Below are 115,343 nucleotides of genomic sequence, written 5' to 3'. Positions count from 1 at the left end.
CGATCTACGACACGATGCAGTACATCCGTCCGCAGATCCAGACGGTCTGCCTCGGCCAGGCGGCTTCGGCCGCGTCGGTGCTCCTGGCCGGCGGTACGCCGGGCAAGCGCCTGGCGCTCCCGAACGCCCGCGTGCTCATCCACCAGCCTGCTGTCCAGCAGGGTGGCGGCCAGGCGTCCGACATCGAGATCCAGGCGGCGGAGATCCTCCGCATGCGCACCTGGCTCGAGGAGACGCTGTCGAAGCACTCGAACAAGACGCCGGCCGAGATCAACCACGACATCGAGCGCGACAAGATCATGTCCGCGCAGGAAGCCGTGGAGTACGGCCTGATCGACCAGGTCCTCACCAGCCGCAAGAACGTCCCCGCGCTCGTCAAGTAGCACCCGGACGGACGACGGCCCCGCACCTCATCGGTGCGGGGCCGTCGTCGTTCCCGGGGCGGGAACCGCCGATCAGTCGTCGTCGCCGTCAGCGGCGGGTGCCGGTCGGCGACGCACGAGCAGCAGCACGGCGACGACCGCGGCCACGACGACGAGCCCGCCGGCGCCGATCCACAGCGCGTCGGAGGCCGTCGAGGCCGTGCCGCCGGACTCCGTGCCCGTCGTGCTGGCCGCGGCGGTCGAGCCGTTGCCGTCGGTCGCGCAGGTCGGTGGCTTCATCGCACCGGTGGCGGGGGTGAATCCCGCCGGCGCCTTCCACGTGAAGTCGTACGAGTCCGACACGGTGTGCCCGTCGGCCGAGATGATCTGCCACTCGGCCTGGTACTCGCCGGACTTCCCGAGGGCGGCCGCGGTGGACATCGTCGGGCCCTCCACGTCGACGCAGCCGTCCTCGAAGTACCGGCCGTCCGGACCGACGATGCGGAACGCGAACCCGGAGTCCGTGTCGCCGATGTCGAGCAGACGGTCGTTCGTGGTGATGGCGAACGTCTTCGGCAGTGCGGTCAGGGTGCTGTTCGACGCCGGGGTCGCGGCGACGACGTAGTTGTGCGCGCTCGCGGGGGCGGCGAGCCCGAGGACCGCACCACCCACCAGGGTGAGCGCGGCCAACGTGCCGGCACCGAGCCTCCCGGCCCGGACCCGGCGGCGCACCGCCGGACGCGCGCCCGGCTGCCCGGCGCTCTCGTGCTCGGTGCCGGTGGTCACTTGCTGCTGCCGCGGCGACGCGAGGCGGCGACCGAGACGACGAGTGCGACGGCACCCAGGAGCAGGCCGCCGAGACCGAGGAAGCGGCCGACCAGGTCCGGGTCCGCGGGGGCGGAGGTGGACGAGCTGGAGGCCGTCGTCGCGGTGGCCGCGTCGGGCTCGGTCGACTCGGTGGTGCCGTGCTCGTCGTCGCCCGCGGCGGCGGCGGTCAGCGTGATCGTCGGTGCGGGGTGCTCCGGCTCGGCCTGGCCGGCCTTCGTGGCCTGGTCCCACTCGGTGGAGCCCTTCTCGCAGGTCTGCGAGACGGGCATCGAGACGGTGTCGCCGGCCTTGCCGTCGGGCAGTGCGAAGGAGAGCGAGAAGGTGTCGCGCTCGTCGGCGGGGAGCGGGGTCTTCGCGGTGTACGTGACGCTGGTGATGCGCTCGGCGGCCGCTTCGGCCTCGTCCTCGTCGGCGCCGGCTGCGGAGCTCGGGGCCGTGTAGGGCTCGGTCGCCTTCGTGATGGTCCAGTTCGGGTTCACCGTCGGCGTGACCTCGATCACGGACTCGGGGACGTGGAACTGCAGCTTCGTGGTGGGGGAGCCGTCGCAGCCGTGCGGCACGGAGAACGTGACGGTGGTGTAGGAGTTGACGGCGGTCGACGACGCTTCGGCCTCGACGTGGGCGCTGGCCGAGGCCGCGGTGCCGAGGACGATGGCGGCGGCGACGCCGAGGGTCACGACACCGCCGGTGGCGAGGCGCTTCTGCATGGTTCCTCCAGGAGCCGTTCTCTACAACTTGTAGAGCAACGTCGCTCACGCTACCAGGCCGACCACGCCCTGGGCGAACGCGGCCGGGGGTCCCCGACTGTGTCGCCGGTTGCGGTTAGGCTCGGTCCCACGACGACCTCGTGGACCGCACTGGCGGTGCACGTCGACCAGGGAAGGCCGAGAGCATGGCACGCATCGGAGAGAGCGCCGACCTCCTGAAGTGCTCCTTCTGTGGGAAGAGCCAGAAGCAGGTACAGCAGCTGATCGCCGGACCCGGCGTCTACATCTGCGACGAATGCGTCGAGCTCTGCAACGAGATCATCGAAGAGCGTCTCGCCGAAGCGGGTGAGGACACCGGCAGCGGCGAGTTCGACCTGCCGAAGCCGCGCGAGATCTTCGACTTCCTGCAGGAGTACGTCATCGGGCAGGACCCGGCGAAGCGCGCACTCGCGGTCGCCGTCTACAACCACTACAAGCGGATCCGGGCGCAGGGGCAGATCACCGCCGCCGAGGACCGCGACGACGTCGAGATCGCCAAGTCGAACATCCTGCTCATCGGCCCGACCGGCTGCGGCAAGACGTACCTGGCGCAGACGCTGGCCAAGCGGCTGAACGTGCCGTTCGCCGTCGCGGACGCCACTGCCCTGACCGAGGCCGGGTACGTCGGCGAAGACGTCGAGAACATCCTGCTCAAGCTGATCCAGGCCGCCGACTACGACGTCAAGCGCGCCGAGACCGGCATCATCTACATCGACGAGGTCGACAAGATCGCGCGGAAGGCCGAGAACCCCTCGATCACCCGCGACGTGTCGGGCGAGGGCGTCCAGCAGGCGCTGCTCAAGATCCTCGAGGGCACGGTCGCCTCGGTCCCGCCGCAGGGCGGTCGGAAGCACCCTCACCAGGAGTTCATCCAGATCGACACGACGAACGTGCTGTTCATCGTCGCCGGGGCGTTCGCCGGGCTGGAAGAGATCGTCTCGTCGCGTGTCGGCAAGCACGGCATCGGCTTCGGGGCCCAGCTGCACAGCCCGACCGACCACCAGGACCTGTACTCCGAGGTCCTGCCGGAGGACCTGCACAAGTTCGGTCTGATCCCCGAGTTCATCGGTCGTCTGCCCGTCGTCACCACCGTGTCGAAGCTCGACCAGGCCGCGCTGATGCAGATCCTGACCGAGCCGAAGAACGCCCTGGTGCGTCAGTACCAGCGGATGTTCCAGATCGACGGTGTCGAGCTCGAGTTCGACCACGCGGCGCTCGAGGCGATCGCCGACCTGGCCGTCCTGCGCCAGACCGGTGCCCGCGGCCTCCGCGCGATCATGGAAGAGGTCCTCGGGCCGATCATGTTCGACGTGCCCTCGGACGACGACGTCGCCCGCGTGGTCGTCACCCGGGCTTCGGTGCTCGAGAACGCGGCGCCGACGATCGTGCCGCGGTCCGCGCCGAAGCGCGTCGAGAAGTCCGCGTAGCCGACCGCACCTGAACGCAGCGCGCCCCCGTCATCGACGGGGCGCGCGCTGCGTCGCGCGGCGGCTGCCGTCCGTGGAGTTCGCAAGACACCGGTGTTCGTCCGTCGCGCCGCGCAAAAGCGCGGCGCGACCGACGAACACCGGTGTTTCGTGGGCAGGCCGGGCCGACCGGGCCGACCGGGCAGGCCCGGCCGACCGGGCAGGCCGGGCCGACCAGGCAGGCCGGGCCGACCAGGCAGGCGCGGCCGACCAGCCGCGCCGGGACGCGCTACTCGAGCCCGCGGCGACGCAGCAGCGGGCCGACCTCGGCGTCGCGGCCGCGGAACGCTCGGTAGGCCTCGAGCGGGTCCTCCGCGCCACCGACACCGAGCACCAGCCGTGCGAAGCGTTCGCCGGCCTCGCGGGAGAGCCCGCCGTGCTCGCGGAACCACTCCACCGTGTCGGCGTCGAGCACCTCGCTCCAGATGTACCCGTAGTAGCCGGCGTCGTACCCGCCGGAGAACGTGTGCGCGAAGTACGTCGACGAGTAGCGGGGCGGGACGGCCGGAGCGTCGACGCCGGCGGCGACCAGTGCCTCCCGTTCGAACGCCTCGACGTCCGTGACCGCGGCGGCCTCGGTGGCGCTGAGTCGGTGCCAGGCCTGGTCGAGCAGTGCGGCCGCCAGGTACTCGGTCGTGCCGAACCCCTCGTTGAAGCCCTCCGAGCTGCTGAGGCCCAGGACGAGCTCGGGCGACATCGACGCCCCCGTCTCGTGGTGCTTGGCGTAGTTCGCCAGGACCGACGGCCACGTGACCCACATCTCGTTCACCTGCGACGGGAACTCCACGAAGTCACGTTCGACGTTCGTGCCGGAGAACCGCGGGTACGTCGTCCGGGCGATCAACCCGTGCAGCGCGTGGCCGAACTCGTGGAACAGGGTCTCGACCTCGTCCTGCGTCAGCAGCGTCGGTGAGCCCGCTGCGGGCTTCGGCACGTTGAGGTTGTTCACGACGACGGGCAGCGTGCCGAGCAGGTGCGACTGCTCCACGACGGGGTTCATCCACGCACCACCGCGCTTGCCGTCCCGCGTGTACAGGTCGAGCAGGTACAGCCCGACGGGGGCGTCCTGCTCGTCGACGACCTCGAAGACGCGGACCTCGTCGTTGTAGCCGTGCAGGTCGTGACGCTCGGTGAAGCGCAGCCCGTACAGGGCGGAGGCGGCGTGGAAGACGCCGTCGACGAGGACCCGGTCCGCCTCGAGGTAGGGGCGGAGCGCGCCGCTGTCCGCGGCGAACTGCGCACCGCGGAGGACCTCGGTGGCGTACGCCCAGTCCCACGACTCGACCTCGTGCCCGATCGTGCGGGAGCGTGCGTCGCGTTCGTCGCGGGCGTTCGCGACGGCCGCGGGGACGAGGGAGGACAGGAGGTCCGCCACGGCTTCCGGGGTCCGGGCGGTCTCGTCCGCGGTGACGACCGACGCGTGGTCGCGGAAGCCGAGCAGCTCGGCCCGTTCGGCGCGGAGGCGGACGATGCGGAGCAGGACCTCGCGGTTGTCGAACGCGTTGCCCCGGCGGCCGCGGGACAGTGACGCCTCCATGATCCGCTGGCGGAGTCCGCGGTCGGTGAGCGTCGCGAGCCACGGGTGTCCGGTGTACAGCGGCAGAGTGACCAGCCAGCCGTCGAGTCCGCGGTCGGCGGCGGCTCCCGCGGCGGCGGACTTCGCGCCGTCGTCGAGGCCGGCCAGTTCGGACTCGTCGGTCATGTGCACCGCGGCGTCGTTCGTGTCCTCGAGCAGGTTGCGTTCGAACGTCGTCGTCAGCGACGACAGCTCCTGGTTGATCGCGGTCAGGCGTCCCTTGCCGGCGTCGTCGAGTCCGGCACCGGCGAGGGTCATCTCGGTCAGCGTGCGGTCGGCCAGGCGGCGGTCCTCGTCGGAGCGGCCCGCCGTGGCGTCGAGCTCGTCGTGCACGGTCCGGACCCGGGCGAACAGCCGGCCGTCCAGGACGATCGCGTCGCGGTGTGCTGCGAGGAGCGGGGAGAGCTCGGCCTCGAGGTCACGGAGTTCGTCGGTGGAGTCGGCCGAGGTGATCGTGGAGAAGACCATCTCGACACGCTGCAGCAGCTGCCCGGCACGCTCGAGCGCGACCAGGGTGTTCTCGAAGGTCGGCGGTTCGGGGTCGGTGGCGATCGCCTCGACCTCCGCGCGGTGTTCGGCCATGCCCGCGTCGAAGGCCGGCCGGTAGTGCTCCGTCCGGACGTCGTCGAACGGGGGGAGGGCGTAGGGGAGGGTGCTCGGTCCATCGAACGGGTTCGCCATGGAGCAACCCTAGGACGACGGGCCGGGGTGCGAGGGCGGTCAGCGCGTCGCAGCGTCGATGAGCACGCCGGCCGCTCGCCGGGCGTGCACGGCAGCGTCGCGCGTCCCGGCGATGGCTGCGGTGGTCTGCGCCCCCTCGGCGAGGAGGGCCAGTTGGGCGGCGAGCTCGTCCGCCTGTGCCGGGTCGCCGACGACCTGCTCGGCGAGGGCGGCGATGAACCGCTGGAACGACTCCTTGTGGTCGCGGGCGATGGCCGCGACCGCCGGGGACGTCGCACCGAGCTCACCGAACGCGTTGATGAACCCGCAGCCACGGAACGTGTCGTCGGCGAACCACGAGTCGAGGAAGTCGTACACGGCGAGCAGGCGGTCGCGCGGTGTCGACGCCGCCGCGACCGCGTCGCGCATACCGGCCTCCCAGAGCTCGTGTCGGCTGGCGAGCACCGCGGCGATGAGCTGGTCCTTGCCGGGGAACGCCGCGTAGAGCTTCTTCAAGGAGACGCCAGCGGCGGTCCGGATCTCGTCCATCCCGACCGCTTGGATGCCGCGCGCGTAGAACAGCGCGTCGGCCGCGGTGACGACGGCGGCGGTGACGGCAGGGTCGATCGTCGTGGTCGCCATGCCGTCACCGCCGTTCGGTCGTCGTGCCGTCCCCCGTCGGGAACGGACGTTCTCGATGCTACCGCGCCTCGGTCGCCGTCGTGAAGGTGACCCGCTCGGACGCCGACTCGTGGCCGTGCACGTCCTGCGCGAGGACCTCGACCTGGTACTCGGTGCCCGGGGTCAGGCGGTCGATGATCGCCGAGGCCTGCAGCGGGTTGCCGATCGGGACCCGGCGGATGACCCGGCCGTCCTGGTACAGGTCCACAGCGTGACCGAGCAGGTCCGGGTGCGCCGGCGACTTCCAGTTCACGATGACGCGGCGCGACTCCTGGGTGTTGACGTGGACGCCCTGCGGAGCGGTCGGGCCGGCCAGGGACGGGTCCGGCGTGGTGTGGAGCTCGACGGCTTCGGCGGCCGTCTCGTTGCCGTCGGCGTCGTACGCGGCGACCACGATGTCGTAGGTGCGGTTCGCGTGCAGCCGGTCGACGACCTGGCTCGTCCGGTCGGAGCCGGGGGCGATGTGCTGGCGGATGATCTCGCCGTCCTGGAACACCGAGACGGTGTACCCGAGGACGTGCTCGTCGTCGGTGCTCGGGGTCCACCGCACGGTGGCCCGGTCGTGCGCGACGTCGGTGACACGGACGTCGCCCGGCGCGGTCGGCGCCTCGCCGGCCTCCTCGCCCGCCGAGCAGCCCTCGACCCCGGCGCCACCGAGGTCGCAGCTGGCGACACCGAGCTCCGTGGTGCCGTCGCCGGCGATGCCGAACGACACGTACTCGCTCATGCCCGGGGCGAGCGTGCCGCTCTTCGGTGCGAGGGTCACCTGGTCGCCGTGGACCGTCGCGTCGACGTTCCAGTCGGAGTGGTTCTGGAAGGTGCCGTGCGGCACCGTGAAGGTCAGGGACCAGTCGGCCGCCCGGTCGGTGGTGTTCGCGATGACGAACTGACCGCTGCGGTAGTGCGTGCTGCCCTCCCACATCTGGAGCGAGCCGGTGGGCTGACCGGCAGCGGCAGCATCGACGAGCGGTGCGGCGGACGCTGCGGACGGGGCGAGCAGGGCGCACCCGACGACGGCGGCGGTCGCGGCGGCGGTGGCGAACGAGGAGGCGCGGAGGGACATGGGAGACCTTTCGTGGAGTGTTCCGGTCCGGGTGTGGACGACAACCGATGGTGCGGGACCACGAGGACGGGTGTGTGTCTCCGGAAGTCGACGTCGTCGATTCGCAAGCGCTTGCGCTACAGTCGATACGTGACATATTGGATGTACAACGCGGACTCCACCGCGCGGCCTCTGCACCCGCTCGAGCGGTTGCTCGACGCACCATCGCCGCGATCCCGCCGCGTCGCCCGGATCGCGGGCATCGTCCTGCCGACCGCGCTGACGCTGTACAGCGTCTGGTACGACGCCCTCGCCGCAGGCGTCGGCCCGGACACGCTGCAGATCGTCGTCTTCGTCGTCGGCGGACTCTCGCTGCACCTGCTCCGACGCCTGCCCGTCGTCCCCACGGTCGTCGCCCCGGTCGTCTGGGCGCTGACCGGGTCGTGCTCCTTCGTGGTCGTGATGAGCGCGGTCGTCGCGGCGCGCCGGGGGCCCGGCTGGTGGGCGGTCCTCGCTGGCTTCACGCTCCTGCACCCGCTCGGCATCGTGCCGGACCCGTGCATGTTCCGTGCCGGCCACGTCACGGTGCCGGAGGAGACCGCACCGCTCCTGGCCGTCGTGCTCCCGGCCCTGCTCGGCGGTGTCGTGGGGGAGGCCCACCGGGTCGTCCGAGCACGCGAGGAACACCTGCGTCTCGCCGCCGACGCCGCCGCCGCCCGTGCCGCAGACGCGGTCGCCCAAGAACGTCTCCGGCTCAGCCGCGACCTGCACGACGTCGTCGGTCAGGGTGTGAGCCGGATGACGCTGCACGCGACGGCGCTCGCCGCCCGCACGGCGGAGCCCGCCGTGCAGGAGCTGGCGACCCGGATCGCCGACACCGGCGCGGGTCTCCTCGAGGACCTGCACTTCGTCGTCGGCCTGCTGCGCCGGAGTGAGGGCGACGACCAGCGCGACGCTCCTGACTGCGATGACCCGTGCCTCCCGTCCGGACCGACGTGGGACCAGTCGATCGCCGAGGCGGAGCGCGACGGCATCGTCCTCCGCCGCCGCGGTCCCGCGGCGGGCCCGCTCGCCCGCACGGCCGGGCTCGACGACCGGTGCGCTGCGGTCCTCGATGCGGTGCTCGCGGAGACGCTGCACAACGTCCGCAAGCACGCCCCCGGGAGCCCGGTCGACCTGTCGGCAGCGATCCTCGGAGACCGGGTGCGCCTGGTCGTCGAGAACGGTGCCGGCGACGGGCAGCCGACCCGCTCCGCCGGTGGCCACGGTCTGGCCGTCGCGGCCGAACGCGCTGCCGAGGTCGGCGGCGCCCTGCGGCACGACCGCACGGCCTCGGGTGGGTTCCGTCTCGAGCTGGAGCTGCCGCGGTGACCCGGGTGCTGCTCGTCGACGACGACGACGACATCCGCGCCAGCCTGCGCATCGTCATCGAGTCCGATCCCGGGCTCGTCGTGGCGGCCGAGTTCGCCGACGGGGCGCGTGCCGTCGCTGCTGCCCGACGCCTGCGCTGCGACGTGGCGGTCGTCGACCTGCGCATGCCCGGCATCGACGGCATCGAGACGACCCGCTTGCTCCGGCAGGAGCCGGACGGCCCCGAGGTCCTGGTCCTCACCGCGTTCGAGCACGACGACAGCGTGCTGCGTGCCCTCGGAGCGGGTGCGTCCGGGTTCCTCCTCAAGGGGAGTCGGCCGCACGAGCTGCCGGCCGCGATCCACGACGTCGCCTCCGGCCGGTGCGTGCTCGCACCGGCCGTGGCGAGCGCGGTCGTCGAACGTGCCGTGGCCCGAGAACAGGAGGACCGGCCGGAGCCGGTCGACGACCTGGGCGACCTCACCGACCGCGAGCGTGCACTCGTCATCGCGGTCGGCGAGGGGCTGACGAACGCGCAGATCGCCGGCCGGCTCGGCGTGACACCGACGTCGGCGAAGACCTACGTCTCGCGGATCCTCGACAAGCTCGGGCTGCAGAACCGCACACAGCTCGCGATCGCCGCGCACCGCGCCGGGCTGGTCTGACGTCGTCGGCCGGGGCGTGGTCGGCTCCGCCCGTCGGCCCCGCCTCCCCACCACGTCACCGATCGGAGACATCCGCCGGCCGACGGTCGCCCGGACCATGGGATGACCGTCCCCGACCCCGAGGAGTCCCGATGCAGTCCCGCCCACACCGTCGACACCGCGCTGCCGCGCTGCCCGCGCTGGCCACCGTCCTCGCCGGTTCCGTCCTCCTGGCCGACCCCGCTGCCGCCGCTGCCGCCGCTGCGACCCGCGCCGTGCCCGCCGCCGAGGCGGGCAGCGTCTCCGCCGCGCTCGAGGTGTCCAGCTCGACGCCCTGGTACACCTCCGGGCAGTTCGTCGTCCGCAACACCGGCGACACCGCGGCCGGGTGGCAGCTCCGCTTCCGGGTGAGCGGCGGCACGTTCGAGAACTGGGCGTCCTGGACCGCCGACACGGCGCAGGACGGGGACCTCGTCACGATCACCGCGAAGCCGGGTCAGGAGCTCGCCCCCGGCGCTACCGCCAACCTGTCCTTCGGCATGAACGGCGACGGCACGGCCGTCCCGTCGCTGACCGCCTGCTCGATCGACGGGCTCGAGGTCGCCGGGTGCACGCCGGACGAGGAACTCGAGCCGGAGCCGGAGCCGGATCCCGAGCCGGATCCTGACCCCGGCGTCCCGGACGAGGACACGGTCGCTCCCGGTACCGTCCCGGGCTTCGGAGGCGAGGCCGTCGACGCGCACGCCGTCCGCCTGCACTGGGACGCCGCCACCGACGACCGTGGCGTCGACAGCTACGTGGTCACCCGCGACGGCGCGGCTCCGGTCCGCGTCGGCGGTGACGTCCGGGAGGCCCGCATCGCCGACCTGCCCGCCGGCACCTCCCACACGTTCACCGTCACCGCGGTCGACGCCGTCGGCAACGTCGGCCCCGGCGCCACCACGACCGTCGCGACGCCGTCGGTCCCCGCGCCGCCGCAGCACCTCGTCGTCGAGGCCGACCACTCCGTCGTCCCCGTTCGGGCACTGGGCGACGCGGAGGCCGCCCGTCGGGCCGAGGGACGGCGCTTCCGGCACGCCGCCCACGAGCCCACCGGACGGTACGTGAACGCCGGCGAGACGATCACGGTGACCGTGCCGGACGGTGTCTCGGGGCTCGTCGCCCGCTTCGGCCTGTACGGGGTGTACGCCGGCATCAACGGCGGGCAGGACGTCGGGACGCGAGAGGTCGCGCTGCAGCCGGGCAAGCACACCCTGCAGGTGCCCCTCAGCGGTCCGGTGCAGGTGCGCGACACCGGTGCCGAGGGAGCCCGGACCACGACGGTGCGGATCGACGGCGGCGACGCCATGGCGACCTTCGTCGAGGGCGAGACCACCGAGTCGCAGTTCGCCGAGCGGATGGCCGCGACCCGGGCGCCGATCGTCGAGCTCGTCGGCGAGAACGTGCTCGTGCAGGTCCAGCGTCCGGTCGCGCAGCGCTGGCTGCTCAACGCAGGCATCGCCGTCGGCCCGCGCATCCGCATGATGGAGCGCTTCGTGACGAAGACCGACCGCGTGTTCGGCCTCGACCGTGCTGCGACGGGCGCCGCGCACCGGGCCGACCAGCGCGTGCTCGTCGTCAACCCGGACTCGGGTGGCGGGTACGCCAGTGCGACCAACGACCGCATCACGTTCCAGAACGCGACCGGTGCGATGCAGGACCTGCTGTCGAAGCGCCCCGCCGACCAGTGGGGGTTCTGGCACGAGGTCGGCCACACCTACCAGCCGGACTGGATGAACTGGGCGGGGCTCGGCGAGGTGTCGGTCAACGTGTTCTCGCTCGCCAACCAAGAGCACCTGACCCCGGGCGAGAACCGGCTGGACGACGCCGCGACCCGCGCGAAGGTCGCCGCGTACTTCGCGAAGCCGCAGGCCGATCGGAACCACGACCACCTGGACCTGTGGGCCCGGCTCCTCATGTTCGACCAGCTCCGCCGGGCCTACGGCGACGACGTCTACGCCCGCATGGCGCAGCAGTTCCGCGTGGACCGGGCGCTCGGCGGCAGCGTCCCGGCGAGCAGCGACACCGCAGCCCGGAAGCAGCAGTTCGCCCTGGTCGCCGCACAGGTCACCGACCGCGACCTGTCCGGCTTCTTCGACGCGTGGGGGCTCGGCCTGACCGACGAGACCCGCGCGGCGATGGCCGACCGACCCGACCCCGCGTTCGACCTGACCACCAACCACGACCGCCGCACCGACCGCACCGACCGCACCGTCTCGTACTCGGTGCCGTCGGGCACCCTCTCGGTGAGCGGGACGGCGACGTACGGACAGCGCACGGCCGGGGGCAGCCTCACCGTGGACGTCCGGCCCGACGCCGGGGTCACCCGCGGTCGGATGGTGCTGCAGACGAGTGCGCTCGGCACGGCCACGGGCTCGGTGCTGGCGGAACTCCGCACGTCCGACGGCACGCCCGACGTCCTCCGCGCCGACGTCGACGTGCGTCGCGGCACCATGGTGCAGTACCGCGGCCTCGGCGACGCGGTGGTCGCGGAACTCGTCCTCGACCCCGGCTCCGGCTCGCTGTGGGTCCGCAAGGCGGACGCCGTCCCGACCGCGCACCCGAACTTCTCGTCGCGCTACGCCGGCGCCCGCGTCGTCGCGGCGGACGGCACCCCGGTCGCCGACGGGTGGATGCGTGGGGTGGAGACCGCCGGGGCCTTCGCCGCACGCTTCGGCGAGGTCGAGGTCTCCGACGGGCAGTACCTGGTGCTCGACCACCTGGAGCCGAAGAACCGTCTGCTCCGATGGAGTGCCGGGACCGAGCTGGCGAAGGACACCGCCCAGCAGCAGGCCTTCCGGATCGAGGACGGAGCCCTCGTGCCGGTCCCGCTCTCGTCGGTGCCGCACTCCTGAGGCCGGGCGCGCGGTCTGCGCACCGTGCGGACGCCCGTGCCGGTCCCCACGGCCGCACCGACGACCACACCGGGCCCCTCGACGGGCCCGGTGTCGTCGTCTCAGTCCTCCGACCCCGCGTCGTCCGGGTCGGTCACCTGCGCGTGCCCGAGCGGGTCCAGGTGGATCGACGTCCCGTCGTCCAGCTCGACCATCGGCTTGCCCTCCAGGAACGTCAGTGTCCACCGCCAGGTCGACGCGTCGACCGACTCCGCAGCGAGCTCGTCCTCGACCCCGCGCACGGCGACGACCATCGTCTCGGGCAGTCGCGCGGGCGGTTCCGCGCCGACGTTCCATCGCGTACCCAGCTGCATCCGTGCCTCCAGTCCGTGTCGGCGGAGCCGTGTCCACGGCGGAGTCCGCCGGGACGACGGACGCCCCGCCCGTGTCTCCACGGTAACGGGGCGTCCGGTGTCCGGTGCGTCGGGATCAGGCGGAGGGCTGCTCCGCCAGCTCGATCTCGACGACGGCGAACTCGTCACCGTCGACGAAGGCGAGGTCCTGGATCCGGCCGACGGCCGCCAGATCGACGGCCGCGCGCTCGACGAGCTCACGGACGGCAGCGGGTGCCTGCACGACGGCCCGGGTCACGGGCGTCTTCTGGGACGCCTTCGCCGCGGTCTTCGCCCCGCGGATCCCGATCAGCGCCTGGCCGACGGCGGCGAGCAGCCCGGTCTCGGCCTGGTCGACCGGCAGGTCGGCACGGACCGGCCAGGAGGCGCGGTGCACGCTGGTGTCGTGGGTCCAGGCCCACACTTCCTCGGTCGCGTACGGGAGGAACGGTGCCAGCAGACGGAGCAGGACGTCGATCGCGCCGCGGAGCGCGAGGACCGCGCTCGCCTGGGTCTCGTGGCCGGCATCCGGGGCCGTGCCGTACGCACGCTCCTTGACGAGCTCGAGGTAGTCGTCGCAGAAGGTCCAGAAGAACCGCTCGGTGATCTCGAGCGCCCGGGCGTGGTCGTACGCGTCGAACGCGGCCGTGGCCTGGTCGACGACGGTGCCGAGGGCGGCGAGCATGTCGATGTCCAGCGCCTCGGTGACCTGGTGGGCGCCCGTGGGCAGCTCGAAGCCGTAGACGAACTTCGCCGCGTTGAGGACCTTGATCGCCAGACGGCGGCCGACCTTGATCTGCTTCGGGTTCTGCGGGTCGAAGGCCGCGTCGGTGCCGAGCTTCGACGAGGCGGCCCAGTAGCGGACCGCGTCGGCGCCGTGCGCCTCGAGGACGGACAGCGGCGTGACGACGTTGCCCTTCGACTTCGACATCTTCTTGCGGTCGGGGTCGACGATGAAGCCGGAGATGGACGCGTTCTTCCACGGGACCACGTCGGCCTCGAGCTGGCTGCGGAGGACGGTCGTGAACAGCCAGGTGCGGATGATGTCCTGCGCCTGCGGGCGGACGTCGTACGGGTACACCAGGTCGTAGAGCGCCGGGTCGGTCTCCCACTTGCCGGCGAGCTGCGGGGTCAGGGACGAGGTCGCCCAGGTGTCCATCACGTCGAGCTCGCCCTGGAACCCACCGGCGACACCGCGCTGGGACTCGTCGTACCCGGGGGCCGGGTCGGACGACGGGTCGACGGGCAGCTGCGCCTCGGTCGGGACGATCGGCTGGTCGAACACCGGGTTGCCGTCCGCGTCGAGGGGGTACCAGACGGGGATCGGCACGCCGAAGAAGCGCTGGCGCGAGATGAGCCAGTCGCCGGACAGGCCACCGACCCAGTTCTCGTAGCGGACCTTCATGAAGTCGGGGTGGAACGCGATCTGGTCGCCGCGCTCGAGCAGCGTCTGCTTGAGCTGCTCGTCACGGGCGCCGTTGACGATGTACCACTGGCGGGTGGAGACGATCTCGAGCGGCTTGTCGCCCTTCTCGAAGAACTTCACCGGGTGGTTGATCGTCTTCACGTCACCGACCAGCTCGCCGGACTCGGTGAGGGCGTCGACGACGACCTTCTTGGCCGAGAACACGGTCTTGCCAGCCATCTCGGCGTAGAGCGCACGGCCCTCGGCGGACTCGATCCACGCCGGCTCCTCGGAACGGATGCGGCCGTCGAAGCCGATCACGGAGCGGTTCGGCAGCTGCAGCTCGCGCCACCAGACGACGTCGGTGGTGTCACCGAACGTGCAGATCATCGCGATGCCGGCGCCCTTGTCCTTCTGCGCCAGGTGGTGCGCGAGCACCGGGACCTCGACGTCGAACAGAGGGGAGCGGACGGTGGTGCCGAAGAGGTCCTGGAAGCGCTCGTCGTCCGGGTGCGCGACGAGGGCGACACACGCCGGCAGGAGTTCCGGGCGGGTGGTCTGGATGACGACGTCACCGCTGCCGTCGCTCTTGTGGAAGGCGAGGCCGTGGTAGGCGCCGGGCATCTCCTTGTCCTCGAGCTCGGCCTGCGCGACGGCGGTGCGGAACGTCACGTCCCAGAGCGTCGGGGCGTCGGCCTGGTAAGCCTCGCCCCGTTCGAGGTTGCGGAGGAAGGCGCGCTGGGCGCTGGCCCGGGAGGTCGCGTCGATCGTGCGGTACGACTGCGTCCAGTCGACGGAGAGACCGAGGGTGCGGAAGAGCTCCTCGAACTGCTGCTCGTCCTGCACGGTCAGCTCGTCGCACAGCTCGATGAAGTTGCGGCGCGAGATCGGCAGCTGGTCGGCCGCCTTGCTCGACTTGCCGTCCCCGCCGGCGAACGGCGGCGTGAACTCCGGGTCGTAGGGGAGCGACGGGTCGCAGCGGACGCCGTAGTAGTTCTGCACGCGACGCTCGGTGGGAAGACCGTTGTCGTCCCAGCCCATCGGGTAGAAGACGTGCTTGCCGCGCATCCGCTCGAACCGCGCCTTGAGGTCGGTGTGCGTGTACGAGAACACGTGGCCGATGTGCAGCGAGCCGGAGGCGGTCGGCGGCGGGGTGTCGATCGAGTAGACGGCGGACCGGTCACCCGCGGCGTCGCGGTCGAACCGGTAGGTGCCGTCCTGCTCCCACTGCGGCCCCCAGACCTGCTCGAGTCCGTCCACCGATGGCTTGTCGGGCATGGGCTTGGTCATGGCTGCGCCTTCCGTTCGTATGTGCGGCACCGAGTCCGTGATGAGGTGCCTGAGTGTCCCCGCGTGGTGCGGGTGCGATCCTCAGCGTACCGGTGGGACCGGGGCGCTCCACCCCACCTGCTAGGCTTCCGGGGTTTGTCCGGCGAGCGCGGTTCGCAGGACGCCAGTGTCGCTGTCTCGCCGGATGCCCGGCCGTCTCGCCGGGAGCCCGAAGGACGCCACAGCACACCGGAGGAACACCTTGCCAGCCAACGACACACCCAAGCAGCAGCACGGGGACCGCCCGCTGCGGACGAAGGGCGCCGTGAAGCGTGCTCGACGGAAGCTGACCGAGGACGACGTCACCGTCGTCGAGGAGTCGATGCTCAAGCGTGCCGTCGCCGCGGCGGCCCTCGGCAACGCGATGGAGTGGTTCGACTTCGGCATCTTCGCCTACCTGACGGTGACGATCTCGCAGGTGTTCCTGCCGCAGGGCGACCCGGCGTCGAACATCGTCGCGACCTTCGGGTTCTTCGCGGCCGCGTTCATCGTCCGCCCGATCGGTGGTGCCGTCTTCGGCCCGATCGGCGACAAGATCGGCCGGCAGAAGGTCCTCGCGCTGACGATGATCCTGATGGCCGCCGGCACGCTGATGATCGGCCTGATCCCGTCGTACGACACGATCGGCGTCTGGGCACCGATCCTGCTGCTCGTGGCCCGCTTCGTGCAGGGCTTCTCGACCGGTGGTGAGTACGGCGGTGCCGCGACGTTCATCGCCGAGTACTCGCCCGACAAGCGCCGCGGGTTCATGGGCTCGTGGCTCGAGTTCGGCACCCTCGCCGGCTACGTGCTCGGTGCCTCGATCGTCACCGGCCTGCAGTTCGGCCTGTCCGAGGACGCCCTGCTCAGCTGGGGCTGGCGCATCCCGTTCATCATCGCCGGGCCGCTCGGCCTGATCGGTCTGTACCTGCGCCTCAAGCTCGAGGAGACCCCGGCCTTCCAGAAGCAGCAGGAGCAGGCCGCCGAGCGCGAGTCGCAGAAGACGCCGTTCCTCAAGCTGTTCGCCGAGAACTGGCGCGCGCTCATCATCTGCATCGGGCTGGTCCTGGTCTTCAACGTGACCGACTACATGCTGCTGTCGTACATGCCGACCTACCTCGAGCAGAACCTCGGCCAGAACGCCACGTTCGGGCTCATCCTGATCGTCGTCGTGATGCTGCTGATGATGGTCGTGATCACCTTCGGCGGCCGGCTGTCGGACCGCTTCGGTCGTCGTCCGGTCCTCGCCGCCGGCTGCATCGGCTTCATCGTGCTGTCCTGGCCGGCGCTCAAGCTCGTCCAGACCGGCACGGGCGTCGGGGTCTTCTCCGGCCTGCTCATCCTCGGCGTGGTCCTGGTGACCTTCACGTCGACGATGCCGTCCACGCTGCCGGCGCTCTTCCCGACGATCATCCGCTACGGCGCCCTGGCCATCGCGTTCAACGTGTCGGTGTCGCTGTTCGGTGGGACCACCCCGCTCGCGACCGCCGCGCTCATCAACTGGGCGAAGGACGGCGGCTACGGCTGGGCCGAGGACATCCCCGCTTTCTACCTCATGCTGGCGGCCGTCATCGGGCTCGTCGCGGTGTACTTCACGAAGGAGACGGCCGCGACGCCGCTGATGGGCTCCGGCCCGACGGTCGGGTCCGAGGACGAGGTCGCCGGGGTCATCGACGACTACAACGACCCGACCTCGGAGCTGGCGCAGTCGGACTGGGCCAAGGAGTTCTCGACCAGCCAGATCCCGATCGTGACCGCCGACGGCCCGGTCGGCGACGGCGCGCACGACAGGGCGCCCGCCGGTTCCTGACCCGGACCGCACCACACTGCCTGGAGGCCCGACCCGCGTCACGCGGGTCGGGCCTCCCGTCACGTGGGTGGCCGGGTCCGGCGGCGCGGCCGCCGCCCGCCGCCCGCCGCCCGCGCCGAGCCTCGCTTGGGCGGACAGGTTGCGCGGTCGGCACGGCGGAACATGTCCGCCAGGCCGAGGCTCGGCGGCGCCGCCGTCAGGCCGCCGGGCCGGCGGCCAGCCGCTCGGCGGCACGCACGAGCCGCTGCGTCACCGGGTGCTCGGGGCGGCCGAAGACCGCCTCGGCCGGACCGTGCTCCACGACCGAGCCCCGGTCGACGACCAGGACCTCGTCGGCCAGTCGCCGGACGGCCCGCAGGTCGTGCGACACGAAGACCATCGCCACGCCGGTGTCGTCGCGGAGCCGTTCGAGCAGGCCGAGCACCGCGTCCTGCACGGTGGCGTCGAGGGCGGTGACCGGCTCGTCGAGCACCAGGACCTCCGGCTCGGTGGACAGCGCCCGGGCGATCGCGAGCCGCTGCCGCTGCCCGCCGGACAGGGTCCGCGGCGACCGGGTCCGCACGGCCGGGTCCAGGTCGACCTGTCGCAGTGCGGCGTCGACGCGGTCACCCAGCGCACCGATCGCCCGCCGTGCGCGTCCGCCGCTCAGAGCGTCGGCGAGGACACGGTCGACGTCCCACCGTTCGTCGAACGTCGCGCCGGGGTCCTGCACGACGGCGGCGATCCGGTGTCGGCGTGCACGACGGTCGCGCTCGGGGAGCGGTGCCCACGCCTCGCCGTCGAGCGTGACCGTGCCGGCGTCGGGCGTCTCGAGCCCGAGGAGCATCCGCGCCACCGTCGTCTTGCCGGAGCCCGAGGCCCCGACCACACCGAGGACCCGGCCGGGCGCGACCTGCAGTGCGACGTCGGTGACCGCGGCGACACCCGGGTAGGACCGCTCGAGTCCCGTCGCGGCGAGCACCGGCAGCGCCGACCGGTCGGCCGCGGGCGACGCGGACGGCGGACGCGCGGCACCGGCAGCCCGCGTCGACCGGGCCGCGCGCACCAGGGCCTGCGTGGCGGGGTGGACCGGGGCCTCCAGGACGGAGGCCGTCGGACCCACTTCGACGATCCGGCCGGCGTCCATCACGGCGACCCGGTCCGCCCACCCCGCGACGAGCCCCAGGTCGTGCGTGACGACGAGCAGGCCGGTGCCGCGCTGCTGGGCGGCACGCAGCTGCTCCATCACGCGGAGGGCGATGCCGGCGTCGAGGGCCGTGGTCGGTTCGTCCGCCACGAGCAGCCCGGGGCGGCCGATCGTGGCGGCGGCGATGAGCGCGCGCTGCCGCATCCCGCCCGACAGGGTGCCCGCGGTCCGGCCGTCGGTGGCGAGTGCGGGGTCGAGCCCGACGGCCTCCAGTTCGGCGCGCACGGCCTCGACGCGGTCGCGCGCCGACAGGTCGGTGTGCAGGCGGAGGGCGTCGGCGACCTCACGGCCGACCGGACGGAGCGGGTCCAGGGCGCCCAGGGCCTCCTGGCCGACGTACCCGACGTGCCGTCCGCGGACCCCGCGCCACCGCCGTTCCGACAGGCCGCGGACGTCGTGGTCGCCGACGGCGAGCCGCTCGGCCGTCACCACCGCACCGGTGGCGGAGAGGCCGAGCGCCGCCCGGACCGTGACGGACTTGCCCGAGCCGGACGCGCCCACCAGCGCCACGCACTCGCCCGGGGCGACGTGGAGCGCGACGTCGGTGACGAGGGGAACGCCGTCGATCGAGACGGAGAGGCCGGCGACCTCGAGGGCGAGGGGGCTGCCGTGGCCGCTCACCGCGCGGCTCCGGCACGTCGGAGGGCCCGGCCGAGCACCGTCACCGCGGTCGCGAGCACCACGATCGCCAGGCCCGGGAACGTGCTCATCCACGGCGCGGTCGCCAGGTAGGTGCGGCCGTCGGCGAGCATCGCGCCCCACTCCGGTGCCGGCGGCGGTGTCCCGACGCCGAGGTAGCTCAGCGCCGACGCCCACACCACGGCCTGACCGATGCCGAGCGTGCCGACGGCGACGACCGGCCAGAGCGCCGCCGGCAGCACGTGCCGGACGACGACGGTGGCGGGGGAGCGGCCGAGCAGGACCGCGGTCTCGACGACCTGCGACGACCGCGCGGTCCGGACCAGTCCGCGGACGATCCGGGCGTACCCGGGGGCCGTGGCGAACCCGACCGCGAGCATCGCGGGGACCGGTCCGGGCCCGGTGACCGCGATGACGACGAGCGCGACGAGGAGTAGCGGCAGCGCGAAGGCGACCTCGGTGACCCGACCCACGACGGCGTCGACGACCCGCCCACCGAGTCCGGCGAGCACCCCGAGGACGACACCGGAGCCGCCGCCGACGAGGGTGGCGACGACGCCGACCAGCAACGACGCGCGCGTCCCGGCCACCACGCGCGCCAGGACGTCACGCCCGGACTCGTCGGTGCCGAACGGGTGGCCCGCGCCGGGTGGCAGCAGTGCCTGGGACGGGTGCACCGCGAGCGGGTCGGCGCCACCGAGCAGCGCCGGCCACAGTGCCGCCACCACGGCGACCGCCACCACCACGGCTGCGACGGTCCCTGCCGGGCCGAGCGTCCCCCCACGGAACCGCTCGGTCCGGCGTCCGGCGCGGACGCCGGGGTCTCGAGACGACGCGCTGCCGGGCACGCCGTCGGTGCTGTCGCGTCCGGACGCCAGACCGGGGTCGACGATCCCGCTCACCGCGCCACCGCCTCGTCCGACGTCGTCCCCGCGGTGGCCCGGCCTGCGCGGCGCGCCCGGTCGCCGGCACGGGGTCCGCGATCGGCGCCGCGCGGGTCGACCGCCCGCTCGACGAGGTCCGCCACGGCGAGCACCACCACGTACGCCGCCGCCGACACGAGGGCGATCCCGGCGACGAGGGGCATGTCCCGCTGCGTCACGGCGGTCACGAGCGCACGTCCGATGCCGGGCAGCGCGAACACCGACTCGACGACCACCGCGCCGGACACCAGCGACCCGAAGGCCCAGGCGGACAGGGCGATGCCGGGCAGGGCCGCGTGCCGGAGCAGGTGCCGACCGAACAGCCCCGCGCGGGACTCACCCCGACCCCGGGCCGCGAGCGCGAACGCCGACCGTTGCGCATCCACCACGCCGTCGCGGATCGTCTCGGCCAGGTACCCGGCGACCGGCACCGCCACGACGAGCACCGGCAGGACCCAGCCGCGGACGGTCCCGTCGCTGACCGCGGGCACCCAACCGAGGCTGCTGGCGAAGACGACGATGAGCACGCTGCCGAGCCAGAAGTGCGGCATCACGCTGGCGGTCACCGACAGCCCGGTGGTGAGCAGCGCCGCGATCCGGCCGCGCTGCGTCGACCACCACGCGGCGCCGACCGCGAGCAGCCAGGCGACGACGAGTCCCGCGACCGCGAGCGTCAGCGTGACCGGCAGCTCCTGCGCCAGCAGCGTCGACACCGGCGTGCGGAACGCGTACGAGTCGCCGAGCTGCCCGCTCGCCAGGCGTCCGAGGAACACCGCGTACTGCACGAGCACCGGTCGGTCCAGGCCGTACTCGTGGCGGACTTGCGTCACCGCCTCGGCCGAGGCCTGCGACCCCGGACCGCCGAGGATCGCGAGAGCCGGGTCTCCCGGGATCAGACGGATCGCGACGAACACGATCGTCGCGACCGCCCACAGGACCCCGACACCGCCGAGGAGCCGGCGCACCGCCCAACTCGCCCACCCGACGGTGGGAGAGCTGCGGGGCGGACGGGAGCTGGGCCTCCCGGCCGTCAGCGGACTGCGTGCCACCGGTCGGTCAGCGGGCGAGCCAAGCGGTCCCGAACCACGGCGTCGAGACCGACGTGGTCGAGATGCCGTGCACGGCCGAGCGGTACAGGAAGTGGTTCTGCTGGTCGTAGAGCGGCAGGACGGTCCGGCTCTCGAGGATCGTCTTCTGTGCCTGTTCGACGAGGTCGGCGCGCTCGGACGAGTCCGCGGTCTGCGCCGCTCGCTCGAGCAGCCGGTCGAGCACCGGGTCGTCGAGCTGGGCGAGGTTCGCGAAGTACCCGGACGGCGCCGGCGTGATCGACGCGGAGTCGTAGAGGATGCGGAGGACGTCCGGGCCGACCTTCGTGTACGGCGCGCTCACGACGTCGTACTGGTTCTTCGCCAGGGCGGCGTACCAGCTGGACAGGTCGAGTTCTTCGAGCTTCACCGAGATGCCGACCTTCGCCTCGGAGGCCTGGATCTGCTGGAACAGGCTGCGTTCGGCGGGCACCGACTGGTTCGTCGAGACCGGGAACGTGACGGTGAGCGGCTTGCCGTCCTTCTCGCGGACGCCGTCGCTGTTCGGCTTCCAGCCGGCGGCGTCGAGCAGGCGCTTCGCCTCGGACGGGTCGTAGGCGAAGAGCGCCTGGTCCGAGTACGACGTCGGCTCGACGCTCGACAGCACCGAGTACGAGCGCTTCGCGGTGCCGAGGAAGAGCGACTCGAGGCCGGGGTCGATCTCGGCCGCGGCGATGAAGGCCTTGCGGACGGACTCGTCCTGGAACACCCCGTGACCGGAGTTCAGCTCGAGCCTGTTCGATGCACCGGGGCGGGGCGCGTCGAGGTCACGGATGGCGGCCTTCGACGATGCGGCCTTGAGCTGGTCGGGCTGGGCGTTGTCGATGACGTCGACCTGCCCGGACTGCAGCGCCGCGTAGCGGGAGGTCGAGTCCGGCAGGAAGCGCCAGGTCAGCCCGTCGAGCCGGGGCTTCGTGGTCGAGCCGCCGAGCGGTGTGTAGTCGGCGTTCTTCGTCAGGGTGACGCGGTCGCCGTGCTTCCAGTCGGTGACCCGGAACGGGCCGGTGCCGACGGGGGACTCGCAGTTCGTGGCCTGCTTGCGCTGCAGGGCCTTCGGCGACTCCATGCCGACCCAGGGCTGCGAGAACGACTCGAGCAGTGCGGCGTCCGGGCGGCTCAGCGACAGGGTGACCGTCTGGTCGTCGGTGGCCGTGGCCTTCGTGATCGACTGCAGCGCGAGGTACCCGGTGCTCGACGCGGTCGCCGGGTCCTGCACGTGCTCGATGTTCGCGACGACGGCGGCGGCGTCGAACGGGGTGCCGTCGGTGAACGTCACGTCGTCGCGGAGCGTGAAGGTGAGCGTCTTGCCGTCGTTGCTCGTGGCCCACTTCGTGGCGAGCTCCGGCGTCGGCTTGCCGTCGTCGAGACCGACCAGCTCTTCGATGTACTGCGTCGACAGGAGCGCCTGCGGGTAGTTGCCGCCGACGTGGGGGTCGAGGCAGGTCGGCTCGGCGTCACCGGACGCGTAGGTCAGCGTGCCGCCGCGCACCGGGGTGCTGCTGTCACCGGGGGCGCCACCGCCGGAGCAGGCGGTGACGGCCAGGAGGATCGTGGCCGCGCTGGCGACGCCGGTCACGATGCGCCGCAGCGCCGGGCTTTTCTGTACTGGGTCCAAGATCATGGCTCGACGAGTCTAGCGGTTTACTGGAGGGCATGGACGAACCCACCCGACGAGGCGGTCGACCGCGACGATCCAGCGCAGAGGTGCTCGCGGACGCCGCCGCCGAGCTCTTCCTCGAGCAGGGGTACACGAAGACCACCGTGGACCACATCGCCGCCCGCGCAGGGGTCAGTCGGGCCACCTTCTTCAACTACTTCGCCGCGAAGTCCGACGTGATGTGGCTCGACCTCGACGCGGCCGTCGCGGACCTGCCGCAGCACCTGGCGACCTCCACCGAGAAGAGCGCCGTCCGCGCGGTCGAGGACGCCCTGCTCGCCGCCGCCCGTGCCCACGACCCGGAGCGAGTGCCGTGGGCCATCGCGCAGGCCGAGGTGATGGACGTCGGCGCCGAGCTCGTCGCGAGCGTGGCCACCCGGGTCACCGCCCAGCACCAGGCGGTCGCGTCGTTCGTGGCCGCGCGGACCGGCGAGCACCCGGGGTCGCTCTGGCCGCAGACGGTCGCCGGGGCGATGCTCGGCGCGGCCGCGGCTGCGTTCGGGGTGTGGGTGACGGACGGGGTCGGTCGCCGACCGCTCGTCGAGTACGTGGGCGCGGCCCTCACCCCGGTGGTCGCGGGTCTCGACGCCCGCTAGCCCCCGAGACACTGCATCCGTGGGCCCGGGGCGCTGCCCCCTGAGCCCGGGGATGCTGCACGCGGTGCCGGGCCGCGCCGCTGGTAGGTTCTGTAGGCGTCGTCCGAGGGGGACGGCCGTCGACTCCAGGGGGAACCGTGTCCGAGACACCCGAACAGCAGCAGCAGCCGTCGTCGTCCGGAGCGGGCGGTCCGGAGCCGGAACGCCACGACGAGGATGCGGCCGCGGCTCCCCGCGAGGCGGCGGAGCCGCAGTACCCGGCGGCGGCACCGGAGGACCCGGCAGCGGCACCGCAGTACTCCGCCGCCCCGCAGTACCCGGCGGCCCCGCAGGGCCAGCAGCCCTGGCAGGGCCCGGGCGCTCCGATGGCCCAGCCCGGCGGAGCCGCCGCGTACGGCACGCGCCCGCAGCCGTCCCGTGGCCGCCGGGTCCTGGTGGTCGTCGCCGGTGTCCTGGCGTTCCTCGTCGCCGCTGCGCTGGTCCGCTGGGGGCTGTCGTCGTTCGGTGGCCCGTCCAAGCAGGACCTCGTCGACCAGGGCGTCGCGAAGATCACCGAGCAGACGACGTTCCCGAAGCAGGTCGACGAGATCACGACGTGGACCGGGGTCGACGCCGAGGACGAGGCGATCCACTACCGGTACAGCGTCGCCGCCGACCCGACCCAGATCTCTGAGCGGGCGATCCGCAGTTCGGTGCTGTCGAACCTCTGCTCCACGACGGCCACCCGCGACATCCTCGAGGAGGACATCGCGATGCGGTACTCGTACGTCTTCCCGGGCTCCGACAAGACCGTCGACCTCGAGTTCACCGACGCCGACTGCTGACACCGACCGCTCGCCCCGACGCCCGAGGCCACGGGCGGGTCAGGCGGGTCAGGCGGCTCAGGCGCGGAGCGTCCCGGCACCGCCGGCGGCGACGTCCTCGACCGTCCCGTCCTTGACCACCTCGGGGATCTCCTCCCCGGTCGGTCGCAGCACGGCCGCGCCCGGCACGGACAACGTCAGCACGGCCTCCTCGACGTACTGGCTGGCCTCGAGCGACTCCTCGATCTTCCGGAGCCGGGCCGCCACGTGCTCCTCGGTGTCGTTGCCGACCAGGTCGACGGCCGCGACCATGTAGACCCGTGACGGCCCGACGAACTCCAGGTGCAGGTAGCTGACGCTCTCGACCTGGTCTCGGGCGAGCAGCTCGACGAGCACGGCGTTCTCGAGCTCCGGCGAGGTGCTCTCGCCGAGGAGGAACCGGCGGTTGCGGTCGATGAGGACGACCGCGACGACACCGAGCAGCAGGCCGACCGCGATCGACCCGATGGCGTCGAACACGGCCAGGCCGGTGACCTGGTGCAGGAAGACGCCGAGGAACGCGATGACCAGGCCGACGAGCGCGGCGGCGTCCTCGGCGAAGACGGCCCGGAGCGTCGGGTTCGAGGACTGCAGGACGTGCCGGAGCACCGGGACCCGGCGCTTCGTCGCGGCACCGTGCGCCTGGCGGAAGGCCTGCAGGAAGCTGGTGCCCTCGAGCAGGAACGACACCCCCAGCACGATGTAGTTGAGCATGACGTCCTCGGCCGGTCCGGTGTCCCCGAGCTCGGTGATGCCGTGGTAGATCGACACGATCGCGCCCGCGGTGAAGAGCCCGAACGCGGCGAACATCGACCAGATGTAGGTCTCGCGGCCGTAGCCGAGCGGGTGCCGGGCGTCGCGCTTCCGGGCACCCCGGCGTTCGGCGATGAGCAGGAAGACCTCGTTGCCGGTGTCCGCCCACGAGTGCGCGGCTTCGGCGACCATCGAGGCGGAACCGGTGAGCATCGCGGCGACGGACTTCGCGATCGCGACGAGCAGGTTCGCGCCGAACGCGATGAGGACCGTGAGCAGGGACTCCGGCTTCTGTTGCGAGCTGGAGGACGAGGCGTCCGGAGTGGTCTCCGGAGCCTCGGATGACGTCGACGAGGGCATCGCTCCAGCATGCTCCCGTCCGGTAGACTCGGACACAACAGGCGTCGATCCGGCCATCACCGGGGAGTCATCCGGAAGAACGCGGCACCCGACGGGGGCCGTCAGTAGAACCGGACGGGTTCGGGACCGTCATCACCCCGACACAGAGTGGTCACGAGCAGGCGGTCGCGCCGGTCCGAGGCAAGCGAGGTGGTACCGCGGAGCGCAGGCTCCGTCCTCGTGGTCCAGTTCCACCGACCTCCAGGAGCCATCCGGTGCGTTACCCCCTGAACCGCGATCCCGAGAACGACGCCTCGTCGAACGGCGCGGACGGTGTCTCCCCGTCCCCGTCCTTCCCCGCGGTCGAGGACGGCATCCTCGCCTTCTGGAAGGGCGACGACACGTTCCGGGCCTCCATCGCGCAGCGCCAGGGTGCGGACGAGTGGACGTTCTACGACGGCCCGCCCTTCGCCAACGGCCTGCCGCACTACGGCCACCTGCTGACCGGCTACGCCAAGGACGTCTTCCCGCGCTACCAGACCATGCGCGGCAAGCAGGTGCACCGCCGGTTCGGCTGGGACACCCACGGTCTGCCCGCCGAGCTCGAGGCGATGCGCCAGCTCGGCATCACCGAGAAGCACGAGATCGACGCCATGGGCATCGACGTCTTCAACGCGGCCGCGAAGAAGTCCGTCCTGCAGTACACCGACGAGTGGCAGCAGTACGTCACCCGTCAGGCGCGCTGGGTCGACTTCGAGGACGACTACAAGACCCTCGACGTCACCTACATGGAGAGCGTGCTCTGGGCGTGGAAGAGCCTGTGGGACAAGGGCCTGGCGTACGAGGGCTTCCGCGTCCTGCCGTACTGCTGGAACGACCAGACGCCGCTGTCCAACCACGAGCTGCGCATGGACGACGACGTCTACAAGATGCGTCAGGACCAGTCCGTCACCGTCGCGTTCCCGCTGACGGGCGCCCGTGCGGACGAGCTCGGCCTGGCCGGCGTGCGCGCCCTCGCCTGGACGACGACGCCGTGGACGCTGCCGACGAACGCCGCGCTCGCGGTCGGTCCGGAGATCGCGTACGCGGTCGTGCCGGCCGGGCCGGGAGGCGCGGCTGACGGTGGCAGCGCCGGTTCCGACTCGACGGCGCCCACCACGTACCTGCTCGCCGCCGACACGGTGGCCGCGCACGCGAAGGACCTCGGGTACGAGTCCGCCGAGGCCGCGACGGAGGCCGTCTCGCGCACGATCGCGGGCCGTGACCTCGACGGCGTCACCTACGAGCGTCTGTTCGACTTCCTCGCGGAGACCGAGGGCATGGAGAACGGCTGGCGGATCCTGGTCGCCGAGTACGTGGAGACCGGTGAGGGCACCGGCATCGTCCACCAGGCCCCGGCCTACGGTGCCGACGACCAAGAGGTGTGTGCGGCGGCCGGCATCCCCGTGGTGCTCTCGCTCGACGACGGCGGCGTCTTCACGTCCCAGTTCGGCGAGGTCGCCGGCATGCTCTGGTCGGATGCGAACAAGCCGCTGACGAAGGCCGTGCGTGACGCCGGACGACTGCTCCGCCAGGCGTCCTACGAGCACAGCTACCCGCACTGCTGGCGCTGCCGCAAGCCCCTGATCTACAAGGCCGTCTCGTCGTGGTTCGTCCGCGTGACCGAGCTGCGCGACCGCATGGGCGAGCTCAACCAGGACATCACCTGGGTGCCGGACAACGTCAAGGACGGGCAGTTCGGCAAGTGGGTCGGCAACGCCATCGACTGGTCGGTGTCCCGCAACCGGTACTTCGGCACGCCGATCCCGGTCTGGCAGTCCGACGACCCCGAGTACCCGCGCACCGACGTGTACGGATCCCTCGCGGACATCGAGCGCGACTTCGGTCGTCTGCCGTTGAACGCGGAGGGCAAGGTCGACCTGCACCGGCCGTTCATCGACGACCTGACGCGTCCGAACCCCGACGACCCCACCGGCAACTCGACCATGCGCCGGATCACCGACGTGTTCGACGTCTGGTTCGACTCCGGCTCGATGCCGTACGCCCAGGTGCACTACCCGTTCGAGAACCGGGAGTGGTTCGACAGCCACAGCCCGGCCGACTTCATCGTCGAGTACATCGGGCAGACGCGCGGCTGGTTCTACGTCATGCACGTGCTCTCCACGGCGCTGTTCGACCGGCCGGCGTTCACGAACGTCATCAGCCACGGCATCGTGCTGGGCTCCGACGGCCAGAAGATGTCGAAGTCGCTCCGCAACTACCCGGACGTCTCCGAGGTCTTCGACCGCGACGGTGCCGACGCCATGCGCTGGTTCCTCATGTCGTCGTCGGTGATCCGCGGCGGCAACCTCGTCGTCACCGAAGAGGGCATCCGCCAGGGCGTGCGCGAGTTCCTGCTGCCGCTGTGGTCGACGTACTACTTCTTCACCCTCTACGCGAACGCCTCGGGCAGCGAGGGGTACCAGGCCCAGCGTCGGACCGACTCGACGGACGTGCTCGACCGGTACCTGCTCGCGAAGACCCGGGTGCTCGTCGCGGACGTCACGACGCACCTCGACGCGCTCGACACCCCGCTGGCTGCCCAGGCGATCCGCGACTTCGCCGACGTGCTCACCAACTGGTACGTCCGACGCTCGCGTGACAAGTTCTGGGCCGGTGCACCGTCCTCGCCGGAGGCCCGTGCCGCGTTCGACACGCTGTTCACGGTCCTCGAGACGCTCGCCCGGGTTTCGGCGCCGCTGGCTCCGCTCGTCACCGAGGAGGTCTGGAAGGGCCTGACCGGTGACCGCAGCGTGCACCTGACCGACTGGCCGGACGCTGCCGAGTTCCCCGCGGACGACGCCCTCGTCGACGCGATGGACCGGGTGCGCGACGTCGCCTCGAAGGGGCTCGCGCTCCGCAAGTCGACGGGCAAGCGGGTCCGTCTGCCGCTGGCGACGCTGACGCTCGTCGTGCCGGACCCCGCCGCGGTCGAACCGTTCGCGGACATCCTCCGCGACGAGCTCAACGTCAAGCGCGTCGTGCTCGAGGAGCAGGCCGAGGAGTCGCTGGCGCAGTACGGCATCGAGCGGAAGCTCACCGTCAACGCCCGCGCCGCCGGACCGCGCATCGGCAAGGCCGTGCAGCAGGTGATCCCGGCCGCCAAGAAGGGCGACTGGGTGGCCACCGACACCGGCGTGACCGTCGGCGGCATCGACCTGGTCGAGGGCGAGTACACGCTCGACCTCACCGTGGCGGACGCCGCGACGGCCGTGGCGTTCCTCGACGGCGGCGGCTTCGTCGTCCTCGACACCGTCACCACGCCGGAGCTCGAGGCCGAGGGCCTGGCCCGTGACGTCGTCCGCGCCGTGCAGCAGGCCCGCCGTGACGCCGGACTGGACGTCGGCGACCGGATCGCCCTGACGCTCCGGGTGTCGACCGCCGCCGCGGACGCGGTGCGGGCGCACGACCGGCTGATCGCCGGCGAGACCCTGGCGACGTCGATCGACGTCGTCGCGACCGACTTCGCCGCGGACGACACCCCGACCGAGGTCGGCGACGACGCGAAGGTGTCCGTGGAGGTGGCACGCGCATGAGCGAGCGCAACGAGTACGACGCACACGACGACGACACGGACGACATGGCCCCCGACGACGTCGCACCCGACGGCGTCGAGATCCCCGTCGGTCCCGCGGGCGACACCGCGCCCGGTGACGCCCTGCCGTTCGGGGGTGACGACGACGAGGTCAAGCGCGTCGAGGCCGCCCTGTACGCCCGGGTCGGCGAGCAGTCGCCCGAGCACCGCTTGACCGCGACACGTCGCGCCGTCGAGCTCCTGGGCGACCCGCACCTGGCCTACCCGGTGATCCACATCACGGGGACGAACGGCAAGACGTCCACGGCCCGGATGACCGAGAGCATCGTCCGCGCCCACGGCCTGCGCACCGGCCTGATGACCAGCCCGCACCTGGTGTCGATCCGGGAGCGCATCGTCATCGACGGCGAGCCCATCGAGTCGAGCCGCTTCGTCGAGAACTGGGACGACATCACCCCGATCCTCGAGATCACCGACGCCGAGCTCACCGCGAAGGGCGAGCTGCCGCTGACGTTCTTCGAGGCCCTGACCGTCCTGGCTCTGGCGTGCTTCGCCGAGGCGCCCGTCGACGTCGCCGTGATCGAGGTCGGCATGGGCGGCGAGTGGGACTCCACCAACGTCGTGCAGAGCCAGGTGCAGGTCTTCACCCCGATCGCCATCGACCACGCGAAGCAGCTCGGCAACACCGTCGCCGAGATCGCGCGGACGAAGTCGGGCATCGTGAAGCCGTCCTCGTCCGTGGTCACGGCGGCCCAGGTCCCCGAGGCCCTCGCCGAACTCGAGCGGGCGGCCGAGCTCACCGAGTCGACCCTCGCGGTCGAGGGCGGGCCGAGCTCGCAGGGATTCCGGGTCACCAGCGACACCCCGGCCGTCGGCGGACAGCTCGTCAGCGTGCAGGGCATCGCCGGCACCTACGACGACCTGTTCGTGCCGCTCTTCGGCGCCCACCAGGCCCACAACGCCGCCGTCGCGATCGCTGCCGTCGAGTCGTTCCTCGGTCGGGGCAGCCAGGCGCTCGACGAGGACGTCCTCAGCGAGGGGCTCGCGAACGCGACGAGCCCGGGTCGGCTGCAGCCGATCGCGACCGGGCCGACCGTCGTGGTCGACGCGGCGCACAACCCGCACGGTGCGAAGGCCCTCGCCGATGCGCTGCCGGTGGCGTTCCCGTCCGGGCACGTCGTCGGCGTCGTCGGGATCCTCCGCGACAAGGACGCCCGCGGGTTCGTCCGCGCCCTGAAGGACACCGTCGCCACGTTCGTCGTGACGCAGCCGCCGGGGGAGCGGGCACTCGACGCCGACGAGTTCGCCCGGGTCGTCGTCGACGAGGTCGGCAACGACCGGGTGGTCGTCGAGCCGTCGCTCGTCGGGGCCCTGCAGGAGGCGCGTGACCTGGCCGACGACGCCGACGCCGAGGACGCGATGGTCCTGGTCGCCGGCTCGATCGTCATGGTCGGCGCCGTGATGGACCTGGTGCACCGCGAAGGCGGGACGAAGTGACGGACGCAGGACGGGCCTCCCGGCCGCCGCGCGCCCCCCGGATGCGCCGTCCACGTCGCGACCGCGGGGCCCGCGAGAGCCTGCTGTCGATCACCCTCGTGCTCGAGGCGATCATGTTCTTCTTCCCGATGCTCGTCGTCTACGGCAAGCACACCCTGCCGGCCGGCCTGGCGTTCGGCGGTGGCATCGCGGCGATCATCGTCCTGGCCCTGGCGTCCCGCCTGACCGGTTCCCGTGCCGGTGTATGGTTCGGGTGGCTGCTGCAGGCGGCCATCCTCGCCACCGGGTTCATCGAGCCCTTCATGGTCGCGGTGGGCGTGGTGTTCCTGGCACTGTGGGTGTTCTGCTTCGCCAAGGGCGGTCAGCTCGACCGCCAGAACGCCGCCCGCCGAGCCGCACTCGGCGAGGACTGACCCACCACCACCGAAGAACCGCAGGGAGTCCCGCTGTGTCCGAACTCGAAGAGACCCTCGTCCTCGTCAAGCCCGACGGCGTCGCCCGCCAGCTCACCGGTGAGATCCTCCGCCGGATCGAGGCCAAGGGCTACGAGATCGTCGACCTGAAGATGCTGACCGCGCCGCGCGACCTGCTCGACAGCCACTACGAAGAGCACCAGGGCAAGCCGTTCTTCGAGCCGCTCGTCGAGTTCATGCAGTCCGGTCCGGTCGTCGCCGTGCGCGTCGCGGGCAACGGCGTGATCGCCGGCTTCCGTTCGCTCGCCGGCACCACCGACCCGACCTCGGCCGCGCCGGGCACCATCCGTGGCGACCTGGGTCGTGACTGGGGCCTCAAGGTCCAGCAGAACCTGGTCCACGGGTCGGACTCGTCCGAGTCCGCGGCCCGCGAGCTCGGGCTCTGGTTCGCCTGAGCCGAGCACGGCGCGACGCGCCGCTCTGATCGCGCAACATCGCGCAACGAGGAAGGCCCCCGCACTCTGCAGCGCGGGGGCCTTCCTCGTTGGTCGGTGGCTACTTGCCGGAGCCGCCGTTCTGCTCCACGAAGGACGCGAAGGCCTGGGCGTCGGACCACGCGTTGGTGCCGGTGCCGTTGTACTGCTTGCCGTTGACGATGACCGTCGGCGTGCCGGTCAGCTTCGGCAGGTCGGAGTTGGCGAGCGGCTCGGTCAGGACGCGGTTCGTGGCGTCACCGACCCATCCGGCGAACTGCTGATCGGTGATGCAGGACTGCACCTTCGCGTTCGTCGCGCCGGCCTTCTTCGCGATGTCGGCGAGCTTGTCGTTCGACAGGCCGCGGGTGTTCTCCGACGGCTGGTTCTCGTAGAAGGCGCTGTTGACGTCGAGGAAGGCGTCGGGGTCGTAGTTCGCGACACAGGCGGCCGCGGCTGCGGAGCGGGTCGAGTACTTCGAGCCGAGCGACGAGCGGTCCAGCAGGTTGAACGGGTGCACCTCGAGGGTGGCGGTGCCGTCCTGGACCCACTGCTTGATCTGGGACATGTTGCCCGTCTCGAACTGGTTGCAGATCGGGCACATGTAGTCCTCGTACACGGTGATGTTCGCGACCGAGTCGTCCTGCTTCGTCGCCGTCGGCTTGCCGCCCTCGGGGATCGCCTTCGTCTCGACGGGGACGATCTTGCCGCTCTGCCCGGTCAGCAGGATGCCGTCGCTCGCCATGTTCTTCGGTCCGGGCCCGACGGGCTGGATCGAGTTCGCGACCACGAGCACGACGATCGCGACGACCGCGAGGGACGCCACGATGATGCCGCTGATGAGGAACGTCTTGTTCCGTCGTCGGCGGGCCTGCTCCTTCTGGCGGGCCGCACGGGCACGCTCGCGCGCGGCGTTGCGGCGCGCCTTCTTGCTCTCGTTGTCGCTCATCGGGATCGAGCGTAACGGCTCCGACCGTCGGCACCGGGTCGCTGCGCTGGGAAGACCCCAGGAATCAGGTGACACGTCACCGCGCGGGGCCCCCTCGGCTCGCGGAGCGGCGACGCGACTAGAGCGTGGTGAGGACCGTCGGGAACTCGACGAGGATCACCACGGCGATGAACAGGTAGTTCGCCAGCGGGAAGGCCCAGCAGAACGGCAGCAGTGCTCGTCCGATGCGGCGGCCCCGAGCGCCGAACGGCAGGTTGCCCTTCGCCAGGTTCCAGATCGTGAACAGCCAGAAGAGCGGGATGGTCATCGCCCACACGAGCATGCACCAGGGGCAGAGGTACCCGATGGACCAGACGGTCTGCGTGAAGAGCCAGGTGACGAAGACCCAGGCCAGGAGGAGCCCGGAGTTGAAGAGCGTCCAGAACCACGTCGTGCCGCGGAACCCCGCGAGCAGCACGACCCCGACGGCGATGGGTGCGACGAACCCCATGAGTCCGAGCAGCGGGTTCGGGAAGCCGAACAGGTGCCCCTGCGCGCTGGCCATCACGTTCGAGCAGTTGACGAAGGGACTGACGTCGCAGGTCAGCACGGCCTTCGGGTTCTCGTACTTCTCGAACTCGTCGAGCACCAGGCGGAAGGCCGCGTAGAGCCCGACGACACCCGTCACGAGGAGCAGGATCGCGACGGCGACGGGACGGCGGGGAGCAACAGGCGTCGAACTCACGGCGTCATCTTCGCACGGGCCTCCCGGCGTTCTCCGTGACCGCGTGCGATGATGGGTTCGTCACCCGGCCGATCCGGGTGACGACGAGAACTTGCCGGGCCACCGCCCGGACGTGATGGTGCTGTGACAGAGCACCGTGACCGGCACGATGCGTCACCTCCGACGCCGAGCCGCCGTGAGCCGGGTGCCCACGACGACCGGGCTCGGACGAGACGCCGGATCGGTCACTGACAGCAGCGAGCGCGGGGGCGGAGTCGCCGCCCGCACCGATACGAGAGAGTTCCCGCCACCCTCGCGGGTGAGTGCGGGGTCGAGGAGTGCACCAGTCCATGGTGGAGCAGAACGAGAACCAGAACCAGAACACCGACGACGCGCCGAAGCGCCGGACCCGCCTGTTCGGCGGCCGTCGCGCACGGTCCGGCGGCCTGGAGGCCCGTGATCCGTCCGACACGTCGACCGACGCCGTCGAGACGGTCGGGTCCGACGAGGTCGACGAGGCCCCTGCCTCCGCGCAGACCACTGAGGCGGTCGGCGTCACTGAGGCGGTCGACGTCGCCGAGGCGCTCGACGCCTCCGACGGCGCTGACGTGACGGACACCGCGGACGTGACCGACACGGCCGAGGCCGACGTCGAGACGACGCCGACCGAGCCGGCACAGGCCGGGACGACGCCGGTCGACACCGCGCCGGTCGACACGACCTCGGGCGCGGGCACCACGCCGGAGGACGTCAGCACGTCGACCGGTGACGCCCCGGTCGTCGACCAGGACGCGGACCAGGGCGAGGCGGCTCCCGCCGACGCCGCGGACTCGGCCCCGACGACCAGCGGAACCGACGATGCGGACGCGGGCCGGGCCTCCCGTCCGGAGGAGCCGACGGCACCGGCACCCGCCGAGCCGTTCGTCCCGAAGGCGACCAGCACGCTCAGCCTGATCTTCCACGCCCCGGTGCTGCCGGAACTGCCTGCTCGCTCCGAGCGCGACCACGACCGTGACCGCGGCGACCGGTACGAGCGGACCGAGCGGAGCGAGCGGTCCGGACGTGGCTCCCGTTCCGGCCGGGGCGACCGCTACGACCGTGCGGACCGGTACGACCGCGACGACCACGACGACCGTCCGGAGCGCGACGAGCGCACCGACCGGGTCGAACGTGCCGACCGCTGGGACGACGAGGACCGCGACGAGCAGGGCGGCACCCGCCGTCGTACCCGCCGTCGGGGGAGCAGCAGCGACCGCGAGCAGGCCGAGCCGCGCCGTCGCGAGCCCGAGCTCATCACCGAGCCGCAGCGCATCAAGGGTTCCACGCGTCTCGAGGCGAAGAAGCAGCGCCGTCGTGACGGCCGTGACGCCGGACGTCGCCGCCAGGTGGTGACCGAGGACGAGTTCCTCGCCCGCCGCGAGAGCGTCGACCGTCAGATGATCGTGCGGTCGAGCTCCTCGACCATCGAGATCGGCGTGCTCGAGGACGGCGTCCTCGCCGAGCACTACGTCACGAAGTCGCAGAACGTCTCCCTGATCGGCAACGTCTACCTCGGCAAGGTGCAGAACGTGCTGCCGTCGATGGAGGCCGCCTTCGTCGACATCGGGCGCGGCCGCAACGCCGTCCTGTACGCCGGCGAGGTCGACTGGAACTCCGTCGACACCAGCCACGGCCGTCGCATCGAGGCCGCCCTCAAGCCGGGTGACAAGGTCCTCGTGCAGGTCACGAAGGACCCGGTCGGCCACAAGGGTGCCCGTCTGACCAGCCAGGTGTCCCTGCCGGGGCGCTACCTGGTCTACGTGCCGAACGGCTCGATGAACGGGATCTCCCGCAAGCTGCCGGACACCGAGCGTGCCCGCCTCAAGAAGATCCTCAAGGAGGTCCTCCCCGAGCACGCCGGCGTCATCGTGCGCACCGCGGCCGAGGGGGCCACCGAGGACCAGCTGACGCGCGACGTGCAGCGCCTCACCAGCCAGTGGGAGGCCATCGAGAAGAAGGTGCAGAGCGGCCAGGCGCCGGTCATGCTGCACTCGGAGCCCGACCTGCTCGTCAAGATCGTCCGTGACGTCTTCAACGAGGACTTCACCAAGCTCATCATCGACGGCGAGTCCGCCCGCGAGACGATCGACGAGTACCTGTCGGCCGTCGCGCCGGACCTCAAGGACCGGGTCGAGCTCTACCAGGGCCCGGACTCGTTCGAGGAGCACCGGATCAACGAGCAGATCGAGAAGGCGCTCGACCGCAAGGTCTGGCTGCCCTCGGGCGGCTCGCTCGTGATCGACCGCACCGAGGCCATGACGGTCGTGGACGTGAACACCGGCAAGTTCGTCGGCTCCGGGGGCAACCTCGAGGAGACGGTCACGAAGAACAACCTCGAGGCCGCCGAGGAGCTCGTCCGCCAGCTGCGCCTCCGTGACATCGGCGGCATCATCGTCGTCGACTTCATCGACATGGTGCTCGAGGAGAACCGGGACCTCGTGCTCCGGCGCCTCATGGAGTGCCTGAGCCGCGACCGCACCAAGCACCAGGTGGCCGAGGTCACCTCGCTCGGTCTCGTGCAGATGACCCGCAAGAAGATCGGCGTGGGCCTCCGCGAGTCGCTCGACGAGGTCAACGCGAAGGTCAACGACAACAACGCGGACCCGGGTCCGACGAAGGGCCGTCGCAAGCCCCGCAACGGCAACGGCAACGGTGGGAGCACGAACGGCACCGCCGCCGCGGCCGAGCCGAAGTCGTCGCAGGCGCACCAGATCACGGACGACGTGAAGCACGCGCTGTCCCGGATCGCCGCGTCGACGATCCCGCACGAGGAGTCCGACGTGCCGCTCACCGGCATCGCCGGTGCCGCCTCGCCGGTGTCGCCGGTCACGGCGGCCTCGCCGACGTCGCCGGTCGCTCCGGCAGCCGAGGCACCGGCCGAGTCGACCGGTGGTTCGAAGCGCCGTCGTCGTCGCGGCAGCCGTGCCGGCGACGCGCAGCAGGTGCCGACCGACGCCCAGCAGGCGACGCCCGACGCGCACCAGGGGTCGACCGACGCGCACCAGGGGTCGACCGACGCCGGGCACGCGCCGATCGCGACGCCTGCTCCGGAGGTCGTGCTCCCGGTGACGTCCGGTGTCCACACGCGGTCCACGGCGACGCAGACCGCGGCGGCGCAGCAGTCCGCTGCTGCCGAGCAGCCGGCAGCCACCGAGACCGCTCCGAAGGAACGCCCCGCCGGTCGTCGTCGCGTCAGCTCGTCCGCCCCGGTCACGCCTGCCGACACCACGGTGGCCATCCTCGACATCCCGGTCGGGGTCGCCAAGCGCGAACCCCGTCGGGTGAGCGAGGAGGCGGCGGAGTCACTCCTCGACTCGGTCCTGCAGGCGCTCCCGGAGCCGAAGCAGCCCGGGCAGGGTCGCGCGCGTTCGCGTCGTGTGTCCTCGGGCAGCATCAGCGCCCCGGCGAACCCGACGGCCACCGAGGGCGACGGCACCGTCATCCTCGGGCAGTGATGTGACGGACGAGCACCGTCCGACCGGTCGTGGTCCCGTACCGGGCCACGACCGGCCCGGACCCGGCTGGGGAGCGGTACCGCCGCGTGCGGTGCCCCTGCCGGGCCCGTCCGGGTCCGGCCCGGGCCGCGTGCCCGTCGTCGCGCCCGGTGTCTCCACCCTCGCCACGACCGGCGCGGCCATCACGGTGGTCAGCGTCGTCCTGGTCGAGTTCCTGGCGGGCCTGGTCGGGCTGCTCGGCACGAGCACGATCGTCCGGCCCTTCCGCAGCCACGGCGGCACGAGTCTCGTCGAGGCCTTCGTGCAGACGGTCTTCGTCGCGCGCTTCCCGTACCACCTGGCAGCGTTCCTGGTGCTCGCGTTCCTGGTGCCGGTCGTGCCGCGTGCACCGCTGCCCGTCGTGCTCCTGCGTGCCGTCCTGGCGGGCGCAGCGGGCACCGTGGCACTCGCCCTGGTCGGGATCGCCACCGGCGCGTACGAGGCCGCGCGGCAGGGTTCCCTCGGGCTGGGTCTCGGCCGGCTGCTCGTCGACGTCGTCACCACGCCGCTGCAGCTCGGACTGCCGATGACCCTGATGCTGGTCGGGTCGGCGACGGCCGCGTGGCTGTGGCTCGGACGACACCCGCGCTGACGCCCCGCGACACCCGCGCTGACGCCCCGCGACACGCCGGAGACGGTCCGACCGGTGTCCGGCCCGAGGCCCGTCCGGGCGACGGTCAGCCGTGCGCGCGCGGCACCTTCCGCTTGTCACGCTGGGGGACCCGCAACCCGCTGGCGATGAGGCGCAGGACGAGCTCACGCCCGGTCACCGGCGCTGCGCCGGAGGCCACGAGCTCGGCGTACCGGGACTGCGGGACGTCGTAGTGGTCGTGGTCGAACGCACGGCGCGGCACACCGGCGCGGTCAGCGAACGCGTGCAGCTCGTCGTAGGATGAGTCACTGACCAGGTGTGACCAGAGCGTGTCGTGCGCGGGCCAGGCCGGGGGATCGATCAGCACGGTCATCCCTCGATGGTACGCGTGTCGGCGTTTGACCCGCCTGGTCGGATCGAGTATTCTCGATCCCTGGTGTCAGCGGGCCGTTCTGCCTGCGTCGCCGATCGTCCCGGGGCAACCCAGGGCGCTCGCGCAGAAGTGGGCACCCGAGACTTCCCTCAAGCAGAGTTACGTAAGGATTCCACGTGGTTTACGCAGTAGTGCGCGCCGGCGGCCGTCAGGAGAAGGTCGAGGTCGGCTCGATCATCACCATCGACCGCATCAAGGCCGACGACAATGGCAACATCGACCTCGCGCCGGTGCTCCTCGTGGACGGGGACAAGATCACCTCCGCCGCGGCCGAGCTCGCGAACGTGACGGTCACCGCAGAGGTCCTGGCCGACCTCCGCGGCCCGAAGGTCGTCATCCAGAAGTTCAAGAACAAGACCGGTTACAAGAAGCGCCAGGGCTTCCGCGCGGACCTCACGCGCGTCAAGGTCACCAAGATCGCATAGGCGGGAGACAGACATGGCACACAAGAAGGGTGCGAGTTCCACTCGCAACGGTCGCGACTCCAACGCTCAGCGCCTCGGCGTCAAGCGCTTCGGTGGCGAGGTCGTCAACGCCGGTGAGATCATCATCCGCCAGCGCGGCACGCACTTCCACCCGGGCGCCAACGTCGGCCGCGGTGGCGACGACACGCTGTTCGCCCTCTCGGCCGGTGCGGTCGAGTTCGGCACCAAGGGTGGCCGCAAGGTCATCAACATCGTCAACGCGTAGTCGCTGACGACGAGCTTCACCGGGAGGGGCAGGCCGCGCGCCTGCTCCTCCCTTGCTTTTCCCCGGAACAACAACAGGAGTGACCCATGGCGACGTTCGTCGACCGCGTGACGCTGCACCTCTCAGCAGGCAACGGCGGCAACGGCTGTGTGTCCGTCCGTCGCGAGAAGTTCAAGCCCCTCGCGGGCCCCGACGGTGGCAACGGCGGTGACGGGGGCGACATCGTGCTCGTCTCCGACCCGCAGGTCACCACCCTCCTCGGCTACCACCGGTCGCCGCACCGCTCCAGCCGCAACGGCCAGCCCGGCATGGGCGACCACCGCAGCGGCGTGAGCGGCGACACGCTCGAACTCCCGGTGCCCGTCGGCACGGTCGTGTACGACGAGAACGGCGACGTGCTGGCGGACCTCACCGAGCCGGGCATCCGCGTCGTCGTGGGCCCCGGCGGCCAGGGCGGACTCGGCAACGCCGCGCTCGCCACCACGAAGCGCAAGGCCCCCGGCTTCGCGCTCCTCGGCACCGACGGCTGGAGCGGTGACGTCAGCCTCGAGCTGAAGACCATCGCCGACATCGCCCTGGTCGGGTACCCGAGCGCCGGCAAGTCCTCGCTGATCGCGGCGATCTCCGCCGCCAAGCCGAAGATCGCCGACTACCCGTTCACCACGCTGACCCCGAACCTCGGCGTCGTCGAGTCCGGCAGCACGCGCTTCACCGTCGCCGACGTCCCCGGTCTGATCGAGGGTGCGTCCGAGGGCAAGGGGCTCGGCCTCGAGTTCCTCCGGCACGTCGAGCGGTGCGAGGCCCTGCTGCACGTGATCGACTGCGCCACGCTCGACAACGGTCGCGACCCGATCAGCGACCTCGACGTGATCCTCCACGAACTCGAGCAGTACCCGGTCCCCGAGGGCCAGGTCCCGCTGCTCGAGCGCCCGCAGCTCATCGCGCTCAACAAGATCGACGTCCCGGACGCCGCCGAGCTCGCCGCGTTCGTGACCGCGGAGTTCGAATCCCGCGGCTACCGTGTCTTCCCGATCTCCACCGCGTCGCACCAGGGTCTGCGCGAGCTGACGTTCGCTCTGGCCGACGTCGTCGAGCGGGCCCGCACCGAGCGTGCCGCCGAGCCCGCGGTCGAGCGCATCGTGCTCCGCCCGAAGGCCGTCGACGAGAAGCCCTTCACGGTCCGTGCCGAGGGCGGCGAGGAGCACCGCTTCTACCGCGTCCGCGGCGCGAAGCCGGAGCGCTGGGTGCAGCAGACCGACTTCACCAACGAAGAGGCGATCGGCTACCTGGCCGACCGGCTCGCCAAGCTCGGTGTCGAGGACGGTCTGTTCAAGGCCGGAGCCGTCGCCGGGTCCACCGTGGTCATCGGTGGCGAGGGCGGCATGATCTTCGACTGGGAGCCGACCCTGACCTCCACCGCGGAGCTCATCACGAGCGCCCGTGGCACGGACTCCCGACTCGACCTCAACGCCCGCCCGACGCGCAACGAGCGTCGTTCGGACTACTTCGAGCGGATGGACGCGAAGGCCGCCGCACGTGCCGAGCTCGAGCAGGAGCGCATCGCCGGCCTGTGGTCGGACGACGACACCGCGTCCGAGCCCGTCGAGCAGACGACGTCCGAGCGCGACTGAGCACGTGCCCGGACCGAACAGCGTGCCCGTCCCGAACGCCGTCGTCGAGCGCGCGGACATCCCGCGTGCCCGCCGCATCGTCGTGAAGGTCGGGTCCTCGTCGGTCAGCGGCGACAACGCGTCGCAGATCGGGCCGCTCGTCGACGCCCTGGTCCGCGCCTACCGGCGTGGGACCGAGGTCGTCCTGGTGTCCTCCGGTGCGATCGCCACCGGGTTCCCGTTCCTCGGGCTCGAGGGACGTCCGGAGGACCTCGCGACGCAGCAGGCCGCAGCGGCGACCGGGCAGGCCGTGCTGGTCTTCCGGTACCAGAAGGAACTCGACCGGCACGGGGTCACGGCCGCGCAGGTGCTCCTCACCGCGGGTGACCTGCAGAACCCGACGCACCGGGTGAACGCCCGGCGGGCGATGAACCGTCTGCTCGAACTCCGGGTGCTGCCGATCGTCAACGAGAACGACACGGTCGCCACGCACGAGATCCGGTTCGGTGACAACGACCGGCTCGCGGCGCTCGTCGCCCGGCAGGTCGAGGCGGACGCCCTGGTGCTGCTCTCCGACGTCGAGGCCCTGTACACGAAGCCGCCGGAGCAGCCCGGCGCCACCCGCATCGACGAGGTCCCGTTCGGCGACGAGCTCGCCGGGGTCACCTTCGGGTCGATCGGCGCGGCCGGTGTCGGCACCGGCGGCGCCGGCACGAAGGTCGCCGCCGCCCGTCTCGCGGCCGAGGCAGGCACCGCCGTGCTCGTCACGGCCACGTCCCTGGTCGAGCGTGCGCTCGGCGGGGAGCACGTCGGCACCTGGTTCCGGGCCGCACCCCGCGCCTGACGGCCGGCGACCGTCGGACGGGAGGCACGCCTCCCGTCCCGGACGGACCGCTGACCTAGGATCGGGTCATGTCGCTCACCGCTCCCGCGCAGAACTCCGTCGGCACGTCCCTCGTCGAGACGCTGACCGCTGCCCGGGCAGCCGCGACGGTGCTGGCGACCACGACGACGGTGCGGAAGGACGCCGCGCTCCGGGCGATCGCCCTCGAGCTGCGCGCCGGCACGGCGGAGATCGTCACCGCGAACCACGAGGACCTGGTCGCGGGAGAGGCCAGCGGGCTGACCTCTGGCCTGCTGGACCGACTGCGGCTCGACGTCGACCGGGTGGACGCGCTGGCGGACGCGGTCGAACACGTGGTGGGCCTGACGGACCCGGTGGGGGAGCACGTCCGTGGCTCGGTCCTGCCGAACGGGCTGCAGCTCGCGCAGGTCCGGGTGCCGTTCGGGGTCGTCGGGGCGATCTACGAGGCGCGCCCGAACGTCACGGTCGACATCGCCGCGCTGGCGCTGAAGTCCGGCAACGCCGTGGTCCTCCGCGGTGGGTCGGCGGCGCAGCGGACCAACGCGGTGCTCGTGCGCCGGATCCAGGACGCGATCGCCTCGGTCGGGCTGCCGCGCGACCTGGTGCAGACGATCGACCCGCTCGGACGCGCCGGTGCAACAGAACTCATGCGCGCCCGCGGCCTGGTCGACGTCCTCATCCCGCGGGGCAGCGCCTCGCTCATCCAGACCGTGGTCACCGAGTCGCAGGTGCCCGTCATCGAGACGGGTGCCGGCGTCGTGCACGTCTTCCTCGACGAGTCCGCCCCGGTCGACCGAGCCGTGGACATCGTCCTCAACAGCAAGGTCCAGCGGCCGAGCGTGTGCAACGCCCTCGAGACGCTGCTGGTCCACGAGCGGGCGGCCGAGCGACTCCTGCCGGTGCTCGCCGACCGTCTCCGGGCCGCCGGCGTGACGCTGCGCGGCGACGACGCCACCCGGACGATCGTCCCCGGGGTGCTGCGGGCGACCGAGGCCGACTGGGGGACCGAGTCGATGGACCTCGACCTGTCGATCCGCGTCGTCGCCGACGTCGATGCGGCGATGGCGCACATCGCCGAGTGGTCCACGCACCACACCGAGTCCATCGTCACGAACGACGTCGACACCGCCGAGCACTTCCTGGCGGGCGTCGACTCGGCCGTGGTGATGGTCAACGCGTCGACGCGCTTCACCGACGGCGGAGAGTTCGGGTTCGGCGCCGAGGTCGGCATCTCCACGCAGAAGCTGCACGCACGGGGCCCGATGGGGCTACCGGAACTCACGAGCACCAAGTGGCTCGTGCGCGGGCAGGGACACATCCGCGGCTAGGATGGTCCGGAGTCTTCCTCGATCGATCGGAGCACTGCCAGATGTCACTCCTCGCTGAAGCCGCAGAACACGCGGCCGGCGTCCCCGCGATCGTCTTCCCGATCGTCGCGGCCTGCGTCTTCACCCTCCTCGGCTTCGTCACGTGGAGCTTCCGCGACGTCGCCTACCGCCACTCGCACAAGTTCCAGGCCACCCGGCAGCACGAGACCGGTGTGGACGAGTTCGGCCACTCGAAGATCTGATCCGCCACCCGATGCTCGAGAGCACGGGTCGGCCGCGCATCGGGGTGATGGGCGGGACGTTCGACCCGATCCACCACGGTCACCTCGTGGCGGCGTCCGAGGTCGCGAAGCACTTCGACCTCGACGAGGTCGTGTTCGTACCGACCGGCCAGCCCTACATGAAGTCCGGCGTCACGGACGCCGAGCACCGGTACCTGATGACCGTGATCGCGACCGCGTCGAACCCGATGTTCACGGTCAGCCGCGTGGACATCGACCGCCCCGGCCCGACCTACACGGTGGACACCCTCCGCGACCTGCACGAGCAGCGGCCCGACGCGCAGCTCGTCTTCATCTCCGGAGCGGACGCGGTCCAGCAGATCGTCGAATGGAAGGACCACGACGGTCTGTGGGACCTGGCGCACTTCGTCGCCGTCACCCGACCCGGTCACCAGCTGAGCATCACCGGACTCCCAGAACGGGACGTTAGTGTTCTCGAGGTCCCCGCGCTGGCGATCTCCTCGACCGACTGCCGCGACCGGGTGCGGAGCGGGTCCCCCGTCTGGTACCTCGTGCCCGACGGCGTCGTCCAGTACATCTCGAAGCACCATCTGTATCGGAGCGTTGCATGAGTCCGTCCGACGCGCAGCCGCCGCTGTCGCGGCGCCAGATGCGTGAGCGCGAACGCGCCGCCTCTGGCGGTGCCCAGCCCGCGACGCCGCCGCCGACCGTCGTCGCCGCCTCGACCTCGCCGGAGGCGCGTCGTCGCCCCGGTTCGCACGTCGCGCCCGGTTCCGCCGCGGCCGCCCAGGCCGCACCGCGATCCGCGGGCACCGTCACCGGTGTGTCCGACGTGCCTCCCGCTTCTGCGACCGAGATCGTCCCCGGCACCGGCGGCATGTCCCGCCGGCAGCTCCGGCTGCTGCGCGAGGCCCAGCAGCAGGGTGGCCGTCCGGTCCCGCTGCAGAACCCGACACCGCAGTCGTCGGACCGCACCGTCCAGGACGTCCTGGGCACGCTGACGGACCCGGGCTCCGGGCCGGCTCCCGACGCCCAGGTCCCGCCGCTGTCGACCCCGGTCGAAGCCGCAGCCGCCGGCATCGGGGCGCAGTCCTCGTCGCTCGTGCCCCTCGGGTTCGACGGGCCGACGGACGACCGGTCCGACGCGGGCGATGACGCGACCCGTGACCCTGGCGTGGTCGCCGACGGCGCGGACGGCTCCGACGGAGACGAGCACACCGACGCTGCACAGGCTGCCACCGCGCAGGCCGGCGCCGAGCAGGCCGGCGCCGAGCAGACCGACGCCGTGCAGCCCGACGGGGACCGTGCTGGGGCGTCCGCTGACTCCGAGGACGACGAGTCCTCGCACTGGCAGGACCCGAACCCCGAGATCAGCCACCTCGAGCCCGCTGCCGTCGAGCAGGCCACCGCTGCCGACGGTTCGCCGGACGCCATCGAGCCCCTCGAGGAAGCCGCGGCGCACGGCGAGGAACCCCGCCAGCACCGCACCACGTGGGCGCCGCACGACGCGGACCCGGACGCCATCATGGCCGCGGACGACGACGTCGCCGCGCCGGCTGCCGAACTGCCCGCCGCAGCCCCGGGTGTGTTCCCGCTCGACCTCGACGACGACGACACGAACGAGGTCCCGGTCGTGGTGCCGGCGGACGCTCCCGTGTCGCGTCCGCAGTCCGCCACGCAGCCGGGATCGACTCCGCGTCCGACGTCCTCCGACGCGCCGCGCGAGCCGAAGCCCGTCACCACGGCCTTCCAGGCTCCGGCCGGCCACTGGTCGACGTTCGCGCACGACTCCAACGACGCCGAGGTGCACGACGAGGAGACCGGTTCGCGCCGCGTCGCCGAGTCACACACGAACGCGCTGATCCTGCCGAACTCGGCCCTGGCCGATCCGACCGGTGCGCTCAACGCCACCGGCGAGGTGATCCTCACCGGGTCGATCGACCTGCCGTCGTCGCTCTCGTCGACCGGGTCGCACCGGCCGATCGACGGCGCCGAGGTCGACCGCCTGCTCGAGCAGCACGACGAGCAGCCCGACACGGACGCCAGCCCGGTCCGCGCCAGCCGTGCGGTCTCGAGCCACACGTCGACCCGCCAGGTCGTGCTCGCCGCCGCCAAGCCGAAGGACTCGAAGACGCCGGTCGTGTTGGCCGTCGCCGCGAGTGCCGTCGGCGTGGTCGCTGCCGGCGTCATCGTCGTCGCGCTCGTCGCGACGAACTTCTTCGGCTCCTGACCGAGCCCGGGTCCCTGCGGGCGTCGCCCGCAGGGCCGACCCACGTGTCGGCGGTCTGGCCTATGATCGTGTCCCATCATGAACATCACGACGCCTCCGTCGGGATGACCACCGGAAGGAATCCGTGACCGCCTCCGCTCGCGCACTCGAACTCACGCAGATCGCCGCTCAAGCGGCCGACTCCAAGCAGGCCGAGGACCTCGTCGCCCTCGACGTCACCCGACCGCTCCAGCTCACGGACGTCTTCCTGCTCGCCACCGGCCGGAACGAGCGCAACGTGCTCGCCATCGCCGACGAGATCGAAGACCGTCTGCTCCAGGCCGGTGCGAAGCCGTTGCGTCGCGAAGGCCGGAGCGAAGGCCGCTGGGCACTCATCGACTTCGGGGACATCGTCGTGCACGTCTTCCACGAGGAAGAGCGTCAGTACTACTCCCTCGAGCGCCTCTGGTCGGACTGCCCGGTCATCCCGCTCGAGCTGCCGGCCGACCAGTCGCAGGCCGCCGAGCAGACGGCCTGACACCGGTCGCCAGCGCGACGCGCCCGGGTGGCGGGGACGATTTCGTCACCCGGTGTTGGCGTGGTGTACGCTGTACTGGTGCCTCCGGGGAACCGGGGGAACGGAGCAAGCCGGTCAGGTTCGCTTCGTCGTACATGTTCTGGGTCTGTGGCGCAGCTGGTAGCGCACCTGCATGGCATGCAGGGGGTCAGGGGTTCGAGTCCCCTCAGATCCACCCAGACGCTGAGCCCCGACACTCTTCGAGTGCCGGGGCTTTCGCCGTTCCGCGGTCGTGTCGGTCGTCCTCGGCCGCCCGATACGCTGAGCGCATGAGCAGCGCTGCGCCCCGGTCCGGAACCCAGACGTCCATCGCCTCCGGCGGGTACACCGCCGACATCGCGAGCGTGGGAGCGACCCTGCGGGCACTGCGGCACGACGGTCGGGACCTCATCACCACGTTCGACGCCGACGACGTCCGCCCGGTCTTCCGCGGCGCCGTCCTCGCCCCGTGGCCGAACCGCGTCGTCGACGGCCGGTACACCTTCGACGGCATCGAGCACGAGCTCGCGTTGACCGAGCCGAAGCGCTCCCACGCACTGCACGGTCTCGTGGCGTGGACCGACTTCGTCGTCGTCGAGCAGGACGCGGACCGGGTCGTCCTCACCACCACGGTGCAGCCGCAGGAGGGCTACCCCGCCCGCGTCGAGGTGCGGGTCGAGTACCGCCTGGACGCCGACGGCCTGCACACCACCATCACGGGCACGAACACCGGGGACGACCGCGCTCCATGGGGGACCGGACCGCACCCGTACCTCGTCGCCGGTGCCGGCACGGTCGACGACTGGACGCTGACGCTCCCCGCGGCCGAGGTGCTCGAGGTCACCGAGGACCGGCTCATCCCGACCGACCTGGTGCCGGTGCACGACGAGTTCGACCTCCGCCGACCGACGCCGATCGGCAGCCGGTTCATCGACCACGCCTTCACCGGGTTCGACCGCGACACCGACGGCATCGCGGCCATCACCGTCACCGCCGCGGACGGGCACGGCGTCCGCGTCGCCTTCGGCACGGACTGCGGGTGGGCGCAGGTGCACACCGCCGACCACGTCGTCCCCGAGTACCACCGCTCCGGCCTGGCCGTCGAGCCGATGACGTGCGCCCCGAACGCCTTCAACACCGATGCCTTCGCCGACGACGTCGATGCGGGCCTCGTCGTGCTCGAGCCCGGGGACGCGCACGCCGCCACATGGACGATCTCGGCGGTCTGAGCGTCACGCCGGACCGTCCCGCGGAGTCGCCGCGGATCGCGGTCCAGCGGCTCGCCGACGTGCCCGACCTCGGCGAGCTCGCCCGGGGCAGCACCGCGGACCTGGTGTGGCTGGACTCCGCGCTGCCCGCCGGGTCGCCGGCCGCAGCGTCCGTGCGCGCGGCGTGGTCGGTCCTCGCGGTGGCGGACGGACCCTTCGGTGCCCGGCTCCGGCACGAGGACCGGGTCGCCCACGTCACGGCGTCCGACGCCGCCGTCCGGTGGTTCGGCCCGGCCCGGACCGAGGACCGCCCGGCCTTCGCCGTCCTCGACGACCTGCTGCGACGCACCCCGACGCTCCACGAACCACTGCCGGGGTGCGCGTTCGCCCTCGGCTGGGTGGGGTTCCTCGGCTACGAACTCGGCCGTGAGGTCGACGGACCCGACCGGACCGCCGACGGACACGCCGACGCCGACCTCCGGTTCGTCGACCGCGCCGTCCTGGTCCGCGCCGACGGTTCCGCCTGGGCGGTCGCCCTCGTGGACGACGACGCGCCGGAGGCCTCCGGCGCGAACCGGGCGTGGCTGGCGGAGGTGCGCGCGTCGACGACGCAGGACGACGTCACGGCGGCACGCCCGCGCCTCCCGGCCAGCGGCGGGGCCGTCGGTGACGGGACCGGCACCCGTGCCGTCCGGGAGGCTCATGGGCGCGTCCGCCGCGCCGCCTACGAACACGCGGTGGACGCGTGCCGCCACGAGATCCGCGAGGGCAACGCGTTCCAGGTGTGCCTGACGACCGCCTTCGCCGTGCCGGACGCGTCGCCGAGCGGTGGGGACGACCGCCACCTGGCGGAGTACCGGCGGGTGCGCGCGGGTGACCCGGTCCCGTTCGGCGCCTACCTGCGCTGGGGTGACCTGCGGATCGCCAGCCGCTCACCCGAACGGTTCCTGCGGATCGACGCCGACGGGGGCGTCCTCGCCGAACCGATCAAGGGCACCCGTCCCCGCCACCCGGACCCGGTGACGGACGCCGCGACACGCGCGGAGCTCGCCGCCAGCGCGAAGGACCGTGCCGAGAACGTGATGATCGTCGACCTGCTGCGGAACGACCTGCTGCGGACGGCGCGCCCGGGCTCGGTGCACGTCGAGCGGCTCTGCGACGTCGAGACCTACGCCAGTGTGCACCAGCTGGTGTCGACGGTCGCCGGCGTGCTGCCGGGAGGCGCCTCCCGGGCCGCGGTGGTGCGCGCCGCGTTCCCACCGGGGTCGATGACCGGCGCGCCGAAGCGCAGCGCCACGGCGATCGCGGACCGTCTGGAAGGGGCACCGCGCGGGGTCTACTCGGGGGCGATCGGGTACTTCTCGGCGAGCGGTGCGGTCGATCTGTCGGTGGCGATCCGGACACTGGTGACGGTCCTCCGTCCGGACGGCGGTGTGCGGAGCCGGTCCCTCGGGGCCGGTGGTGCGGTGACGTGGTCCTCCACGGCGGCGGACGAGGCGGACGAGGTCGAGACGAAGACGCGGTCGGTGCTCGGCGGGATCGGTGCCGTGGCGCGCTGGTAGTCCGCCCTCCTGGTCACTCGAACGGGTGTTCGACCGGTTGTCCACCGGATGTCGGTGCTGGTTGACATGATCGAACACATGTTCGAATATGAGGGCATGCAGACGGCGGCGGCACTCCGGTCGCCCGATGAGCGTGGTGACCGCGGACGCGGGGACCGGGAGCACATCGGGCGGAACGGCGCTGCCCGGAACGCTGGTGCTGGTGCTGGTGCTGCCGGTGTCCGCGCTTCCGACCACGTCGGTGCCGCACGGGCGGCACTCGACCGGATCACCTCGCTGCGCTCCCGGGTCGCCGACATGGAAGCGACCCGCGTGGACACCGAGGGGCTGCCCACCGCCGATGCCCTCGCGCCGCTGCTGCCGGGTGGTGCCATCCGGGCCGGGGGGACCTACTCGGTGCCGGAGTCGGTGCTGCTCGCCCAGACCATGCTGCAGGCGGCCTCCGCGGCCGGAGCCTGGTGTGCCGTGGTCGGTGTGCCGTCCTTCGGCGTCGAAGCCGCAGCCGCGGCCGGCATCGACCTGGAACGACTCGTGCTGGTGCCGGACCCGGGCGACCAGTGGCTGGCGGTCACCGCGGCCCTCGCCGACGTCGCGCAGATCGTCCTCACCCGACCCCTGGGCCGCGTGGTGCCGGGTGACGTCGCCCGGCTCTCCGCACGCCTCCGGCAGCGCGGAGCCGCCCTCGTCGCGCTCGGGTCCTGGCCCGGAGCGGACGTCACCCTGCGGGTCACCGAGTCGCACTGGAGCGGCATCGGCCAGGGGCACGGGTACCTCACCGAACGCCGGGTGACCGTCACGGCGTCGGGCCGGGCCGGAGCCGTCCGACCGACCAGCACCGAGCTGCTGCTGCCCGCGGCGGACGGTTCGGTGCGCGCGGCGGTGCCGGTGGCGGCCTCGGCCGGCGGACGGGTCCTGCGCCCCGTGGCGGTGGCGTCGTGAGCCCCCGCGGACGTCGGGCGACGGCCTCGGGGCCGCGTGCTGGTGCCGTGCTGCCAGGAGCCGGATCGGCCGGGGCCCGGGTGGGGCTGCCGAACGCCGGGGTCGTCCGGGCCGACGCGCTCAGCCGGGGTGCCGGTCTGCCGGAGCCCCCACCGACCCGGACCATCGTGCTCTGGTGCCCGGACTGGCCCGTCATCGCGGCCGCCCGGGCTGCCGGTGCGCCGCCGGAACAGCCGTTCGCCCTCATCGCGAAGGGCCTGGTCTTCGCCAGTTCCGCCTCGGCGCGACAGGTCGGGGTGGTCCGCGGTCTGCGGGTCCGTGAAGCACAGGCGCGCTGCACCGACCTGGTCACGCAGCCGTACGACGACGCCCTCGACCACCGTGCCTTCGAACCGGTCATCCGCGCGATCGAAGCCGCGGCACCCGGGGTGGAGGTGCTGCGCCCGGGGACCATCGCGCTCCGTGCCCGCGGGCCGGCGCGCTACCACGGCGGGGAACGGGCGGCCGCGACGATCCTGGCCGGCATCGCCGCCGACCACGGCGCACCCGGCGTGCGAGCGGGTGTGGCGGACACCCCGTTCGCAGCGGAGCAGGCAGCCCGGGCACGGCCGACCCGACCGGGCGAGCGGGTCCGGATGGTGCCGGTCGGCCGATCGGGCTCGTTCCTCGCCCCGCTGCCCCTCGGGGTGCTCGGCGACCCCGACCTCGCGATGGTCCTCGGGCGTCTCGGCCTCACGACGCTCGGCGACTTCGCCGCACTCACCGACGAGCAGGTCCGCGACCGCTTCGGCGTGCCCGGGGCGTTCCTGCACCGACTCGCCGGTGGTCGGGATCCGCGGGAGGTCTCCGCGCGGGACGTCCCGCCCGACCTCGAGGTCCAGGCGTCCTTCGAGCCGCCCCTCGACCGGGCCGACCAGATCGCGTTCGCCTTCCGCCGTTCCGCCGACGAGTTCGCGGCGAAGCTCCGGGCGGCGGGGCTGGTCGCGACGACCATCCGCGTGGGCATCGTCGACGAGCGGGACGTCCTGCTCGAACGGGTCTGGGCGCACCCGCGGTGGTTCGACGCCGCGGACGTGGTGGACCGGGTGCGCTGGCAACTCGCGGGCGGGGTCGACCCGACCGGGCTCGAGGCCCCCGTGACCACGGTCGTGCTCGAGCCCGTCGCGGTGGACGACCTGGCGAACCACGAACGCGGCCTCTGGGGCTCCGGTCCGGACGAGCGGGTCCACCACGGGCTGGCCCGGGTGCAGGGCATGGTCGGACACGACGGGGTCGTCACACCCCGGATCGGTGGCGGGCGGACCCTGGCCGAGCGCATCGTGCTCGTGCCGTGGGGAGACACCCCCACCGGTGGCGAGCGCGCCCTGGCGGTGGTGCGGGACCGTCCGTGGCCGGGCAGGCTCCCCGGGCCGCCGCCGGCGACGGTCCTGGAACGTCCCCGGCCGGTGGACGTCGTGACGGCGGACGGTGGGTCCGTCGACGTCGACGACCGCGGCACCCTGACCGGGGAACCCGAGCGGTTCCGGTCCGAGGGCGACCGCGGGGGACGGTTCGCCCCCGTCACGGCGTGGGCGGGGCCGTGGCCGCTCGTCGTGCGCTGGTGGGAGTCCGGCGGACGACGGCTGCACCGCTTGCAGCTCGTGGACGCCGACGGGCGTGCCTGGTACCTGGTCCTCGCCGACCACCGCTGGTGGGCAGAGGCGATCGCGACGTGAAGGACGGTTCCTGATGGGGTACGACAACCCACCGATCCCGTGGTCGCAGTTCGAGCGTGCCCTCTCCGACAAGCGGAGTCCGGGCACGACTCCCGAGGGCGACGGCGGGGACAGCCCCGCGTGGTCCCGGAAGCGTGCGCCGTACCGGCCGGCGGACCTCGCAACACCGGACGCACCGCCGGCCGTCCCGTACGCCGAACTCCACGCGCACTCGACCTTCAGCTTCCTGGACGGGGCGAGCCCGCCGGAGCACCTGCTGGAGGAAGCCGCACGCCTGGGTCTCCGCGGACTGGCGATCACCGACCACGACGGCTTCTACGGGGCAGCACGGATGGCCGAGGTCGCCGAGACGTACCCGAGCATCACCACCGTCTACGGGGCCGAACTGTCCCTCGGGCTCACCGAGCCGCAGAACGGCGTGCCCGACCCCGAGGGCTCGCACCTGCTGCTCCTCGCCGACGGGCAGGACGGGTACCACCGGATGGCCGGCGCGGTGACGGCCGCGCACCTCGCCGCGGGCTCCGAGAAGGGACGTCCGCGGTACGACCTCGACGACCTCGCGGAACGCTCCGGCGGTCGGTGGCGGGTGCTCACCGGGTGTCGGAAGGGCAGCGTCCGCCAGGCCCTCGAGCGCGGCGGGGAGAGCGCGGCCGAGCACGCCCTCCGCGCGCTGCTGGACCGGTTCGGCACCGGCAACGTCGTCGTGGAGCTGTCCGACCACGGAGACCCGCTCGACAGTGCCCGGAACGACGTCCTCGCGGCCCTCGCCGACCGGTACGCGTTGCCCGTCGTGGCGACCGGCAACGTGCACTACGCCACCCCGGACCGGTTCCCGGTCGCGACCGCCCTCGCCGCCGTCCGCGCCCGCCGCAGTCTCGACGAGATCGACGGGTGGCTGCCCGCGGCCGACACCGCGCACCTCCGCTCCGGTGCCGAGATGGCACGGCGGTTCGCGCGGTGGCCCGGCGCGGTCGAGCGGAGCGTCGAGCTCGCCGACGAGCTCGGCTTCGCGTTGCGGACGGCGAAGCCCGGCCTGCCCGACCTCGACGTGCCCGACGGCCACACACCGATGAGCTGGTTGCGCGACCTCACCTGGCGCGGAGCCCGCCGCTTCTACCCCGGCGACGCCGACGGGGTGGACGCGCACAAGCGGGAGCGCATCGAACGCGAGCTGTCCGTGATCGAGGACAAGGGGTTCCCGGGGTACTTCCTCATCGTGCGCGACATGGTGCAGTTCGCCCGGAGCCGGGGGATCCTCTGCCAGGGTCGTGGGTCCGCGGCGAACTCGGCGGTCTGCTTCCTGCTCGAGATCACCGCGGTCGACTCGATCCGGTACGGACTGCCGTTCGAACGCTTCCTGTCGTCGATGCGCGACGAGGAGCCCGACATCGACGTCGACTTCGACTCCGACCGGCGGGAAGAGGTGATCCAGTACGTCTACGACAAGTACGGCCGGTTCAACGCCGCACAGGTCGCGAACGTCATCACCTACCGGCCGAAGGGCGCCGTGCGGGACATGGCGAAGGCACTCGGCCACAGCCCCGGACAGCAGGACGCCTGGTCGAAGCAGGTCGAGCGGTGGGGATCGGTCACCGAGAGCCAGGACCACGACATCCCGGAGCCCGTGGTCGACCTGGCCCAGCAGGTCCTCGGCTTCCCGCGGCACCTCGGCATCCACTCGGGCGGCATGGTCCTGACCGACCGGCCCGTGGGCGAGGTCGTGCCGATCGAGCACGCCCGGATGGACGGCCGGACCGTGCTGCAGTGGGACAAGGACGACTGCGCCTACATGGGGCTGGTGAAGTTCGACATGCTCGGGCTCGGCATGCTCGCCGCGCTGCAGTACTCGTTCGACCTGGCTGCCGACCACTGCGGGGAGCGGTGGGACATGCACTCCATCCCGAAAGAAGAGCAGGGCGTCTACGACCAGCTCTGCCGTGCGGACACGATCGGGGTCTTCCAGGTGGAGTCCCGCGCGCAGATGGGCACGCTGCCCCGGCTGCTGCCCCGCCGGTTCTACGACCTGGTCATCGAGGTCGCCCTGGTCCGTCCCGGGCCGATCCAAGGCGGCGCGGTCCACCCGTACATCCGTCGCCGGACCGGCGAGGAACCGGTGACCTACATGCACCCGGCCCTCGAACCGGTGCTGGAACGGACACTCGGCGTGCCGCTGTTCCAGGAGCAGCTCATGCAGATGGCGATCGCGGTCGGCAACTGTTCCGGGGACGACGCCGACCTGCTCCGCCGGGCGATGGGGTCCAAGCGCGGACTCGAGAAGATCGACCGGCTCCGGGACAAGCTCTACCGGGGCATGGCGGAGAACGGCATCCACGGCGAGGACGCGGACGCCATCTACGCCAAGATCCAGGCGTTCGCGAACTTCGGTTTCGCGGAGAGCCACTCGATCAGCTTCGCGCTCATCGTCTACGCCAGCGCGTGGATGCGGCTGCACTACCCGGGAGCGTTCCTGGCGGCACTGCTCCGGGCGCAGCCGATGGGCTTCTACTCACCGCAGACCCTCGTCGCCGATGCCCGGCGGCACGGTGTCCGCGTGCTGCGGCCGGACATCCTGCGGTCCGAGGTCGACGCGACCCTCGAGCCGACCGAGGACCCCGACCGTGCCGCCGGTCACGCCCCTGGTGGCCTGGGGGACGCGTGCCTCGAGACCGAGCAGCCGCCCGTGCTGCCCTTCGACCGGGACGCCGCGGACGACACCGCCGCCCACCGCCGGGACGGCGCGTTCGCCGTGCGGCTCGGGCTGGCCGAGGTCGCCTCGCTCGGACGACGCAGTGCCGAGCGCATCGTCGCCGAACGACGGACGAACGGGCCCTTCACGGACATGTCCGACCTGGCCCGGCGAGTCGGTCTGACCACGGCGCAGCTCGAGGCGCTCGCCGCCGCCGACGCCTTCGAGTCCCTGGGCATCGACCGCCGTGCCGGCATGTGGTCGGCGGCGCAGGCGGCGGCCGAGCGAGCCGATCAGCTGCCGGACACCCAGGTCGTCGTGCAGCCGCCGCTGTTCGGGCAGATGACGAGCGGGGACGTCCTGATCGCGGACATGTGGTCGACGGGCATGTCGACCGACGACCACCCGATGGGACACCTCCGTCCGGGGCTGTCCGACCGCGGGGTGCTCAGCGTCGAGGACACCCGGACGGCGGAGACCGGCCGGCGCGTCGAGGTCGGCGGGATCGTCACGCACCGGCAGCGCCCGGCGACGGCGTCGGGGATCACCTTCCTCAACGTCGAGGACGAGTCCGGGCTGGTGAACGTCATCTGCAGCGTCGGCGTGTGGGGGAGGTACCGGCGGGTGGCTCGGGAGTCGCCGGCGGTCGTCGTCCGGGGGATCCTCGAACGCTCACCGGACGGGGTGGTGAACCTGGTCGCGGACCGGATCGAGCACCTGCCGCTCGCGGTCCGGACCCGGTCGCGGGACTTCCAGTGAGCGGGACTCCCGATGACCCGACTCCCAGTGCCCGACTCCCGATGAGCCGACTCCCGATGAGCGGACTCGCGACGAGCCGACGCCCGACGCCGGGTGCCTGTCCCGACCTCCCCGTGCGTGGTCAGCGGGCCGGGCCCGGGTCCGTCCGTACCTCCGGGACGCGGATGGTGACCTCGAGCCCACCGGTCGGGACGTTGCGGAGGGTGGCCGAGCCTCCCGCCCGTTCCGCGACCGCACGGACGATCGCGAGTCCCAGGCCGGAGCCGCCCGGCATCGGGATGCCGCCGGAGGCCGCGACCGGGTCGCGTCGCGACGTGCGGGCCTCGTCGGGACGGGTGAACCGGTCGAACGCGACGGGGACGAACGACTCCGGGACGCCGGGGCCGTCGTCGGTGATCTGGAGCACACCCTCGCCGGGGGTGGTCCGCCAGGTGACCACGACGCTGCCGCCGCGGGGGAGTGCCGCGACCGCGTTGCCGGCGGTGTTCGTGACGAGCTGCGCCATGCCACCGGTGTCGAGTCGGTACTGCGGTTCCACCGTGCCGCCGCCGATGCCCGGGCCGGAGCCGCCGACGGCGACCGGCGGGTCGAGTTCGAAGTCCACCGTGACGTCCTTGGCGCTGGCGATGAGCCGGACGCGGTCGACGGCGGCCATCACCTCGTCGCCGAGGTCCGACCACGCCGTGGCGGTCTGGGGAGCGCCGTCCGCCGAACGCCGTTCCGACTCCTCGATCCGGGACAGCGTGAGCAGGTCGTTCGCGAGCCTGGAGAGCCGGGCGACGCTGTTCTTGGCGCGTTCGATGTGCGCGGCGAGGGCCTGGGCGTCGTCCCGGTCCAGGGACGCCAGGTCGAGCTGGGTGGTGAGGATCGCGAGCGGGGTGCGCAGCTCGTGGCTGGCGTCGGACACCATCTGGCGTTCGCGCTCGGTCGCCTGGCGGGTCCGGGCGAGGAAGGCGTTGAGGGTCGTCGCCAGGGACGCGAGTTCGTCCTGTGCGGGGCCGACCGGCAGTTCGGCGCGTTCCGGGGCGACGGAGAGCCGTTCGGCCTCGCGACGCATCCGGTTGACGGGGCGGAGTGCCGTGGTCGCGAGCACCCACGACGCGACGCCGAAGGCGACCAGGATCGCCAGCCCGGTGAAGGACAGGGTCGTGGTGAGGTCGTCGACCACGATCGCCTCGGCCTGCGAGTTGCGGGCGGCGACCACGGTCCAGCGTCCGGCCTGGTTCACCGGGTGCTCGATGACGACCCGGTACTGGGAACCGCCGACCTCGATCACCGAGGTGCCGGCCGGGGTGGTCCGGAGGCTGCCGAGTGCCTGCTCGAGTCGCCCGGGCATCGACGACAGGGTGATGTCGCCGGTGGGGGAGACGACGGCGACGAACTGGGCGTTGCCCGGCGGGGACAGGTTCGGGTCGCTGTCGACCTCGAGCGTGGCGACGTACGGGTCCGTGTCGGCGTCGAGCAGGGTCTCGGTGGCCCGCGCGACCACGCTGACCACCTGCAGGCGCATCACGAGCACGAGCAGGGCGATGACGACGGCCGCGATGACCGTGGAGCCGATGGTGATGCGCGAGCGCAGCGAGAGTGACCGCAGCGACCACCCGGTGCGCCGCCCGGGTGCTGCCCCGTCCGACCGCGTCACGCGGTCGTCACGCGCCGATGAGGTCGAGCCGGTAGCCGCGGCCGCGGACCGTGCTGATGGCGACGGTCGCCTCCTGCGCGACGAGCTTCTTCCGCAGGTACGAGATGTACTGCTCGACGACGTTCGGGTCGACGTGCTGCGAGCCGTCCCAGACCTCTTCGAGGATCTTCGGGCGGTCCACGACGGTACCGACCGACCGGGCGAGCAACCGCAGCAGCGCGAACTCGGTCGGGCTCATGGCGACCCGCTGGCCCTTGATCGAGACACGACGGGCTTCGGAGTCGATCGAGACGTCACCGACCTCGATGGTGCGCGGTGCCCCGACCGGCTCCCGGCGGCCGAGCGCCCGGAGTCGTGCGGTGAGTTCGGCGAAGGCGAACGGCTTGGTGAGGTAGTCGTCGGCGCCGGCGTCGAGTCCGAACACGCGGTCGTCGACGGCGTCGCGTGCGGTGACGAGCAGGATCCGGACCGGGTCCTCTCGTTCGCGGACGCGTCGAGCGAGCTCGAAGCCGGACATGCCGGGCATCATCACGTCGACCACGGCGATGTCGTAGGCCTGCTCGCCCAGGGCGATGAGCGCCTCCACGCCGTTCTCGACCGCGGTGACGCGGTACCCCTCTGCGGCGAGCCCGCGCTCCATGAGCGCGCGCATCTCGTCATCGTCCTCGACCACCAACAAGCGCATCTGGACCTCCCGCGACCCATCGTGGCACCGAACCGGGACCTGCGGGCGGATCGGCACCCGTGACGGCTGAACACCGTCACAGCAGACCGGCCCGGTGCTGCGCCCCGTGGACAGGTCGAGACCCGCCGGTACTGACCGACCCATCGCGTTGCTATGCTCCGGCCCGGACGCTGTACCCGACAGACCGTCCTGTACTTGGGGGCACCATGCACGACCCGGACCATCCGGAGATCGTCCGCCTGCGCGCCGAACTCGACTCCGCCTGGAAGGGCGTCGTCAGTCTCGGTCCGCTCGACGGACCACATCGCGACCGCGTCGTCGCGGACCTGCACACCGCCGTGCCGGACAGTGCGGGGCGCGCAGCGCGCACCGCCGGCCGGGAGGCGGTGGTCGCCGAGATCGATCGGTTCGCCGCCGTCGAGGTGGTCACCTCCGACCCGTCGTGGCCGGCGGCCGGGGTGTGGGCGGACGTCCTCGACGCGGCACGCCAGGCCGCGTGCGGCATGGAGGAACCGGTCCGCTGACCGGCGAGGCCCCAGCCGCCACGCTGCGCCTGGCCGTGCCTGGCCGTGCCTGGCCGTGCCTGGTCGTGCCTGGCTGCGCTGCGCCGTGCCGGTCCGACCGGGCCGCGCTCAGTCGTCCTCGCCGAGCAGCTCCTCGCGGACGCGCCGGACGTCCTCGAGCAGCGCTCCGATGAGCACCCAGTGTCGGGAGTTCGGCCGGACGACCGCGAGCGGCGCCGTCAGCGCGTGCTCGAGCTCCGGCTCCTCCGGACCCTCGGCGAGCTCGCCGGGGGTCAGCCGGGCCGACTCGACCTGCGCACCCAGACGCCGGACGTCGGCGCCGACACGCGCGACCTCGGTGGCGATCCGTCCGACCATCGGGTCGGCCCGGAGGTCCGGCGCAGTGTTGTCGCGGATCGCCCGGGTCATGCCGGTGACGCGCGTGACGAGGACGCGGAGGTGTTCGGCGACGGCGACGTCCCGCTGCAGGACCGTCCGGTGCCGGCCGCCGCGGGGGTTCATGGCGAGCGAGTCCTGCGCCGAGCCGAGTGCGGCCTCGGTCCGGCCGTGCTGCGCGCGGAGCGCCCGGGCCTGCCGGAGCGCCTGGTCCCACTGTTCGTGCTCCCACCCCTCGGTCAGTCCGACGGCGATGCGCTCGAACGCCGCAGCCGTGTCCCGTGCGAGCCGGGCGACGGCCAGGTGCGCCGGTCCGAGGAGCACCGGCGGCACGATGACGGCGTTCACCGCGAGGGCGACGACGGCACCGATCACGGTCTCCAGGATCCGGTCCGCCGAGTAGTTCGGGGTGACGACCCCCGCGGTGAGGACGAGCATGCCGCTGATGCCGACCTGGGTCGCCGAGGTCGGGGTGAGGCGCAGGGCCCAGGCGAGCAGGATCGCCAGGACGACGACGAGCAGGACGATCCACACCGCGTCGCCGAGCAGCAGGTGCACCCCGGTCGCCAGGACCACCCCGAGCAGGACCCCGGCGCTGCGTTCCAGGCCCTTCACGAACGACTGGTTGATGCTCGGCTGGACCACGAGCAGGGCGGCGATCGCGGCGAAGGTGGGGAACGGTCCGTGGATCAGGAGCTCGCACAGCAGCACCGCAGCGACCACCGCCACCGCGGTCTTCACGACCTGCAGGAACGGGGTGCGGCTCGAGCTGCGGAGGCGCCTGACCGGGTTCACCCCTCCACGCTAGCCAGGACCCGCACGCCGAGCCGGTCGGCAACGCGACGAATCCGCGGACACACGGTTGACTGTCGCCGTGTGGCCGAACCATGAGCGCGTCATCCCCGAGGCCTTCGCCGGCTCGGGGACCAGTGTCGTGGCCGCGCGCGCGCACTCGGTCGAACCGTCGGGCAACGGCTACCTGTACGGCTACGAGGTCGACACCGTCGACCGGAACGGCCAGCGCGCCACCGTCCTGACCTACGTCGACACCGGCGGGACGCACGACCAGAACAGCGCGATCGTCACCGACCCCGCGACGGGCGATCCGGTGTCGGTGTGGGCGTACCCGAACGACCCGGGTCTGCCGGTCCTGCCGCAGGTGACGTACCGGGACGCCGTCGCCGAACTGCTGACGACCCTCGGCATGCCGGTGACCGACCCGACGCTGACGGTCGCCGCGTACCGGCCGGGCAAGCGGGCCGTGGTCCGGGTCGACGCAGCCGAGCGCACCCTGTTCATCAAGATCGTCCGCCCGCACCGGGTCGCGCCGATCGTCCGCACCCACGAGCAGTTCGCCGCCGCCGGCCTGCCGGTGCCGCGCGTGCTGTCGAGCCGCGGCGACGGGCTGCTCGTCCTCGAACTGGTCCGGGGCGTCCCGGCCGGCAGTCGGATCGTGGAGATCGCCGACGACCCGCGCTTCGTCGCCTCGCTCGCCGCGCTCAGCGGTCGGATCGCGGCCGTCCCGATGACGCAGCAGGCCCGCGCCGACGCGATGGACCACGCCGACTGGCACCGTCGCACCCTGACGGCGGCACTGCCCGGCGACGCCGAGGAGATCGACCGCCTGTACGACGCGATCGGTCGCCGGTCGATCGGCTGGACGGCCGCGCAGAAGCAGGTGGTGCACGGCGACCTGCACCTCGAGCAGGTCTTCGTCGACGAGGACGAGCCGTGGCGCATCTCCGGCCTGCTCGACATCGACACCGCCGGGTGGGGCTACCCGGTCCGGGACGTCGGTGCGGTCGTCGCGCACCTCGTCGTCACCGGGTTGTGGCACCGCTCTCGGGGCGACGTCGAGCGTGGTGCGGCTGCCGAACGCCTCGCCGACGCCGTCGCCCGCGACTGGGCGGCCCGGAACCCGCAGGAGGCCGAGCGCCTCGGGCCGGCGATCGGTGCGCAGCTCCTCGCGCACGCGGGCGGGCAGGCGACCACCGGGTCGGCGAACGGGATCGCGACGGCGGAACAGCTGCTGGCGGCGACGCGGGCCGCACTGGCGGAACCGGCCCCGAGCCTCCCGTCCGGTGGTGGCCGACCGCGGTCGGCTCCGCGCGTCTAGATCGTGTCCGGTCCGTCGGGTCGCCTCCCGGCCGGGAGGCACGCCACGCGCGGGGTGTGGAGAGTCGCCTCCGTCGGTGGCTGGGGAGTAAACTGAGCGCGCACGCACGGCGTGCTCGCATGTCGCGTCGATCCCTGCCGCGACGACCGGTCGCTGGCCGGTGCGTGCCGCAGCCGCGTCGCCTGGCAGGTCAGACCTCCAGGACGTTCTCCGGGGGTCCTCCTCCGGGATGGGTGGCGTGCGTGAGACGCCGCCGGACTCCCGCGCAGACCGTCACATCGAGCAATCGGCCCGCACCTGGGCCCCGATGCGGCCTGCCGGACCGATCCGGCGTGCTGCGGGCCACGGCGGCCCGTGGTGGACACCGGTGCGACGGCCACGACACGCGGCAGCCACACCACACGACTTCCGCCCGTACCGGGTGGCTCGCCCCGATGAGGGCGGAACAGGAGGAGCCTTGGCTCGATCAGGTACCCGCCGCGCTGCCGGTGGCACGCGGACGGCTGCGCGCCGGACCCGGCCGCTCGACAACGACGGCCTCATCCCCGTCCTCGCCCGTGCCGTTCGCGAGGTCGAAGCGGCCGCACAGCGTGGTCCGCTCAAGGCCACGAACCGCACGAAGTTCCAGGCGGTGGCCCTGCTCATGCGCGAGGAGCGTGCCCGCGTCAAGACGGACACGACGCTCACCGATTCGCAGCGGGCCGAGCAGCTGAAGCGACTCGACGGGGTCGCCACGATCCTCGCCAAGACCGCCGCGCGGGACACCAGCGTCATCCAGCTCCTCACCGAAGAGGCGCAGGTCTCAGAAGCGACCCGCACCGTGAAGCGCGACATGATGATCGACGCCGGTCTCGAACTGCAGCCGGAGGACCTGGTCATCGCGACCGAGCCCACCGCCGCGGTCGAGACACCCGAACGGTCCGTCGTGCCGCAGTCGGTCGTGCGGCGACAGCTCGCCAACCCGTTCCTGCCGCCGGACTTCGCGCTCGCCGACCAGCCCGTCGCCCACCCGCGTCGCCTGGCGAACTGGGAGCTCTTCGGCCCGCTGTTCAAGTCGTTCGAGTACGGCGCCGGCGGGGGAGCGGCCTCGATGCCGCTGCCCGAGCCGACGACGCTGCAGACCCCGGCCGGTGCGTCGCTGATGAAGCACCAGGCGGAACTCGTCGCCTCGGCGGCGCAGGGGCACCGGACCTTCCTGCTCGCCGACGAGCCGGGTCTCGGCAAGACCGCGCAGTCGCTGATCGCGGCCGACGCCGCCAAGGCGTTCCCACTGCTCGTCGTGGTGCCGAACGTCGTGAAGACGAACTGGGCACGCGAAGCCGAGCGCTGGGTGCCGAACCACCGCGCCACCGTCATCCACGGCGACGGCCAGGACCTCGACGGGTTCGCCGACATCATCATCGTGAACTACGAGATCCTCGACCGGCACGTCGGCTGGCTCGGGACCTTCGGGTTCAAGGGCATGGTCGTCGACGAGGCGCACTTCATCAAGAACAAGGACTCGCAGCGCTCGAAGTTCGTGCTGCAGCTCGCCGAGAAGATCCGCGAGCGCACGGCGAACCCGCTGCTCATGGCCCTGACCGGCACGCCGCTGATCAACTCGGTCGAGGACTTCCGCACCATCTGGGAGTTCCTCGGCTGGATCGACGACAAGAAGCCCCGGGCGCAGCTCATGAACGAGCTCGAGGAGATCGGGCTGACCCCCGCCGACCAGGGGTTCTTCAGCGAGGCGCGGAAGGCCGTGATCGACCTCGGCATCGTCCGCCGCCGCAAGGTCGACGTCGCCGCGGACATCCCGGCACGACGGATCGCCGACATCCCCGTCGAGCTCGACGGCGACGAGGGCCGCTCCATCCGCGACGCCGAGCGCGAGCTCACCGCGAAGCTCGTCAAGCGGTACCACCAGGCACTCGCGGCCCGCACCGGCCAGGCGCCGGTCGAGGGCATCGACGAGAAGCTCGTCCGCCAGGTCGCCCGTTGGGAGCTCGAGGACCAGGACGCCTCGTCCACCGGCGAGAACGTGTTCTCGATGGTGCGTCGCATCGGCCGTGCCAAGGCGCAGCTCGCGGCGGACTACGCGGCCCAGCTCGCCTCGAACGTCGGCAAGGTGGTGTTCTTCGCGAAGCACCTCGACGTGATGGACCAGGCGGAAGAGGTCTTCGCCCGCCGGCACCTGCGCACCGCGACGATCCGTGGCGACCAGACCCCGGCACAGCGCACGGCCGAGATCGACTCGTTCGTGAACGACCCGGACGTGGCCGTCATCGTCTGCTCGCTCACCGCGGCCGGCGTCGGGCTGAACCTGCAGGTCGCCTCCAACGTCGTCCTCGCCGAGCTGTCGTGGACGAGCGCCGAGCAGACGCAGGCGATCGACCGCGTGCACCGCATCGGCCAGGAGGAGCCCGTCACCGCGTGGCGCATCATCGCCGCACAGACGATCGACACCAAGATCGCGGAGCTCATCGACTCGAAGGCCGGTCTGGCCGCCCGGGCGCTCGACGGCTCGGACGAGGAGGTCGTCGACTCCGGCGACATCCAGCTCGACGCGATGGCCGCGCTGCTGCTCGACGCGCTGTCGCGCTAGCGCGCCGATCGGCGGCTCAGGCGGCTGAGGCCGGCGTGTCCGGCGGCGCCGGGACCGCAAAGCACCGGTGTTCGTGCATCGCGCCGCGAACTTCCGCGGCTCGATGCACGAACACCGGTGTCTTGCGCCAAGGCAACGCGCGGCGCCGCCTCGGCTCCGGGTCAGACGCGGGACTGCACCTCGGCCAGGGACGGGTTCGTCGCGGTGCTGCCGTCCGGGAAGACCAGGGTCGGCACGGTCTGGTTGCCGCCGTTGACCTCGGCGACGAGTTCGGCCGTGCCGGGGGTGGTCTCGATGTCGACCTCGCGGAAGGGCACGCCCGCCTTGGTCATCTGGTTCTTCAGGCGGGCGCAGTAGCCGCACCAGGTGGTCGTGAACATGGTGACGCCGCCGGCCTCGGGCACGAACGCGTCACGGGTGATCGTCTCGCTCATGTGCTCACGGTAACCCCGCTTCCCGGGAGGCCCTTGACCGGCTGGTCCTCCATGGTGCTGCGATCAGCGCGGCGATCCTGCTCCTTCCCGGGCCGTCTGCCCGCCGTCGACGCCTCGGCGCGGCCCTCGTGACCGCCGCAGCCGTCGGCGCGGTCGTCGCTCCGTTCGTCGGACCGCCGTCCGGATGGCCGGTCAGCATCCTGCCGACGGTCGTGCCGCTCCTCGTGGCACTCGCCGGCTGGCTCGTCGCCGTCGACGCTCCGAGACGTGCCTGGCTGCTCGTGCTGCTCCCGTTCGGAGCGGCTGCCGTGGAGGCGGCCGGGGTGCTCTGGCCGCTCGTCCCCGCCCGACTCGTCCCGTGCCTCCTGGCCGTGCCGGCGCTCACCGTCGTGGCCGCCGGTCTGCTCGCCTGGGCGACCTCGCCCCTCCGCCGACGCCCCGGTGGTGAGGACCGCGCCGCCACCCTGGTAGACAAGACCGTGTGAGCGACACGCACCTCGAGATCGAGCGCACCTACGACCTGCCCGCCGACGCCGCACTGCCGGATCTGGTCGGCGCCGGCGGGATCATGCAGACCGACGCCCAGGAGCCGTTCGAGCTCGACGCCACCTACTGGGACACCCAGCGGTACGACCTCGTCGCCGCCCACGTCACCGTCCGTCGTCGCACCGGCGGACACGACGCCGGCTGGCACATCAAGCGCGCCGAGTCCGACACCGTCCGCCATGAGCAGCACTTCCCGCTCACCGAGGACCCCGACACCGTGCCCGTCGAGGTCCTCGCCGCGCTCTTCACCGAACGCCGTGGCCGCGGCCTGCACCCGGTCGTCCGGATCACCACCACCCGTACCGTCACCCGACTGCTCGACGAGGACGGCGACCAGGTGGCCGAACTCGCCGACGACCAGGTCGTCGCCGAACGCCTCGACGACGACGCACCGGCCGATCCGGACACGTGGCGGGAGGTCGAGGTCGAAGCCGTCGAGGGCGTCGACCCGCAGATCGCACACGAGCTCTTCGCCGCCCTGGACGGTCGGTTCGCCGCCGTCGGCGCCGGCCCCGCCGCCGTCGCGTCCAAGCTGGCACGGGGGCTGACGGGGGCACCGGCACCGCGCCTCCAGACCGAGGAGAAGCCGCACAAGGGCACCGCGGCCCGTGCGCTCACCAAGCGCTTGCGGAAGCTCCGTGGCACGCTGCTCCGCCTGGAGGCCGGACTCCGGTCCGGCGCGTCGACCGACCTGTCCGAGACGGCTGAGACCGCCCTCGGCATCGCCGCGGTCCTCGGGTCCTACCGTCCGGCGTTCGCCGACGGCGACGCGATCGACCGTGCCGCCGCCGCGGCCGACGCCCTCGCGGCCGTCACCGCTCGCGCAGCGCTCGCCGACTACCTGGTGGACCGACTGCCGCGCGCCTCGAGCCCGGCGCAGGAGGCGCTCATCGACTCGATCACCCGCGAGCGCATCCTCGCCTCCACCCGGCAGCGTCGCGACGACGCCACCCGTGAGGTCGTGCTCTCGCTGCACGAGGAGTCGTTCCTCGAACTGCTCGACGCCCTCGACGACGCCGTCGAACGCCCGCAGCCGACGAAGTGGGCACTCCGCGACCCGAAGCAGGTCGCGCAGGACGTCTCGGCGATCGAGAAGCCACGAGTCCGCGACCTCGTCCGGGCAGCCGTCGGGGACGACCCCGCCGACGAGGCCGGCGACCGCGAGGCCACCCAACGCGCCTGGCACGCCACACTGCGCGCCCGCATGGCGATGGACGTCCTCGGCGACGACGCGTTCCCGCACGCGCTGTGGAAGCGCATCGGCACCGCAGCCGACGTGCTCACCGAGCGCGTCCGGTCGCTGCACGCGCTCGAGCAGCTGCGTGTGCAGGCCGGGATCGCGGACCGAGTCGGCGAGGGGACGTTCGGCTACGGCGTCCTGGCCGGCGACCGGGTCCGCGTGGCCGAGGACTCCTACGACGAGGCAGTCCACGCGCTCAACCGCGTGTGACGGGCAGTCCCGTCCTGACGTGACGACGGCGCGCACCCTGCTCGGGTGCGCGCCGTCGTCATGTCGGCCGTGCGGCGGTCAGCCGGCCGCGATCGGGCCCGCGGTCGCCGCGGCGGGGGAGACGTCGGCCAGGCCGAGCACGTCGAGCAGCCACGCCAGCTCGGACGCACGTTCCTTCCACGAGTCGTACCGGCCGCTGACGCCACCGTGGCCCGCGGACATCTCGGTCTTCAGGAGCACCGGGGCGCCGACCTCGCGCAGCTTCGCGGTCCACTTCGCCGGCTCCACGTAGAGCACACGGGTGTCGTTGATCGAGGTCACCGCGAGGATGCGCGGGTACTGCACGTCGTCGCGGACGTTCTCGTACGGCGTGTACTCGCTCATGTACCGGTAGACCTCGGGGTCGTGGAGCGGGTCGCCCCACTCGTCCCACTCGATGACGGTCAGGGGCAGGTCCGGGTCGAGGATGCTCGTCAGCGCGTCCACGAACGGCACGGCGGCCAGGATGCCGGCGAACCGCTCGGGTGCCAGGTTCGCGACCGCGCCCATCAGCAGACCGCCGGCGCTGCCGCCCTCGGCCACGAGACGCTCGGGCGTCGTCCTGCCGCTGTCGATGAGGTGCCCGGCGACGGCGACGAAGTCCGTGAAGGTGTTCTTCTTCGTCAGGGTCTTGCCGTCCTCGTACCAGTGTCGGCCCAGCTCGCCGCCCCCGCGGACGTGGGCGACGGCGAAGACGACGCCGCGGTCGAGCATCGACAGGCGCATGACGCTGAAGCCCGGGTCGATCGAGTGCTCGTACGAGCCGTACCCGTACAGGTGCAGTGGTGCCGGGGCATCCGCGTCGACGGCGTCGCGTCGCCAGACGAGCGAGATCGGGACCCGCGTGCCGTCGGCAGCGGTCGCCCAGTCACGCTCCTGCACGTAGTCGGCAGGGTCGTAGCCGCCGAGCACCGGCTGCCGCTTGAGGACGGTGACCTCGCCGGTCGTCAGGTCCAGGTCGCTGACCTCGGACGGGGTCACGAACGACGTGTACCCGAGTCGGAGCGTCGGCTGGTCCCACTCGGGGTTGCCGCCGAGGCCGGCGGAGAACAGGGCCTCGTCGAAGGGGACCTCGTGCGCGTCGCCGTAGCCGTCGCCCTCGATCGGGATGATCGCGATCCGGGGCAGTGCTTCGGACCGGTACTCGAGCGCCAGGTGCCCGGCGAAGGCGTCGACCGACTCGATGCGTCGTTCGGCGTGGTGGGGGACGACGACACGGCGGTCGGACTCGGACGTCGGGTCGTCCGCGGGGACGTCCACCAGTTCGAAGTTCTCGGCACCGTCGTTGTGCAGGACGAGCAGTCGGTCGCTGCCGCCGACGATGGCGTGCTCGATCTCGTACTCGACGCCCTCGCGACGGGGCCAGACGACGCGGAACTCCCCGGTCGGGTCGGACGCGTCGAGGACGAGCGCCTCGGACGTGATCTTCGACCCGAGCTCGATGACGATGTACTGCGACGAGCGGGTCACCCCCACTCCGACCCAGTAGCGGTCGTCGGGCTCTTCGAACACCACGACGTCGGCGTCCGCCGAGGTGCCGACGGTGTGGCGCCAGATGCGGTCCGGGCGCCAGGAGTCGTCGACGGTCGGGTAGAAGACGTAGCGGCCCGAGGGGTCGAACGTGGCGCCCGCCCCGGTGTTCGGGATCGTGTCGCCGAGGTCCTGGCCGGTCTCGAGGTCACGGACGGCCAGGGTGTACCGCTCGTCGCCCTCGACGTCGACGCCGTAGACCAGCCGACGACCGTCGTCGCTGATGTCGTAGGTGCCGAGCGAGAAGAAGTCGTGCCCCTCGGCCAGGGCGTTGCCGTCCAGGACGACCTCTTCGCCGGGCAGGGTGCCGGCACTCGCCGACCCCGTGGCATCCGACTCGAGCGACGGCGGCGTCCAGTCGTCCGGGCCGCTGATGGGGGCACGGCACTGCACGCCGTACTGGCTGCCCTCGCTGGTCCGGGTGAAGTACCACCACTGGCCCATGCGCACGGGGACCGAGAGGTCGGTCTCCTGCACACGGGTCTTGACCTCGTCGAAGAGCCGCTCACGGAGGGCACCGAGGTGCTCGGTCTGCGCCTCGGTGTACCGGTTCTCGGCTTCGAGGTACGCGATGGTGTCCGGGGACTCCTTGTCACGCAGCCACTCGTAGTCGTCGACGAAGTCGATGCCGTGGTGGGTCCGCGTCCGGGGCCGCTTGGCGGCGGTCGGCGGGATGGTCACGTCGTGCTCGCTGGTCACCGGCCCACCCTATTCGCTCGGCATGGAGGCCCGGCCCGGCTCCGTCGGCACCGCCGCCGCCCGGATGCGCTCTGCGAGGGCATCGAGCTCGGCCAGCACGTCCGATGCCACCCAGGCCCGGTTCCGCCGTCGCTCGGTCACGGGCCGCAGGACCCCCGCCTCGACCAGGTCGTCGATCACGGCGTCCGTCCACGGCACGTCGGGCGGGAGCGCATCGGTGATCGCCGCCTCGGTCAGGACCGGGTCTGCGAGCAGGACGCGGAGCACCGCCGAGTCGTGCGCCACCCGCGACCGCTCGTCCGTCCGGTGCACCGCTGCACGGTCGTGCTCGAGCTCGTCGAGCCGGAGTGCTGCGTACTCGACCTCGTCGCACACGGTGCCGATCGCCGCGGCCACCAGGGTCACCACGCCGTCGACGTGCCCGTCCCGGTAGCGGACGAGTTCGCCGAAGTAGCCGGCCCGGTCCGCGACGAGCGCCGCCGCGACCGGCACCACGAGCGAGGAGGTCAGCCCGCGCCGACGGAGCACGGCGTTGACCAGCGCGCGGCCGATCCGCCCGTTGCCGTCCGTGAACGGGTGTACCGACTCGAACTGGGCGTGCGCGATCGCCCCCTGCACGATCGGGTCGACGTCGTCGCGCGCCAGGAACGCGAACAGGTCGTCCATCGCGTCGGGGACGTCGTCCGGCGGCGGGGGGACGTACGCGGCCTGCCGCGGGGACGCGCCGCCGCCGATCCAGTTCTGCACCTGTCGCCAGCGGCCGGCCGCCGGACCGTCGAGCGGGTCGTCGTGCATGAGGACGGCGTGCGCGTCGAGCACCGCGCCGGCCGTGATGCTGCCCCGACCGGCGTCGTCGATCATCGCCCGGAGCGCCGCGGTCGCACCGACCATCGCGGTCGCACTGCCGTTCGAACGGATGCCGACCACGGCGCGTGCGTAGTCGTCGAGGGTCGCGTGCTCGTCCTCGATCCGGGAGGACGAGACGGCTTCGGTCCGGGCGAGCAGCAGGTCGAACGTCGCGGTCCGGTCGCCGAGTCGCCGGTCGAGGTCGCGCAGACGCTCGGACGCCCGCGCGACCAGGTGCGCGGTGCGCGGGGGAGCGGTCCAGGACCGGTGAGCGATCCGCGGCGGCAGGGAACACCGGACCGAGCGGACCATCCGATCGGCCCGCGGCGGCCGTCCGCTGCTCCGCCACGGTCGGGTCGTCGTGCGGTGTGCCGGCCAGCCGGGCCGGGTGTCGTCAGGGTGCATCGTGCCTCCGCTCGTCGGGTTCGCCAGACGGTACCGACCACCGACCGCGCAGCACGAAGAACCCGTATGTCGTCCACGAAGACCGGGGCGTCAGGCGACGGCATCGGTACCGTTGTGGAATGACTGACAACTCGTTCGTGATCACCGGAGCCCACGTCGTCCCCGTCGACGGCGACGCGTTCGACGGCGGTGCGGTCGTCGTGCAGGACGGCCGCATCACGGCCGTCGGACCCGACGTCACACCGCCCGACGATCTGCCCGTGGTCGACGCAGCCGGCGCATGGCTCCTGCCCGGCTTCGTCGAGGCGCACGGCCACGTCGGCATCCACGAAGAGGCGAACGGCTCGGCGGGCAACGACACGAACGAGATGACCGGGCCGAACATGGCCGCGGTCCGGGCGATCGACGCGGTCGACATCGACGACGAGGGCTTCCGCGACGCCCTGTCCGGCGGCATCACGAGCATCGTCGTGAAGCCCGGCTCCGGCAACCCGATCGGCGGCCAGACGGTCGCGATCAAGACCTGGGGCGGCCGGACGATCGACGAGCAGCTCATCTCCGACGCGGTGAGCATCAAGAGCGCCCTCGGTGAGAACCCGAAGCGCGTCTACGGCGAGAAGGGGCAGACGCCCTCCACCCGGCTCGGGGTCGCCAAGGTGATCCGCGAGGCCTTCGTCGCCGCCCAGGACTACCGCGCCGACCGCGACGCCGCACACGCGAAGGGCGAGCCGTTCACCCGCGACCTGACGAAGGAGGCCCTGGTCCGGGTCCTCGACGGCGAGCTCGCCTGGGACCAGCACACCCACCGCCACGACGACATCGCCACCGCGGTCCGTCTCGCCGAGGAGTTCGGCTACCGCCTGGTCGTCAACCACGGCACCGAGGCGCACAAGATCGCCGACCTGCTCGCCGAGAAGGGCATCCCGGTGATCTACGGACCGCTGTTCACCAGCCGGTCCAAGGTCGAGCTGCGCGACCGCGGGATCCCGAACCTCACCACGATCGCGGCCGCCGGCGTCCGTGTCGCGATCACCACCGACGCACCCGTCGTCCCGATCAACATGCTCGTCACCCAGGCGACGATGGCGGTCCGCGACGGCCTCCCGAGGCAGACCGCGCTCGAGGCGATCACCTCCGCCCCGGCGGACATCCTCGGCTTCGGCGACCGGGTCGGCCGCATCGCCGCGGGGTACGACGCCGACCTCGTGCTCTGGGACGGCGACCCGCTCGACGCCACGAGCCGCGCGCAGCGCGTCTGGATCGAGGGCAAGCAGGTCTTCGCCTACGTCGACGGGCAGGGCGTCACCACCCCGCGCTGGTAGCGCTACGCGCCCTCACGCACCGCCTGCGGCTTTTGTAGGTCGTGCTGTCGGTCCGTTCATGCCATGCTGGCGACATGGTCGAAAGTGCTACCCAGTCTCGGGGCGATACGTTCACAATTGACGAGCTAGTCACGATGGCTCGTGATGGACGCATCCGTGTTCCGGAGTTTCAGCGAGCTTTTCGGTGGGACAGCGGGGATGTGCTCGCGCTGTTCGACAGCATTCTCAAGGGTTACCCGGTCGGCAGCGTACTGCTTTGGAGGAAGGACGCCCCGAAGCGCCGCGTCACTCTAGGCGGCTTGATCATCGATGCCCCGGCTCGTCCCAATGCGCTCTGGGTTGTTGATGGCCAGCAAAGAATCACCAGTCTCGTCAACGGCGTGAGTGCGGACGTAGTCGATCGTGACAGTCGTTTCAGAGTTCTATACCTTGTCGAGGCTAAGAAGCTCGTGAGACCGAATGATGCTCGCGGCCAGCTCGCAATCCCCTTGCCTGACCTGTTCGACATTCCGAGGCTACTTACCTGGCTGCAGGAACATCCTGAAGCGTTCCCTTTCGCCGCGGACCTCCAGGCTGTGACGGCCCGGCTCCGAGGATTCGCATTGCCAGGGTCTGTAGTGGAGCAGGCTGACGAAAAAGTTCTCCGAGACATTTTCGACCGAATGAACACCGCGGGCAAGCGTCTGAGAAGCGCGGAGATTTTTGACGCCATCCATCGCGCAGTTGGTGAGGTGTCGGATGAGAGCCTGTCGGTTGGCGCGATCGCGGACCGGCTCGCGGCTTCGACCACTTTCGGGCGGGTCGATACGGCTGCGGTATACCAGGCCATTCTTGTGCGACGTCACCCCGACATCACTCGGGATCCTCATGGCGAGTTCGATCAGGAGCGCCGACTGGTGTCTGACTTCCCAGGGGAGGGGCGCGAAGAAGGATATCGTGGTGCCGAGGACGCGCTCGAACGCGCTATCGCCTTCCTTACTGACCAGGCGGGCGTTCCTCATGCGACATTCCTTGCCTATCGATTCCTTTTGCTGATACCCGTACGCTTTTTTGCGTTGTTCCCCGAACCTGCCGAGCGCAACCTCGAACTACTCCGACGATGGTTCTGGCGAGCAGCGGCCCGGGCTCAGGAGCTGAACTTGAGCGGTAGTACGGCGACGGTCCGCTCGTTGGCCGGTAACATCAAGCCAGGCGATGAGTCAGGTTCGTTGCAGCGCCTACTCGAAGTGGTCGAGTCAACGAAGCCGCTACCTCTTCCGAATCTTCGACTCTTCCGCGCCAATCAGGCAGCCAGTCGGATTGCACTCTGTGCGCTTTGGGCTGCGAAGCCGCGTGCTCTTGCCTCCGGCCAAGTCATTGACCCAGCAGCTCTCGCTCTGGCGCTCGAAGCTCGTGAAACTCCTACCGACGTAGCACTGGAAATCGTCCGCCGCGACGCGCTTCCGTCCAAGCTTAGGCTTTCAGCGGCGAACCGGTATATTGGATTGCCGGATGATGATCACACCTTGCGTGGTCTAGCTAAAGATGGCGATGCGCGAGCAGCTGGCGTCAGCACTAAGGTTCTCGACAGTCTTCTAGTGACCAAGGGCGATCTCGACCGGATCAACTTCGGACAGCTCATCGAAATGGTTGAGGAGCGCGAAGCGCGACTTGAGCGCGTCGTGAGCAAGTTCCTCGAGAGTCGCGCAGGGGTGGGGCTGGAATCGACCCGACCTCTTTCTGACTTCAATCTCGACGATGACGACGAGGATGACGATGAGGGGCTTGTAGTCAATGAGGAGGACCTGACGATCCTCGATCGGTCTGGCGAAGAGTGATGGATGAGCGCCAGCATGCGGTCCTGCTCTACGGGAGCCTCATTGGCGTCATCCGCCACCGGGGGGATGTTGCGAGATTCACCTTCCTCGATGACTACTGGGATCGAGCAGAGCGACCGGTTCTAGGTCTTTGGTTCGAGGACCACTCTGGTGTATCCCCGCAGGCGGCCTTGCGCCTTCCGCCGTGGTTTTCTAACCTTTTGCCGGAAGGCAAGCTGCGCGGTTGGATTGCTCGAGAGCGGCGAGTCGCAGTTGATCGGGAATTGGAATTGCTGTTGCAAGTCGGACACGATCTACCTGGAGCAGTCGAGGTCGTTGCAGACGCCGGCAACCGGCCAGATGAAGATTGGGCGGTAACTGAGGCTTATTCTGCACCCCTCGATGATGATAGGCCCTGGAAGTTCTCTCTCGCTGGTGTCGGATTGAAGTTTTCACTCCTGAGGGCTCAAGACAGGCTCACAATTCCAGCAAGTTTCGAGCATGGCGACTGGATCATCAAGATGCCGGACTCAGAACACGCCGGAGTGCCCCAAAATGAGTACGCGATGATGGAGTTGGCTCGGAAGGTAGGCATCAATACTCCTAAAACGCTGCTAGTCGAGAGAGATGACCTTCCGCAGCTGCCGGGCGCGGTATGGCCGCAGGGGGAGCAGTTCGCCTATGCAATCGAGCGCTTTGACCGCTCGGAAGGTGGCGAGACCCGGACGCACATTGAAGACTTTGCCCAGATTCGCGGCTTCTATCCCGAACATAAGTATGATGGTTCCTTCGAAACGGTCTCAGCGCTGGCGTACCGCGGCTACGACATTGACGCGCTCGAAGAGGTTGTAAAGCGGCTCGTACTCAACGTCCTCATCGGCAACGGTGACGCGCATCTCAAAAACTGGTCGTTGATCTACGCTGATCGGCAGCGGCCCACGTTATCGCCCGTGTACGACGTGGTGTCGACGGAAGCTTACATCGGTCAAGGTGAGGACCTCGGACTGAAATTCGGGCGGTCTCGTGCGATCGATGCCGTCGGCCTCACCAGCTTCGAGCGCCTTGAACGCAAACTCAACTCGCCGACAAACTTGACAGAGCTGGCTCGCGATACTGCTTGTCGAGTAGCGGAGCATTGGGAATCTGTAGTCGCAGTCCCCGCATTGGTGCGTATCCGAGACAGCATAGGGACCAGAATTGCAGGTCGACTTGAGCGGCTTGGGGTTTCGTGATCGCGCTCGACGTTTCATTCCCGGTTTTCAAGAAGTGGTGGTCGGTCGACCAGCAGCGTGACCAGTCTTCCTGGGGGTCGGCGACCGGTTCTCCCGAATTGCGGAGGCCTTCGACGTCAACCTGGTCCTTCAGGACGGCGACCTGCTCGCTCCGGCCAGTCGCGCGACGTTCGTCTTGATGAAGGTGCCTCGGTTCACGAGTGGGCAGTCGACAACTTAGTCACTGCTTCGCGCTTGTGTCCGGCCGACGGACGGGAGGCGCGGTGCGGGCCCGCACCGCGCCTCCCGTCCGTCGTCTGGCCGGATCCGTTCAGTCCTGACGCGAGAGCAGGAAGTCGTTGATGCGCTCCGTCATGCCGAGGTCCATCTCGATCCGCACCCCGTTGACGGTGTGGATCGGCGCGGCCTGTCGGATGCTCGAGACCAGCCACAGCGCGTCCGCGGCCCGCAGGTCGTCGAGGGTGACGAGTTCGTAGGCGGTCTCGATGCCCTCCTGCTCGGCGAACCGGAAGACGTCCGCCTGCGTGGTGCCGTCGAGGATGCCGATGTCGGTGCGGGGAGTGACGAAGCGGCCCCCGACCGACATGACCAGGTTCGCCCGGGTGCCCTCGAGGACGTAGCCGTCGGTCGAGATGAACAGGGCGTCGTCGGCGCCGCGCCGGACGGCCTCGCGGAGGGCGGCCATGTTGATCGCGTACGACAGCGTCTTCGCGCCCTGCAGCAGCCAGGGCGAGGTCCGCTCGACGTCGTGCCGGTAGCCGCGGTCGAGTGTGACGACCCCGATGCCCTCGGTGCGGTCGCGGGTCTGGTCGGCGGACGGCGCGGCGTACACCCACCCGGTCGGACGGCCGAGGCCCTCGACGCCGCGGGTCAGCACCGTCTTGGCGTAGGCCTCTCGCACCGGGTCGAGTCCTGCGCAGACCGCCTCGATCGCCTGCCGCCAGGCGTCGAGGTCCGGCTCGGGCAGGTCGAGCTTCGCGGCGGAGCGACCGAACCGGGCCAGGTGCGCCTCGAGTGCCTGGGGACGACCGTCGATGACCGTGATCGTCTCGAACACGCCGTCGCCCCGGGTCAGTCCGAGGTCCATCACCTGGATGTGCTCCTCGAGCGGCTTCGCCCACGTGAAGGAGTCGGCTCCGGGGTCGTGCGGCTCGGCGGCACGCGAGGGCTGGTTCAGGACGGCGAGGACGGTGTCGGTCATGTCCCCATCCAACCCCAGACGTGTGTCAGCGGGCGCGGGGCAACGCGTCCATGAGCTTCCAGACCGCCTCGGTCAGCTCCGGGTGCTGCAGCGCGATCCGGCGGAGGCGGTGGTACTCCTCGCCGTGCTCGGTGCGGTGGCCGGAGGCCGGGTGCGAGGACCACTGGGCGCTGCGCTGGCCGATCCGGACGTCGAGTTCCATCGCCTCGGCCCGGAGGATCAGCACGACCTGCTCGTCGACGGTCGGCAGCGTGTGCATGAAGTCCCAGGGGTCGTCGCCCTGCCGGCACCGGTGTTCGACGATGACCGAGATCTCCTCGGCGGCTTCTGCGCGCAGCACCTCGAGGCTGCGCCCCGTCCTGCGAGACTCAGCCATGACGCCCCCACAGCACGCCTGCCATGCAACGAGCGTACGTCATCGGATCGGCCACACTGGACCACATGACCGAGCGCGACGAGACCAAGTCCCAGCACCCGGCGGTCGTCGTCGTGTACCTCCTGCGGGACGGTGCCGACGGGCCGGAGGTGCTGCTCGGCGAGAAGCGCCGGGGCCTCGGCACCGGTCGCGTGGTCGGCCCGGGCGGGAAGCGCGAGGGGACGGAGACGGCCGCGCAGACCGCCGTGCGCGAGGTCGCCGAGGAGGTCGGCCTGCACGTCGACCCGGCCGACCTGGAGGCACGCGGCACGTTGGACTACCGGTTCCCGTTCCGGCCGTCCTGGTCCCAGGTCTCGGACGTCTTCGTCTGCCGCCGCTGGCAGGGCGACCCGTCGGGCGGGGACGAGCTGGAGCCGCGGTGGGTGCCGGTCGGTGCCGTGCCGTACGACGCGATGTGGGACGACGCGCGCTACTGGTTGCCCGGGGTGCTCGCGGGTGGGCGGGTCGACGCCCGTGTCGTGTTCGCCGAGGACAACGCGTCGGTCGCCGGGTTCACCGGGACGGGCATCGGCGAGCCGGCCTGACCCTGCTGACCGACCGTGTCAGCGTGCGCGCTGCGTCGGGGTGGACCCGGTGCGGGCGGCTTCGGCCTCGGCCATGACGTCCGCGTCGCCGCTCTGGCCACCGAGCGGCCGGACGAAGAAGTCGACGACGCCGAACGCGATGGCCGCGACGAGTGCGAACATCGCCCAGCCGTCCCAGAGTCCGGCGACGCTGCGGCCGCCGCTCGGCGCGAGCACGATGCTCGTGACGTAGGACAGCGCCGCGATGACGAGGAAGACGACGACGATCGTCATGAGGAGGCGGTGCCAGGCGGTACGGGTCATGATCGGACCAGGATACCCGCGGCCGTCACGGTTGCCGACGCGGATTGAGCGGCTCGTTCTCGAGCCCGTCGCGACCGCCCGTGAAGACGTCGCCCGCGGCTCGTTCGTCCTCCCAGTCGTCGTCGCGGAGGACCTGCAGCGTGCCGGTCTCGGTCGAGATGAGGCCGTTCCGCTGGAGTTCGGCGTCGCGCTCGCGGCCCAGGAACTCGCGGTTCGCCGTGTTCGCGTCCTGGAACATGGTGGTCCGGCCGGTCACGATCGCGCGGATCCGGCGACGTTCCCACCACTTCTTGCCGAGGAACATCAGCACGAGCCCGGCGGCGGCGTAGCAGCCCATCGTGATGAGGCCGCGCTCCGGCCCCGGGCCGACGCCGTAGAGCTGGTGCTTGATCATGTCGACCATGCTCGAGCCGACGACGACGTTGTTCAGCCAGGCGAACGGCTCCGGCATGAACCACTTCGGGTAGGCGCCACCGGAGGACGGCATCGACAGGAAGACGAAGCAGATCATCGCCGGGGCGGCGATGAACCGTCCGACGAAGTAGCTCAGACCGTTCACCGCGAGGCCGATCGCGACGATCCAGCCCCACGCGATGAGCACCAGTGGGACGAAGTGTCCGTGGATCGCGCCGACGACGGGGCCGGCGAGGGTGTTCGTGATGAGGGAGATCACCAGGCCACCGGTGACGATGACGGTCATACGGGTCCGGTGGCGGAGCGGGCCGCCCATGATGCCGATGAACATCGCCACCATGTAGCCGCCGATGCACCAGGCGAGCATCACGTACATGGCGACCGTGCCGTACTCGTCGTAGGCGGGCAGGGGCGCGAGTTCGGTCACGCGGGGAGCGGCCAGTCCGGCGCCGGTCAGCACCGCGGTCAGGGTCGCCGGCACCAGGCTGGCGACCTGGAACTGGTGCGCGCTGGCCTTGAACAGCTCGTTCGCGGAGGGGTCGTACGCCACGGCGATCGTGCCCGCGACGACGTCGTGCTTGGCGCGGGCGAGTGAGTCGTACGACGAGAACAGGTACTCGCCCGGCAGCGCCTTCTGCACGGCGCTGACGAGGGTCCGGTCCCCGCCGACGATGCCGATCGGCACGTCGTGCGGGTGCGGGGCGTGGAACGCGAAGACGTAGCACAGGCAGAACCCGACGATGAAGAACAGCGGCATCCACAGCTGGAGCCCGATGAGCTGCAGCGACGGGTGGAGCGTGGCGTACCAACGGCGGTAGCGCCCGATGTGTTGCTTCGGCGGCGGCGTGGGGCGTGCCTCCCGGCCGGGGCGGCGCGCCGGACGCGACGGCTGCCGGGGGGCCTGCCGTGCCTGCTCCTGCGCTGATGGCTGCGCCACCCGCGCCGAGCCTCCGGCGCTGCGCGTCGGGAGGTCGTTGTTCCTGCGTGCTTCGTTCCGCGGCGTGCTCACTCGGCGGTGCGCTCCTGTCCTGTCGTCTGGCGTCCCAGGCTACGCCCGGGCACCAGGGTGAGGACCGGTCAGGAACGGCTGCGGGAGGCCTGTGCGGAGTCCATCGCGAGCTCCTCCGCGTCGAGGGTCACGAGCACGCGACGCATGACCTCCTCGTCGAGGTTGCCCTTCTCGCGTTCCTCCAGGACGATCTCGCGTCGGCGGTCGAGCAACTCGCGACGGATGTCCTGGATCTGCGCGCCGCGGAGTCGCATCGTGGTGTCGCGGTCGTCCGTCTCCTCTTCCTCGGCGTCCTGCCGGAACGTCTCGGCCTGGCGCTCCAACCGTGCCTTGAGACGGGAGACGACCGAGTCGACGGCGTCCGTGCCGTACCGGGAGCCCCACTCCGGACGTCGCTTGTCGAGCAGCTCGATGGCGGCGACCGTGGTGCGCTGGTTGAGCAGCATCTCGCTCCGGCGGTCCTTGTCGTCCTCGCCCGGGTCCTGCACCTTGAGCGCGCGGATCACGAACGGCAGCGTCAGCCCCTGCAGCAGCAGGGTGCCGACGGTGACGATGAACGCGATCACGAAGATCGTGTCCTGTGCCGGGATCTTCGTCGGGCTCGCGACGACGGAGACCGCGGCCGCCAGCGTCACCACACCGCGCATGCCGGTCCACGAGATGACCGTCAGTTCCCGCCAGTTGAGCTTCGGTTCGGCCGTGCCGCGGATCCAGCGGAGGGAGCGGTGCCCTCGGGAGGCGCGGATCCGCAGCGGACGGATGAACCGGCCGTGCAGGCGGTTGCGTGCGTAGGACTCGAAGATGAAGAGCGGGCGGACCACGATCACGACCGCGAGGACCACCGCCGCCGCGGTGAGCGTCTGGCCGAGGCTCCGCTCGCTCTCGACCAGGTCCTGCACGACCGTGTTGAGCTGCAGTCCGATGAGCGCGAAGACGAAGCCCTCGAGGATGACGTCGACGCTCGTCCACAGCGGGCGCTCCTGCAGCCGGGTCGCGTAGCCCTCCTTGGGGGAGTTGTAGCCGATGTAGAGGCCCGCCGTGACGACGGCGATGACACCCGAGCCGGAGAGCTCCTCGGCCAGGATGTACGCGACGAACGGCAGCAGGATGCTCATGATCGTCTCGACCACGGGGTCGTTGATCCGCATCCGGATCCAGTGCACGACGACCCCGAGCACACCGCCGACGACCAGACCGACGCCGATCGCCAGGCCGAAGATCCCGAGGTCCTGCCAGACCGTCAGGGACGCGCCGGCGATGATCAGGGTGAACACCCGGACCAGCGTCAGCGACGCGGCGTCGTTGATCAGGCTCTCGCCGGACAGCACCGTCATCACCCGGCGGGGCAGGCCGAGCTTCCGGCCGATCGCCGCCGCCGACACCGCGTCCGGCGGGGCCACGATCGCGCCCAGGAGGATCGCGGCCGGCCACGTCATGTCGGGGATGATCAGGTAGGCGGCCAGGCCCACGGCGAGCGCGGTGATGATGACCAGGAAGACGCCGAGTCGTCGGATCTGCTTGATCGACCCGCGGAAGCTCTGCCACGACACGTCGAGCGCCGCCGAGTAGAGCAGCGGCGGCAGGACGACCGTGAGGATGACCTCGGAGTCGATCTCGATGTGCGGCAGTCCGGGGATGAACGACACGCCCAGGGCGACCGCGGTGACGAGGAGCGGGGCAGGGAGTCCCCATGCTCGGGCGAACCCGGTGACGGCGAGCGATCCGACCAACAGGATGAGCAACTCGGCGATGTCCACGGGTCCATCTTCCCATCCCGAGGGTGTGGATCTGAGCGGACGTGAAGGGCAGATGAACAACAGGTGTCCGCTCGGCTTGCTCGATCCCCTCCCGCCTGGGACACTTGCCCGCGGTGGACATCACGCTCATAGTCGTCCTGGTCATTGCGTTGGCCCTCTTCTTCGACTTCACAAACGGTTTTCACGACACCGCCAACGCAATGGCGACCCCGATCGCGACCGGCGCCATGAAGCCCACGGTGGCGGTCTCCGTCGCAGCGGTGCTCAACCTCGTCGGGGCGTTCCTCAGCACTGCTGTGGCGACGTCGATCTCGCACGGGCTCATCAACGAAGGACCCGGTGGCGTCGCCATCAGTCCGGAGATGATCTTCGCGGGGCTGATCGGCGCCGTGGTCTGGAACATGATCACGTGGCTGCGCGGCCTGCCGTCGTCGTCCTCGCACGCGCTCTTCGGTGGCCTCATCGGCGCCGCGATCGTCGGTGCCGGGTTCGACTCGGTGAACTACGCGGCGCTGCTGACGGTGGTGATCATCCCCGCCTTCCTGTCGCCGGTGATCGCGGCGCTGGTGTCACTGCTCGCCACGCGGATCGCCTACCGGATCACCCGTCGCCCGGTGTTCCCGAACGAACGCGGCGGTTTCCGCATCGGCCAGATCTTCACGTCGTCGATGGTCTCGCTCGCGCACGGCACGAACGACGCGCAGAAGACGATGGGCGTCATCACGCTCACGCTCATCGCGTCCGGGGCGCAGTCGGCGGACCAGGGCGTGCAGTTCTGGGTCGTCGTGGCCTGTGCGCTCGCGATCGCCCTCGGCACCTACACCGGCGGGTGGCGGATCATCCGCACCCTCGGGTCCGGCATCACCGAGATCCGGGCGACGCAGGGCTTCGCGGCAGAGGCCTCCACCGCCGCGACGATCCTCGCCTCGAGCCACCTCGGCTTCGCACTCTCCACCACGCAGGTCTCCTCCGGGTCGATCATCGGTGCCGGCCTCGGCCGTCGCGGGTCGAAGATCCAGTGGTCGACCGCCGGCAAGATCGTCATCGCGTGGTTCATCACCCTGCCGGCAGCCGCCGCGGTCGGTGCGGTGGCGTCCGGCATCGCCCGCTTCGGTGTGATCGGCCTGGTCATCGACGCCGTCGCCGGCGGGATCGTGGTCCTCGGCCTGTACCTGTGGTCGCTCCGCAAGCCGCACGACTCGGCCATCGAGATCGACGTCGCCGCCAACGCCGTGCTCACCCGTAAGGAGCAGCGCGGACTGCAGCGCAAGAAGCGTGCCGAGGCCGTCGCCGCCCGTCGCGCCGAACTGAGCCGTGAGCGGACCCTCCGCCGCATGGCCGGACGCAAGGGAGGCCGTCGCTGATGGGCATCGACTGGGGAGCGTTCCTGCTCGTGGCGCTCGTCGCCGTCGTCGCGGCGTGCTTCGTCGTCTCCGTGTACTCCGTCGGACTGCGCTTCTGGAGCGCCGCCGACACCCGTGCGGGCAAGTACACCGTGAAGGACGACGGTACGATCGGCCCGGCCACCGCCGGTTTCCCGGACCCGAACGCCGCGGCCGGGGCCGTCCGGATGCTCCGGGCGCTCGCCGTGGTCTGCTTCGTGCTCTGTGGCGCGGCCGTCCTCTACGGCATCTACCTGATCGTGCCCGCCTTCCACTGAGGCTCGCGCACGTCCCTCCGGCAGCGGTCGGCCCTCGGGCCGGCCGCTGCCGCGTTGCGGGGCCGCCCGCCCGGGCGTGAGCGGGCGGGATGCCAGTGCGGCTGGCGGACGCACCGCGCGTTCGCGCCCGTTCGCCGTCTGCCGGTCGGGAGGCGCGGGGCGGTCTGGTCGCGTGCCTCCCGTCCGCCCCGGGCGTGAGTGGGCGGGATGCCAGGGGGGTCTGACGGACGCACCACGCGTTCGCCCCCGTTCGCCGGAGCGCGGAGTGCGCGGGTGCCAGTACGCGGCCGCGAGCGGGCGGAATGCCACGGCAGCGGGTGTCGAGCGCTGCGTGTCCGCGCCCGCTCGCCGCGTGCGCGCGCTGCACCTGGTGATGGGAGGCGCGTGGCGGGCTGGTCGCGTGCCTCCCGTCCGCCCTGGGCGTGAGTGGGCGGGAAGACCAGGACGAGTGCGGATCGCACCGCGCGTTCTCGCCCGCTCGCCGGAGCGCGAGGCCCACGGGCGCCAGTACGCGAGCGCGAGTGGGCGGATCACCGGGGCAGCTGACTCCAGAGCGACGCATTCCCGCCCGTTCGCCGCCCGCGCGCCCGTCAGCTGGTGACAGGAGGCGCGCGGCGGGCATGGACGTGTGCCTCCCGTCCGCCCTGGGCGTGAGTGGGCGTAAAGACCAGGACGAGTGCGGATCGCACCGCGAGTTCTCGCCCGCTCGCCGGAGCGCGAAGCCCACGGACGCCAGCACGCGGCCGCGAGCGAGCGGAACGGCAGGGCGGCGGGCTCGGGCGCGGCGCGTTTCCGCCCGCTCGCCGCACGGGCGGCTCGCCGCACGGCCGGCTCGCCTCCCGGCGGACGGGAGGCCCGTGGCGGCCGGGCACCGCGCCTCCCGTCCCACAGGTGGCGAGTGGGCGGGATCCCGTGGTGCGTGACGACGCGTCCCTGGCATTCCGCCCGCCCGCGCTCCGCCGCCCCCCCCGCGTCCGCGCCGGCGCAACCCCGCACCACACCGGCCGGACGGTCGCGGGCTACCCTCGACACGTGACCCGCGACGGAGAGGAACACCACGTGACGAGCGCTGCCACCCGCACCGAGACCGACTCCCTGGGCTCGAGGGAGGTGCCCGTGGACTCGTACTGGGGCATCAACACCCTCCGGGCGATGGAGAACTTCCCGATCGCCTCCGTGCCGATCGCGGTGTACCCGGACCTCGTCGCGGCCCTGGTCACGGTGAAGCAGGCCGCTGCCCGGGCGAATAGGGCGATCGGGGTCCTCGACGACGAGCGCGCCGACGCCATCGACCGTGCCGCACAGGAGGTCCGTGACGGCGCCCTCCGCGACCAGTTCGTGGTCGACGTGGTGCAGGGCGGTGCCGGCACGAGCACGAACATGAACACGAACGAGGTCCTGGCGAACCGGGCCCTGGAACTCCTCGGCCGTGAGCGGGGCGACTACGCGTACCTGCACCCGATCGACCACGTGAACCGCAGCCAGTCGACGAACGACACGTACCCGACGAGCATCAAGATCGCGATGATCTACGGGGTGCGCCGTCTCGCCGACCAGCTGGAGCAGCTCTCCGCCGCGTTCGCCGAGCGGGGGCAGGCGTTCGCGGACGTCCTGAAGGTCGGGCGGACGCAGCTGCAGGACGCGGTGCCGATGACCCTGGGCCAGGAGTTCACCGGCTTCGCACACACCATCCAGGAGGACGTGGTCCAGCTCCGCCGAGTGGTGCCGCTGCTGGCGGAGATGAACCTCGGCGCGACGGCGATCGGCACGGGCATCACCGCCGACCCGCTCTACCGTGACGAGGTCCGTCGGCAGCTGCAGGAGGCGAGCGGCATCGACGTCGTCACGGCGCCGGACCTGATCGAGGCGACGAGTGACGCCGGCTCGTTCATGACCCTGTCCGGTACGGTGAAGCGCAGTGCCGCGAAGCTGTCGAAGATCTGCAACGACCTGCGACTGCTGGCGTCGGGTCCGCAGGCGGGCCTCGGCGAGATCACGCTGCCGCCCCGGCAGGCCGGGTCCTCGATCATGCCGGGCAAGGTGAACCCGGTGATCCCGGAGGTCGTGAACCAGATCGCGTTCGCCGTCGCCGGTGCGGACACCACGGTGACGATGGCGGCGGAGGGCGGGCAGCTCCAGCTCAACGCCTTCGAACCGATCATCGCCCACTCGATCCTGCAGTCCCTGCAGTGGATGGCCCGTGGTTGCGCGACCCTCCGTGAGCACTGCGTCATCGGCATCGAGGCGAATGAGGCCAAGCTCGCCGCCCAGGTCGACACGAACGTCGGCGTCGTCACCGCGCTGACGCCCTACATCGGCTACGCGGCGGCGGCGTCGATCGCGCACACGGCGTTGACGACCTCGACGCCGATCTCCACCCTGGTGATCGCGGCGGGCCTGATGGACGAGCACCAGGTGCACCGCGTCCTCAGCCCGGCGCGACTGTCCGGCATCGAGCTGGCCACGGGGGCGATCCCGGTGATCACCGAGGCGATGCTCGAGCAGCACGCCCGCGACGCGGCCCCGCGTCCGCCGCAGGCCTGACGCGGCCCGCGGACCGACCGGCTGAGCCCCGGTCCGGACGGGAGGCACATGACGACCCCGCCACGCGCCTCCCGTCCGTCGGACACTCACGCAGTGAGCGCCGTGCCGCTCAGGGCATCGGCCGCTCGCCCGCGCGCACCTGCCCCGCCACGCGCCGGAGCTCCTCGCCCTGCGGGGAAGCCTCGTCGTCGGGCAGCTCCGCGGCCGCGGCCCGCACCTGCGCCGCCGCCGCGATGTCCTGGTCCCGCCACCGGGCGAGCGTGAAGTTCCGGGTGACGTCGCGGAGCGGCAGCCGGATGGTCTCGTCGGCCTCGATGCCGGCGAGCAGCTGGCGCATCCGGATCACCTCGGAGTCGAGCTCCCCGCCGACGACGAGCACGAAGTTCGAGATGTACAGGTAAACGAGCAGCAGCAGCGCCCCGCCGAGCCAGCCGTAGGCGCGGTTGCCGCCGCCGATCGTCTCGACGTAGAGCGCGAAGCCGACCGTGGCGATCGCCCAGGTCCCGATCGCGAAACCGGCGCCGGCGGAGACCCACCGCAGCTGCGGCGTCTTGACGTTGGGGGTGGCGGTGTAGAGCACGGCGACCATGACGACCAGGTCGGCGGCGAGCACCGGCCACTTCACGACGTTCCAGACGTCGTCGACCCAGGACGGCCAGCCGACCTGCTGCACGACGGCGGCGGAGATCATCGGTGTGCCGAGCAGGATCACGATCGCGACGGCTCCACCGACCATGATCAGCAGCGTCACGAGGAGCATCATGCTGCGGAACTTCCAGATCCGCCGGCCCTCCTCGACCTCGTACGCGGTGTTCATGGCACGCCCGAACGCGGTCGCGTAGCCGGACAGCGACCACAGCGTCAGGACGAGTCCGACGGTCGCGCCGAGCCACGGGTTGTCGAGGGTCAGCAGCTGGCGGAGCGGGGTCTCGAGGTGCTCGGCGGTCTCCGGTCGCACGAGGACACCGAGGACACCGAGGACGTCCGCCACGCTGTCGCCGCCCTGGTCGACGACCGCCAACAGCGACACCACGGTCAGGGCGGTCGGGAACACCGTGAGGAGCGCGAAGAACGTCAGCGAGGCGGCCGAGTCGACCACGCGGTGCCGGATGACGGAGTGGTACGTCCGTCGCACCACCGCTCGGACACCGGAGCGGCGCAGGTCGCGTTCTCGGCTCGCCGGCATGGGGTCGACCGTACCGGCTCCGTCAGTTCGCGTTCGGGTGCAGGGCGTCGTACCGGCGGAACGACGGCACCAGGCGGAGCAACAGCGCGACCAGCGCGATGATGAGGACGCCACCGATCACCGGGGGGTACGCGAACCCGGCCGCGACGACGAGTCCGGCGTACAGGTCGCCGACGCGGGGTCCGCCGGTCACGACGACGATGAAGATGCCCTGCAGGCGTCCGCGCATGCCGTCCGGGGCGGCGGCCTGGAGGATCGTCCCGCGGAACACGCTGCTCACGTTGTCCGCACCGCCGGCCACCGCGAGGAACAGCGCCGAGAGCACCAGCGCCGGCAGGATCCCGGTCGAGAAGGTCTCGGACGGCCGCCCGCCGAGGAGGTGCGCACAGGCGACGACGACGCCGAACGCCGCGATCGCGCCGCCGTAGACGGTGATCGCCCAGCCGACGGCCTCGCCCTGTCGGCGGACGTGGCCGAGCGGCCCGGAGAAGATGCCCGACAGCAGTGCACCGATCGCGTACGCGGCGGTGAGTGCGCCGACGGTGATCGACCCGCCGCCGACGACCAGGGCGCCGATGGCGGGGAAGAGGACGCGGGGCTGCCCGAACGTCATCGCGATGATGTCGAGCACGAACGTCATCGTGATGTTGCGGGAGCGCCGCAGGAACTTCGCCCCCTCGATGAGCGACGACAGTCCGGGGCGCAGGGCGTCGTGCTCCGGCGCCATCCGGGGCAGCGTGATGACCCCGAGGAACGCCGCGCTGAACAGCACCACGTCGACCGTGTAGGTGGGTGCGAAGCCGAACGCGGCGACGAGCACCCCGCCGACCGCCGGGCCCACCGTGACCGAGAAGCCGGCGCTGATGCTGTTGAGGGCGCTCGCCGCGGGCAGCAGCTCGATGCCGACCAGGCGGGGCACGATCGCCGCGCGGGACGCCCCGATGACGGTGCCGGCGACGGCGTTCACGGTGACGAGGACGTAGAGCAGGACGACGCTGTCGAGTCCGAGCCACGCGTGCGCGGCGATCATCGCGGTGGACACCCATGCCAGCACGGCCGAGACGAGGGCGACGGTGCGGCGGTCGAACGCGTCGGCGAGCATCCCGCCGTAGAGCCCGGCCAGGATCATCGGGACGAGGGAGATCACGCCGACGAGCGACACCATGAAGGTCGAGCGGGTGATCTCGTAGACCTCGAGCCCGACGGTGACGCTGGTCATCATCGTGCCGATGCCGGCGATCGAGCTGCCGATCCAGAGTCGGGCGAAGGCGGGGGAGCGGCGGAGTGGGGTGAGGTCGGCGAACAGGGAGCGGCGGGGCTTCGCGGGGGCATCTGGTGTCACGGTGGAACCATTCTGTGGCCTGGAGGCCGCCTGCGGGGCCCGGTTTCGTTCTCTGGTTGACTGACGACCATGACTGACCTGAACAGCAAGCCCGAGTTCGACGCTCCCGAGGGCCCGGCGCCCACCGACCTCGTCATCACCGACATCGTCGAGGGTGACGGCGCCGTCGCCGAGTCCGGCTCGACCGTCAAGGTCCACTACGCCGGCGTCGAGTACGAGTCCGGCGAGGAGTTCGACAGCTCCTGGGGCCGCGGCGAACCGATCGACTTCCCCCTCGCGGCCCTCGTCCGCGGCTGGCAGGAGGGCATCCCCGGCATGAAGGTCGGCGGCCGTCGCAAGCTCGTCGTCCCGCCGGAACTCGCCTACGGCCCGGCCGGCGGTGGACACTTCCTGTCCGGCAAGACCCTGATCTTCGTCATCGACCTGCTCGGCGTCCGCTGATGGCAGGCGTCCCGGAGGTCCCGACCCTCGAGCTGAACGACGGGCACCGGATCCCGGCGCTCGGCCTCGGCACGTACTCGCTCGACGGGGACGAGGGGATCCAGGCGGTCGGTGCGGCGATCACGAGCGGGTACCGCCTGCTCGACACCGCACTGAACTACGGCAACGAGGACGCGGTCGGTGCGGCGGTGCGCCGCGCCGACGTGCCGCGTGACGAGTTCGTCGTGACGTCGAAGCTGCCGGGACGCCACCACGGCTACGACGAGGCGCACCGTTCGGTGGACGAGACCCTGGCGAACCTGGGGCTCGACCACCTGGACCTGTACCTGATCCACTGGCCGAACCCGTCGGTGGGCAAGTTCGTCGAGACCTGGAAGGCGTTCGTCGACCTCCGTGACAGCGGCAAGGTCCGCTCGATCGGTGTCTCGAACTTCACGCCCGAGCACCTCGACCGCATCATCGACGCCACCGGGGTCGCCCCGGCCGTCAACCAGGTCGAGCTGCACCCGTACTTCCCGCAGGCCGAGCTCCGCGCCGTGCACCAGCGGCTCGGCATCGTAACCGAGAGCTGGAGCCCGCTCGCGAAGCAGTCCGAGCTCCTCACCGAGGAACCCGTCACCGCCGCGGCCGCCGCGCACGGGGTGTCGGCCGGCCAGGTCGTGCTCCGTTGGCACGTCCAGCTCGGTGCCGTCCCGGTGCCGAAGTCGGGCGACGCGGACCGGCAGCGCGAGAACCTCGACGTGTTCGGCTTCACGTTGAGCGACGACGAGGTCCAGGCCATCTCCGCGCTCGAGCGTGGTCGGCTGTGGGACGGCGACCCGGACACGCACGAAGAGATGTAGTCGCACGCGGTCGCAGCCGCGATCGCGTCGAGCCCGACCGGGGCGGGGGGATACGATTGGTCCCCCTGTCCCGAAGGGTTGCGAGTGTCCGAAGCGCGTGTTTCCGAACCCACCGAGATCGACCGTGAACGTGGCTACGTCGACGGTCTGTTCCACCGACTCGACGGGCTGACGGCCGAGGCCGCCCAGCGTCTCGCCGAGACCCGCCGGCAGACCGTCGGCGGCAACCACCAGAGCCGCAGTGAGCGTGACGCGTTCGCCCGGCTCTACGAGGACACCGTCGCCACGCTCGAACAGGTCGGCGATCGGTTGGTCTTCGGTCGGCTCGAGGTCCAAGACCCGCCCGCCGACGAGGACGCCTTCCGGTACATCGGCCGTGTCGGCCTCCGCGACGCCGAGCACCGTCCGCTGCTGCTCGACTGGCGTGTGCCGGGTGCGAGTGCCTTCTACCAGGCCACCGCGGCACACCCGATGGGCATGCGCGCCCGTCGGCACCTGACACTCGAGGGCCGCACCGTCGTCGGCGTCGAGGACGAGGTGTTCGACGCCACGCTCTACGACGACGAGCGCACCCACCTGCAGGGCGAGGGTGCGCTGCTCGCGGCCGTCACCGCCGAGCGGACCGGTCGGATGACCGACATCGTCGCCACCATCCAGGGCGAGCAGGACCGCATCATCCGCTCCCCGCTCGAGGGCGTCCTCATCGTGCAGGGCGGCCCCGGCACCGGCAAGACGGCGGTCGCACTGCACCGTGCCGCCTACCTGCTGTACTCGTACCGCGAGCGGCTCCGGGGCTCCGGGGTCCTGGTCGTCGGCCCCTCGCCGGCCTTCCTCACCTACATCGAGCAGGTGCTGCCGTCCCTCGGCGAGACCGGCGTCGTGATGGCGTCGCTCGGCTCGCTGTACCCGGGGCTCCACACGACCGTGCACGACCGCCGTGACGTCGCCGCGGTGAAGGGCTCCGGCGAGATGGCCGACCTGCTGCGCCGAGCCGTCCGCTCCCGTCAGGTCGTCCCGACCGAGTCCGTCACGCTCGACGTCGAGGGCGAACGGCTCGTCGTCCCGCCGCAGCTCGTCGCCGAGGCGATGCGTCGTGCGCAGGACCGCGGCAAGCCGCACAACGTCGCCCGCGTGTCGTTCAACAAGAACGCGCTGGACGCCATGACCCGCCTGCTCGCCGAGCAGCTCCGGCAGCGTGGCACGACCGTGGACGAGGCCGACGAGAAGGTCCTCCGCGAGGACATCCGCAGCTCGTACGACGCCCGCGTCCTGCTCAACACCGCGTGGCTGCCGCTGCCGGCCGAGAAGTTCCTCGAGGACCTCTACGCCCGGCCGAACTGGCTGGCGTCGCTGACCCCGAACTGGACCCCCGAGCGCCGGGAGCTCCTCCGCCGTGAGCGTGGTGCCGCCTTCACGGTGGAGGACGTCCCGCTCCTCGACGAGGCCGCCGAACTCCTCGGGGAGTTCGACCCGACCGGTGGTGCGGCGAAGCGGCAGGCCAAGGCGAGCCGGAACCGCGACATCGAGAACGCCCGGCAGGCCATCGAGAACATGGGTGTCGAGGGCATCGTCAGCGCTGAGCAGGTCGCCGGGGCCTTCGCCGAGGGCGGCGACCCCCGCTCCACGGCCGAGCGCGCCGCCGAGGACCGCGAGTGGACCTACGGCCACATCGTGGTCGACGAGGCGCAGGAGCTCTCGCCGATGCAGTGGCGGATCCTCGCCCGCCGGAACCCCCTGCGGTCCTTCACGATCGTCGGTGACATGGCGCAGGGCTCCTCGCCCGGTGCTGCCCGGACCTGGGACGACGTCCGCGGTGCGCTCTCCCGACGCCGTCGGGGGCGGGCGCCGCAGGTGCCGTTGGACTCCCGGCTCGCGGAGCTGACGGTCAACTACCGCACGCCGCGGTCGATCGTCGAGGCCGCCGGTGCGTTCGCCGCCTCGGCCGGGCTCACGGTGACCGCGAACGAGGCGGTCCGTGACGGCGACCCGGTGGAGCGGCTGCGCGTCGACCGAGCGGACCTGCTCGACACCGTCGCCCGCCGGGTCGACGGCGAGCGGGACCTGATCGGTTCGGGGACGATCGCCGTGATCGTGCCGGAGGCCGACGTCACGGCCGTCCGGGAACGCCTCGCCCGCACCGAGGCCGACGTCCGCGGGCTCGGCTCACCGCGTCCGGGCTCGGTGACGGTGCTGACCGGTGCCGACGCGAAGGGCCTGGAGTTCGACGGCGTGCTGCTCGTCGACCCGGACCGCGTCGGGTCCGACGCCGCCCGTGCGGCGGCGGCGGTCTACGTCGCGATGACGCGCCCCACCCGGCGCCTGACGGTCATCGAGATCGACTGACGGTCGTCACCACGGCCTGACGGGAGGCCCCACACCCTTCCGTCAGGCCGGCTCGCCCTGGTCCCGCACCTCGGCCACGAGCGTCGCCCACGGACCGTCCAGCCTGCGGCCCGGGATCGTCACCGTGGTGCGGGCCACGGTCACGGTCCACATGAAGTCGTCCGGCACAGCGTGGTCGGGTCCCGCGTGGTCGGGCTCCGCGTCGCGGGGGAGCGCCCCGACGAGCTCGGCCCATCGGTCGGTGTCCGGCCGGGCGTCGGTGTCGACCCGCCAGGCGCGGGTGATGCCGGCGAACCCTCCGCTGCGGCGCACGACGATCTGCATGTCCCGGAACCTACGCCCTCCGCACCCGGCCCCGCACCCGCACCGGCGCCCGCAGGGGGTCAGGACAGGACGCCCACCGAACGCCAGGCACCGGCCACGGCGGCGTGCTCGGCCGAGTCCGCCCCGAAGCGCGTCGCCGCCGCCCGGACGGTGACGCCGGCGAACCCGGCGAAGTCGATCGACGCCGACACCTCGGCCGACGTCAGGGCGTCCCACCACACCTGCCCGGCGCCGACCCAGGCCGGTCCGCCGATCGCGGTCGCGGCGAGGAAGAACGCGTGGTTCGGGATGCCCGAGTTCAGGTGCACCCCGCCCTGGTCCTCGGTGGTCTCGACGTAGTCGGCCATCGTCGCCGGCTGGGGGTCCTTCCCGAGCACCGGGTCGTCGTAGGCGGTGCCCGGCGCGCGCATCGAGCGGAGGGCGACCCCGTGCACGGCGTCGGTGAAGAGCCCCTCGCCGATCAGCCACGTCGCCTGCTCGGCGGTCTGCCCGGCTGCGTACTGCGCCACGAGCGAGCCGAAGACGTCGCTCATCGACTCGTTGAGCGCCCCGGACTGTCCCTGGTAGACCAGGTCGGCGGTGTACTGCGTGACGCCGTGGCCGAGCTCGTGCCCGATCACGTCGACCGCGATGGTGAAGCGCCGGAAGACCTCGCCGTCCCCGTCGCCGAACACCATGCGCTGCCCGTCCCAGTAGGCGTTGTCGTACTCCTGGCCGTAGTGCACGGTGGCGTCGAGGGGCAGTCCGGCGCCGTCGATGGAGACCCGTCCGAAGACGTCGAGCCAGAACGCGTGCGTCGCCCCGAGCCCCGCGTACGCCTCGTCGGTGGCGGCGTCCCCGGTGTCCGGTTCGCCCTCGCGCCGGACGACCGTGCCCGGCAGGGTCGTCGTGCCGGCCGCGGTGGCGATCGTGCGCTGCGGCGAGGTGTCCGGTGCTCCGGCGGTGCGGGGTGCCCGGAGGCCGGTGACCTGCTTCGGCGCCTGGACGCGGTCCATCGACGCGAGGGCGGTCCGTGCGGCCGAGGCGGCGCGGGGGAAACGGTCCTCCGGAGCGGCCGCGACGGCTCGCAGGAGGTACGGCGGGACGACGGATCGCGGACGGCGGCTGCTCATGGCGACATGCAACCACCGGCGGCCGACAGGCGGAGTGGACCCGGGCCTCCCGGCCGTGGCGCGGGTCAGCTGCGCTTGCGGTTCGCGACCAGGGCGAGCGCGTACGACTCCCACCACTGCCCGGCGGCCGGGCCGCCGTTGCAGCTGCCGTCGCTGAGGCCGGGGGTCTTCACCCACAGCAGCGCGTCGAGCCGGGTTGTGCCGAGCGTGACGTGGGGGAGCTGCCCGAGGCCGGCGCCCTCGGGGTTGCACCAGTCGCCACGCCAGCCCTGGCCGTTCCGCGAGACGTCGATGACGAAGTGCGGGTCCCCGCCGATCGCGTCGGCCAGTTCGTCGGCGTAGGCGCGCTCCTGGTCGACCCGGTAGAAGTTCGACACGTTGGTGGCGAAGCCCTGCACCCGGTCGACGCCGGCGCGCCGCAGCCAGTCGGCCATCGTCGCGACGGGCACCCGGTTCTCGTTGCCGCCGTCCAGGTACACCGTCAGCCCGTGTCCGGTCAGGGCCGCCACGGCCTTGCGGAGGAGCGGCAACCGGGTGTCCCGCAGGCGCTCGCAGACGGCGATCTGCGCGATGGAGTCCGGCTCGACCAGGACGACCGCGTGCGAGCCCGCCAGCGCCCGGACGACCGAGCGGACCCACGGCAGGTAGGCGTCCTCGGCCGTGCCGCCGCGTGACCAGTGGCCGCAGTCGCGGTCGGGGATCGCGTAGAGCACGAACACCGGCGTCCTCTGCTGCTCGCGTGCCGAGGCGACGACGCTCCGGATGGTGGCGACGGTCTCGGGCACGGACGCGTTCGTCAACCAGGTGGCGATCGGCTGGTCGGCGATCACGGACAGCCGGTCCGCCGTGGAGGCCCGACCCGCCTGTCGCGCGGCCGTCTCGTGCCAGCGTGGCTGGTTCGCACTGGACGGCTGGTGGGCGAGTCCGCCGGGCCAGGCCTCGGCGACGCTCCGACGGTGGGCGACCGGGCGGTCACCGGAGTGCGGCAGCACCACGCTCACCGCCGCGACGACGGCCAGGACGAGCGCGCCGACGACCCCGATCCAGACCCACTGGCGCGTGGACGAGGCCCGCTGCGGTCTCGACATCCGCCGTCCCTCCCGTGTCGCGCGCCGCCCCGACCTGCGTCCGCTGCTGCGGTCATGTTCCCATCCCTTCGTCACCGGACGCCAGGGTGCTGCCCAGCAGCCGTGCCCCAGACTGACCGGATGCTGCGGAAACTGCTCCTCCTGGCCCTGACGGGCGGGTACGCCTGGGTGATCTGGCGGATGACGCTGACCCCGCACGTGTTCACGTCGGCCGAGAACTCGCTCGTCCTGCACGCGATCGCGTGGATGCAGCACCTTCCCCATGGTGCCTGGTTCACGTACGAACGCACCGAGTTCCTGGCGAACGTGGCGATGTTCGTGCCGGTCGGGCTCATCGCCGCGCTCTGGCTGCCCCGGCGGTGGTGGTTCCTCGGCGCGCTGGTGGCCGTCGGGCTGTCGGTCGGGATCGAGTTCGCGCAGGCCGAGTACCTGCCCGCCCGTGTCGCGGACCCCCGCGACGTGCTGTCGAACGGTCTGGGCGGCCTGCTCGGGGCGACGCTCGTCGGGTTCGTGCGGAGCCTGCTGCCCGAGCGGCGTCGTCGGCGCCGTCCGCTGCGGGCGCGGACCGTCTGAACCCGCGCCCCGGCGAGCGACGGCAGCCCGTCGGCCGGTCCGCGCTCTGGTATGCTCGTTCGGTTGCCGTCGAACGGCCGCGGATCAAGAGCGCTCACGCATCAGGTGTGGGCACCGCGCAACGGACACAGCTCTCATGCAGAGCAGGAAAGGGGATCCTCCATGGCACTTGACGCCACGATCAAGCAGGAGATCATCGAAGAGTACGCGACCCACCCGGGCGACACCGGATCCCCCGAGGTCCAGGTCGCCGTTCTGACGCGTCGTATCAACGACCTGAACGAGCACCTCAAGGAGCACAAGCACGACCACCACTCGCGTCGTGGTCTGCTCCTCATGGTCGGTCAGCGCCGCCGTCTCCTCGGGTACCTCTCCGACGTCGACATCGCCCGCTACCGCACGCTCATCGAGCGTCTCGGCCTGCGCCGCTAGTCGTCCCAGGAGCGCTGTCCTCGGACAGCCCTGCTGATCGGAAGCCCCGTCCCTCCTCGTGAGGGTCGGGGCTTTCGTCGTCCCCGGCCGCGGGCGTCACGGGAATGCGCGCCCACCGTTCCGGGTTCCTGCTACAGTTCATGCAAACGCATCGAAAGTCGGGAGTCCCCATGACCACCATCGCCGTCGTCTCCGCCGGTCTGTCCGAGCCCAGCTCGACCCGCCTGCTCGCCGACCGACTGGGAGCCGCCACCGCCGAGGCCCTGTCCGCTGACGGCCCGGTCGAACTCCGCACGGTGGAGCTCCGCCCGCTGGCGCACGAGATCACCGACGCCATGCTCACCCGCTTCGCCGCAACGGTCCTGGCCGCCGCGACCGCGACGGTCGTCGAGGCGGACGCCGTCGTCTTCGTCACCCCGGTCTTCACCGCCGGCATGAGCGGTCTGGCGAAGTCCTTCCTCGACGTGCTGGACAAGGACGCCCTCACCGACATGCCCGTGCTGCTCGGAGCGACCGGTGGCACCGCCCGTCACTCGCTCGCCCTCGAGCACGGCATCCGTCCGGTCTTCGCCTACCTCCGCGCCGCGGTCGTCCCGACCGGGGTCTTCGCTGCGACCGAGGACTGGGGGAGCGACGACGCGGGCACGCTCGACGCACGCATCCGCCGGGCCGGAGCCGACCTGGCGTGGATGACCCGTGCCTCCCGGCGGCAGCCGCAGCAGGCGGACGCCCTGCCGGAGGTCGTGGACTTCGCGTCCCTGCTGGGCGGGATGCAGCGCTGACGGCTGCGGTCGCACTCAGTACCAGTGCGGATCGACGCCCATCTCGTGGCCCCAGGCGCCGCAGGGTGAGCCGTACCGGCCCTTGATGTAGGCCAGGCCCCAGTTGACCTGGGTCTCCGCGTTGGTCCGCCAGTCCGCTCCGGCAGCGGCGAGCTTCGACGCCGGGAGGGCCTGCGGGATCCCGTACGCACCGCTCGAGGAGTTCAGGGCGTTCGCACGCCAGCCGGACTCCTGGGTCCACAGCGAGACCAGGCAGCCGAACTGGTCGTCCCCCCAGCCGTAGCTCCCGAGGACGCTCCGCGCGTACGCCTGTGCGGCCGCCGGGTCGACGACCACGCCGTCGGTGCTCGGGTACGCGTTGCCCGCCGCCGCCGAGCCGCCGGCGTGCGCCTCGGCCTCGGCCGCGGCCTGTGCTGCCGCCGCCTGGGCGGCCGCCTGCGCCGCGACGGCCTGTCCGACCTCGTAGCGGCGCTGGGTCTCAGCGGTGGAGTCGCGGAGTTCCGCGAGCTGCGCGTAGAGCTCGTCGCTGTGCGACTCCGTCGAGGCGACCGCGGCGTCGGCGCGACGCTGTGCGGCCTCCGCGGTCCGTGCCTTCTCCTCGGCTTCCGCTGCGAGTGCGGCCCGTTCGTCCTCCGCTCGCGCGGCCTGGTCGTGCAGCGAGGACGCGGTCTTCGCGGCGACCGACGCATCGTCCATCACACCGGCCCAGGTCGTCGACAGCTGGTCGAGCGCACCGAGTTGGTAGAGGAGGGCGTCCGGGTCGCCGGCGGTCGCGATCCGGGTCGTCATCTGGTCCGTCGACCCGTCGCGGTACAGGTCCGCGGCCAGCCGGCCGGCCCGGGTCTGCGCGCGCTGCGCCGTCGCCGAGGCGTCGTCGGCATGGGCCTGGAGGCTCGTGGCCGTCCGGGTGGCCTCGGCCAGGTCCGCCTCTGCCTGCGTCGCGTCCGCGGAACGCTCGAGGGCGACCTGCGACTTCGCCGCTGCTTCGGCCTGCACCGCCCGCAGCGCGGCCTGGACCTCCGCGACCTCGGCCTGCTTCGCCTGCTCGTCACCCTTCGCGCGCTGCACGTCCTCCCACGTCGGGTACTCCGTCGCCGACGCCGGGCCCGCGGTGACCACCGGCACGACCAGGGCACTCACCAGGACGGTGACTGCGAGGAGGACGTGCCGTCCGCGCGACCGACGGACGAGGGCGCTGTTCCGGGGCATGGGTGCAGGCTACCGAGGACACGCCCGTTCGCCAGCAGCACCGCCGCTCGTCCACCGCGGAATGCTAAGGTCGGCTGGTCTGGGGACCGTTCCCCGAGACGAACCATGACATCGCACGCAGACCGGCACGAAGCTGGTCATCGGTGGTGGCGTCCGGGCCGGATCCGTCCCGTGTGCTTCTACTGCTGGCCAGACATGCGTTCCGCGTCGTGGAGCGCACGTGCACGAGTGTGCCCGAGGCCTGGTCTGCTGCACCACACACGCAAGGAGGCATCCTCTATGGAGGGTCCCGAGATCAAGTTCGCGGAAGCGACCATCGACAACGGTCGCTTCGGCACCAGGACGGTCCGGTTCGAGACCGGTCGTCTCGCGCAGCAGGCACAGGGTGCCGTCGCTGCGTACCTCGACGAAGAGACCATGCTGCTCTCGGCCACCAGCGCCGGCAAGCACCCGCGTGAGGGCTTCGACTTCTTCCCGCTGACGGTCGACGTCGAAGAGCGTTCCTACGCCGCCGGCAAGATCCCCGGCTCGTTCTTCCGCCGCGAGGGCCGCCCCAGCACCGAGGCGATCCTCGTCTGCCGCCTCATCGACCGGCCGCTGCGCCCGTCGTTCGTCGACGGCCTCCGCAACGAGGTCCAGATCGTCATCACCGTCCTGAGCATCGCCCCGGACGAGTTCTACGACGCGCTGGCCATCAACGCCGCGTCCGCGTCGACGCAGATCTCCGGTCTGCCGTTCTCCGGCCCGATCGCCGGTGTGCGCCTCGCGCTGATCGGTGACCAGTGGGTCGCGTTCCCGAAGGCGTCGCAGCTGGCCGAGGCCGTGTTCGACCTCACCGTCGCGGGCCGTGTCGTCACCGACGAGGCGGGCAACGAAGACGTCGCGATCATGATGGTCGAAGCCGAGGCCACCGAGCACAGCTGGGACCTCATCCAGGGCGGCGCCACCAAGCCCGACGAGTCCGTCGTCGCGCAGGGCCTCGAAGCGGCCAAGCCGTTCCTCAAGGCCCTCGTCGAGGCACAGGCGAAGCTCGCCGCGCAGTCGGCCAAGGAGATCCAGGACTACCCGGTCTTCCCGCCCTACGCGGACGAGGTCTACGCGGCCGTCGAGTCCCTCGCGCTCTCCGAGCTCGGTGACGTCTACAAGATCGCCGCCAAGACCGAGCGTCAGGACGCCGACGACGCGCTCAAGTCGCGCGTCAAGGCCGCCATCGCCGAGCAGGTCTCCGCGGGCACGCTGCCCGAGGTCGCCAACAGCCAGGTCAGCGCCGCCTACAAGTCGGTCACGAAGAAGGTCGTCCGCGGCCGCATCCTGACCGAGCAGATCCGCATGGACGGGCGCGGCCTGGCCGACATCCGTCCGCTCGACGCCGAGGTCGCCGTGATCCCGCGCGTCCACGGTTCCGCGGTGTTCCAGCGCGGCGAGACGCAGATCCTCGGCGTCACCACGCTGAACATGCTCAAGATGGAGCAGCAGATCGACTCGCTGTCGCCCATCACGAAGAAGCGCTACCTGCACCACTACAACTTCCCGCCGTACTCGACCGGTGAGACCGGCCGTGTCGGTTCGCCGAAGCGTCGCGAGATCGGGCACGGCTTCCTCGCCGAGCGCGCCCTCGTGCCGGTGCTGCCGTCGCGTGAGGACTTCCCGTACGCCATCCGTCAGGTCTCCGAGGCGCTCAGCTCCAACGGTTCCACCTCGATGGGTTCCGTCTGCGCCTCGACCCTGTCGCTGCTCAACGCCGGTGTGCCGCTCAAGGCCCCGGTCGCGGGCATCGCGATGGGCCTGGTCTCCGACACCGTCGACGGTCAGACCCGCTACGCGGCCCTGACCGACATCCTCGGTGCCGAGGACGCGCTCGGTGACATGGACTTCAAGGTCGCCGGTACCTCCGAGTTCGTCACCGCGATCCAGCTCGACACCAAGCTCGACGGCATCCCGTCGTCGGTGCTCGACGCCGCGCTGAAGCAGGCCAAGGAGGCCCGTTCGGCCATCCTCGGTGTGCTCAACGAGGCCATCGACGGCCCGGACGAGATGGCCGACACCGCCCCGCGCGTGATCTCGGTCAACATCCCGGTCGACAAGATCGGTGAGCTGATCGGCCCGAAGGGCAAGACGATCAACGGCATCCAGGACACCACGGGCGCCGACATCTCGATCGAGGACGACGGCACGGTCTACATCGGTGCCGTCGACGGTCCGTCCGCCGAGGCCGCGCGTGCGCAGGTCAACGCGATCGCGAACCCGACGAACCCGGAGATCGGGGACCAGTTCCTCGGCACGGTCGTCAAGATCGCGACCTTCGGCGCCTTCGTGTCGCTGATGCCGGGTCGTGACGGTCTGCTGCACGTCTCCGAGGTCCGCAAGCTCGCCGGTGGCAAGCGCGTGGAGAACGTCGAGGACGTCCTGGGCGTCGGCCAGAAGATCCTGGTCGAGGTCACCAAGGTGGACGACCGCGGCAAGCTGTCGCTCGCTCCGGTCGTGGCCGACGAGGTCGACACCGAGGGTCGCGACGACCACGGCACCCACACCGAGGTCCCCGCCGAGGGCTGATCCCCGATCAGCCCGCAGCTGGTCACTGATCAGCCGCAGCGCCACAACGGCCGCCGTCCTGCTGGACGGCGGCCGTTGTCGTGCGGTCAAGAGGCCGGGGTCTCCTGGATGCCGACGAGCTGCGCACGACCGAGCAGGTGCTCCCGGAACATGAACCCGACGACGGCCGGGGTGGCCTCGGCGGGGACCTCGAGCGTCGGGACGTCGAGCGCGCTCAGCGTGAAGAAGTACCGGTGCGGGCCGTGGCCGGCGGGCGGGGCGGCACCGAGGAAGGTGTCGGTCCCGAACTCGTTGCGGCGGCGGGTGGCTCCCTCGGGCAGCAGGGAGTCGTCCGTCCCGGCCCCCTGGGGGAGCGAGGTGACCGATGCGGGGATGTCCGACAGGGTCCAGTGCCAGAAGCCGGAGCCGGTCGGGGCGTCGGGGTCGTACACGGTGAGGACGAAGCTCCGGGTGCCCTCGGGTGCGCCGGACCAGGTCAGCTCGGGGGAGCGGTCGGCACCGCCGGCATCGCTGCCGCGGGCCTCCTGGGGCAGCGTGCCGCCGTCGGTGAACTCGGGGCTGGTGAGCTCGAAGGTGGGGACGTCCGGCAGGTTCCAGTTGGGGTGGTTGGTCATGCTCCGAGCCAACACCCGCCGCCCCGGCGGAACCGGGGAACGACCAGGGGGAGCGTCAGGCGGCGAGGACGCGCTCGGCGACGCGGCCGAGTGCGGCCGTCGCGGCGATGACGTCGCCGGCGTATGCGCCGCTCATCGCGCCGTCACGCGCGAGCATGAGTTCGTCCGCTCCGTCGCCGGGCAGCGGGTGGCCGGCGTCCTGCAGCAGGTCACCGAGGCGCTCGGTGTACCAGTCGCGGTGCATGGCGACGACCTGGCGGACCGGGTCGCGGGGGTCGTGGTACTCGGCGGCGGCGTTGAGGAACGCGCAGCCGCGGAACTCGGCTTGGTTGACCTCGGAGGCCAGTGCGTCGACCCAGGCGCGGACCGCGGACTCCGGCGCGTCCGCCCCGGCGACGATGCGGTCCATGCGTGCCTGCACGCGGGCGTGCTGCTCGTGCATGTAGGCGAGGATCAGGTTGTCCTTCGAGCCGTAGTGCTTGTAGAACGTCGCCTTCGTGACACTCGCCTCGGAGATGAGACGGTCGACGCCGACGCCGCGGATGCCCTCTTCGTAGAACAGCCGGAGGGCCGTCTCGAGGATGCGGACCTTCGCGCCGCCGGAACGGGGAGCCGGGGGGACGCTCGACCCGTCCGGCGACGGAAGGTTCTGTGTGCTCGGGGCCGGTCCTTGCAGACGCTGACCCGGGAGACGCTGGACGGTCGGTTGGGGGGAATCGACCGTCACAGCGTGGCTCTCCTTGGGTCATCGGCTCCGCGGCGGAGTGGGGGAACTCGTTGCCGCGCAGGACTGATGTCCCGAGCCACCGGATCGAGGTCTAGGGGGGCTCTCGATCCGGTGACATCACTGTAGCACGAGGAGGACAGACAGACGAGTCGGTCTGTCCACATTTTTTGTCCCCCACATCGAGTGACGTGCCCCGCCGTACGGGGAAACTGGGCAACGGGTGTCCGTGCTTCAGTAGAGTCGTGACGATGAACCGCCCAGTGCCGCTGCCGCTCGAGGCTCCGGAAACGTCCTTCGTGACGTCCGGTGGAGCCCTCGTCCGGCGCACCGTTCTCGCCTCGGGCGTCCGTGTGCTCACCGAAGCCGTCCCCTCCGTCCACTCCACGAGCATCGGGTACTGGGTGGGTGTCGGCTCCCGGGACGAACGGGCCGGTCAGTTCGGCTCCACACACTTCCTCGAGCACCTGCTCTTCAAGGGCACGACCGAGCGCAGCGCCCTCGACATCGCCGTCGCGTTCGACTCCGTCGGTGGCGAGCACAATGCCGCGACCGCCAAGGAGTACACCTGCTACTACGCCCGGGTGCGCGACACCGACGTCCCGATGGCGGTGGGGGTCATCGGTGACATGGTGACGAACTCGACGCTCGAGACCTCGGCGTTCGACATCGAGCGCGGGGTCATCCTCGAAGAACTCGCCATGGCCGCGGACGACCCGGCCGACGTCGCGGGCGAGGCCTTCTTCGCCGCGACGTTCGACGGACACGCCCTGGGACGCCCGATCGGCGGAACCCCGGAGAGCATCCGCGAGGTCCAGCGTGACGAGGTCATGGCGCACTACGCCGAGCACTACGAGCCCAACGGCATCGTCGTCACCGCGGCCGGTGCCGTCGACCACGACCAGTTCTGCGCCCTGGTGGCCGCCGTGTTCGACGGCGCCGCCGCGGCCAGCCCACTCGCCCGACGTGCAGCGCAGCCCGCCGCGGACCCGGTGGAGTCGTCCCTCCGTGTGGTGCACCGCCCGACCGAGCAGGTCAGCATGCTCCGTGGCTCGCAGGGGTTGGACCTCCGCGACGACCGCCGCCCGGTCCTCAGCGTGCTCAACGCCGTGCTCGGCGGTGGCATGAGCTCCCGGCTCTTCCAGGAGGTCCGCGAGCGCCGGGGGCTGGCGTACGCCGTCTCCTCGTTCGCCCCCGCGTACCTCGACAACGGTGCCTTCGGCGTCTACGCCGGCTGTGCGCCGGACAACGTCGCCGGCGTCATCGACATCATCGACGGTGAGTTCGCTCGGATGGCAGACGACGGCATCACGGACGGGGAGCTCCGACGCGCGAAGGGCCAGATCGAGGGCGCGCTGACGCTCTCGCTCGAGGACTCCGACGCCCGGATGACCCGTCTCGGGCGCGCCGAACTCGGCACCGGGGAGTTCACCGACCTCGCCACCGCCCTCGAGCGGGTGGACCGCGTGACCGCTGCCGACGTGCTCGACCTGTCCCGTGACCTCTTGACCCGACCGACCGTGACGGCCGTCGTCGGGGACGTCCAGCGCGAGCGCCTGGCAGTCGCGCTCGGGATCGACGGTTGAACTCCACGATGTCGCACTACCTCTACCTCGTCCGGCACGGCGAACACCAGGACGCCGAGCACGGACTCCGCGACGGCAAGCTCTCCGAGCGCGGCAAGCGCCAGGCGATGCTGATCGCCGACCGCCTGGGCGGCGTGCCCTTCGACGGCGTCTGGCACTCCCCACTGGAGGCGCCAAGCGAGACCGCGTCCTTCCTGCAGCAGCGCCTGCCGGCCATCCAGCCCGAGCCGTCGACACTGCTGTTCGACTGCATCCCCTCCGGTCCGACGCCCGACATGCCGCACGCGTACAAGGGCTGGTACGGCGGGATCACCGAAGAGGAGATCGCCGCCGGGCAAGCGCAGATGGGTGACGCGGTGGCCGAGTGGTTCACCCCGGCGATGGAGGACCGCCACGACCTCCTGATCACGCACAACGCCGTGATCGGCTGGTTCGTGCGCGAGGTCTTCCAGGCGCCCGAGTGGCGCTGGATGGGCACGAACGTCGCGCACAGCTCGCTGACCATCATCCGGATCCGTTCGGCGAAGCCCGCCGAGCTCGTCACCCTCAACGACCTCGCGCACCTGCCGGTCGAACTCCGCACCGGCCTGCCGGTGCCGCAGCCGCTCTAGACGCCCACCTGCGGCCGCGTGCCGCGCGTCGGACCGGCACCGTGCCTCCCGGGAGGCACGTGTCCCGTCAGCGGACCGGCTTGCGGTACCAGGCGGTCGCGTTCGGGTTGTCGTTGAACGCGGGCACCCGGTCGTAGCCACGGCTGCGGTACATCGCGCCGGCCGCGACCAGTGCGTCGTTCGTGTCGAGGACGATGCTCGTCGCCCCGAGCTCCGCCGCCGCCTGCTCGAGGACGTCCATCACGGCGGTCGCGACGCCGCGGCCCCGTCCCTCGGGCAGGACGAAGACGTGCTTGACCTCGAAGCGGACGTCGTCGCCGTCGTCCGCGATCCGGCGGAGGCCGCCGCACCCGACGGCGGTGCCGCCGTCGTACGCGACGACGAACGTGCCGTGCGGCGGAGTGAGTTCCGACGTCGGCGTGCGCTTCCGGGTGTACGTGCCCTGCGCGCTCGGGAAGGTCGCCTCGCGCTCGTCGAGGTACCGGTCCAGCAGGACGTCGACCTCGGGGGTGTCGGCGTGGACGGTGCGGACGGTGACCTGGCTGCGATCCTCGGGCATGCCCCGATCCTAGGATGGGGGCATGGTCACTCCCGTCGCCGTCGTCGGCGCCTCCGGTCGGCTCGGCACCCTCGCGGCCGCCGTCGTCGAGGAACTGCCCGACTTCGAACTCGTCGCCCGGTTGTCGTCCGGGGACCGCGCGCACGAGGCCGACGGGTCGGTGTTCGCCGGGGCACGGATCGTCGTCGACGTCACCGTCCCGGCGCTCAGCCCGGCGATCGTCGAGAACGCCCTGGCGACCGGTGCGAACGTCCTCGTCGGCACGTCCGGTTGGTCGGGGGAGCGGCTCGGCACGCTCCGCGCGTCCCTCGAGCCCCGGCCCGAGCAGGGCGCGTTCGTGGTGCCGAACTTCTCGATCGGTTCGGTCGTCGGCACGCACCTGGCCACCATCGCCGCGCCCTGGTTCCCCGCGGTCGAGATCGTCGAGAGCCACCACGCCGGCAAGATCGACTCGCCGTCCGGCACCGCCGTGCGCACCGCTGAACTCATCGCCGACGCCCGTCGGGACGTCGGCCCGGTCGACGCACCGCACGTGGACCAGCGTGCCCGCGGGCAGCAGGTCGCGAGCGTGCCGATCCACTCGTTGCGGCTGCCGGGTGTGAAGGCCGTCCAGGACGTCGTGTTGAGCGGCCCCGGCGAGACCCTGACGATCCGGCACGACACCGGCGACGACACCGCGTACCTGCCCGGCATCCGCGCGGCACTGCAGGCGGTCGGGTCGATGCGTGGGCTGACGGTCGGGCTCGGCTCCGTCCTCGGCATCGGATAGGGGCGCACCGTGCGAGGCCTCCGGTCACCGCTCTGGGGCGTGCTGCTGATGACCGTCCTGCTCGTCGTCTACATCGTGCTCGTCGGGCAGCGTGCGGTCGCGTTCCTGTCGACGGGGATCCCGGTCGGCGTCGGCATCGGCGTCGCCCTCGTCGTGATCGCCCTGGTCGGTGCGCTGCTCCTCGTGCTGGAACTCCGGTTCGGACTGCGGATCACCCGGCTCGGCGCCCGACTCGAACGCGAGGGGGGTGCGCCGGACGAGGTCGTCGACGTGCGTCCCTCCGGTCGCCCCGCCCGTGCCGCGGCCGACGAGCTGTTCCCGCAGTACCGGGCCGCGGTCGAGGCGGCACCGGACGACTGGCGCGCCTGGTACCGCCTCGGCGTGGTCTACGACGCGGCGGGCGACCGGAAGCGCGCGCGGGCCGCGATGCGGACCGCGCTCACACACGTCCGCTGAGCCGGGCTCGGCGTCCGCGGGTCAGAACGCGGCGTCGACGGCGTCCTCGGCACGGGTGTACCGGAACGTGTAGCCGGACTCGAGCAGCTTGGTCGGTTCCATCCGCTGGTTCGACAGGAGCATCTCGTCCGCCGCGTCCTTGAGCACCGCCCGGAGCGCGAACGCCGGCACGCGGAACAGGTACGGGCGGTGCAGGTCCTCGGCGACGCGCCTGGTGAGGCGCTCGGCGACGGCCGGCTCGGGACCGGCGAGGTTCACCGGACCGGAGACGTCGTCGGCGGTGGCGAGGTGCACGATCGCGCCGACCTCGTCCTCGAGCGCGATCCACGGCCAGTACTGCCCGCCGGTGCCGAGTCGACTGCCGACGCCCGCCTTCGTCAGGGGGACCAGCGGTGCGAGCGCGCCGCCGCCCTGGCCGACGACGATGCCGGTGCGGAGCAGGACGACGCGGACGCCCTCGGGGGCCCGCTCGGCCGCGGCCTCCCACGCACGGCAGACGTCGGCGAGGAACCCCGTCCCCACCGTCGCGTCGTCGTCGAGCACGTCGACCGGCCGGTCGCCGTACACGCCGGACGCGGAGCCGGAGAGGAACACCCGCGGCGGGGTGGTCGCGGCACGCATCGCCTCGACGAGCGTCGTCGTCGCGTCGACCCGGGAGGACCGGATCTCGCGCCGGTACGACGCGGTCCAGGGCAGCTTGCCGAGGCTCGCGCCCGCGAGGTTGACGACGACGTCCGCGCCGTCCAGGACCGCGGGGTCGAGGGGGCGTTCGCCGGGTGCCCAGCGGAACTCGGTCGGTGTCCGCGGTTCCCGGCGCACCAGCGTCGAGACGTGGTGCCCGGCGTCACGCAGGGCACGGACGAGGGGCGTCCCGATGAAGCCGGATGCGCCGGCGACCAGGATCGAGAGCGGCTGTTGCGTCATGCCGCCACGGTACTCAGACAGCTGACGACCGGCCGGGCACGGCGTCGCTTAGGCTCGACGTCGTGACCGAGAACCCCACGCCGTACGAAGACCTGCTGCGCCGAGTGCTCGAGGAGGGTTCGCCGAAGGGCGACCGGACCGGCACGGGGACGCGCAGCCTGTTCGGCGCCCAACTGCGCTACGACCTGTCACAGGGCTTCCCGCTCATCACGACCAAGCGCGTGCACATGAAGTCGATCGCGTACGAGCTGCTGTGGTTCCTCCGCGGCGACTCGAACGTGGGGTGGCTGCAGGAGCACGGCGTGCGCATCTGGAACGAGTGGGCGGGCGAGGACGGCGACCTCGGACCGGTCTACGGCGTCCAGTGGCGGTCGTGGCCGACCCCGTCCGGGGAGCACGTCGACCAGATCGCCCAGGTGATCGAGCAGATCCGGAGCAACCCGGACTCCCGCCGGCTCATCGTGTCGGCGTGGAACGTGGCGGACATCCCCAGCATGGCGCTCGCCCCCTGCCACGCCTTCTTCCAGTTCCACGTCAACGACGGCAAGCTGTCGTGCCAGCTGTACCAGCGGAGCGCGGACATGTTCCTCGGCGTCCCGTTCAACATCGCCTCGTACGCACTGCTGACGCACATGGTCGCCGCCCAGACCGGGCTCGAGGTCGGCGACTTCATCTGGACCGGCGGGGACTGCCACGTCTACGACAACCACGTCGAGCAGGTCCGGGAGCAGCTGTCCCGGACGGCCTTCCCGCTGCCGACGCTCGAGCTCGCCCCCCGCGACTCCATCGACGACTACGAGTACGAGGACATCACGGTCGTCGGGTACGAGCACCACCCGGCGATCTCGGGCAAGGTCGCGGTCTGATGGGAGCGGGCGGGACCGGCACGGTCTTCGTCGGTCTGGTCTGGGCGCGGTCCGCGGACGGTGTCATCGGGGCCGACGGTGGCATCCCGTGGCACGTGCCGGAGGACCTCGCCCACTTCCGCACGGTGACCGGCAGCGGCACCGTCGTGATGGGCCGGCGGACCTGGGAGTCCCTGCCGGAGCGGTTCCGCCCGCTGCCCGGACGTCGCAACGTCGTGCTCACCCGCGACCCGGACTTCTCCGCCGAGGGCGCCGAGGTCGTGCACGAGCTGGACGCGGCGACCGGACCGGCAGCGGCCACCGACGAGACCATCTGGGTGATCGGCGGCGGGGCCGTCTACCGGGACGCACTCGCACTCGCCGACCGGGTCTCGGAGACGATCATCGACGTGCACGTCGCCGGGGACACCGTCGCCCCGGTCCTCGACGACGCGTGGGAGCTCGTCGAGGACGGCCCCTGGCAGGAGTCCCGGACCGGCACCCGCTACCGCTTCCTGGAGTGGCGTCGCCGCTGACCGTCCGGGTGGACGGACGCCGGGAGCGCTCGGGCCGGTACGCTGGTCTCCGTGTCCACGCGTGAGAATCCCTTCGGCCAGGTCCTCGTCGCGCTCGTGACCCCGTTCACCGCCGACGGCGAGGTGGACTGGCCGGGCGTCGAGCAGCACATCGACGACTGCATCACCGCGGGCGCCGACGGCATCGTCGTCACCGGCACGACCGGCGAGACCTCGACCCTCACCGACCCGGAGAAGCTCCGGCTGGTCGAGGTCGGCAAGTCCGTCGCCGCGGGGCGCGCGAAGATCATCACCGGCGGTGGCTCGAACGAGACCGCCCACGCGATCCACCTGTACAAGCAGAGCGAGCGCGCCGGTGCCGACGGCGTCATGATCGTCACGCCGTACTACAACAAGCCGACCCAGGCCGGCGTCCTGACGCACTTCCGGATGATCGCCGACGCGACCGACCTGCCGGTCATCCTGTACGACATCCCGGGGCGGACGGGCATCCCGATCACGTACGACACCATCCTGCGGGCGTCGAAGCACCCGAACATCCTCGCGGTGAAGGACGCCAAGGGCGACTTCGCGGAGGTGTCCCGCGTGCTCAACAACACCGACCTCATGTACTTCTCCGGCGACGACACGAACGTGCTCCCGCACCTGTCGATCGGCGCCACCGGCCTCATCGGGGTCACGGCGAACATCACGAGCGCGCCGTACCGCACCATCGTCGACGCCGTGAACCGCGGCGATCTGGCGACCGCGACGGCCGAGCACAAGCGCCTCGAGCCGCTGGTCCGCGCGATCATGACCCATGTGCCGGGCACCGTTGCGGCGAAGTACGTGCTGCACGGCCTCGGGCGCATCGGCAGCCCGCGTGTCCGGCTGCCCCTCGTCGGACCCGAGGACAGCGAGGCGTACGCCATCGAGACCTCGCTCGAAGCCGTCCGGGACGTCCCGGGCGCCGACTTCTCCAACTTCCGCCCCGACCGCAACGCAGCGGCCGGCGGTGCACTACCGAAGGTGCCAGGCACCACCCGTTGACGAACCGCGGCGCGCTCACCGTGCGTCGCCCGAATCCGTAGGACCGAATGCCCACACAGATCTCGACTCCCCAGCCGCTCGAACCCGGAACCCTCCGAGTCATCCCCGTCGGGGGACTCGGCGAGATCGGTCGCAACATGACCGTGTACGAGTTCGAGGGCAAGATCCTCATCGTCGACGCCGGCGTGCTCTTCCCCGAGGAGCACCAGCCCGGTGTCGACCTGATCCTGCCGGACTTCGCGCCGATCCGGGACCGCCTCGACGACGTCCTCGGAGTCGTGCTCACGCACGGGCACGAGGACCACATCGGCGCCGTCCCGTACCTGCTGAAGCTCCGCGGTGACATCCCCCTGATCGGCTCCACGCTGACCCTCGCGCTCGTCGAGGCGAAGCTCAAGGAACACCGGATCAAGCCGTACACGTTGAACGTCGCCGAGGACCAGACCGAGCAGATCGGACCGTTCCACCTCGAGTTCGTCGCGGTGAACCACTCGATCCCGGACGCCCTCGCCGTCGCCATCACCACCCCGGCCGGCCGCGTGCTGCACACGGGTGACTTCAAGATGGACCAGCTGCCGCTGGACGACCGGATCACCGACCTCCGCGCCTTCGCCCGTCTCGGCGAGCTCGGCGTCGACCTGTTCCTGCCGGACTCGACGAACGCCGACGTGCCGGGCTTCACCGCTCCGGAGCGCGACATCGGCCCGGTGCTCGAGAACATCATCACGAAGGCCCGCAAGAAGGTCGTCGTGGCGAGCTTCTCGTCGCACGTGCACCGCGTGCAGCAGGTCCTCGACGCCGCCGCGGCCGCGAACCGCAAGGTCGCGTTCATGGGCCGCTCGATGATCCGCAACATGACGATCGCCGCCGAGCTCGGGTACCTCCGCGTGCCGGAGAACGTGCTCATCGACACGAAGAAGGCGAAGAACGTCCCCGACGACCAGATCGTCTACATGTCGACGGGGTCCCAGGGCGAGCCGATGGCGGTCCTGGCCCGCATGGCGAACCTCGAGCACCAGATCGAGATCGGCGAGGGCGACACGGTCATCCTCGCGTCGTCGCTGATCCCGGGCAACGAGAACGCCGTCTACCGCGTCATCGACGGTCTCACCAAGCTCGGCGCCAAGGTCGTGCACAAGGGCAACGCGAAGGTGCACGTCTCCGGACACGCCTCCGCCGGCGAGCTGCTCTACTGCTACAACATCCTGCGTCCGCGCAACGTGATGCCCGTGCACGGCGAGCACCGCCACCTGTTCGCGAACGCCGACCTGGCGATCCAGACGGGTGTCCCGCCGCGCAACGTCATCCTGGGTGAGGACGGCACGGTCGTCGACCTCAAGGACGGCCAGGTCACGGTCGCCGGACAGCTCGACATCGCGTACGTCTACGTCGACGGCTCCACGGTCGGCGAGATCACCGACGCCGACCTCAAGGACCGCCGGGTCCTCGCCGAAGAGGGCTTCATCACCGTCTTCTGCGCCGTCGACTTCACGACCGGCCAGTGCGTCATCGGCCCGGAGATCCAGTCGCGCGGCTTCGCCGAGGACGACTCGGTCTTCGACGACGTGCGTCCGCAGATCGCGAAGGCCCTCGCCGACGCCGCCGGCAACGGCACGCGCGACGCGCACGCGTTCAGCCAGGTCGTCCGCCGCACGGTCGGTCGCTGGGTGAACACGAAGCACCGTCGTCGCCCGATGATCGTGCCGGTGGTCATCGAGGCCTGACGCCTCGCAGATCCGACTGACGGGAGGCCCGTCGCACGTCCGCCACGGACGCTGCGGCGGGCCTCTCGTCCTTCGTCGTCGGCTGGCGTTAGGGTCGTCCCCATGGCCGGAGGCACCAAGTCGACCACGCGCACGCGCGCGTCGTCATCGTCGACCCGTGGAGGCGGGTCGCGCGGGACGTCGCGCACCCAGGCCACGACGAAGAAACTGCCGCAGGCGGCACCGACACCGGTGTTCCGCGAGCAGAACCCGCTCGTGACTGCGTGGCTCGGCATGGCGCACGGCGTCGGGGCGGGCTTCCGCCTGCTCGGCAAGGAGTCGCTCGAGAAGGACCAGCGTCGCGACGGGTTCCCGTTCCTGCTGTTCGTCCTCGCCATCGCCGGCGCGGTCGTGGAGTGGTTGAACCCGACGAACGCCGTCTCGATCGCCCTCGACGCGTACACGTTCGGCGGCCTGTTCGGTCGCCTGGCGTTCGCGCTCCCGGTGATCATGGTCGTGTTCGCCGGGTGGCTCTTCCGGCACCCGGCGTCGGTGCACGACAACACCCGGATCGGCATCGGGCTCGGGCTCATGCTCGTCTCGATCGCGTCGCTCTGCCACGTCTTCGGCGGCCAGCCCAGCGCCGTGGACGGCATGCCGGCCCTCGCCGCAGCCGGCGGCGTGCTCGGCTGGGTCGTCATCGGATGGCTCGTCGCGGTCGCCACCGCCTGGGTCGCCGTTCCCGTCGCGATCGTGCTGCTCGCACTGTCGCTCTTCATCATCACCAAGACGCCGCCGAACAAGCTCGGTCGTCGCTTGCACGAGCTCTACGCCTACCTGTTCGGGGCACCCGGTCCCGCCGCCGAGACCGCCGAGGACGACACCGACGCGGCCGCCGTCGCGACGAAGCCGACCCGGAAGCGCGCTCCGAAGGGGCAGTCGCAGGACTTCCCGCTGTTCGAGGACCTCGGGTTCGACGAGGACGGCGCGCCCGTCGAGCCGGGTGCGGACGAGCACCTGCCGTGGTGGCGCCGCAACAAGTCGGGGCGCGAAGAGGACCCGGCGTACGACAGCCCGGTCATCCCGCCCGCGGGTGCTGCTGCTGCGCCGTCGACCGGAGCTGCCGGGGCGGCGGCCGGGTCCCGCGCTGCCGGTGCAGCCGCCGGCCTCCGCGACCTGACCCCGGCCGAGCCGGAGTCGGTCAACCTCAACGACTCGATCGAGCAGGACGTCGCCGACGACCTCGACCGGGCGGAGCAGGCACTCCGTGACTTCGGCTCGCCCGCGCCCGCCACCCCGACGGAGGCGTTCCGTCCGGACCGCGACGTGGCGGCGGCCGTGGCCACGGGCCTCCCGTCCGGCGGCGCAGCCGTGCCCGCGCCCGCGGTCGCTCCGGTGCCCGTCGCTCCGGTGCCCGTCGTGTCGGGCGAGTCCGACCTCGGCGAGGTCGGGGTCGAGGACGAGCCGGAGGGGCTGCCGGTCGCCGGCACCGACGACCCCGCGCACCCGTACCGCCTGCCGGCCGCCACCACGCTGAGCGCCGGCACGCCGTCGGTCGCCCGCAGTCAGGCGAACGACGAGATCGTCGCCGCGATCACCGGCGTGCTCACCGAGTTCAAGGTCGACGCGAGGGTCACCGGGTTCTCCCGTGGGCCGACGGTCACGCGGTACGAGATCGAGCTCGGCCCGGGCGTCAAGGTCGAGCGCGTCACGGCCCTGTCGAAGAACCTGTCGTACGCCGTCGCCTCCAACGAGGTCCGCATCCTCTCGCCGATCCCCGGCAAGAGTGCGATCGGTGTCGAGATCCCGAACAGCGACCGCGAGATCGTGTCCCTCGGTGACGTGCTGCGCTCGAGCGCTGCCACCAAGTCGAAGCACCCGATGACGATCGGCGTCGGCAAGGACGTCGAGGGCGGCTTCGTCGTGGCGAACCTGGCGAAGATGCCGCACCTGTTGGTCGCCGGCTCCACCGGGTCCGGCAAGTCGGTGTTCATCAACTCGATGATCACCTCGCTGCTGATGCGGGCGAAGCCGTCCGAGGTCCGCATGGTCCTCGTCGACCCGAAGCGCGTCGAGCTCTCGATCTACGCCGGGGTCCCGCACCTGATCACGCCCATCATCACGAACCCGAAGAAGGCGGCCGAAGCGCTGCAGTGGGTCGTGAAGGAGATGGACATGCGCTACGACGACCTGGCGTCCTTCGGGTTCCGCCACGTCGACGACTTCAACAAGGCCGTGCAGAACGAGGAGATCGTGCTGCCCGCCGGCAGCGAGCGGAAGCTCAAGCCGTACCCGTACCTGCTCGTCGTCGTCGACGAGCTCGCGGACCTCATGCTCGTCGCCCCGCGCGACGTCGAGGAGTCGATCGTCCGCATCACCCAGCTCGCCCGAGCCGCCGGCATCCACCTCGTGCTCGCGACCCAGCGTCCGTCCGTCGACGTCATCACCGGCCTCATCAAGGCGAACGTGCCGTCCCGCATCGCGTTCGCGGTGACGAGCGTCACCGACTCCCGGGTCATCCTCGACCAGCCCGGCGCCGACAAGCTCATCGGACAGGGCGACGGACTCTTCCTGCCGATGGGGTCGTCGAAGGCCGTCCGCGTCCAGGGGGCCTGGGTGCAGGAAGGCGAGGTCGCCGAGGTCGTCCAGCACGTCACCCGGCAGGCCCAGCCCGAGTACCGCCAGGACGTCGCGGCCGTGGTCGAGCGCAAGGAGATCGACGCCGACATCGGTGACGACCTGGAGCTGCTCCTCGCGGCGGTCGAGCAGGTCGTCTCGACCCAGTTCGGCTCGACGTCGATGCTGCAGCGGAAGCTCCGTGTCGGCTTCGCCAAGGCCGGGCGCCTCATGGACCTCATGGAGTCCCGCGACATCGTCGGGCCGTCCGAGGGGTCGAAGGCGCGCGACGTGCTCGTCACCGGCGACCAGTTGCCCTCGGTGCTCGCGAGGCTCCGCGGTGAAGAGCCGCCGGCGCCGGCCGCACCGGCACCGAGCGCTGCTGCCGAGCCGGACGACCGGTACGGCAACGACCCGGTCGCCGGCATGACGCGCGGGTACGATGAAGAGGAAGGCGACACCGACGAGGACGCCTGGGGCCTGACGGGCAGGGAGTGAGACCATGACCGCCTCCGACGGCACGACGAACCGGTTCCCGTGGCGCGGCCGGATCCTCCGCAAGGGTCCCGGCCCCGCCTCCACCGCGAACGTCGCCAACATCATCACCGTGGTGCGCATCCTGATGGCGCCGCTGTTCTTCGTCCTGCTCCTGGCGGACGCCGGCACGGACGGGCCGGTCCGGATCTGGGCCGCCGTGCTCTTCGTCGTCGCGATCGTCACGGACAGTGCCGACGGCATCATCGCCCGGCGACAGAACCTGGTGACGGACTTCGGCAAGCTCGTCGACCCGATCGCCGACAAGGTCCTGATCGGTGGAGCGCTCGTCGCCCTGTCGATCCTCGGCGAACTGCCCTGGTACGTGACCGTGCTCATCATGGTGCGCGAGATCGGCATCACGGTCTTCCGGTTCGCCGTGCTGTCCGACCGCGTGATCCCGGCCAGCCGTGGCGGGAAGATCAAGACCGTGCTGCAGGCCGTGGCGATCACCCTCGCGCTGTTCCCGTGGTGGAACCTGGTCGGTGACCTCGCGCACTGGGTCAACGGCATCCTCATGACCGCCGCGTTCGTCGCGACGGTCGCCAGTGGGGTGGACTACCTCGTGCAGGCGTGGAAGCACAACCGGACCGCAGCGTGAGCCTGCCGGTCGACGCGGGGGCCGTCGGCGCTGCTGGTGTCGGGGCCGGTGGGATCGAGGCTGCTGGCGTCGCGCGGGCGCTCGTCGCCGAGCTCACCGAGCGCGGAGAGACCGTCGCGGTGGCGGAGTCGCTGACCGGCGGACTCGTCGTGGCGGAGCTGGTGGGCGTGCCCGGAGCCTCTGCCGTCGTGCGTGGGGGGGTCGTCGCCTACGCGACCCCGGTGAAGGCGTCGGTGCTCGGCGTCGATGCCGACCTGCTCGCCGAACGCGGCGCGGTCGACCCGGAGGTCGCACGACAGATGGCTGCCGGTGTCCGGATCGCGCTGGCGGTCGACGACGTCCCCGCGACCTGGGGAATCAGCACGACGGGTGTCGCCGGACCGGATCCGCAGGACGGCCAGCCGGTCGGCACCGTCTTCATCGGCATCGCCGGTGCTTCCGGCGTGGAAGCGGTGGAACTGCACCTCGACGGGGACCGCAGGGCAATCCGTCGGGCCGTCGTCTCCGAACTCCTGACACGACTGCGATCCAGACTCCAGCGCGTGGAATAGGCGGCGTGACCGTCAGGTTACATCTCACGCAATCTCCAGCAGGACGGCAGCCGTACTGGCTAACATGCTGCAACCGGCAACGTCACTGTTGCCGGAACCCGAGCTCGGTCATCCCGACCGAGCGGGCGCGGAGATGACAGGAAGGAGGAGTTCTCATGGTTCTCGTTCGTCAGGAAATCGGCGATGTGCTGCGGGACTTCCGCTTGCAGAAGGGCCGGACCCTCCGTCAGGTCGCGTCCAAGGCCAGCGTTGCCCTCGGGTACCTCAGCGAGGTCGAGCGTGGTCAGAAAGAGGCCAGCTCGGAGATCCTCGCCTCGGTTGCGGATGCTCTCGACACCCCCATCTCGACCATCATGCGCGAAGTGGGCGACCGCCTCGCGGTGGTCGAAGGACTCACCCGGGTCCCGGACACGCTTCCCGATGAACTCGTCGCCGAGTTCGACAACGACCTCGCGGTGCGCTGACGCCCATCGCATGAACGAACGCCCTCGCCGGTCCGCCGGCGGGGGCGTTCGCCGTTGTTAGGGTGGTCCGATGCGCGTGAGTGAGTTCTGGCGAGCCGTCGACCAGGTGTTCGGGGATGCCTACGGTGCCGTCGTCGCGCGTGACGTCGTGCTCGAGCAGCTCGGCGGGCGTTCCGCAGCGGACGCCCTCGATGCGGGGATCGACGCGCGCACGGTCTGGGAAGCGCTGTGCGACTCGCAGGACGTCCCGGAAGCACGTCGGCACGGACGCGGTCTGCAGGATCCGCGGGACTGACGAGCTCGCCCGTCGGGCCTTCTCGATGGGAACACCTGTTCGGCGTGTCGCTCGAACACGTGTTCGGTCGGTGCTACGTTCCTGCACAGCGACGTTGACCGGATGCTCCATCCACAACCCACGCTCGCCACCGCAGTGATGTCGGTGGGCGGCCGTAGGTTCATGGACATCGGAACACGTCCGAAGCCTTGTCGCAGAACGAGTGGCCTTGCACCATCGGCCGGTCCGGACGCGACAGCCTACAGGCGGCCGTCACCAGCACGAAGGAGCATCCCATGCCATCAGCAGTAGACCGCGAGAAGGCCCTCGAGACCGCACTCGCCCAGATCGACCGTCAGTTCGGCAAGGGTGCCGTGATGCGCCTCGGTACGGACGAGCGTGCTCCGGTCGCCGTCATCCCCACCGGTTCCGTCGCGCTGGACGTCGCGCTCGGGATCGGCGGACTTCCCCGTGGCCGCATCATCGAGATCTACGGCCCGGAGTCCTCCGGCAAGACGACGCTGACGATCCACGCCATCGCCAACGCACAGCGGAACGGCGGCATCGCAGCGTTCATCGACGCCGAGCACGCGCTCGACCCGGAGTACGCCAAGAAGCTCGGCGTGGACATCGACGCGCTCCTGGTCTCGCAGCCGGACACGGCCGAGCAGGCCCTCGAGATCGCCGACATGCTCGTGCGCTCGGGCTCCATCGACCTCATCGTCATCGACTCGGTCGCAGCGCTCGTGCCGCGTGCCGAGATCGAGGGCGAGATGGGTGACTCGCACGTCGGCCTGCAGGCCCGCCTGATGTCCCAGGCGCTCCGCAAGCTCGCCGGTGGGCTCAACCAGACGCAGACCACGATGATCTTCATCAACCAGCTGCGCGAGAAGATCGGTGTGTTCTTCGGTTCGCCGGAGACCACGTCCGGCGGCAAGGCGCTGAAGTTCTACGCGTCCGTCCGCCTCGACATCCGCCGCATCGAAACGCTGAAGACCGGTACCGAAGCCGTCGGCAACCGCACCCGAGTCAAGGTCGTCAAGAACAAGATGGCGCCGCCCTTCAAGCAGGCAGAGTTCGACATCCTCTACGGTGTCGGCATCTCCCGCGAAGGCTCGCTGCTGGACTTCGGCGTCGACCACAACATCGTCAAGAAGTCCGGTGCCTGGTACACCTACGACGGTGACCAGCTCGGGCAGGGCAAGGAGAACTCCCGCGCCTTCCTGATCCAGAACCCCGAGATCGCCGCTGAGATCGAGGGCAAGATCCTCGCCAAGCTCGGTGTCGGCGGGGCGAAGGAAGCAGCACCGGTCGAGTCGATCGCGCCGAAGGTCGCGAAGGGCGCGTGACGGCCGGACACGACGACGAGGACCTCGCACCGGTCACCGACCTGTTCGGAGCGCGGCCCCGTCGGGGTTCGTCGGCCGCGGGTCCGCGTGCCGCGGGCTCGCGCACCGCAGGGCCTGGCGCTGTGGCGCCGCAGTCGGTCGACCCGCAGGGTGAGGCTCCAGGACCAGACGCTGACGGCGGCCCGGAAGCCGACACCGGCCATGACGCCGAGAGTGCCGATGCGGACACCCCGGTGCCGCTGCCGATCCGTGGCGCACAGTCCGAGTGGCTGTCGCCCGTGGTCGGTGACGGTTCCGGTCGGACGGCCCGTGCCGAGCAGAGCGGGTACGACGGGGACGAAGCCGATGCTCCGACGGCGTCGGTCTTCTCGATCACCGGCGGCGAGATCGACCCCGCCGACGCACCGCGGCCGCTCGACGAACAACGTGCCGACGCCGAGCGCATCAGCATGCGGGCACTGAGCCGTCGCGGGGTCAGCACCTCGGAACTCCGGACGATGCTCGTCAAGCAGGACGAGTTCGACCCGGACGTGATCGAGCACGAGATCGAGCGACTGACCCGGGTCGGTCTGCTCGACGACGTGGCGTTGGCCACCGACCTGGTCGACCGGATGCACTCGCGCAAGGGGCTCGGCCGGCAGGCGATCGTCGCCGACCTCCGCCGTCGCGGGATCGACCAGACGTCCATCGATGCCGCGCTCGACGCCGCGGCCGATGACGAGGACGACGAGTTCGTCCGGGCGCTCGACCTCGCCGCCAAGCGAGCCGGTCAGATGCGCGGCCTCGACCGGGCGACGGCCGAACGCCGGCTGTCCGGGTTCCTGATGCGCAAGGGCTACAACGGCGGAGTCGTCCGCGTCGCCGTCGAGCGCGCGCTCGACGGACCCCGGCGCCCGCCGACCGGGGGCGGGACCGTCCGCTTCGAGTGACGCGTGACGCGGGACGAACAACGCGTGAGGAAGGCCGGAGCGGACGCGCTCCGGCCTTCCTCGTCTCCGACGGAATCCGGCCCGCTGAGCCTCCGGCAGCCGTCCGGTCCGGACCTACACTGGACGATCATGGACACCGTCGCCTCGCGCCCGCGTACCTACGAAGTCCGCACGTACGGGTGCCAGATGAACGTGCACGACTCCGAGCGACTGAGCGGCTCCCTCCGCGCCGCCGGGTACGTCGCCGCCGCGTCCTCGGGAACCGGGTCCGAGCACGAGCAGGCCGACGTCGTCGTCATCAACACCTGCGCGGTCCGCGAGAACGCCGACAAGCGGCTCTACGGCAACCTCGGACGCCTGGCGTCGATCAAGCGCGACCACCCGGGGATGCAGATCGCGGTCGGCGGGTGTCTGGCGCAGAAGGACAAGGACGTCATCCTCGAGAAGGCGCCGTGGGTCGACGTGGTGTTCGGCACGCACAACATGGGCTCGTTGCCGGCCCTCCTGGAACGCGCCCGGCACAACGGCGAGGCGCAGCTCGAGATCCTCGAGTCGCTCGAGGTCTTCCCGTCGACGCTGCCGACCAAGCGGGAATCGACGTCCAGCGGCTGGGTGTCGATCTCCGTCGGCTGCAACAACACCTGCACGTTCTGCATCGTCCCGTCCCTCCGCGGCAAGGAGAAGGACCGCCGTCCGGGTGACGTCCTCGCCGAGATCCAGGCGCTCGTCGACGACGGCGCGATCGAGGTCACCCTGCTCGGCCAGAACGTCAACTCCTACGGCGTCGAGTTCGGGGACCGCCAGGCGTTCGGCAAGCTCCTGCGGGCCACCGGACAGATCGCCGGCCTGGAACGTGTGCGCTTCACGAGCCCGCACCCGGCCGCCTTCACCGACGACGTCATCGCCGCGATGGCCGAGACACCGAACGTCATGCCGCAGCTGCACATGCCGCTGCAGTCCGGGTCCGACCGGGTGCTCAAGGCGATGCGCCGTAGCTACCGCAGCGAACGGTTCCTCGGCATCCTCGACCGGGTCCGCGCCGCCATCCCGCACGCAGCGATCTCCACGGACATCATCGTCGGCTTCCCCGGCGAGACGGAGGCCGACTTCCAGGACACGCTGCGGGTCGTCGAGCAGGCCCGCTTCGCGACGGCGTTCACCTTCCAGTACTCGATCCGCCCAGGCACCCCGGCGGCGACGATGGACGAGCAGCTGCCGAAGCAGGTCGTGCAGGAACGGTACGAGCGACTCATCGCCCTGCAGGAACGCATCACCGCCGAGGAGAACGCCGCGCAGGTCGGCCGGACCGTCGAGGTCCTGGTCGCCACGGGCGAGGGCAAGAAGGACGACTCCACGCACCGGCTGTCCGGTCGCGCCGAGGACTCCCGCCTGGTGCACTTCGGCGTCCCGGCCGGTTCCGACGTCCCGCGGCCCGGCGACGTCGTGTCGGTGGAGATCACCCGGTCCGCGCCGCACTTCCTCATCGCCGACTCCGACGCACCGCTCCGCATCCGTCGGACCCGCGCCGGTGACGCCTGGGACACCGCGCAGGCCGAGTCCTGCGGTGTCCCGAGCCCGACCGAGCCCGGCGACGGCCCCCGCCCCGTGTCGCTCGGCCTCCCCACGCTCCGTGTCGGCCGCTGACCTGATCCCCGTCGTCGCAGTCGTCG

Annotated in this window: 100 protein-coding genes and 1 tRNA gene (2 of these 101 only partly in view); 65 read left to right on the top strand and 36 right to left on the bottom strand. The window is 71.4% G+C overall.

From position 1 onward, the window contains the following. On the top strand, positions 1 to 383 hold the 3' portion of the coding sequence (locus E9228_RS05135; protein ID WP_110903998.1) for an ATP-dependent Clp protease proteolytic subunit. 277 nt of this gene lie to the left of the window's left edge; only the last 383 of its 660 coding nucleotides appear in the window; its start codon lies beyond the left edge, outside the window; the stop codon is at positions 381 to 383. A 72-nt stretch (positions 384 to 455) separates the two neighbouring features. Here E9228_RS05135 and E9228_RS05130 read toward each other — a convergent pair whose 3' ends face one another. Further along, positions 456 to 1,148, bottom strand: coding sequence for a copper resistance protein CopC (locus tag E9228_RS05130; protein WP_166779537.1), 693 nt, complete (start codon positions 1,146 to 1,148; stop codon positions 456 to 458). Then, entirely contained in the window at positions 1,145 to 1,897 is a 753-nt protein-coding gene (locus tag E9228_RS05125; RefSeq protein ID WP_166779536.1) for a YcnI family copper-binding membrane protein, read from the bottom strand. The genes E9228_RS05130 and E9228_RS05125 overlap by 4 nt, the downstream gene beginning before the upstream one ends. Before the next feature lie 185 nt (positions 1,898 to 2,082). On the opposite strand from E9228_RS05125, the gene clpX reads away from it, so the two are divergent. After that, the gene (clpX, locus tag E9228_RS05120; protein ID WP_110903996.1) at positions 2,083 to 3,363 is read left to right on the top strand and encodes an ATP-dependent Clp protease ATP-binding subunit ClpX; all 1,281 of its coding nucleotides are present in this window, start codon (positions 2,083 to 2,085) and stop codon (positions 3,361 to 3,363) included. A 268-nt stretch (positions 3,364 to 3,631) separates the two neighbouring features. On the opposite strand, the gene E9228_RS05115 is transcribed toward clpX, so the two are convergent. The 3 genes from E9228_RS05115 to E9228_RS05105 are packed head-to-tail and all read right to left on the bottom strand — an operon-like array spanning position 3,632 to position 7,382. Continuing rightward, positions 3,632 to 5,659: a M3 family metallopeptidase gene (locus E9228_RS05115; RefSeq protein WP_166779535.1), complete on the bottom strand. Its 2,028-nt coding sequence runs from the start codon at positions 5,657 to 5,659 to the stop codon at positions 3,632 to 3,634. A 39-nt stretch (positions 5,660 to 5,698) separates the two neighbouring features. After that, entirely contained in the window at positions 5,699 to 6,280 is a 582-nt protein-coding gene (locus tag E9228_RS05110) for a TetR/AcrR family transcriptional regulator (RefSeq protein ID WP_166779534.1), read from the bottom strand. Between the two features lie 58 nt (positions 6,281 to 6,338). Beyond that, positions 6,339 to 7,382 carry a fibronectin type III domain-containing protein gene (locus E9228_RS05105; RefSeq protein ID WP_166779533.1) on the bottom strand — a complete coding sequence of 348 codons (1,044 nt, stop codon included), beginning with the start codon at positions 7,380 to 7,382 and terminating at the stop codon, positions 6,339 to 6,341. Between the two features lie 129 nt (positions 7,383 to 7,511). On the opposite strand from E9228_RS05105, the gene E9228_RS16955 reads away from it, so the two are divergent. From E9228_RS16955 to E9228_RS05090, 3 genes are all read left to right on the top strand, one after another. After that, a complete protein-coding gene (locus E9228_RS16955; protein WP_166779532.1) occupies positions 7,512 to 8,732 on the top strand; it encodes a histidine kinase in 1,221 nt (406 codons plus the stop codon). Next, positions 8,729 to 9,376: a response regulator gene (locus E9228_RS05095; protein ID WP_166779531.1), complete on the top strand. Its 648-nt coding sequence runs from the start codon at positions 8,729 to 8,731 to the stop codon at positions 9,374 to 9,376. The genes E9228_RS16955 and E9228_RS05095 overlap by 4 nt, the downstream gene beginning before the upstream one ends. A gap of 131 nt (positions 9,377 to 9,507) precedes the next feature. Then, positions 9,508 to 12,249: a M60 family metallopeptidase gene (locus tag E9228_RS05090; protein ID WP_166779530.1), complete on the top strand. Its 2,742-nt coding sequence runs from the start codon at positions 9,508 to 9,510 to the stop codon at positions 12,247 to 12,249. Positions 12,250 to 12,350: 101 nt separating this feature from the next. Here the strand turns inward: E9228_RS05090 and E9228_RS05085 are convergent, their stop codons facing one another. Continuing rightward, complete coding sequence (locus E9228_RS05085) at positions 12,351 to 12,602, bottom strand: hypothetical protein (RefSeq protein WP_166779529.1); 252 nt, start codon at positions 12,600 to 12,602, stop codon at positions 12,351 to 12,353. Between the two features lie 115 nt (positions 12,603 to 12,717). Then, positions 12,718 to 15,315 (bottom strand): valine--tRNA ligase, encoded by a 2,598-nt coding sequence (gene valS / locus E9228_RS05080; RefSeq protein ID WP_166779528.1) that lies wholly within the window; start codon positions 15,313 to 15,315, stop codon positions 12,718 to 12,720. Positions 15,316 to 15,556: 241 nt separating this feature from the next. Between valS and proP the strand changes: the two genes are divergently transcribed. After that, on the top strand, positions 15,557 to 17,143 hold the full coding sequence (gene proP / locus E9228_RS05075; RefSeq protein WP_252727773.1) for a glycine betaine/L-proline transporter ProP: 1,587 nt from the start codon (positions 15,557 to 15,559) through the stop codon (positions 17,141 to 17,143). Between the two features lie 196 nt (positions 17,144 to 17,339). On the opposite strand, the gene E9228_RS05070 is transcribed toward proP, so the two are convergent. The 4 genes from E9228_RS05070 to E9228_RS05055 form a co-directional block, all read right to left on the bottom strand. After that, the gene (locus E9228_RS05070; protein ID WP_166779527.1) at positions 17,340 to 18,950 is read right to left on the bottom strand and encodes an ATP-binding cassette domain-containing protein; all 1,611 of its coding nucleotides are present in this window, start codon (positions 18,948 to 18,950) and stop codon (positions 17,340 to 17,342) included. Beyond that, positions 18,947 to 19,870, bottom strand: coding sequence for an ABC transporter permease (locus E9228_RS05065; RefSeq protein ID WP_341849776.1), 924 nt, complete (start codon positions 19,868 to 19,870; stop codon positions 18,947 to 18,949). Before E9228_RS05065 ends, E9228_RS05070 begins: the two co-directional genes overlap by 4 nt. Continuing rightward, positions 19,867 to 20,856, bottom strand: a complete 990-nt coding sequence (locus E9228_RS05060; protein WP_341849775.1) for an ABC transporter permease — start codon at positions 20,854 to 20,856, stop codon at positions 19,867 to 19,869. The genes E9228_RS05065 and E9228_RS05060 overlap by 4 nt, the downstream gene beginning before the upstream one ends. 91 nt (positions 20,857 to 20,947) lie before the next feature. Further along, a complete protein-coding gene (locus tag E9228_RS05055; protein ID WP_166779526.1) occupies positions 20,948 to 22,597 on the bottom strand; it encodes an ABC transporter substrate-binding protein in 1,650 nt (549 codons plus the stop codon). Positions 22,598 to 22,629: 32 nt separating this feature from the next. On the opposite strand from E9228_RS05055, the gene E9228_RS05050 reads away from it, so the two are divergent. Both E9228_RS05050 and E9228_RS05045 read left to right on the top strand, forming a co-directional pair. After that, entirely contained in the window at positions 22,630 to 23,229 is a 600-nt protein-coding gene (locus E9228_RS05050; protein WP_166779525.1) for a TetR/AcrR family transcriptional regulator, read from the top strand. A gap of 137 nt (positions 23,230 to 23,366) precedes the next feature. Next, positions 23,367 to 24,053: a hypothetical protein gene (locus E9228_RS05045; RefSeq protein ID WP_166779524.1), complete on the top strand. Its 687-nt coding sequence runs from the start codon at positions 23,367 to 23,369 to the stop codon at positions 24,051 to 24,053. A 57-nt stretch (positions 24,054 to 24,110) separates the two neighbouring features. Here E9228_RS05045 and E9228_RS05040 read toward each other — a convergent pair whose 3' ends face one another. Continuing rightward, on the bottom strand, positions 24,111 to 25,184 hold the full coding sequence (locus E9228_RS05040) for a cation diffusion facilitator family transporter (protein WP_166779523.1): 1,074 nt from the start codon (positions 25,182 to 25,184) through the stop codon (positions 24,111 to 24,113). Positions 25,185 to 25,438: 254 nt separating this feature from the next. Here E9228_RS05040 and ileS point away from each other — a divergent pair, with 254 nt between their 5' ends. Genes ileS through ndk form a run of 4 tightly spaced genes read left to right on the top strand, consistent with a single transcriptional unit; the run spans position 25,439 to position 31,102 of the window. Beyond that, positions 25,439 to 28,738 carry an isoleucine--tRNA ligase gene (ileS, locus tag E9228_RS05035; RefSeq protein WP_341849774.1) on the top strand — a complete coding sequence of 1,100 codons (3,300 nt, stop codon included), beginning with the start codon at positions 25,439 to 25,441 and terminating at the stop codon, positions 28,736 to 28,738. Next, positions 28,735 to 30,234: a bifunctional folylpolyglutamate synthase/dihydrofolate synthase gene (locus E9228_RS05030; protein ID WP_208385602.1), complete on the top strand. Its 1,500-nt coding sequence runs from the start codon at positions 28,735 to 28,737 to the stop codon at positions 30,232 to 30,234. The genes ileS and E9228_RS05030 overlap by 4 nt, the downstream gene beginning before the upstream one ends. Then, on the top strand, positions 30,231 to 30,647 hold the full coding sequence (locus E9228_RS05025) for a DUF4233 domain-containing protein (protein WP_166779522.1): 417 nt from the start codon (positions 30,231 to 30,233) through the stop codon (positions 30,645 to 30,647). Before E9228_RS05030 ends, E9228_RS05025 begins: the two co-directional genes overlap by 4 nt. 35 nt (positions 30,648 to 30,682) lie before the next feature. Continuing rightward, positions 30,683 to 31,102, top strand: a complete 420-nt coding sequence (gene ndk / locus E9228_RS05020; protein WP_166779521.1) for a nucleoside-diphosphate kinase — start codon at positions 30,683 to 30,685, stop codon at positions 31,100 to 31,102. 100 nt (positions 31,103 to 31,202) lie between these two features. On the opposite strand, the gene E9228_RS05015 is transcribed toward ndk, so the two are convergent. Beyond that, entirely contained in the window at positions 31,203 to 32,069 is an 867-nt protein-coding gene (locus E9228_RS05015; protein WP_166779520.1) for a DsbA family protein, read from the bottom strand. Between the two features lie 118 nt (positions 32,070 to 32,187). After that, positions 32,188 to 32,793 (bottom strand): vitamin K epoxide reductase family protein, encoded by a 606-nt coding sequence (locus E9228_RS05010; RefSeq protein WP_166779519.1) that lies wholly within the window; start codon positions 32,791 to 32,793, stop codon positions 32,188 to 32,190. Positions 32,794 to 33,122: 329 nt separating this feature from the next. Here E9228_RS05010 and E9228_RS05005 point away from each other — a divergent pair, with 329 nt between their 5' ends. Together E9228_RS05005 and E9228_RS05000 are read left to right on the top strand one after the other, a co-directional pair. Beyond that, positions 33,123 to 36,266: an Rne/Rng family ribonuclease gene (locus tag E9228_RS05005; RefSeq protein WP_166779518.1), complete on the top strand. Its 3,144-nt coding sequence runs from the start codon at positions 33,123 to 33,125 to the stop codon at positions 36,264 to 36,266. Positions 36,267 to 36,357: 91 nt separating this feature from the next. Then, positions 36,358 to 36,897 (top strand): hypothetical protein, encoded by a 540-nt coding sequence (locus tag E9228_RS05000; protein ID WP_166779517.1) that lies wholly within the window; start codon positions 36,358 to 36,360, stop codon positions 36,895 to 36,897. Positions 36,898 to 36,982: 85 nt separating this feature from the next. Here the strand turns inward: E9228_RS05000 and E9228_RS04995 are convergent, their stop codons facing one another. Next, positions 36,983 to 37,270: a DUF4031 domain-containing protein gene (locus E9228_RS04995; RefSeq protein ID WP_166779516.1), complete on the bottom strand. Its 288-nt coding sequence runs from the start codon at positions 37,268 to 37,270 to the stop codon at positions 36,983 to 36,985. Positions 37,271 to 37,446: 176 nt separating this feature from the next. On the opposite strand from E9228_RS04995, the gene rplU reads away from it, so the two are divergent. The 15 genes from rplU (at position 37,447) to E9228_RS04920 (ending at position 53,699) form a co-directional block, all read left to right on the top strand. Then, a complete protein-coding gene (rplU, locus tag E9228_RS04990; RefSeq protein WP_111052511.1) occupies positions 37,447 to 37,755 on the top strand; it encodes a 50S ribosomal protein L21 in 309 nt (102 codons plus the stop codon). 13 nt (positions 37,756 to 37,768) lie between these two features. Continuing rightward, positions 37,769 to 38,020: a 50S ribosomal protein L27 gene (gene rpmA / locus E9228_RS04985; protein ID WP_110903977.1), complete on the top strand. Its 252-nt coding sequence runs from the start codon at positions 37,769 to 37,771 to the stop codon at positions 38,018 to 38,020. Positions 38,021 to 38,106: 86 nt separating this feature from the next. After that, positions 38,107 to 39,651, top strand: coding sequence for a GTPase ObgE (gene obgE / locus E9228_RS04980; RefSeq protein WP_166779515.1), 1,545 nt, complete (start codon positions 38,107 to 38,109; stop codon positions 39,649 to 39,651). A gap of 4 nt (positions 39,652 to 39,655) precedes the next feature. Continuing rightward, positions 39,656 to 40,474, top strand: coding sequence for a glutamate 5-kinase (gene proB / locus E9228_RS04975; protein WP_425248366.1), 819 nt, complete (start codon positions 39,656 to 39,658; stop codon positions 40,472 to 40,474). 68 nt (positions 40,475 to 40,542) lie between these two features. Further along, complete coding sequence (locus E9228_RS04970) at positions 40,543 to 41,823, top strand: glutamate-5-semialdehyde dehydrogenase (protein ID WP_166779514.1); 1,281 nt, start codon at positions 40,543 to 40,545, stop codon at positions 41,821 to 41,823. Positions 41,824 to 41,864: 41 nt separating this feature from the next. After that, entirely contained in the window at positions 41,865 to 42,065 is a 201-nt protein-coding gene (locus E9228_RS04965) for a hypothetical protein (RefSeq protein ID WP_110903974.1), read from the top strand. A gap of 11 nt (positions 42,066 to 42,076) precedes the next feature. Next, positions 42,077 to 42,676, top strand: a complete 600-nt coding sequence (gene nadD, locus E9228_RS04960) for a nicotinate-nucleotide adenylyltransferase (protein ID WP_166779513.1) — start codon at positions 42,077 to 42,079, stop codon at positions 42,674 to 42,676. Continuing rightward, positions 42,673 to 44,295, top strand: a complete 1,623-nt coding sequence (locus tag E9228_RS04955; RefSeq protein WP_166779512.1) for a hypothetical protein — start codon at positions 42,673 to 42,675, stop codon at positions 44,293 to 44,295. The genes nadD and E9228_RS04955 overlap by 4 nt, the downstream gene beginning before the upstream one ends. Positions 44,296 to 44,419: 124 nt before the next feature. After that, a complete protein-coding gene (gene rsfS, locus E9228_RS04950) occupies positions 44,420 to 44,812 on the top strand; it encodes a ribosome silencing factor (RefSeq protein ID WP_166779511.1) in 393 nt (130 codons plus the stop codon). 141 nt (positions 44,813 to 44,953) lie between these two features. Then, positions 44,954 to 45,026: transfer RNA gene (locus E9228_RS04945), tRNA-Ala, on the top strand. Between the two features lie 94 nt (positions 45,027 to 45,120). Further along, positions 45,121 to 46,059: an aldose 1-epimerase family protein gene (locus tag E9228_RS04940; RefSeq protein WP_166779510.1), complete on the top strand. Its 939-nt coding sequence runs from the start codon at positions 45,121 to 45,123 to the stop codon at positions 46,057 to 46,059. Then, positions 46,038 to 47,600, top strand: a complete 1,563-nt coding sequence (locus E9228_RS04935) for an anthranilate synthase component I family protein (protein ID WP_166779509.1) — start codon at positions 46,038 to 46,040, stop codon at positions 47,598 to 47,600. The genes E9228_RS04940 and E9228_RS04935 overlap by 22 nt, the downstream gene beginning before the upstream one ends. Before the next feature lie 78 nt (positions 47,601 to 47,678). Then, positions 47,679 to 48,539 carry a hypothetical protein gene (locus E9228_RS04930; RefSeq protein WP_252727772.1) on the top strand — a complete coding sequence of 287 codons (861 nt, stop codon included), beginning with the start codon at positions 47,679 to 47,681 and terminating at the stop codon, positions 48,537 to 48,539. A gap of 80 nt (positions 48,540 to 48,619) precedes the next feature. Continuing rightward, positions 48,620 to 50,254, top strand: a complete 1,635-nt coding sequence (locus E9228_RS04925; RefSeq protein WP_341849772.1) for a DNA polymerase Y family protein — start codon at positions 48,620 to 48,622, stop codon at positions 50,252 to 50,254. A 13-nt stretch (positions 50,255 to 50,267) separates the two neighbouring features. Further along, positions 50,268 to 53,699, top strand: coding sequence for an error-prone DNA polymerase (locus E9228_RS04920; RefSeq protein WP_166779508.1), 3,432 nt, complete (start codon positions 50,268 to 50,270; stop codon positions 53,697 to 53,699). Positions 53,700 to 53,820: 121 nt separating this feature from the next. Here E9228_RS04920 and E9228_RS04915 read toward each other — a convergent pair whose 3' ends face one another. Next, positions 53,821 to 55,341, bottom strand: coding sequence for an ATP-binding protein (locus E9228_RS04915; protein ID WP_166779507.1), 1,521 nt, complete (start codon positions 55,339 to 55,341; stop codon positions 53,821 to 53,823). A gap of 7 nt (positions 55,342 to 55,348) precedes the next feature. Then, positions 55,349 to 56,026 (bottom strand): response regulator transcription factor, encoded by a 678-nt coding sequence (locus E9228_RS04910; RefSeq protein WP_110903965.1) that lies wholly within the window; start codon positions 56,024 to 56,026, stop codon positions 55,349 to 55,351. A 206-nt stretch (positions 56,027 to 56,232) separates the two neighbouring features. Between E9228_RS04910 and E9228_RS04905 the strand changes: the two genes are divergently transcribed. Next, a complete protein-coding gene (locus E9228_RS04905) occupies positions 56,233 to 56,550 on the top strand; it encodes a hypothetical protein (RefSeq protein ID WP_166779506.1) in 318 nt (105 codons plus the stop codon). 108 nt (positions 56,551 to 56,658) lie between these two features. Here E9228_RS04905 and E9228_RS04900 read toward each other — a convergent pair whose 3' ends face one another. Then, a complete protein-coding gene (locus E9228_RS04900) occupies positions 56,659 to 57,720 on the bottom strand; it encodes an aromatic acid exporter family protein (RefSeq protein WP_166779505.1) in 1,062 nt (353 codons plus the stop codon). A 79-nt stretch (positions 57,721 to 57,799) separates the two neighbouring features. Between E9228_RS04900 and E9228_RS04895 the strand changes: the two genes are divergently transcribed. After that, positions 57,800 to 59,041 (top strand): phosphotransferase, encoded by a 1,242-nt coding sequence (locus tag E9228_RS04895; RefSeq protein ID WP_166779504.1) that lies wholly within the window; start codon positions 57,800 to 57,802, stop codon positions 59,039 to 59,041. Positions 59,042 to 59,498: 457 nt separating this feature from the next. Then, positions 59,499 to 61,625: a DEAD/DEAH box helicase gene (locus E9228_RS04890; RefSeq protein WP_166779503.1), complete on the top strand. Its 2,127-nt coding sequence runs from the start codon at positions 59,499 to 59,501 to the stop codon at positions 61,623 to 61,625. 161 nt (positions 61,626 to 61,786) lie between these two features. Here E9228_RS04890 and E9228_RS04885 read toward each other — a convergent pair whose 3' ends face one another. Next, complete coding sequence (locus E9228_RS04885) at positions 61,787 to 62,059, bottom strand: mycoredoxin (RefSeq protein ID WP_111076225.1); 273 nt, start codon at positions 62,057 to 62,059, stop codon at positions 61,787 to 61,789. A 128-nt stretch (positions 62,060 to 62,187) separates the two neighbouring features. On the opposite strand from E9228_RS04885, the gene E9228_RS04880 reads away from it, so the two are divergent. Together E9228_RS04880 and E9228_RS04875 are read left to right on the top strand one after the other, a co-directional pair. Continuing rightward, positions 62,188 to 62,544, top strand: a complete 357-nt coding sequence (locus E9228_RS04880) for a hypothetical protein (RefSeq protein ID WP_166779502.1) — start codon at positions 62,188 to 62,190, stop codon at positions 62,542 to 62,544. Beyond that, positions 62,541 to 64,055: a CYTH domain-containing protein gene (locus E9228_RS04875; RefSeq protein ID WP_166779501.1), complete on the top strand. Its 1,515-nt coding sequence runs from the start codon at positions 62,541 to 62,543 to the stop codon at positions 64,053 to 64,055. The genes E9228_RS04880 and E9228_RS04875 overlap by 4 nt, the downstream gene beginning before the upstream one ends. 78 nt (positions 64,056 to 64,133) lie before the next feature. Here E9228_RS04875 and E9228_RS04870 read toward each other — a convergent pair whose 3' ends face one another. Next, positions 64,134 to 66,323, bottom strand: a complete 2,190-nt coding sequence (locus E9228_RS04870) for a prolyl oligopeptidase family serine peptidase (protein WP_166779500.1) — start codon at positions 66,321 to 66,323, stop codon at positions 64,134 to 64,136. Positions 66,324 to 66,332: 9 nt separating this feature from the next. Beyond that, on the bottom strand, positions 66,333 to 67,574 hold the full coding sequence (locus E9228_RS04865; protein ID WP_166779499.1) for a Fic family protein: 1,242 nt from the start codon (positions 67,572 to 67,574) through the stop codon (positions 66,333 to 66,335). 119 nt (positions 67,575 to 67,693) lie between these two features. Between E9228_RS04865 and E9228_RS04860 the strand changes: the two genes are divergently transcribed. The 3 genes from E9228_RS04860 to E9228_RS04850 all read left to right on the top strand — a co-directional run bounded on the left by E9228_RS04860 (position 67,694) and on the right by E9228_RS04850 (position 71,924). After that, complete coding sequence (locus E9228_RS04860; protein WP_166779498.1) at positions 67,694 to 68,896, top strand: amidohydrolase; 1,203 nt, start codon at positions 67,694 to 67,696, stop codon at positions 68,894 to 68,896. 74 nt (positions 68,897 to 68,970) lie between these two features. Then, positions 68,971 to 70,713: a DUF262 domain-containing protein gene (locus E9228_RS04855; RefSeq protein ID WP_166779497.1), complete on the top strand. Its 1,743-nt coding sequence runs from the start codon at positions 68,971 to 68,973 to the stop codon at positions 70,711 to 70,713. Next, the gene (locus E9228_RS04850; RefSeq protein ID WP_166779496.1) at positions 70,713 to 71,924 is read left to right on the top strand and encodes a type II toxin-antitoxin system HipA family toxin; all 1,212 of its coding nucleotides are present in this window, start codon (positions 70,713 to 70,715) and stop codon (positions 71,922 to 71,924) included. Before E9228_RS04855 ends, E9228_RS04850 begins: the two co-directional genes overlap by 1 nt. A gap of 310 nt (positions 71,925 to 72,234) precedes the next feature. Here the strand turns inward: E9228_RS04850 and E9228_RS04845 are convergent, their stop codons facing one another. Together E9228_RS04845 and E9228_RS04840 are read right to left on the bottom strand one after the other, a co-directional pair. Beyond that, on the bottom strand, positions 72,235 to 73,125 hold the full coding sequence (locus E9228_RS04845) for an aminodeoxychorismate lyase (RefSeq protein WP_166779495.1): 891 nt from the start codon (positions 73,123 to 73,125) through the stop codon (positions 72,235 to 72,237). A gap of 25 nt (positions 73,126 to 73,150) precedes the next feature. Further along, on the bottom strand, positions 73,151 to 73,501 hold the full coding sequence (locus E9228_RS04840) for a tryptophan synthase subunit alpha (RefSeq protein ID WP_166779494.1): 351 nt from the start codon (positions 73,499 to 73,501) through the stop codon (positions 73,151 to 73,153). Between the two features lie 65 nt (positions 73,502 to 73,566). Here E9228_RS04840 and E9228_RS04835 point away from each other — a divergent pair, with 65 nt between their 5' ends. Further along, positions 73,567 to 74,085 (top strand): 8-oxo-dGTP diphosphatase, encoded by a 519-nt coding sequence (locus tag E9228_RS04835; protein WP_166779493.1) that lies wholly within the window; start codon positions 73,567 to 73,569, stop codon positions 74,083 to 74,085. Between the two features lie 18 nt (positions 74,086 to 74,103). Here the strand turns inward: E9228_RS04835 and E9228_RS04830 are convergent, their stop codons facing one another. The 3 genes from E9228_RS04830 to E9228_RS04820 all read right to left on the bottom strand — a co-directional run bounded on the left by E9228_RS04830 (position 74,104) and on the right by E9228_RS04820 (position 77,568). Continuing rightward, complete coding sequence (locus tag E9228_RS04830) at positions 74,104 to 74,388, bottom strand: hypothetical protein (protein ID WP_166779492.1); 285 nt, start codon at positions 74,386 to 74,388, stop codon at positions 74,104 to 74,106. 25 nt (positions 74,389 to 74,413) lie between these two features. After that, a complete protein-coding gene (locus tag E9228_RS04825) occupies positions 74,414 to 75,739 on the bottom strand; it encodes an ABC transporter permease (protein ID WP_166779491.1) in 1,326 nt (441 codons plus the stop codon). Positions 75,740 to 75,879: 140 nt separating this feature from the next. Next, complete coding sequence (locus E9228_RS04820; protein WP_166779490.1) at positions 75,880 to 77,568, bottom strand: cation:proton antiporter domain-containing protein; 1,689 nt, start codon at positions 77,566 to 77,568, stop codon at positions 75,880 to 75,882. Positions 77,569 to 77,681: 113 nt separating this feature from the next. On the opposite strand from E9228_RS04820, the gene E9228_RS04815 reads away from it, so the two are divergent. From E9228_RS04815 to E9228_RS04805, 3 genes are all read left to right on the top strand, one after another. Further along, the gene (locus E9228_RS04815; RefSeq protein ID WP_166779489.1) at positions 77,682 to 78,932 is read left to right on the top strand and encodes an inorganic phosphate transporter; all 1,251 of its coding nucleotides are present in this window, start codon (positions 77,682 to 77,684) and stop codon (positions 78,930 to 78,932) included. Beyond that, positions 78,932 to 79,228, top strand: coding sequence for a hypothetical protein (locus E9228_RS04810; protein ID WP_166779488.1), 297 nt, complete (start codon positions 78,932 to 78,934; stop codon positions 79,226 to 79,228). The genes E9228_RS04815 and E9228_RS04810 overlap by 1 nt, the downstream gene beginning before the upstream one ends. A 1,032-nt stretch (positions 79,229 to 80,260) precedes the next feature. Next, complete coding sequence (locus E9228_RS04805) at positions 80,261 to 81,772, top strand: aspartate ammonia-lyase (protein ID WP_341849771.1); 1,512 nt, start codon at positions 80,261 to 80,263, stop codon at positions 81,770 to 81,772. Between the two features lie 109 nt (positions 81,773 to 81,881). Here E9228_RS04805 and E9228_RS04800 read toward each other — a convergent pair whose 3' ends face one another. Both E9228_RS04800 and E9228_RS04795 read right to left on the bottom strand, forming a co-directional pair. Then, positions 81,882 to 82,958, bottom strand: a complete 1,077-nt coding sequence (locus E9228_RS04800; protein WP_166779487.1) for a YihY/virulence factor BrkB family protein — start codon at positions 82,956 to 82,958, stop codon at positions 81,882 to 81,884. A 22-nt stretch (positions 82,959 to 82,980) separates the two neighbouring features. Next, positions 82,981 to 84,300 (bottom strand): MFS transporter, encoded by a 1,320-nt coding sequence (locus E9228_RS04795; RefSeq protein WP_166779486.1) that lies wholly within the window; start codon positions 84,298 to 84,300, stop codon positions 82,981 to 82,983. A gap of 69 nt (positions 84,301 to 84,369) precedes the next feature. Here E9228_RS04795 and E9228_RS04790 point away from each other — a divergent pair, with 69 nt between their 5' ends. From E9228_RS04790 to E9228_RS04780, 3 genes are all read left to right on the top strand, one after another. Further along, positions 84,370 to 84,741, top strand: a complete 372-nt coding sequence (locus E9228_RS04790) for an FKBP-type peptidyl-prolyl cis-trans isomerase (RefSeq protein WP_111045050.1) — start codon at positions 84,370 to 84,372, stop codon at positions 84,739 to 84,741. After that, the gene (locus E9228_RS04785; RefSeq protein ID WP_166779485.1) at positions 84,741 to 85,583 is read left to right on the top strand and encodes an aldo/keto reductase; all 843 of its coding nucleotides are present in this window, start codon (positions 84,741 to 84,743) and stop codon (positions 85,581 to 85,583) included. Before E9228_RS04790 ends, E9228_RS04785 begins: the two co-directional genes overlap by 1 nt. Positions 85,584 to 85,667: 84 nt before the next feature. Beyond that, the gene (locus E9228_RS04780) at positions 85,668 to 87,926 is read left to right on the top strand and encodes an ATP-binding domain-containing protein (RefSeq protein WP_166779484.1); all 2,259 of its coding nucleotides are present in this window, start codon (positions 85,668 to 85,670) and stop codon (positions 87,924 to 87,926) included. Positions 87,927 to 87,968: 42 nt separating this feature from the next. Here the strand turns inward: E9228_RS04780 and E9228_RS04775 are convergent, their stop codons facing one another. From E9228_RS04775 to E9228_RS04765, 3 genes are all read right to left on the bottom strand, one after another. Further along, complete coding sequence (locus E9228_RS04775; RefSeq protein WP_166779483.1) at positions 87,969 to 88,250, bottom strand: protealysin inhibitor emfourin; 282 nt, start codon at positions 88,248 to 88,250, stop codon at positions 87,969 to 87,971. 59 nt (positions 88,251 to 88,309) lie between these two features. Beyond that, the gene (locus tag E9228_RS04770) at positions 88,310 to 89,362 is read right to left on the bottom strand and encodes a M4 family metallopeptidase (protein WP_166779482.1); all 1,053 of its coding nucleotides are present in this window, start codon (positions 89,360 to 89,362) and stop codon (positions 88,310 to 88,312) included. Positions 89,363 to 89,427: 65 nt separating this feature from the next. After that, positions 89,428 to 90,450, bottom strand: coding sequence for a glycoside hydrolase family 6 protein (locus tag E9228_RS04765; RefSeq protein ID WP_166779481.1), 1,023 nt, complete (start codon positions 90,448 to 90,450; stop codon positions 89,428 to 89,430). A gap of 120 nt (positions 90,451 to 90,570) precedes the next feature. Between E9228_RS04765 and E9228_RS04760 the strand changes: the two genes are divergently transcribed. The 3 genes from E9228_RS04760 (at position 90,571) to E9228_RS04750 (ending at position 92,237) form a co-directional block, all read left to right on the top strand. Beyond that, a complete protein-coding gene (locus tag E9228_RS04760) occupies positions 90,571 to 91,023 on the top strand; it encodes a VanZ family protein (RefSeq protein ID WP_166779480.1) in 453 nt (150 codons plus the stop codon). A gap of 162 nt (positions 91,024 to 91,185) precedes the next feature. Then, complete coding sequence (gene rpsO, locus E9228_RS04755) at positions 91,186 to 91,455, top strand: 30S ribosomal protein S15 (protein WP_166779479.1); 270 nt, start codon at positions 91,186 to 91,188, stop codon at positions 91,453 to 91,455. 170 nt (positions 91,456 to 91,625) lie between these two features. Beyond that, positions 91,626 to 92,237: a CE1759 family FMN reductase gene (locus E9228_RS04750; protein ID WP_166779478.1), complete on the top strand. Its 612-nt coding sequence runs from the start codon at positions 91,626 to 91,628 to the stop codon at positions 92,235 to 92,237. 15 nt (positions 92,238 to 92,252) lie between these two features. Here the strand turns inward: E9228_RS04750 and E9228_RS04745 are convergent, their stop codons facing one another. After that, complete coding sequence (locus tag E9228_RS04745; protein ID WP_166779477.1) at positions 92,253 to 93,446, bottom strand: coiled-coil domain-containing protein; 1,194 nt, start codon at positions 93,444 to 93,446, stop codon at positions 92,253 to 92,255. A 279-nt stretch (positions 93,447 to 93,725) separates the two neighbouring features. On the opposite strand from E9228_RS04745, the gene E9228_RS04740 reads away from it, so the two are divergent. Continuing rightward, complete coding sequence (locus E9228_RS04740; RefSeq protein WP_166779476.1) at positions 93,726 to 95,999, top strand: polyribonucleotide nucleotidyltransferase; 2,274 nt, start codon at positions 93,726 to 93,728, stop codon at positions 95,997 to 95,999. An 86-nt stretch (positions 96,000 to 96,085) separates the two neighbouring features. On the opposite strand, the gene E9228_RS04735 is transcribed toward E9228_RS04740, so the two are convergent. Together E9228_RS04735 and E9228_RS04730 are read right to left on the bottom strand one after the other, a co-directional pair. Further along, on the bottom strand, positions 96,086 to 96,613 hold the full coding sequence (locus tag E9228_RS04735; protein WP_166779475.1) for a YbhB/YbcL family Raf kinase inhibitor-like protein: 528 nt from the start codon (positions 96,611 to 96,613) through the stop codon (positions 96,086 to 96,088). Between the two features lie 55 nt (positions 96,614 to 96,668). Further along, positions 96,669 to 97,340, bottom strand: a complete 672-nt coding sequence (locus E9228_RS04730; protein WP_166779474.1) for a TetR family transcriptional regulator — start codon at positions 97,338 to 97,340, stop codon at positions 96,669 to 96,671. Between the two features lie 248 nt (positions 97,341 to 97,588). Here E9228_RS04730 and E9228_RS04725 point away from each other — a divergent pair, with 248 nt between their 5' ends. Continuing rightward, positions 97,589 to 98,923, top strand: a complete 1,335-nt coding sequence (locus E9228_RS04725) for a M16 family metallopeptidase (protein ID WP_166779473.1) — start codon at positions 97,589 to 97,591, stop codon at positions 98,921 to 98,923. An 8-nt stretch (positions 98,924 to 98,931) separates the two neighbouring features. After that, positions 98,932 to 99,534, top strand: coding sequence for a histidine phosphatase family protein (locus E9228_RS04720; RefSeq protein WP_166780116.1), 603 nt, complete (start codon positions 98,932 to 98,934; stop codon positions 99,532 to 99,534). A 67-nt stretch (positions 99,535 to 99,601) separates the two neighbouring features. Here the strand turns inward: E9228_RS04720 and E9228_RS04715 are convergent, their stop codons facing one another. Then, positions 99,602 to 100,093, bottom strand: coding sequence for a GNAT family N-acetyltransferase (locus tag E9228_RS04715; protein ID WP_166779472.1), 492 nt, complete (start codon positions 100,091 to 100,093; stop codon positions 99,602 to 99,604). A 22-nt stretch (positions 100,094 to 100,115) separates the two neighbouring features. Here E9228_RS04715 and E9228_RS04710 point away from each other — a divergent pair, with 22 nt between their 5' ends. Together E9228_RS04710 and E9228_RS04705 are read left to right on the top strand one after the other, a co-directional pair. Continuing rightward, the gene (locus E9228_RS04710) at positions 100,116 to 100,862 is read left to right on the top strand and encodes a 4-hydroxy-tetrahydrodipicolinate reductase (RefSeq protein ID WP_166779471.1); all 747 of its coding nucleotides are present in this window, start codon (positions 100,116 to 100,118) and stop codon (positions 100,860 to 100,862) included. 48 nt (positions 100,863 to 100,910) lie between these two features. Next, positions 100,911 to 101,318, top strand: a complete 408-nt coding sequence (locus tag E9228_RS04705) for a tetratricopeptide repeat protein (RefSeq protein WP_166780115.1) — start codon at positions 100,911 to 100,913, stop codon at positions 101,316 to 101,318. Positions 101,319 to 101,339: 21 nt separating this feature from the next. Here E9228_RS04705 and E9228_RS04700 read toward each other — a convergent pair whose 3' ends face one another. Beyond that, positions 101,340 to 102,242, bottom strand: a complete 903-nt coding sequence (locus E9228_RS04700) for a TIGR01777 family oxidoreductase (protein ID WP_166779470.1) — start codon at positions 102,240 to 102,242, stop codon at positions 101,340 to 101,342. Positions 102,243 to 102,304: 62 nt separating this feature from the next. Between E9228_RS04700 and E9228_RS04695 the strand changes: the two genes are divergently transcribed. From E9228_RS04695 to miaA, 13 genes are all read left to right on the top strand, one after another. Further along, positions 102,305 to 103,108 (top strand): thymidylate synthase, encoded by an 804-nt coding sequence (locus tag E9228_RS04695; RefSeq protein WP_166779469.1) that lies wholly within the window; start codon positions 102,305 to 102,307, stop codon positions 103,106 to 103,108. Next, positions 103,108 to 103,623, top strand: a complete 516-nt coding sequence (locus E9228_RS04690; protein ID WP_166779468.1) for a dihydrofolate reductase — start codon at positions 103,108 to 103,110, stop codon at positions 103,621 to 103,623. Before E9228_RS04695 ends, E9228_RS04690 begins: the two co-directional genes overlap by 1 nt. A 51-nt stretch (positions 103,624 to 103,674) precedes the next feature. Continuing rightward, a complete protein-coding gene (gene dapA / locus E9228_RS04685) occupies positions 103,675 to 104,652 on the top strand; it encodes a 4-hydroxy-tetrahydrodipicolinate synthase (RefSeq protein ID WP_166779467.1) in 978 nt (325 codons plus the stop codon). Positions 104,653 to 104,699: 47 nt separating this feature from the next. After that, a complete protein-coding gene (locus tag E9228_RS04680; RefSeq protein WP_166779466.1) occupies positions 104,700 to 106,376 on the top strand; it encodes a ribonuclease J in 1,677 nt (558 codons plus the stop codon). Positions 106,377 to 106,478: 102 nt separating this feature from the next. Continuing rightward, positions 106,479 to 109,469 carry an FtsK/SpoIIIE family DNA translocase gene (locus tag E9228_RS04675; protein ID WP_166779465.1) on the top strand — a complete coding sequence of 997 codons (2,991 nt, stop codon included), beginning with the start codon at positions 106,479 to 106,481 and terminating at the stop codon, positions 109,467 to 109,469. 4 nt (positions 109,470 to 109,473) lie between these two features. After that, on the top strand, positions 109,474 to 110,106 hold the full coding sequence (gene pgsA, locus E9228_RS04670) for a CDP-diacylglycerol--glycerol-3-phosphate 3-phosphatidyltransferase (RefSeq protein WP_166779464.1): 633 nt from the start codon (positions 109,474 to 109,476) through the stop codon (positions 110,104 to 110,106). A 53-nt stretch (positions 110,107 to 110,159) separates the two neighbouring features. Continuing rightward, the gene (locus tag E9228_RS04665) at positions 110,160 to 110,657 is read left to right on the top strand and encodes a nicotinamide-nucleotide amidohydrolase family protein (protein WP_166780114.1); all 498 of its coding nucleotides are present in this window, start codon (positions 110,160 to 110,162) and stop codon (positions 110,655 to 110,657) included. Between the two features lie 155 nt (positions 110,658 to 110,812). Beyond that, entirely contained in the window at positions 110,813 to 111,121 is a 309-nt protein-coding gene (locus tag E9228_RS04660; RefSeq protein ID WP_110823882.1) for a helix-turn-helix domain-containing protein, read from the top strand. 70 nt (positions 111,122 to 111,191) lie between these two features. Continuing rightward, positions 111,192 to 111,416: a DUF3046 domain-containing protein gene (locus tag E9228_RS04655; RefSeq protein ID WP_166779463.1), complete on the top strand. Its 225-nt coding sequence runs from the start codon at positions 111,192 to 111,194 to the stop codon at positions 111,414 to 111,416. A gap of 275 nt (positions 111,417 to 111,691) precedes the next feature. Continuing rightward, positions 111,692 to 112,744 (top strand): recombinase RecA, encoded by a 1,053-nt coding sequence (recA, locus tag E9228_RS04650; protein WP_110904761.1) that lies wholly within the window; start codon positions 111,692 to 111,694, stop codon positions 112,742 to 112,744. A gap of 233 nt (positions 112,745 to 112,977) precedes the next feature. Continuing rightward, positions 112,978 to 113,673 carry a RecX family transcriptional regulator gene (locus E9228_RS04645; protein WP_166779462.1) on the top strand — a complete coding sequence of 232 codons (696 nt, stop codon included), beginning with the start codon at positions 112,978 to 112,980 and terminating at the stop codon, positions 113,671 to 113,673. 129 nt (positions 113,674 to 113,802) lie between these two features. After that, a complete protein-coding gene (miaB, locus tag E9228_RS04640) occupies positions 113,803 to 115,317 on the top strand; it encodes a tRNA (N6-isopentenyl adenosine(37)-C2)-methylthiotransferase MiaB (protein ID WP_166779461.1) in 1,515 nt (504 codons plus the stop codon). After that, on the top strand, positions 115,304 to 115,343 hold the 5' portion of the coding sequence (gene miaA, locus E9228_RS04635; protein WP_341849770.1) for a tRNA (adenosine(37)-N6)-dimethylallyltransferase MiaA. It continues 911 nt past the right edge of the window; the window shows 40 of its 951 coding nt (coding positions 1-40); it begins with the start codon at positions 115,304 to 115,306; its stop codon lies beyond the right edge, outside the window. Before miaB ends, miaA begins: the two co-directional genes overlap by 14 nt.

This window comes from Curtobacterium salicis, assembly GCF_011759505.1.
Classification (GTDB): domain Bacteria; phylum Actinomycetota; class Actinomycetes; order Actinomycetales; family Microbacteriaceae; genus Curtobacterium; species Curtobacterium salicis.
The sequence above is the reverse complement of the archived record's forward strand: the minus strand, read 5'-3'. Positions and strand labels throughout refer to the sequence as shown.

Excerpts from the sequence above, each read along its gene's own strand:
- pgsA (WP_166779464.1), top strand. The coding sequence starts at position 109,474 with ATGACCGCCTCCGACGGCACGACGAACCGGTTCCCGTGGCGCGGCCGG.
- E9228_RS04745 (WP_166779477.1), bottom strand. The coding sequence starts at position 93,446 with ATGCCCCGGAACAGCGCCCTCGTCCGTCGGTCGCGCGGACGGCACGTC.
- E9228_RS04935 (WP_166779509.1), top strand. The coding sequence starts at position 46,038 with ATGGACGATCTCGGCGGTCTGAGCGTCACGCCGGACCGTCCCGCGGAG.
- E9228_RS04865 (WP_166779499.1), bottom strand. The coding sequence starts at position 67,574 with ATGCACCCTGACGACACCCGGCCCGGCTGGCCGGCACACCGCACGACG.
- E9228_RS05105 (WP_166779533.1), bottom strand. The coding sequence starts at position 7,382 with ATGTCCCTCCGCGCCTCCTCGTTCGCCACCGCCGCCGCGACCGCCGCC.
- E9228_RS04920 (WP_166779508.1), top strand. The coding sequence starts at position 50,268 with ATGGGGTACGACAACCCACCGATCCCGTGGTCGCAGTTCGAGCGTGCC.
- E9228_RS04965 (WP_110903974.1), top strand. The coding sequence starts at position 41,865 with ATGTCACTCCTCGCTGAAGCCGCAGAACACGCGGCCGGCGTCCCCGCG.
- E9228_RS04830 (WP_166779492.1), bottom strand. The coding sequence starts at position 74,388 with ATGACCCGTACCGCCTGGCACCGCCTCCTCATGACGATCGTCGTCGTC.
- E9228_RS04775 (WP_166779483.1), bottom strand. The coding sequence starts at position 88,250 with ATGCAGATCGTCGTGCGCCGCAGCGGAGGGTTCGCCGGCATCACCCGC.
- E9228_RS04930 (WP_252727772.1), top strand. The coding sequence starts at position 47,679 with ATGTTCGAATATGAGGGCATGCAGACGGCGGCGGCACTCCGGTCGCCC.
- E9228_RS04725 (WP_166779473.1), top strand. The coding sequence starts at position 97,589 with ATGAACCGCCCAGTGCCGCTGCCGCTCGAGGCTCCGGAAACGTCCTTC.
- E9228_RS05015 (WP_166779520.1), bottom strand. The coding sequence starts at position 32,069 with ATGAGCGACAACGAGAGCAAGAAGGCGCGCCGCAACGCCGCGCGCGAG.
- E9228_RS04750 (WP_166779478.1), top strand. The coding sequence starts at position 91,626 with ATGACCACCATCGCCGTCGTCTCCGCCGGTCTGTCCGAGCCCAGCTCG.
- clpX (WP_110903996.1), top strand. The coding sequence starts at position 2,083 with ATGGCACGCATCGGAGAGAGCGCCGACCTCCTGAAGTGCTCCTTCTGT.
- obgE (WP_166779515.1), top strand. The coding sequence starts at position 38,107 with ATGGCGACGTTCGTCGACCGCGTGACGCTGCACCTCTCAGCAGGCAAC.
- E9228_RS04660 (WP_110823882.1), top strand. The coding sequence starts at position 110,813 with ATGGTTCTCGTTCGTCAGGAAATCGGCGATGTGCTGCGGGACTTCCGC.
- E9228_RS04710 (WP_166779471.1), top strand. The coding sequence starts at position 100,116 with ATGGTCACTCCCGTCGCCGTCGTCGGCGCCTCCGGTCGGCTCGGCACC.
- E9228_RS05110 (WP_166779534.1), bottom strand. The coding sequence starts at position 6,280 with ATGGCGACCACGACGATCGACCCTGCCGTCACCGCCGCCGTCGTCACC.
- rpsO (WP_166779479.1), top strand. The coding sequence starts at position 91,186 with ATGGCACTTGACGCCACGATCAAGCAGGAGATCATCGAAGAGTACGCG.
- E9228_RS04840 (WP_166779494.1), bottom strand. The coding sequence starts at position 73,501 with ATGGCTGAGTCTCGCAGGACGGGGCGCAGCCTCGAGGTGCTGCGCGCA.
- E9228_RS04810 (WP_166779488.1), top strand. The coding sequence starts at position 78,932 with ATGGGCATCGACTGGGGAGCGTTCCTGCTCGTGGCGCTCGTCGCCGTC.
- E9228_RS05055 (WP_166779526.1), bottom strand. The coding sequence starts at position 22,597 with ATGATCTTGGACCCAGTACAGAAAAGCCCGGCGCTGCGGCGCATCGTG.
- E9228_RS04715 (WP_166779472.1), bottom strand. The coding sequence starts at position 100,093 with ATGCCCGAGGATCGCAGCCAGGTCACCGTCCGCACCGTCCACGCCGAC.
- E9228_RS04885 (WP_111076225.1), bottom strand. The coding sequence starts at position 62,059 with ATGAGCGAGACGATCACCCGTGACGCGTTCGTGCCCGAGGCCGGCGGC.
- E9228_RS05125 (WP_166779536.1), bottom strand. The coding sequence starts at position 1,897 with ATGCAGAAGCGCCTCGCCACCGGCGGTGTCGTGACCCTCGGCGTCGCC.
- E9228_RS04835 (WP_166779493.1), top strand. The coding sequence starts at position 73,567 with ATGACCGAGCGCGACGAGACCAAGTCCCAGCACCCGGCGGTCGTCGTC.
- E9228_RS04860 (WP_166779498.1), top strand. The coding sequence starts at position 67,694 with ATGACTGACAACTCGTTCGTGATCACCGGAGCCCACGTCGTCCCCGTC.
- recA (WP_110904761.1), top strand. The coding sequence starts at position 111,692 with ATGCCATCAGCAGTAGACCGCGAGAAGGCCCTCGAGACCGCACTCGCC.
- E9228_RS04785 (WP_166779485.1), top strand. The coding sequence starts at position 84,741 with ATGGCAGGCGTCCCGGAGGTCCCGACCCTCGAGCTGAACGACGGGCAC.
- E9228_RS04765 (WP_166779481.1), bottom strand. The coding sequence starts at position 90,450 with ATGTCGAGACCGCAGCGGGCCTCGTCCACGCGCCAGTGGGTCTGGATC.
- E9228_RS04850 (WP_166779496.1), top strand. The coding sequence starts at position 70,713 with ATGGATGAGCGCCAGCATGCGGTCCTGCTCTACGGGAGCCTCATTGGC.
- E9228_RS05050 (WP_166779525.1), top strand. The coding sequence starts at position 22,630 with ATGGACGAACCCACCCGACGAGGCGGTCGACCGCGACGATCCAGCGCA.
- E9228_RS04735 (WP_166779475.1), bottom strand. The coding sequence starts at position 96,613 with ATGACCAACCACCCCAACTGGAACCTGCCGGACGTCCCCACCTTCGAG.
- E9228_RS04905 (WP_166779506.1), top strand. The coding sequence starts at position 56,233 with ATGCACGACCCGGACCATCCGGAGATCGTCCGCCTGCGCGCCGAACTC.
- E9228_RS04760 (WP_166779480.1), top strand. The coding sequence starts at position 90,571 with ATGCTGCGGAAACTGCTCCTCCTGGCCCTGACGGGCGGGTACGCCTGG.
- E9228_RS05085 (WP_166779529.1), bottom strand. The coding sequence starts at position 12,602 with ATGCAGCTGGGTACGCGATGGAACGTCGGCGCGGAACCGCCCGCGCGA.
- E9228_RS05090 (WP_166779530.1), top strand. The coding sequence starts at position 9,508 with ATGCAGTCCCGCCCACACCGTCGACACCGCGCTGCCGCGCTGCCCGCG.
- E9228_RS04970 (WP_166779514.1), top strand. The coding sequence starts at position 40,543 with ATGTCGCTCACCGCTCCCGCGCAGAACTCCGTCGGCACGTCCCTCGTC.
- E9228_RS04855 (WP_166779497.1), top strand. The coding sequence starts at position 68,971 with ATGGTCGAAAGTGCTACCCAGTCTCGGGGCGATACGTTCACAATTGAC.
- E9228_RS04700 (WP_166779470.1), bottom strand. The coding sequence starts at position 102,242 with ATGACGCAACAGCCGCTCTCGATCCTGGTCGCCGGCGCATCCGGCTTC.
- E9228_RS04770 (WP_166779482.1), bottom strand. The coding sequence starts at position 89,362 with ATGAGCAGCCGCCGTCCGCGATCCGTCGTCCCGCCGTACCTCCTGCGA.
- E9228_RS04955 (WP_166779512.1), top strand. The coding sequence starts at position 42,673 with ATGAGTCCGTCCGACGCGCAGCCGCCGCTGTCGCGGCGCCAGATGCGT.
- rpmA (WP_110903977.1), top strand. The coding sequence starts at position 37,769 with ATGGCACACAAGAAGGGTGCGAGTTCCACTCGCAACGGTCGCGACTCC.
- E9228_RS04675 (WP_166779465.1), top strand. The coding sequence starts at position 106,479 with ATGGCCGGAGGCACCAAGTCGACCACGCGCACGCGCGCGTCGTCATCG.
- E9228_RS04740 (WP_166779476.1), top strand. The coding sequence starts at position 93,726 with ATGGAGGGTCCCGAGATCAAGTTCGCGGAAGCGACCATCGACAACGGT.
- E9228_RS04790 (WP_111045050.1), top strand. The coding sequence starts at position 84,370 with ATGACTGACCTGAACAGCAAGCCCGAGTTCGACGCTCCCGAGGGCCCG.
- miaB (WP_166779461.1), top strand. The coding sequence starts at position 113,803 with ATGGACACCGTCGCCTCGCGCCCGCGTACCTACGAAGTCCGCACGTAC.
- E9228_RS05040 (WP_166779523.1), bottom strand. The coding sequence starts at position 25,184 with ATGCCCTCGTCGACGTCATCCGAGGCTCCGGAGACCACTCCGGACGCC.
- valS (WP_166779528.1), bottom strand. The coding sequence starts at position 15,315 with ATGACCAAGCCCATGCCCGACAAGCCATCGGTGGACGGACTCGAGCAG.
- E9228_RS05115 (WP_166779535.1), bottom strand. The coding sequence starts at position 5,659 with ATGGCGAACCCGTTCGATGGACCGAGCACCCTCCCCTACGCCCTCCCC.
- E9228_RS04995 (WP_166779516.1), bottom strand. The coding sequence starts at position 37,270 with ATGACCGTGCTGATCGATCCCCCGGCCTGGCCCGCGCACGACACGCTC.
- E9228_RS04800 (WP_166779487.1), bottom strand. The coding sequence starts at position 82,958 with ATGCCGGCGAGCCGAGAACGCGACCTGCGCCGCTCCGGTGTCCGAGCG.
- E9228_RS05005 (WP_166779518.1), top strand. The coding sequence starts at position 33,123 with ATGGTGGAGCAGAACGAGAACCAGAACCAGAACACCGACGACGCGCCG.
- E9228_RS04910 (WP_110903965.1), bottom strand. The coding sequence starts at position 56,026 with ATGCGCTTGTTGGTGGTCGAGGACGATGACGAGATGCGCGCGCTCATG.
- nadD (WP_166779513.1), top strand. The coding sequence starts at position 42,077 with ATGCTCGAGAGCACGGGTCGGCCGCGCATCGGGGTGATGGGCGGGACG.
- E9228_RS04940 (WP_166779510.1), top strand. The coding sequence starts at position 45,121 with ATGAGCAGCGCTGCGCCCCGGTCCGGAACCCAGACGTCCATCGCCTCC.
- E9228_RS04690 (WP_166779468.1), top strand. The coding sequence starts at position 103,108 with ATGGGAGCGGGCGGGACCGGCACGGTCTTCGTCGGTCTGGTCTGGGCG.
- E9228_RS04705 (WP_166780115.1), top strand. The coding sequence starts at position 100,911 with ATGACCGTCCTGCTCGTCGTCTACATCGTGCTCGTCGGGCAGCGTGCG.
- E9228_RS04655 (WP_166779463.1), top strand. The coding sequence starts at position 111,192 with ATGCGCGTGAGTGAGTTCTGGCGAGCCGTCGACCAGGTGTTCGGGGAT.
- E9228_RS04845 (WP_166779495.1), bottom strand. The coding sequence starts at position 73,125 with ATGACCGACACCGTCCTCGCCGTCCTGAACCAGCCCTCGCGTGCCGCC.
- E9228_RS04720 (WP_166780116.1), top strand. The coding sequence starts at position 98,932 with ATGTCGCACTACCTCTACCTCGTCCGGCACGGCGAACACCAGGACGCC.
- E9228_RS04680 (WP_166779466.1), top strand. The coding sequence starts at position 104,700 with ATGCCCACACAGATCTCGACTCCCCAGCCGCTCGAACCCGGAACCCTC.
- E9228_RS05030 (WP_208385602.1), top strand. The coding sequence starts at position 28,735 with ATGAGCGAGCGCAACGAGTACGACGCACACGACGACGACACGGACGAC.